General features: G+C 65.5%; 111 protein-coding genes and 1 riboswitch (2 of these 112 only partly in view). Of the genes, 56 read left to right on the top strand and 55 right to left on the bottom strand.

Annotated elements, in window-relative coordinates:
- On the top strand, positions 1-376 hold the 3' portion of the coding sequence (locus tag GOACH_RS05950; protein WP_040517798.1) for a helix-turn-helix domain-containing protein. Its footprint begins 194 nt before the window's first position; 376 of the gene's 570 nt are visible here — the last part of the coding sequence; its start codon lies off the left edge, out of view; the stop codon is at positions 374-376.
- 123 nt (positions 377-499) lie between these two features.
- Here GOACH_RS05950 and GOACH_RS05945 read toward each other — a convergent pair whose 3' ends face one another.
- The 4 genes from GOACH_RS05945 to GOACH_RS05930 all read right to left on the bottom strand — a co-directional run bounded on the left by GOACH_RS05945 (position 500) and on the right by GOACH_RS05930 (position 5156).
- Entirely contained in the window at positions 500-1303 is an 804-nt protein-coding gene (locus tag GOACH_RS05945) for a hypothetical protein (RefSeq protein WP_005172047.1), read from the bottom strand.
- Between the two features lie 201 nt (positions 1304-1504).
- Positions 1505-2401 (bottom strand): 3-hydroxybutyryl-CoA dehydrogenase, encoded by an 897-nt coding sequence (locus GOACH_RS05940; RefSeq protein WP_005172044.1) that lies wholly within the window; start codon positions 2399-2401, stop codon positions 1505-1507.
- A 158-nt stretch (positions 2402-2559) separates the two neighbouring features.
- On the bottom strand, positions 2560-3846 hold the full coding sequence (gene aceA, locus GOACH_RS05935; RefSeq protein WP_005172041.1) for an isocitrate lyase: 1287 nt from the start codon (positions 3844-3846) through the stop codon (positions 2560-2562).
- A gap of 512 nt (positions 3847-4358) precedes the next feature.
- A complete protein-coding gene (locus GOACH_RS05930) occupies positions 4359-5156 on the bottom strand; it encodes a hypothetical protein (RefSeq protein ID WP_005172039.1) in 798 nt (265 codons plus the stop codon).
- 64 nt (positions 5157-5220) lie between these two features.
- Here GOACH_RS05930 and ramB point away from each other — a divergent pair, with 64 nt between their 5' ends.
- Positions 5221-6642: an acetate metabolism transcriptional regulator RamB gene (gene ramB, locus GOACH_RS05925; RefSeq protein ID WP_005172036.1), complete on the top strand. Its 1422-nt coding sequence runs from the start codon at positions 5221-5223 to the stop codon at positions 6640-6642.
- A gap of 241 nt (positions 6643-6883) precedes the next feature.
- Here ramB and GOACH_RS05920 read toward each other — a convergent pair whose 3' ends face one another.
- The gene (locus tag GOACH_RS05920) at positions 6884-7351 is read right to left on the bottom strand and encodes a MaoC family dehydratase (RefSeq protein ID WP_005172033.1); all 468 of its coding nucleotides are present in this window, start codon (positions 7349-7351) and stop codon (positions 6884-6886) included.
- A 26-nt stretch (positions 7352-7377) separates the two neighbouring features.
- Here GOACH_RS05920 and GOACH_RS05915 point away from each other — a divergent pair, with 26 nt between their 5' ends.
- The gene (locus tag GOACH_RS05915) at positions 7378-7938 is read left to right on the top strand and encodes a carboxymuconolactone decarboxylase family protein (RefSeq protein WP_005172031.1); all 561 of its coding nucleotides are present in this window, start codon (positions 7378-7380) and stop codon (positions 7936-7938) included.
- 10 nt (positions 7939-7948) lie between these two features.
- Here the strand turns inward: GOACH_RS05915 and GOACH_RS05910 are convergent, their stop codons facing one another.
- A complete protein-coding gene (locus GOACH_RS05910) occupies positions 7949-8833 on the bottom strand; it encodes a DNA-3-methyladenine glycosylase family protein (protein WP_005172030.1) in 885 nt (294 codons plus the stop codon).
- Between the two features lie 277 nt (positions 8834-9110).
- On the opposite strand from GOACH_RS05910, the gene GOACH_RS05905 reads away from it, so the two are divergent.
- Both GOACH_RS05905 and GOACH_RS05900 read left to right on the top strand, forming a co-directional pair.
- The gene (locus GOACH_RS05905; protein WP_005172027.1) at positions 9111-10145 is read left to right on the top strand and encodes a linear amide C-N hydrolase; all 1035 of its coding nucleotides are present in this window, start codon (positions 9111-9113) and stop codon (positions 10143-10145) included.
- Positions 10146-10244: 99 nt separating this feature from the next.
- Complete coding sequence (locus GOACH_RS05900) at positions 10245-11099, top strand: universal stress protein (protein ID WP_005172024.1); 855 nt, start codon at positions 10245-10247, stop codon at positions 11097-11099.
- Positions 11100-11105: 6 nt separating this feature from the next.
- On the opposite strand, the gene lpdA is transcribed toward GOACH_RS05900, so the two are convergent.
- Positions 11106-12491 carry a dihydrolipoyl dehydrogenase gene (lpdA, locus tag GOACH_RS05895; RefSeq protein WP_040517795.1) on the bottom strand — a complete coding sequence of 462 codons (1386 nt, stop codon included), beginning with the start codon at positions 12489-12491 and terminating at the stop codon, positions 11106-11108.
- 128 nt (positions 12492-12619) lie between these two features.
- On the opposite strand from lpdA, the gene GOACH_RS05890 reads away from it, so the two are divergent.
- The gene (locus GOACH_RS05890) at positions 12620-13822 is read left to right on the top strand and encodes an oxidoreductase (protein WP_005172018.1); all 1203 of its coding nucleotides are present in this window, start codon (positions 12620-12622) and stop codon (positions 13820-13822) included.
- Positions 13823-13828: 6 nt separating this feature from the next.
- Here GOACH_RS05890 and GOACH_RS05885 read toward each other — a convergent pair whose 3' ends face one another.
- Positions 13829-16378, bottom strand: a complete 2550-nt coding sequence (locus tag GOACH_RS05885) for an excinuclease ABC subunit UvrA (RefSeq protein WP_052003920.1) — start codon at positions 16376-16378, stop codon at positions 13829-13831.
- A 123-nt stretch (positions 16379-16501) separates the two neighbouring features.
- Between GOACH_RS05885 and GOACH_RS05880 the strand changes: the two genes are divergently transcribed.
- On the top strand, positions 16502-18562 hold the full coding sequence (locus GOACH_RS05880) for a prolyl oligopeptidase family serine peptidase (protein ID WP_005172014.1): 2061 nt from the start codon (positions 16502-16504) through the stop codon (positions 18560-18562).
- On the opposite strand, the gene GOACH_RS05875 is transcribed toward GOACH_RS05880, so the two are convergent.
- The 8 genes from GOACH_RS05875 to GOACH_RS05840 all read right to left on the bottom strand — a co-directional run bounded on the left by GOACH_RS05875 (position 18504) and on the right by GOACH_RS05840 (position 24731).
- Complete coding sequence (locus GOACH_RS05875; protein WP_245551829.1) at positions 18504-19184, bottom strand: rhomboid-like protein; 681 nt, start codon at positions 19182-19184, stop codon at positions 18504-18506. The genes GOACH_RS05880 and GOACH_RS05875 overlap by 59 nt on opposite strands.
- A gap of 73 nt (positions 19185-19257) precedes the next feature.
- Positions 19258-20151: an alpha/beta fold hydrolase gene (locus tag GOACH_RS05870; RefSeq protein ID WP_005172007.1), complete on the bottom strand. Its 894-nt coding sequence runs from the start codon at positions 20149-20151 to the stop codon at positions 19258-19260.
- Positions 20152-20182: 31 nt separating this feature from the next.
- A complete protein-coding gene (locus GOACH_RS05865; RefSeq protein WP_005171998.1) occupies positions 20183-20995 on the bottom strand; it encodes a hypothetical protein in 813 nt (270 codons plus the stop codon).
- Between the two features lie 51 nt (positions 20996-21046).
- The gene (ppk2, locus tag GOACH_RS05860) at positions 21047-21994 is read right to left on the bottom strand and encodes a polyphosphate kinase 2 (protein ID WP_005171995.1); all 948 of its coding nucleotides are present in this window, start codon (positions 21992-21994) and stop codon (positions 21047-21049) included.
- 157 nt (positions 21995-22151) lie between these two features.
- Complete coding sequence (locus tag GOACH_RS05855; RefSeq protein ID WP_005171993.1) at positions 22152-22670, bottom strand: DUF6764 family protein; 519 nt, start codon at positions 22668-22670, stop codon at positions 22152-22154.
- 185 nt (positions 22671-22855) lie between these two features.
- Complete coding sequence (locus tag GOACH_RS05850; protein ID WP_005171989.1) at positions 22856-23296, bottom strand: SRPBCC family protein; 441 nt, start codon at positions 23294-23296, stop codon at positions 22856-22858.
- 38 nt (positions 23297-23334) lie between these two features.
- Positions 23335-24012 carry a DUF4166 domain-containing protein gene (locus GOACH_RS05845; protein WP_005171987.1) on the bottom strand — a complete coding sequence of 226 codons (678 nt, stop codon included), beginning with the start codon at positions 24010-24012 and terminating at the stop codon, positions 23335-23337.
- A gap of 155 nt (positions 24013-24167) precedes the next feature.
- The gene (locus tag GOACH_RS05840) at positions 24168-24731 is read right to left on the bottom strand and encodes a TetR/AcrR family transcriptional regulator (RefSeq protein ID WP_052003934.1); all 564 of its coding nucleotides are present in this window, start codon (positions 24729-24731) and stop codon (positions 24168-24170) included.
- Positions 24732-24867: 136 nt separating this feature from the next.
- On the opposite strand from GOACH_RS05840, the gene GOACH_RS05835 reads away from it, so the two are divergent.
- On the top strand, positions 24868-25338 hold the full coding sequence (locus GOACH_RS05835; RefSeq protein WP_005171981.1) for a PaaI family thioesterase: 471 nt from the start codon (positions 24868-24870) through the stop codon (positions 25336-25338).
- An 88-nt stretch (positions 25339-25426) separates the two neighbouring features.
- On the opposite strand, the gene GOACH_RS05830 is transcribed toward GOACH_RS05835, so the two are convergent.
- The gene (locus GOACH_RS05830; RefSeq protein ID WP_005171979.1) at positions 25427-26239 is read right to left on the bottom strand and encodes a tyrosine-protein phosphatase; all 813 of its coding nucleotides are present in this window, start codon (positions 26237-26239) and stop codon (positions 25427-25429) included.
- 134 nt (positions 26240-26373) lie between these two features.
- Here GOACH_RS05830 and GOACH_RS05825 point away from each other — a divergent pair, with 134 nt between their 5' ends.
- The gene (locus GOACH_RS05825; RefSeq protein WP_245551828.1) at positions 26374-27123 is read left to right on the top strand and encodes an esterase/lipase family protein; all 750 of its coding nucleotides are present in this window, start codon (positions 26374-26376) and stop codon (positions 27121-27123) included.
- Between the two features lie 94 nt (positions 27124-27217).
- On the opposite strand, the gene GOACH_RS05820 is transcribed toward GOACH_RS05825, so the two are convergent.
- The 7 genes from GOACH_RS05820 to GOACH_RS05790 all read right to left on the bottom strand — a co-directional run bounded on the left by GOACH_RS05820 (position 27218) and on the right by GOACH_RS05790 (position 35025).
- Entirely contained in the window at positions 27218-27874 is a 657-nt protein-coding gene (locus GOACH_RS05820; RefSeq protein WP_040517932.1) for a DsbA family oxidoreductase, read from the bottom strand.
- A gap of 682 nt (positions 27875-28556) precedes the next feature.
- Entirely contained in the window at positions 28557-30182 is a 1626-nt protein-coding gene (gene groL / locus GOACH_RS05815; protein WP_005171976.1) for a chaperonin GroEL, read from the bottom strand.
- Between the two features lie 207 nt (positions 30183-30389).
- Positions 30390-31586 carry an alkaline phosphatase family protein gene (locus GOACH_RS05810; protein WP_005171975.1) on the bottom strand — a complete coding sequence of 399 codons (1197 nt, stop codon included), beginning with the start codon at positions 31584-31586 and terminating at the stop codon, positions 30390-30392.
- On the bottom strand, positions 31583-32239 hold the full coding sequence (locus GOACH_RS05805; protein WP_005171974.1) for a GntR family transcriptional regulator: 657 nt from the start codon (positions 32237-32239) through the stop codon (positions 31583-31585). Before GOACH_RS05805 ends, GOACH_RS05810 begins: the two co-directional genes overlap by 4 nt.
- A gap of 13 nt (positions 32240-32252) precedes the next feature.
- Positions 32253-33296: an isopenicillin N synthase family dioxygenase gene (locus GOACH_RS05800; protein WP_005171971.1), complete on the bottom strand. Its 1044-nt coding sequence runs from the start codon at positions 33294-33296 to the stop codon at positions 32253-32255.
- A 32-nt stretch (positions 33297-33328) separates the two neighbouring features.
- A complete protein-coding gene (locus GOACH_RS05795) occupies positions 33329-34243 on the bottom strand; it encodes an ABC transporter permease (protein WP_373279075.1) in 915 nt (304 codons plus the stop codon).
- A gap of 5 nt (positions 34244-34248) precedes the next feature.
- A complete protein-coding gene (locus GOACH_RS05790) occupies positions 34249-35025 on the bottom strand; it encodes an ABC transporter ATP-binding protein (RefSeq protein WP_005171962.1) in 777 nt (258 codons plus the stop codon).
- A gap of 330 nt (positions 35026-35355) precedes the next feature.
- Between GOACH_RS05790 and GOACH_RS05785 the strand changes: the two genes are divergently transcribed.
- The 6 genes from GOACH_RS05785 (at position 35356) to GOACH_RS05760 (ending at position 40794) form a co-directional block, all read left to right on the top strand.
- Positions 35356-36555 carry a hypothetical protein gene (locus tag GOACH_RS05785; protein ID WP_005171959.1) on the top strand — a complete coding sequence of 400 codons (1200 nt, stop codon included), beginning with the start codon at positions 35356-35358 and terminating at the stop codon, positions 36553-36555.
- 245 nt (positions 36556-36800) lie between these two features.
- Positions 36801-37436, top strand: coding sequence for a DUF4178 domain-containing protein (locus tag GOACH_RS05780; protein WP_005171957.1), 636 nt, complete (start codon positions 36801-36803; stop codon positions 37434-37436).
- On the top strand, positions 37433-37960 hold the full coding sequence (locus tag GOACH_RS05775) for a DUF2617 family protein (protein ID WP_005171955.1): 528 nt from the start codon (positions 37433-37435) through the stop codon (positions 37958-37960). The genes GOACH_RS05780 and GOACH_RS05775 overlap by 4 nt, the downstream gene beginning before the upstream one ends.
- The gene (locus GOACH_RS05770; RefSeq protein WP_306302283.1) at positions 37957-38670 is read left to right on the top strand and encodes a DUF4247 domain-containing protein; all 714 of its coding nucleotides are present in this window, start codon (positions 37957-37959) and stop codon (positions 38668-38670) included. Before GOACH_RS05775 ends, GOACH_RS05770 begins: the two co-directional genes overlap by 4 nt.
- Positions 38671-38761: 91 nt before the next feature.
- Complete coding sequence (locus tag GOACH_RS05765; RefSeq protein ID WP_005171952.1) at positions 38762-39193, top strand: DUF350 domain-containing protein; 432 nt, start codon at positions 38762-38764, stop codon at positions 39191-39193.
- Positions 39190-40794, top strand: coding sequence for a polyamine aminopropyltransferase (locus GOACH_RS05760; protein ID WP_005171951.1), 1605 nt, complete (start codon positions 39190-39192; stop codon positions 40792-40794). The genes GOACH_RS05765 and GOACH_RS05760 overlap by 4 nt, the downstream gene beginning before the upstream one ends.
- Before the next feature lie 63 nt (positions 40795-40857).
- On the opposite strand, the gene GOACH_RS05755 is transcribed toward GOACH_RS05760, so the two are convergent.
- The gene (locus GOACH_RS05755) at positions 40858-41706 is read right to left on the bottom strand and encodes an SDR family oxidoreductase (RefSeq protein ID WP_005171950.1); all 849 of its coding nucleotides are present in this window, start codon (positions 41704-41706) and stop codon (positions 40858-40860) included.
- 226 nt (positions 41707-41932) lie between these two features.
- Positions 41933-43624: a class I adenylate-forming enzyme family protein gene (locus GOACH_RS05750; protein WP_005171947.1), complete on the bottom strand. Its 1692-nt coding sequence runs from the start codon at positions 43622-43624 to the stop codon at positions 41933-41935.
- An 84-nt stretch (positions 43625-43708) separates the two neighbouring features.
- On the opposite strand from GOACH_RS05750, the gene GOACH_RS05745 reads away from it, so the two are divergent.
- The 3 genes from GOACH_RS05745 to GOACH_RS05735 all read left to right on the top strand — a co-directional run bounded on the left by GOACH_RS05745 (position 43709) and on the right by GOACH_RS05735 (position 47346).
- On the top strand, positions 43709-44560 hold the full coding sequence (locus GOACH_RS05745; RefSeq protein ID WP_005171944.1) for a TetR-type transcription factor C-terminal domain-containing protein: 852 nt from the start codon (positions 43709-43711) through the stop codon (positions 44558-44560).
- Between the two features lie 156 nt (positions 44561-44716).
- The gene (locus GOACH_RS05740; RefSeq protein WP_005171943.1) at positions 44717-45682 is read left to right on the top strand and encodes a cyclase family protein; all 966 of its coding nucleotides are present in this window, start codon (positions 44717-44719) and stop codon (positions 45680-45682) included.
- Positions 45679-47346, top strand: coding sequence for a class I adenylate-forming enzyme family protein (locus GOACH_RS05735; protein WP_005171941.1), 1668 nt, complete (start codon positions 45679-45681; stop codon positions 47344-47346). The genes GOACH_RS05740 and GOACH_RS05735 overlap by 4 nt, the downstream gene beginning before the upstream one ends.
- A gap of 95 nt (positions 47347-47441) precedes the next feature.
- Here the strand turns inward: GOACH_RS05735 and GOACH_RS05730 are convergent, their stop codons facing one another.
- The 3 genes from GOACH_RS05730 to GOACH_RS05720 all read right to left on the bottom strand — a co-directional run bounded on the left by GOACH_RS05730 (position 47442) and on the right by GOACH_RS05720 (position 50646).
- Positions 47442-48389 (bottom strand): dipeptidase, encoded by a 948-nt coding sequence (locus GOACH_RS05730; RefSeq protein WP_005171936.1) that lies wholly within the window; start codon positions 48387-48389, stop codon positions 47442-47444.
- Positions 48390-48537: 148 nt separating this feature from the next.
- Positions 48538-49950 carry an amidase gene (locus GOACH_RS05725; protein WP_005171934.1) on the bottom strand — a complete coding sequence of 471 codons (1413 nt, stop codon included), beginning with the start codon at positions 49948-49950 and terminating at the stop codon, positions 48538-48540.
- 66 nt (positions 49951-50016) lie between these two features.
- Entirely contained in the window at positions 50017-50646 is a 630-nt protein-coding gene (locus tag GOACH_RS05720) for a TetR-like C-terminal domain-containing protein (protein ID WP_052003919.1), read from the bottom strand.
- A gap of 90 nt (positions 50647-50736) precedes the next feature.
- Between GOACH_RS05720 and GOACH_RS05715 the strand changes: the two genes are divergently transcribed.
- The 3 genes from GOACH_RS05715 (at position 50737) to GOACH_RS05705 (ending at position 54386) form a co-directional block, all read left to right on the top strand.
- The gene (locus GOACH_RS05715; RefSeq protein ID WP_005171932.1) at positions 50737-51993 is read left to right on the top strand and encodes an MFS transporter; all 1257 of its coding nucleotides are present in this window, start codon (positions 50737-50739) and stop codon (positions 51991-51993) included.
- A gap of 70 nt (positions 51994-52063) precedes the next feature.
- Positions 52064-53233 (top strand): acyl-CoA dehydrogenase family protein, encoded by a 1170-nt coding sequence (locus GOACH_RS05710; protein WP_040517794.1) that lies wholly within the window; start codon positions 52064-52066, stop codon positions 53231-53233.
- 28 nt (positions 53234-53261) lie between these two features.
- A complete protein-coding gene (locus GOACH_RS05705; protein ID WP_005171928.1) occupies positions 53262-54386 on the top strand; it encodes an acyl-CoA dehydrogenase family protein in 1125 nt (374 codons plus the stop codon).
- Between the two features lie 27 nt (positions 54387-54413).
- On the opposite strand, the gene GOACH_RS05700 is transcribed toward GOACH_RS05705, so the two are convergent.
- The gene (locus GOACH_RS05700) at positions 54414-55568 is read right to left on the bottom strand and encodes an LLM class flavin-dependent oxidoreductase (RefSeq protein WP_005171923.1); all 1155 of its coding nucleotides are present in this window, start codon (positions 55566-55568) and stop codon (positions 54414-54416) included.
- On the bottom strand, positions 55565-55750 hold the full coding sequence (locus GOACH_RS05695; protein WP_005171919.1) for a hypothetical protein: 186 nt from the start codon (positions 55748-55750) through the stop codon (positions 55565-55567). Before GOACH_RS05695 ends, GOACH_RS05700 begins: the two co-directional genes overlap by 4 nt.
- 198 nt (positions 55751-55948) lie before the next feature.
- On the opposite strand from GOACH_RS05695, the gene GOACH_RS05690 reads away from it, so the two are divergent.
- The 4 genes from GOACH_RS05690 to GOACH_RS05675 all read left to right on the top strand — a co-directional run bounded on the left by GOACH_RS05690 (position 55949) and on the right by GOACH_RS05675 (position 59641).
- The gene (locus tag GOACH_RS05690; RefSeq protein ID WP_005171916.1) at positions 55949-57157 is read left to right on the top strand and encodes an LLM class flavin-dependent oxidoreductase; all 1209 of its coding nucleotides are present in this window, start codon (positions 55949-55951) and stop codon (positions 57155-57157) included.
- Positions 57154-58551 carry an NtaA/DmoA family FMN-dependent monooxygenase gene (locus tag GOACH_RS05685; protein WP_005171911.1) on the top strand — a complete coding sequence of 466 codons (1398 nt, stop codon included), beginning with the start codon at positions 57154-57156 and terminating at the stop codon, positions 58549-58551. Before GOACH_RS05690 ends, GOACH_RS05685 begins: the two co-directional genes overlap by 4 nt.
- Before the next feature lie 78 nt (positions 58552-58629).
- Positions 58630-59061 (top strand): DUF350 domain-containing protein, encoded by a 432-nt coding sequence (locus tag GOACH_RS05680; protein WP_005171909.1) that lies wholly within the window; start codon positions 58630-58632, stop codon positions 59059-59061.
- A gap of 100 nt (positions 59062-59161) precedes the next feature.
- A complete protein-coding gene (locus tag GOACH_RS05675) occupies positions 59162-59641 on the top strand; it encodes an SRPBCC family protein (protein WP_005171907.1) in 480 nt (159 codons plus the stop codon).
- 18 nt (positions 59642-59659) lie between these two features.
- On the opposite strand, the gene GOACH_RS05670 is transcribed toward GOACH_RS05675, so the two are convergent.
- Positions 59660-60460, bottom strand: a complete 801-nt coding sequence (locus GOACH_RS05670; RefSeq protein ID WP_005171905.1) for an HAD-IIA family hydrolase — start codon at positions 60458-60460, stop codon at positions 59660-59662.
- Between the two features lie 67 nt (positions 60461-60527).
- Here GOACH_RS05670 and moeA point away from each other — a divergent pair, with 67 nt between their 5' ends.
- The 4 genes from moeA (at position 60528) to GOACH_RS05650 (ending at position 66018) form a co-directional block, all read left to right on the top strand.
- Positions 60528-61790: a molybdopterin molybdotransferase MoeA gene (gene moeA, locus GOACH_RS05665; protein WP_005171902.1), complete on the top strand. Its 1263-nt coding sequence runs from the start codon at positions 60528-60530 to the stop codon at positions 61788-61790.
- Between the two features lie 94 nt (positions 61791-61884).
- Positions 61885-62694: a phosphatidylserine decarboxylase gene (locus tag GOACH_RS05660; protein ID WP_083859025.1), complete on the top strand. Its 810-nt coding sequence runs from the start codon at positions 61885-61887 to the stop codon at positions 62692-62694.
- A gap of 1 nt (position 62695) precedes the next feature.
- Positions 62696-63727 carry a CDP-alcohol phosphatidyltransferase family protein gene (locus GOACH_RS05655; protein WP_005171898.1) on the top strand — a complete coding sequence of 344 codons (1032 nt, stop codon included), beginning with the start codon at positions 62696-62698 and terminating at the stop codon, positions 63725-63727.
- Positions 63724-66018, top strand: coding sequence for an AAA family ATPase (locus tag GOACH_RS05650; RefSeq protein ID WP_005171895.1), 2295 nt, complete (start codon positions 63724-63726; stop codon positions 66016-66018). The genes GOACH_RS05655 and GOACH_RS05650 overlap by 4 nt, the downstream gene beginning before the upstream one ends.
- Before the next feature lie 13 nt (positions 66019-66031).
- Here the strand turns inward: GOACH_RS05650 and GOACH_RS05645 are convergent, their stop codons facing one another.
- Together GOACH_RS05645 and GOACH_RS05640 are read right to left on the bottom strand one after the other, a co-directional pair.
- The gene (locus tag GOACH_RS05645) at positions 66032-66550 is read right to left on the bottom strand and encodes a hypothetical protein (RefSeq protein WP_040517911.1); all 519 of its coding nucleotides are present in this window, start codon (positions 66548-66550) and stop codon (positions 66032-66034) included.
- A gap of 141 nt (positions 66551-66691) precedes the next feature.
- The gene (locus GOACH_RS05640; RefSeq protein ID WP_040517793.1) at positions 66692-67108 is read right to left on the bottom strand and encodes a hypothetical protein; all 417 of its coding nucleotides are present in this window, start codon (positions 67106-67108) and stop codon (positions 66692-66694) included.
- A 75-nt stretch (positions 67109-67183) separates the two neighbouring features.
- On the opposite strand from GOACH_RS05640, the gene GOACH_RS05635 reads away from it, so the two are divergent.
- The 7 genes from GOACH_RS05635 (at position 67184) to GOACH_RS05605 (ending at position 76309) form a co-directional block, all read left to right on the top strand.
- A complete protein-coding gene (locus GOACH_RS05635) occupies positions 67184-70093 on the top strand; it encodes a Na+/H+ antiporter subunit A (protein WP_005171887.1) in 2910 nt (969 codons plus the stop codon).
- Positions 70090-70851 (top strand): Na(+)/H(+) antiporter subunit C, encoded by a 762-nt coding sequence (locus tag GOACH_RS05630; protein ID WP_005171886.1) that lies wholly within the window; start codon positions 70090-70092, stop codon positions 70849-70851. Before GOACH_RS05635 ends, GOACH_RS05630 begins: the two co-directional genes overlap by 4 nt.
- The gene (locus GOACH_RS05625; protein WP_005171882.1) at positions 70848-72455 is read left to right on the top strand and encodes a Na+/H+ antiporter subunit D; all 1608 of its coding nucleotides are present in this window, start codon (positions 70848-70850) and stop codon (positions 72453-72455) included. Before GOACH_RS05630 ends, GOACH_RS05625 begins: the two co-directional genes overlap by 4 nt.
- Positions 72452-73246 (top strand): Na+/H+ antiporter subunit E, encoded by a 795-nt coding sequence (locus GOACH_RS05620; protein WP_005171879.1) that lies wholly within the window; start codon positions 72452-72454, stop codon positions 73244-73246. The genes GOACH_RS05625 and GOACH_RS05620 overlap by 4 nt, the downstream gene beginning before the upstream one ends.
- Entirely contained in the window at positions 73243-73506 is a 264-nt protein-coding gene (locus tag GOACH_RS05615; RefSeq protein ID WP_005171877.1) for a monovalent cation/H+ antiporter complex subunit F, read from the top strand. The genes GOACH_RS05620 and GOACH_RS05615 overlap by 4 nt, the downstream gene beginning before the upstream one ends.
- Before the next feature lie 13 nt (positions 73507-73519).
- A complete protein-coding gene (mnhG, locus tag GOACH_RS05610; RefSeq protein ID WP_005171874.1) occupies positions 73520-73852 on the top strand; it encodes a monovalent cation/H(+) antiporter subunit G in 333 nt (110 codons plus the stop codon).
- A 141-nt stretch (positions 73853-73993) separates the two neighbouring features.
- Positions 73994-76309 carry a diguanylate cyclase gene (locus GOACH_RS05605; RefSeq protein WP_005171871.1) on the top strand — a complete coding sequence of 772 codons (2316 nt, stop codon included), beginning with the start codon at positions 73994-73996 and terminating at the stop codon, positions 76307-76309.
- Positions 76310-76321: 12 nt separating this feature from the next.
- On the opposite strand, the gene GOACH_RS05600 is transcribed toward GOACH_RS05605, so the two are convergent.
- From GOACH_RS05600 to napA, 5 genes are all read right to left on the bottom strand, one after another.
- Entirely contained in the window at positions 76322-77059 is a 738-nt protein-coding gene (locus GOACH_RS05600) for a hypothetical protein (protein WP_005171869.1), read from the bottom strand.
- Positions 77060-77255: 196 nt separating this feature from the next.
- Entirely contained in the window at positions 77256-78386 is a 1131-nt protein-coding gene (locus tag GOACH_RS05595) for a glutamate--cysteine ligase (protein ID WP_005171866.1), read from the bottom strand.
- Between the two features lie 88 nt (positions 78387-78474).
- On the bottom strand, positions 78475-79146 hold the full coding sequence (gene sodC, locus GOACH_RS05590; protein WP_005171863.1) for a superoxide dismutase[Cu-Zn]: 672 nt from the start codon (positions 79144-79146) through the stop codon (positions 78475-78477).
- 88 nt (positions 79147-79234) lie between these two features.
- Positions 79235-79720 carry a LytR C-terminal domain-containing protein gene (locus GOACH_RS05585; protein ID WP_040517792.1) on the bottom strand — a complete coding sequence of 162 codons (486 nt, stop codon included), beginning with the start codon at positions 79718-79720 and terminating at the stop codon, positions 79235-79237.
- Between the two features lie 47 nt (positions 79721-79767).
- Positions 79768-80136 (bottom strand): nucleoid-associated protein NapA, encoded by a 369-nt coding sequence (gene napA, locus GOACH_RS05580; RefSeq protein WP_005171859.1) that lies wholly within the window; start codon positions 80134-80136, stop codon positions 79768-79770.
- A 257-nt stretch (positions 80137-80393) separates the two neighbouring features.
- On the opposite strand from napA, the gene GOACH_RS05575 reads away from it, so the two are divergent.
- From GOACH_RS05575 to GOACH_RS05555, 5 genes are all read left to right on the top strand, one after another.
- The gene (locus GOACH_RS05575) at positions 80394-81002 is read left to right on the top strand and encodes a peptide deformylase (protein ID WP_005171854.1); all 609 of its coding nucleotides are present in this window, start codon (positions 80394-80396) and stop codon (positions 81000-81002) included.
- A 19-nt stretch (positions 81003-81021) separates the two neighbouring features.
- Complete coding sequence (locus GOACH_RS05570; RefSeq protein WP_005171852.1) at positions 81022-82062, top strand: N-acetylglutamate synthase, CG3035 family; 1041 nt, start codon at positions 81022-81024, stop codon at positions 82060-82062.
- Entirely contained in the window at positions 82062-82601 is a 540-nt protein-coding gene (locus GOACH_RS05565) for a guanyl-specific ribonuclease (RefSeq protein ID WP_005171849.1), read from the top strand. Before GOACH_RS05570 ends, GOACH_RS05565 begins: the two co-directional genes overlap by 1 nt.
- Positions 82598-83173: a barstar family protein gene (locus tag GOACH_RS05560; RefSeq protein ID WP_005171844.1), complete on the top strand. Its 576-nt coding sequence runs from the start codon at positions 82598-82600 to the stop codon at positions 83171-83173. Before GOACH_RS05565 ends, GOACH_RS05560 begins: the two co-directional genes overlap by 4 nt.
- A 156-nt stretch (positions 83174-83329) precedes the next feature.
- Positions 83330-83632 (top strand): GlsB/YeaQ/YmgE family stress response membrane protein, encoded by a 303-nt coding sequence (locus tag GOACH_RS05555; RefSeq protein WP_005171843.1) that lies wholly within the window; start codon positions 83330-83332, stop codon positions 83630-83632.
- A gap of 63 nt (positions 83633-83695) precedes the next feature.
- Here GOACH_RS05555 and GOACH_RS05550 read toward each other — a convergent pair whose 3' ends face one another.
- The 4 genes from GOACH_RS05550 to GOACH_RS05535 form a co-directional block, all read right to left on the bottom strand.
- The gene (locus GOACH_RS05550) at positions 83696-84043 is read right to left on the bottom strand and encodes a GNAT family N-acetyltransferase (protein WP_005171840.1); all 348 of its coding nucleotides are present in this window, start codon (positions 84041-84043) and stop codon (positions 83696-83698) included.
- A 262-nt stretch (positions 84044-84305) separates the two neighbouring features.
- On the bottom strand, positions 84306-85103 hold the full coding sequence (locus tag GOACH_RS05545; protein ID WP_005171836.1) for an ABC transporter permease: 798 nt from the start codon (positions 85101-85103) through the stop codon (positions 84306-84308).
- The gene (locus GOACH_RS05540; RefSeq protein ID WP_005171834.1) at positions 85100-85909 is read right to left on the bottom strand and encodes an ABC transporter permease; all 810 of its coding nucleotides are present in this window, start codon (positions 85907-85909) and stop codon (positions 85100-85102) included. The genes GOACH_RS05545 and GOACH_RS05540 overlap by 4 nt, the downstream gene beginning before the upstream one ends.
- Positions 85906-86946: an ATP-binding cassette domain-containing protein gene (locus GOACH_RS05535; protein ID WP_245551827.1), complete on the bottom strand. Its 1041-nt coding sequence runs from the start codon at positions 86944-86946 to the stop codon at positions 85906-85908. The genes GOACH_RS05540 and GOACH_RS05535 overlap by 4 nt, the downstream gene beginning before the upstream one ends.
- 102 nt (positions 86947-87048) lie before the next feature.
- Positions 87049-87159, top strand: a riboswitch (TPP riboswitch).
- Between GOACH_RS05535 and thiC the strand changes: the two genes are divergently transcribed.
- The 3 genes from thiC (at position 87154) to GOACH_RS05520 (ending at position 90620) form a co-directional block, all read left to right on the top strand.
- Complete coding sequence (gene thiC / locus GOACH_RS05530; protein ID WP_005171828.1) at positions 87154-88854, top strand: phosphomethylpyrimidine synthase ThiC; 1701 nt, start codon at positions 87154-87156, stop codon at positions 88852-88854. Its footprint overlaps the riboswitch before it by 6 nt.
- A complete protein-coding gene (gene thiD / locus GOACH_RS05525) occupies positions 88851-89759 on the top strand; it encodes a bifunctional hydroxymethylpyrimidine kinase/phosphomethylpyrimidine kinase (protein WP_005171825.1) in 909 nt (302 codons plus the stop codon). The genes thiC and thiD overlap by 4 nt, the downstream gene beginning before the upstream one ends.
- Before the next feature lie 54 nt (positions 89760-89813).
- On the top strand, positions 89814-90620 hold the full coding sequence (locus tag GOACH_RS05520) for an HAD-IIA family hydrolase (protein WP_005171822.1): 807 nt from the start codon (positions 89814-89816) through the stop codon (positions 90618-90620).
- Positions 90621-90736: 116 nt separating this feature from the next.
- Here the strand turns inward: GOACH_RS05520 and GOACH_RS05515 are convergent, their stop codons facing one another.
- A complete protein-coding gene (locus tag GOACH_RS05515) occupies positions 90737-91123 on the bottom strand; it encodes an SHOCT domain-containing protein (protein WP_005171814.1) in 387 nt (128 codons plus the stop codon).
- A 121-nt stretch (positions 91124-91244) separates the two neighbouring features.
- Here GOACH_RS05515 and GOACH_RS05510 point away from each other — a divergent pair, with 121 nt between their 5' ends.
- Positions 91245-92282 (top strand): LLM class flavin-dependent oxidoreductase, encoded by a 1038-nt coding sequence (locus GOACH_RS05510; RefSeq protein ID WP_005171812.1) that lies wholly within the window; start codon positions 91245-91247, stop codon positions 92280-92282.
- On the opposite strand, the gene GOACH_RS05505 is transcribed toward GOACH_RS05510, so the two are convergent.
- The gene (locus GOACH_RS05505) at positions 92265-93221 is read right to left on the bottom strand and encodes a LysR family transcriptional regulator (RefSeq protein WP_005171810.1); all 957 of its coding nucleotides are present in this window, start codon (positions 93219-93221) and stop codon (positions 92265-92267) included. The two genes, GOACH_RS05510 and GOACH_RS05505, sit on opposite strands and share 18 nt — an antisense overlap.
- Positions 93222-93380: 159 nt before the next feature.
- Between GOACH_RS05505 and GOACH_RS05500 the strand changes: the two genes are divergently transcribed.
- Positions 93381-94613 (top strand): MFS transporter, encoded by a 1233-nt coding sequence (locus GOACH_RS05500; protein WP_052003915.1) that lies wholly within the window; start codon positions 93381-93383, stop codon positions 94611-94613.
- Positions 94614-94626: 13 nt separating this feature from the next.
- Here the strand turns inward: GOACH_RS05500 and egtD are convergent, their stop codons facing one another.
- The 3 genes from egtD to GOACH_RS05485 all read right to left on the bottom strand — a co-directional run bounded on the left by egtD (position 94627) and on the right by GOACH_RS05485 (position 97541).
- Positions 94627-95586 (bottom strand): L-histidine N(alpha)-methyltransferase, encoded by a 960-nt coding sequence (egtD, locus tag GOACH_RS05495; protein ID WP_005171805.1) that lies wholly within the window; start codon positions 95584-95586, stop codon positions 94627-94629.
- Positions 95583-96905, bottom strand: coding sequence for an ergothioneine biosynthesis protein EgtB (gene egtB, locus GOACH_RS05490; protein WP_005171801.1), 1323 nt, complete (start codon positions 96903-96905; stop codon positions 95583-95585). Before egtB ends, egtD begins: the two co-directional genes overlap by 4 nt.
- Positions 96906-97010: 105 nt before the next feature.
- On the bottom strand, positions 97011-97541 hold the full coding sequence (locus tag GOACH_RS05485) for a DUF5709 domain-containing protein (RefSeq protein WP_005171798.1): 531 nt from the start codon (positions 97539-97541) through the stop codon (positions 97011-97013).
- A 92-nt stretch (positions 97542-97633) separates the two neighbouring features.
- On the opposite strand from GOACH_RS05485, the gene GOACH_RS05480 reads away from it, so the two are divergent.
- Positions 97634-98191 carry a hypothetical protein gene (locus tag GOACH_RS05480; RefSeq protein ID WP_005171795.1) on the top strand — a complete coding sequence of 186 codons (558 nt, stop codon included), beginning with the start codon at positions 97634-97636 and terminating at the stop codon, positions 98189-98191.
- Between the two features lie 96 nt (positions 98192-98287).
- Here the strand turns inward: GOACH_RS05480 and GOACH_RS05475 are convergent, their stop codons facing one another.
- Complete coding sequence (locus GOACH_RS05475) at positions 98288-98707, bottom strand: DoxX family protein (protein WP_005171792.1); 420 nt, start codon at positions 98705-98707, stop codon at positions 98288-98290.
- Between the two features lie 246 nt (positions 98708-98953).
- On the opposite strand from GOACH_RS05475, the gene GOACH_RS05470 reads away from it, so the two are divergent.
- Together GOACH_RS05470 and GOACH_RS05465 are read left to right on the top strand one after the other, a co-directional pair.
- Positions 98954-100309 carry a M1 family metallopeptidase gene (locus tag GOACH_RS05470; RefSeq protein WP_005171789.1) on the top strand — a complete coding sequence of 452 codons (1356 nt, stop codon included), beginning with the start codon at positions 98954-98956 and terminating at the stop codon, positions 100307-100309.
- 21 nt (positions 100310-100330) lie between these two features.
- Entirely contained in the window at positions 100331-101617 is a 1287-nt protein-coding gene (locus GOACH_RS05465; protein WP_040517895.1) for a lipopolysaccharide biosynthesis protein, read from the top strand.
- Between the two features lie 32 nt (positions 101618-101649).
- Here the strand turns inward: GOACH_RS05465 and GOACH_RS05460 are convergent, their stop codons facing one another.
- On the bottom strand, positions 101650-102486 hold the full coding sequence (locus tag GOACH_RS05460) for a glycosyltransferase family 2 protein (RefSeq protein WP_040517894.1): 837 nt from the start codon (positions 102484-102486) through the stop codon (positions 101650-101652).
- A gap of 145 nt (positions 102487-102631) precedes the next feature.
- On the opposite strand from GOACH_RS05460, the gene ppgS reads away from it, so the two are divergent.
- Both ppgS and GOACH_RS05450 read left to right on the top strand, forming a co-directional pair.
- On the top strand, positions 102632-103366 hold the full coding sequence (gene ppgS / locus GOACH_RS05455) for a polyprenyl-phospho-N-acetylgalactosaminyl synthase PpgS (RefSeq protein WP_005171782.1): 735 nt from the start codon (positions 102632-102634) through the stop codon (positions 103364-103366).
- A 3-nt stretch (positions 103367-103369) separates the two neighbouring features.
- A complete protein-coding gene (locus tag GOACH_RS05450; RefSeq protein WP_005171779.1) occupies positions 103370-103714 on the top strand; it encodes a DUF2304 domain-containing protein in 345 nt (114 codons plus the stop codon).
- Between the two features lie 92 nt (positions 103715-103806).
- Here GOACH_RS05450 and GOACH_RS05445 read toward each other — a convergent pair whose 3' ends face one another.
- Complete coding sequence (locus GOACH_RS05445; protein ID WP_040517892.1) at positions 103807-104433, bottom strand: dTDP-4-dehydrorhamnose 3,5-epimerase family protein; 627 nt, start codon at positions 104431-104433, stop codon at positions 103807-103809.
- A 28-nt stretch (positions 104434-104461) separates the two neighbouring features.
- Positions 104462-105340 (bottom strand): glucose-1-phosphate thymidylyltransferase RfbA, encoded by an 879-nt coding sequence (gene rfbA, locus GOACH_RS05440; protein WP_005171775.1) that lies wholly within the window; start codon positions 105338-105340, stop codon positions 104462-104464.
- Between the two features lie 72 nt (positions 105341-105412).
- Between rfbA and rfbB the strand changes: the two genes are divergently transcribed.
- Complete coding sequence (gene rfbB, locus GOACH_RS05435; RefSeq protein ID WP_005171771.1) at positions 105413-106417, top strand: dTDP-glucose 4,6-dehydratase; 1005 nt, start codon at positions 105413-105415, stop codon at positions 106415-106417.
- Positions 106418-106595: 178 nt separating this feature from the next.
- A complete protein-coding gene (locus GOACH_RS05430) occupies positions 106596-107156 on the top strand; it encodes a hypothetical protein (protein WP_005171769.1) in 561 nt (186 codons plus the stop codon).
- A 51-nt stretch (positions 107157-107207) separates the two neighbouring features.
- Here GOACH_RS05430 and GOACH_RS05425 read toward each other — a convergent pair whose 3' ends face one another.
- Positions 107208-108584, bottom strand: a complete 1377-nt coding sequence (locus tag GOACH_RS05425) for an MFS transporter (protein ID WP_040517791.1) — start codon at positions 108582-108584, stop codon at positions 107208-107210.
- A 56-nt stretch (positions 108585-108640) separates the two neighbouring features.
- On the opposite strand from GOACH_RS05425, the gene GOACH_RS05420 reads away from it, so the two are divergent.
- Positions 108641-109267, top strand: coding sequence for a TetR/AcrR family transcriptional regulator (locus GOACH_RS05420; RefSeq protein WP_005171765.1), 627 nt, complete (start codon positions 108641-108643; stop codon positions 109265-109267).
- Here GOACH_RS05420 and GOACH_RS05415 read toward each other — a convergent pair.
- Positions 109189-110079: an alpha/beta hydrolase gene (locus GOACH_RS05415; RefSeq protein WP_005171762.1), complete on the bottom strand. Its 891-nt coding sequence runs from the start codon at positions 110077-110079 to the stop codon at positions 109189-109191. The genes GOACH_RS05420 and GOACH_RS05415 overlap by 79 nt on opposite strands.
- 137 nt (positions 110080-110216) lie before the next feature.
- Between GOACH_RS05415 and galE the strand changes: the two genes are divergently transcribed.
- On the top strand, positions 110217-111236 hold the full coding sequence (galE, locus tag GOACH_RS05410) for a UDP-glucose 4-epimerase GalE (protein ID WP_040517790.1): 1020 nt from the start codon (positions 110217-110219) through the stop codon (positions 111234-111236).
- Between the two features lie 428 nt (positions 111237-111664).
- Here the strand turns inward: galE and GOACH_RS05405 are convergent, their stop codons facing one another.
- Positions 111665-113734 (bottom strand): DUF6541 family protein, encoded by a 2070-nt coding sequence (locus tag GOACH_RS05405; protein ID WP_005171757.1) that lies wholly within the window; start codon positions 113732-113734, stop codon positions 111665-111667.
- Positions 113735-113949: 215 nt separating this feature from the next.
- Between GOACH_RS05405 and GOACH_RS05400 the strand changes: the two genes are divergently transcribed.
- Positions 113950-115343, top strand: partial view of an MFS transporter gene (locus tag GOACH_RS05400; protein ID WP_005171753.1) — the 5' portion only. It continues 10 nt past the right edge of the window; only the first 1394 of its 1404 coding nucleotides appear in the window; it begins with the start codon at positions 113950-113952; its stop codon lies off the right edge, out of view.

The raw sequence follows: 115343 nt of genomic DNA, 5'->3' as shown, positions 1-115343 counted from the left end.
GCTGGACACCTTGTACGCGGTGGCCGGCCCCCTCGGTGTGCCGCTGACGGCACTGCTCGGCGAGACGTCGGGAACCGAGGGCGACGGCTCGCACCTCACCGCGCGTCTGCTACACGTCGAGCATCACGACGACGGTTCGACGACGGAGGTCTTCTGGCTTCATGTCACGTCGGGTGGGGTGCGGCGGTCCCCTGCGCACGGGCCCGGCGTCGTCGAGCATGTACGGGTGGTTCGCGGTCACCTCGTCGCCGGGCCCGAAGGCGACGAAAAGCCCGCGGGCGCGGGGGAATCCCTGCAGTGGATCAGCGATCGAACACACTCCTACCGCACCGACGACGACGTCCTCGCCGTGCTCACCATCGACTCGCCGGGCTGACCACTGCGCGCTCGGCGACCCGCGCCGTTTCACTCTCGGGGTGGCGACATGCCCCCGGAAAACGCACATTCCCGCGAACCGTGTCCGGGTTCGCGGGAATGTGCGTGGTTCAGCCAGAAACGACTAGCTGGTGCTCTTCTTGGCCGGGGTCGACTTCTTGGCCGTGGTCGACTTCGCCGGAGCGGTGCTGGTGCGCTTGGCGGCGATCTTCTTGGCGGGCGATGCGTTGGCGGTGCGCGCCCTACCCTCGACCTTGCCTGCGGCGCCGTCGATCTTCGACGCTGCGGCAGCACTGCGGGCCTTGGCCGTCTTTCCGGCCTCGGTCACTGCGGCGCTCGCCTCGTCGAGCTTCTCGTTCACCTCGAGGGCAGCCTCGTCGACCTTGTCGCCGAGATCGTCCACGGCGTCGTCGAGCGCATCGCCGGCTTCGCCGACGCGCGTGCTGACCAGCGTCGCGATCTTCGACGCCTGCTCGCCGACAGCGCGGGTCTGGTGCGAGACAACACCGAGGGCATCCTCGGTCAGGTCGACGGCGTCGTTGTAGGTCTTCTCCGCGCGGGTCAGACCCTCCTGCACGATCGGCTGCTGCCACAGACGGCCGACAGCCTCTTCGCCGCGCTCGGCGAGCGACGTGTAGACAGTGGTGGCGAACTCGACGTAGCTGTCGGCGAGCTTGCGCAGCTCCTCCGGCGACAGCTTGGTGCGCAGGTCATCGATGGTCGACTCGATGGTGCCGGGCAGTTCGTCGGGAAGTGCGTTCAGGCGGCCGCGTGTCTCCTCGAAGCGGGTCTGCGCGGTCTCGCCGGCTGCCTCGGTGCGCTCCTTGATCTGCGCGACGGCCTCGCTCACCTGCTTGAGGGCCAGGTCACCCGCGCCAACCACGGCGTAGAACGGGCTGGGCAGAGTGCGCTCGGTGGTGGTGCTCATGGTGATCTCCTTAGTTAATTGGCCACCAGACTGGTTGCGGCACAGGGCATATCGTGGATACAAACCACACTGTCGTACCCGGTTCCGATAGGTGCCGCACCAACGCTTGTAGTGGTTCCGAAAACCAGTATGCCACGTTTGCTAGCTATTGCAAGCAATCTGCAAGCAGTAATCGACCCAACCGTGTGAAACGAGACACACTCACCGCTGCAACGTCGAATCCCCGTCGGCGTATCGATAGAAGCCCTGACCCGACTTCTTGCCGAGGTGACCGGCTGCGACCATGCGCAGCAACAGCGGAGTCGGTGCATACAGCGCCTCTTTCGATTCCGCGTACATGCGATCGGCGATGTCCTTGACGGTGTCGAGTCCGACAAGGTCGGCGAGCCGCAGCGGCCCCATCGGATGAGCACAGCCGAGCACCATGCCTTTGTCGACATCCTCGACTTGGGCGAATCCGTTCTCCACCAAACGAATTGCCGAGAGAAGGTATGGCACGAGCATCGCGTTCACCACGAACCCGGATCGATCGGCAGACCGGATGACCTGCTTGCCGAGCACGAGATCAGCGAAAGCCTCTGCGTACGTGACGATGTCGGTGTCAGTGTGCAGTGTCGAGACCAACTCGACGAGCGGTAGCACCGGAACGGGGTTGAAGAAGTGGAGGCCGATCACCCGTGACGGGTTCCTGGTGGCCATCGCCAGCGTGACGATCGGAATCGACGACGTATTCGACGCAAGGACCGCGGACGGGTCGGACACGATCTTGTCGAGGGCGGCAAAGATCTCCGTCTTCACCGCGTCGTCCTCGACAACGGCCTCACAGACCACGCGGCGATCGGCGAAATCGCCTAGTTCCGAGGTGAATCGCAATCGCGATGCCGCCTGTTCGCGCTCACGTTCGGTGAGCTTGCCGCTCGATACGCCGCGCTCGAGCGAGCGCAGTACCCGCGACCGCCCCTCCACGACGAGGTCACGCGTCGGCTCGTAGATGAGGACGTCCGCACCGGAGCGGGCACACACCTCCGCGATACCGGCCCCCATCTGGCCTGCCCCGACCACGCCCACCCGCCAGGTCTCAGACACCACTGCCTCCATCCAGCCTTGTCGACCACGCAAGAATCGCTACGGGACAACCGATTTCGCGAGCACACGAGTGACTCGTCGGGACGCCCGAATATGCCGACAGGCGGCCCGCAACATACGTCGCGGACCGCCTGTCGATTCGCTCACACCACGGAGCGGCGGACGAGCTCCTAGTGGAACTGACCTTCCTCGGTGGAGCCCTTCAGGGCCGCCGTCGAGGTGTTGGGGTCGACCGTGGTGGCGATGCGGTCGAAGTAGCCCGCACCGACCTCGCGCTGGTGCTTGGTGGCGGTGTAGCCACGAGCCTCAGCAGCGAACTCGCGCTCCTGCAGGTCGACGTATGCGGCCATCTGCTCGCGGGCGTAGCCGTAAGCGAGGTCGAACATCGAGTAGTTGAGGGCGTGGAAGCCGGCGAGGGTGATGAACTGGAACTTGAAGCCCATCGCGCCGAGCTCGTTCTGGAACTTCGCGATGGTCGCGTCGTCCAGGTGCTGCTTCCAGTTGAAGGAAGGCGAGCAGTTGTAAGCCAAGAGCTGGTCGGGGTACTCGCTCTTGACGGCCTCGGCGAACTGGCGAGCCAGCTCCAGGTCGGGCTTGCCGGTCTCCATCCAGATGAGGTCGGCGTAGGGAGCGTATGCCTTCGCACGCGCGATGCAGGGCTCGATGCCCTTCTTCACGTTGTAGAAGCCCTCAGAGGTGCGCTCGCCGGTGATGAACGGCTTGTCACGCTCGTCGACATCCGAGGTGATCAGCGTTGCGGCCTCGGCGTCGGTACGTGCAACGACGACGGTCGGCGTGTTGGCGACATCGGCAGCCAGGCGAGCCGAGGTCAGGGTGCGGATGTGCTGCTGGGTCGGGATCAGCACCTTGCCACCGAGGTGGCCGCACTTCTTCTCCGAAGCGAGCTGGTCCTCCCAGTGGGTGCCTGCGGCACCGGCCTGGATCATGGCCTTCTGCAGCTCGTAGACGTTGAGGGCGCCACCGAAGCCTGCCTCACCGTCGGCGACGATCGGCACGACCCAGTTGTCGACCGAGTCGTCACCCTCGACGCGGGCGATCTCGTCGGCACGCAGCATGGCGTTGTTGATACGACGAACCACGGCGGGAACCGAGTTGGCCGGGTAGAGCGACTGGTCGGGGTAGGTCTGCGCCGCGAGGTTCGCGTCGCCTGCGACCTGCCAGCCCGAGAGGTAGATGGCCTTCAGGCCTGCACGCACCTGCTGGACAGCCTGGTTTCCGGTGAGGGCACCGAGGGCGTTGATGTAGTTGTCGCCGTTCACACCCTCCCAGAGGATCTCGGCGCCACGGCGAGCGAGGGTGTGCTCCTCGACAACGCTGCCCTGGAGCTCGGCAACCTGCTCGGCAGTGTATTCGCGCTTGATGCCCTTCCACCGCGGGTTGGTGTCCCAGTCCTGCTGGATTTCCGCGGCGGTGCGGGGCTTTCCGACGTTGCTCATTAGCCACTTCGCTTTCGTTGTGCTGCTCGTCCCGATCTCCCGGAACGAATGCTTGTCCGGCTCTCGAGACCGGGGCGTTTCTGGGCCCGGCCGAAGCTGCCAGGGAATGCACCCCAGGCCGGGTGATGTCAGGCCTCCGAGCGCGCATCGGGTCGGCAGTTGTGATCCGAACCACAGTAAGGGATCGCTGTTTGCGAACTCTTCGGCACTTCTCGGAAACGCCTGACTCAAGGGTGCCACACCGAAAACACGCAGGTCCAATCCCCTTTGACTGCGAAAAGGCGCCAAACATCTGGCGAAGTTTTGCAAATTTTGCGAATCTGGAGATGTGAAGAGTCGTCAGCGAGGCGTTAAAAAGTACGCGCGTACTGCGTTTTTCCCACGCATCTCATCACCGACCGGTGCGGGTCCGAGCATCACGTCGCCTGCCGGGGACGCGCCCCCAGCCACTACACATGTGTCGTGTTTCACACCCGGTTCGCTATCCGCATCGCTTCCGCCACGGATCGAGTTCACCTTGCCGTCGCCTTCAGCGCAGCACCGAAGAGAGCGACAAAGGCCGACGACGCCATCGGCTCCACGGGATCTGCAGGCGGATTCTGCGCGCGGCTCGCAGGCCCGTTGACCGTGAGGCTGACCGTGAACACCGCGCCCCCGGGACGCTTCACCAGCGCGTATCCGACATACCCGACCTGCTTTCGGACCGTTGAGTCCGACAGCGTCGTCGACACGTCTGATCGGGAGAGAAAGGCACGTTCGACGCTGAGTCCGCGACCCGGCCCGTCACCGACCTCCGGCGGGTCGGGCAGTGCGGTCGACTCCGTGGTGACGCTCGCGCCCGCGAGTCCCCCCTCCGCCACGGTCGTCCGGGTACTGGTGCACCGCCCCGTTCTGGTGCGGATGTCGTCGACGATGTCGCGTCGCACGGTGGACACGAGCTCGACGAGTCCGACGTCCGCGGCGCCTGCCGCCAACACCGCCGAATTCGACGCATCGACCTTGTCGATGAACGCCGCGTCCGCCGACGGACGACACTCCTGCGGCACCACATCGTCAGCACGAGCCGCGGCGAGTTGCGCGCGGTCGGACTTCACCAGATCGGAAACGGTCAGTTGCGTCGTGGCGAAACCATCGGGCAACTGTGCCGGGCGGAGCAGCAGATCGGCGGGCGCCACGGCGGCGGCGGTCGGGACAGAGTCGTCGCCGCCACAGCCTGCGATCACCGCGCCGACGCAGATGAGCGACGTCGTCGCCACCCACCGTCGAACACACCGCCCACGCACCGGGTCACCGTACCCTGAGCACGTCATGCCACACCTCTACCGGCACCAGATGAACTACGACCGATGATCGACAGATGAACAGCGGTGACAGATGAACAGCAAGGCCTATGTCGGATCGCGTCTACGCCAGCTCCGCTCCGAGCGTGGACTGTCACAGGTGTCGCTGGCGCAGACCCTCAACATCTCGGCGTCGTATCTCAACCAGATCGAGCACGACGCCCGACCGCTCACCGCATCCGTGCTGGCTCGGATCACCGAGGCGTTCGGCGTCGACGGAGGGTTCTTCGACTCCCAGGACGACGTCCGACTCGTCGCGGAGCTACGGGAAGCGCTGCTCGACGACGACATCGAGGCGGCTCCGACGACAGCGGACCCGCAGGAGCTCGCGGCAATGGTCTCGGCTCACCCCGACATGGCGCAGGCCATGGTGAATCTTCATCGCCGCTACCGGATCGCGATCGACCAACTCGCCGCGGCGACCGACGAACGAAGCGACCGTGCCATGCGCGGATCGATCACCGCACCCCACGAAGAGGTGCGGGATTACTTCTATCAGCGCCGCAACTACATTCACGCACTCGACGTCGTCGCCGAAGAGCTGAACGCACGCATGCGTATGCACTCGGGCGACGTCAGGCGTGAGATCGCCGACCGGCTCGAGCACGTTCACGGCGTCACGATCGCCCCACGTGTCGACCTCGGCGACTACCTTCTCCACCGGTTCGACCCCGCGACAAGACGCCTGGAGGTCTCGGCCGCACTCTCTGCCGGCCAACGCGCCTTCAAACTCGCCGCTGAACTCGCTCTTCTCGAATTCGACGACCTCCTTACAGAGTTGGTCGGCGAGGCGAATTTCACCAACGACGAGGCGCAGGCACTGGCCAAGACCGGACTGGCCAATTACTTCGCCGCCGCCGTCCTGCTGCCCTACACCCAATTCCACGGAGCGGCAGAGGATTTCCGCTACGATATCGAGCGCCTATCGGCCTTCTACGCGGTCTCCTATGAGACCATCTGCCACCGACTCTCGACCCTGCAGCGCCCCAATCTCCGTGGCGTCCCGTGGTCGTTCGTCCGTGTCGATCGCGCGGGAAACATGTCGAAACGGCAGTCCGCCACGGGCTTCCATTTCTCGTCGAGTGGCGGAACGTGCCCGCTCTGGAACGTCTACGAGACGTTCGCCTACCCGGGAAAGATCATCACGCAGATCGCCGAGATGCCTGACGGGCGTGACTACTTCTGGGTCGCACGTACCGTTGAGAGGCGCGCCGTTCGATACGGCCAGGCGGGCAAGACATTCGCACTCGGACTCGGCTGCGAGCTGCGCCACGCCGCGCGTGTCATCTATTCGGACGGCCTCGAGATCGGACCACAGGCGCGAATCACCCCGATCGGCGCGGGATGCCGCGTCTGCGAGCGACAACACTGTGCACAGCGCGCTTTCCCGCCGCTCGGCGCCAGCCTGCGCATCGACTCCCACCGCAGTAGCGTGTCGCCGTACATGTCGCTCTGAGACCCCGACGTCGACGCCGGCTGCGCTGCAGCACGAGCTGCCCGGTCCGAGAACTCGAGGCGAATCCAGCTTCGCGCATCACAGGAATGTCACAGGTGCCGACTCTCGACCATTTGTGGGTCACATGATCAGGATGCAACCTATGGTGGGCGCGGAGAGGGGAAGCAGCCGTCGGGGGTGCTTCCGCTCTCCCGGTCTGGACCATGTCCGGGTAGCACGACCGGGGTTACCCGGACGCGATTCAGTAGACGAGAACCCGCACGGTTTCCGCCACGCAGGCAGGCTTCTCGACGCCATCGATCTGGACCGTGCTGCGCACCACCATCGTGACGCCTGCGGGGCTGTCGTCGATTGACACGATCTCGGCGTTGGCGCGCACACGCGATCCGACGGTGACAGGACTCGGGAAGCGAACCTTGTTGAGCCCATAGTTGATGACCAACTTGGGACCGTTCACCGTGAAGATGTTGCCCGCCAACAGAGGAAGCAGCGACAGAGTCAGGTAACCGTGGGCGATCGTCTTACCGAACGGCCCGTTCTTCGCGCGCTCGGGGTCGACGTGAATCCACTGATGATCACCGGTCGCGTCGGCGAAGGCGTCGATGCGATCCTGTGTGACCTCCAGCCACTCCCCGTAGCCGAGGTCTTCACCGATCGCTGCGGTGAGCTCGGAGATGCTGTTGAAGGTCCGTGGTGTGATGTCCGTCATGATCTCGGTAGTCTACCGTTGCGTTCATGACGACTAGCGAAGGCGACGCAGCAGCCGGTCCGCGTGTTGCTCCGGGCACACTGAGCGACCTCGGGCTCATCAACTGGGTCTTCGCGAGGGGCGCGGCCCGCGCCATCGGCGTCCGGGACGCGCACATCTTCTCCACGCTGGGACGTACGCGCGGGCTGTTCCGCGCCTGGCTCTACTACTCGAGCAGACTGATGCCGTTCGGCTCGCTGTCGCGCCGCGAGTCGGAGATGATCATCATCCGCGTCGCGCACCTGCGTGGTAGCGAGTACGAACTCGACCATCATCGTCGACTCGGGAAGCGAGCAGGGATCGACGATGACGAGTTCGCGCGGATCCTCGTCGGACCGGAGGCCGGGTGGGGCGACCGGCAGAAGTGGATACTGCACGCCGTCGACGAGCTGATCACCGACGGGGACATCAGCGACACCACCTGGGCCTCGCTGCGCCGACACCTCGACGACCGTCGTGTCATCGCGTTCGTCCTTCTCGCGCAGCAGTACGACTCACTTGCCACCACCATCCACACCCTGCGCATCCAGCGCGACACGCGGGTCTGAACTCCTGGCGCTACAGTCTGCGGTAGTCGCGTACCGACATCTTGTGCCCTCGTCGCGGCGCCCACGTGCCGTGCAGTTCTGCCATACGCACGATTCGATAGCGTTGTCCCGCATAGGGTTCCAACAGCTCCAACATTCCATCGTCGTCGACGGCCTGCCCGATGAATGTATGGCCGATCAGAGCGGGGATGTGATAGTCGCCGACCGGCACGCAGTTGGGATCACCGACCGCTCGGGCACGGGTCTCGGCCATCGTCCACGGCCCGACACCGCGGAGCACGTCCAGCTTGTCCGGGTGGCGTTCGACGTCCATCGCCGTCGCGCCCCGGATGGTGCGCATCCGCACGGGCTCGGCACCGCTACGGTGCCACTCCCACACGGGGATCGTTGCCCACTCCTGTTGTGCTGGTGGTACGCGCATGTCGCGGGGAACCGGACCGGGCGCAGGTTCACCGAAGCGGCGCAGAACGTGACGCCACGCCCTCCACGCCTCGGTCCCCACAACCTTCTGCTCGAGGATCGCAGGGACGAGTGCCTCCCACACGCGGCCCGTGCGACCGATACGCAGACCGGCCGACGCCTCGACCAACCGGGCGACGACGTCATCTCGCGGCACCAGGGCGGCAGGGTCGTCGGCTGCGCCGAGCATGTCGGGCATCTGCTCGAGCAACCATGGTGCGCCCGGCCCCCATGCGCGGCCGCGGATGGCGGAGCCGTCGGCGGCGACCGCCAGTGTTCCCGGGCCGTCCGGAGTGTGGACGACGCGCCAGATCGACCCGTCCGGCGCGTATCGAAACGCCGGGTCGCCGCTGCCCCGTCGGTGCAGGCCCAGGGTGGCACGGATGTCGACGGGCGACGGCGGAGTCCAGGACCGCGTCAGTTCTGTGGTGCCCATCGAGTTCTCCTTGGTCGAGCAGGTCGACTCTAGTCCTCGCCCCTGTCAGTGTCGGCCGCTGTTCTTATCGTGCACTGGTCACCACCGATCGAGCGGCTCCGAGCGCGATCCTGTGCGACCAAAGCCGCGGATCTGAGACATATCAGTCCCCACGGACACCAAAAGCACTCTGACCTGCGCACCCGGGCCTAGTGTCAGAAGTCGGAGGTAAAGCGGGCCGCACGCCGCCGGACCGGTGCCTGAGAACACCCACAATCTGAAAACCGAGGAACCCCCTATGTGCACACGCGTTATCTGGCCGGACGCCAACGGAGCGGTGGTCGTGGGCCGCAACATGGACTTCCACAGGGATCTGAGGACCAACCTGTGGACACAGCCCCGCGGGATCACACGCGACGACGGCGTCAAGGGCCAACTCACCTGGACGTCGAAGTACGGCAGCATCATCGCGACCGCGTTCGACATCATCTCGGTGGACGGCCTCAACGAGGCGGGCCTCGCCGGTCACGTGCTGTGGCTGGCCGAATCCACCTACGGCGAGTACGACGAGTCACGCCCTGCGCTGAGCCAGGCGATCTGGCTGCAGTACTTCCTCGACAACTTCGCCACCGTGGCAGATGCGGTGGGGTGGATCGAGAAGACCGACGTCCAGGTCATCCAGATGCCCGATCCCACGGGAGGCACACCCCCGACCATCCACCTCGCGCTCGACGATGCGTCGGGCGACTCGGCGATCATCGAGTATCTCGATGGGAAGCCGCACGTCTATCACAGCAAGCAGTATCACGTGATGACCAATTCACCCACCTACGACCAGCAGATCGAGTTGCTCAAGCAATGGGAGGGCCTCGGCGGCGACCAAACCCTGCCGGGCGATACCCTGGCCGAACACCGCTTCGCGCGTGCCGCCTACTACTCGTCACGCCTGCCGAAGCCGAGTTCGCAACTCGAGTCGGTGGCAAGCATGTTCAGCGTGATCCGCAACGCCGCCCAGCCGTTCCGCATCCCCGATCCGGGCAAACCCGATGCCTCGCAGACGATCTGGCAGGTCGTTCTCGACCTGACAAACAAGCGCTATGTGTTCGAGTCGACGACGCGGCCGAACATCGTGTGGGCCGATCTCGATCGTCTGAATCTCAGCGAGGGCGCACCTCAACTGAAGCTGGAGTTGACGAGCAAGCTCGCCCTCGAAGGCGGAATCGCAGGCGATGTCGCGGGCGACTTCGAGGACCACGGTCCGATGACGTTCCTCTCGTTCGGACTGCTCAAGCAACTCGACGATGCGGAGAAGTCGCAGGCCACCAAGAAATGACGTGTCGGCCGGGAGAGTGCTCCCGGTGAGGACACAGACCCCGCACGGATAGGCCCTAAGCCCCGTTACCGCAGGCCACGGACGGCGCAGACTCGATCCATGAGGTATTCCGAAGCAATAACCGTAGGCATCGACGGTTCATCGAATGCACTGGGCGCGGTCAGCTGGGCAGCACACGCCGCGACGATTCATCAGACCACTCTCGACATCGTGTTCGCGCTGGAAACCGCGGCGCCCCCACTCATCGACTATGCCGTGCCGGAGGTGTACTTCGACGCCGCACGGATGTACGCGAAAGCAGCGGTGGAGACAGCGGTGCAGACCGCGAAAGTCGAGAGCCCCGACATCGAGCCCCGTACCCATATCGTCGTCGACTCAGCGCGCAGTGCTCTGTTGTCCCGGTCGCGCTCGTCGTCGATGGTCGTGGTCGGGGCGACGGGAACCGGGAGGCTCACCGCCGCGCTCGTGGGTTCTGTCGCGACCGCGCTTGCCTCCCACTCCGTGTGCCCGCTCGCGGTCATCCGGGACGCCGGCGAGCAGGCACGACCAACCGGTCGGGTGACGGTGGGTGTCGACGGTTCGCCCGAGTCGTTGGAGGCCCTCGACTGGGCAGCACACGAAGCAACCGATCGAGCCGCGCAGCTCGTCGTCATCTCCGCGTGGAACTCGTCGGGATTCCAGCAGTCGGACAAGGCTTTCGCCGCTGCCGAGCGTGAGATCGAGAGTGCACTGGCCATACCTGTCAACGCGATCACGCGACGTCTCCCCCGATTGCGGGTCACGACGCAGGTCGTCGACGACGCTCCGGTCGCTGCGTTGGCCAAGGCCTCCGAGGATTCCGATCTGGTGATTGTCGGCAGCCGCGGCCGCGGCGGCTTCACCGGACTACTCCTCGGCTCCACGAGCCAGGGCGCACTGTTCTCCACGCGCTGCCCCCTGATCATCGTGCCCTGACGGGCTCTACAAGTTGATCATGTGCCCGATCGCGCCATGGAACGTTTCTTGCATGGCTTCGCTCATGGTCGGGTGGGTGTGCACGTTGCGGGCGAGCTCCTTGGCGGTGAGGTCCCACTTCTGCGCGAGCGTCAGCTCCGGAAGCATTTCGGAGACGTTGTCGCCCACCAGATGTGCGCCGAGCAACTCGTCGGTGTCGGCGTTGGTGAGGAGCTTGACGAAGCCGGCCGTCTCGCCCATGCCGCGCGCCTTGCCGTTCGCACTGAACGGGAAGGTGGTGGCCTTGACGTTGAACCCTGCGTCCTTGGCCTGCGCTTCGGTGAGTCCGAAGGAGGCGACCTGCGGCTGGCAGAACGTGGCGCGCGGCATGAAGCGGTAGTCGCCGAGCGTCATGGTCTCCGCACCCGCGATGGTTTCTGCCGCAACGACGCCCTGCGCCTCGGCGACATGTGCGAGTTGCAGCTTCGCGGTGACGTCGCCGATCGCGTAGATGCCGTCGACGTTGGTCCGCATGAAGTCGTCGATCGCGATGGCACCGCGATCGGTGAGTTCGACTCCGGTGTTCTCGAGGCCGAAGCCCTCGACACGCGGCGCGAAGCCGACGGACATGAGGACGCGGTCGACGGTGACCTCGCCGTCGTTACCCTTGGCGTCCTTGTAGGTGACGGTGACGTCGTTGCCGTTGTCGGTGACCGTTTGCACGCCGGTGGACGTGAGTACCTTCACGCCGAGCTTCTTGTACTGCTTGGCGATCTCCTTCGACACATCGACGTCCTCGTTGGGCAGTACGCGGTCGAGGAACTCGATGATCGTCACGTCGACGCCGTAGTTGGCGAGGAGGTAGCCGAACTCCATGCCGATCGCGCCCGCACCCACGATGACGATCGAGCCCGGCAGATCGCGGGTGAGGATCTGGGTCTCGTAGGTGACCACGTTGTCGGAGAGTTCGACGCCGGGCAGCAGCTTGACCACCGACCCGGTGTCGATGATGACGTTGTCGAAGGTGATCTCGCGGTCGCCGACCTTGATGGTCTTGGCGTCGACGAAGGTCCCGAAGCCCTCGATCTCGGTGATCTTGTTCTTCTTGTTCAGGTAGTGCACGCCCTTGGCGCTTGCGTCGGCGACGCTGCGACTGCGGTCGAATGCCGACCCGAAGTCGAAGGTCACGTCTCCGGACATCCCGAACGTCTTCGACTCATGGTTGAAGATGTGCGCGAGTTCGGCGTTGCGCAGCAGCGCCTTGGACGGAATACATCCGACATTGAGACACACGCCACCCCAGTACTTCTCTTCGATGATGGCGGTGTTCATGCCCAACTGGGCGGACCGGATCGCGGCCACGTACCCACCTGGACCTGCTCCCAGGACAACTGTTTCAAAGTGATCAGCCACGACTGCCAGCCTACGACGCTGGTGATCGTGCGCGCAGAACGTCCCCCGTACTGGCCGGTAATCGCCCACGTCTGCGCTTCTCCGCGAATCCTGCGCGGAGCCGCCGCACCCGGTGTTTGAATCGCGGTGTGACCCCATCGTCGAGTACAGACCCCTTCGCACCGGCGCGACTGGGACCCCTCACCCTGCGGAACCGACTCATCAAGTGCGCAACGTTCGAGGGAGCTACCCCCGACGCGCTGGTCACCGACGAACTCATCGAGTTCCATCGGGAGGTTGCTGCGGGCGGTGTCGCGATGAGCACCGTCGCGTACTGCGCGGTCAGTCCCGAGGGTCGCACCGATCGGCACCAGATCTGGATGCGTCCCGACGCCGCACCGGGGCTTCGTCGACTCACCGATGCGATCCATTCCGAGGGCGCGCTCGCCGCGGCGCAACTCGGTCATGCGGGCCCGGTGGCGAACTCGGTGTCGAATCGTGCGCAGGCGCTCGGTCCGTCGCGCATTCCGGCGCCCATGGGGATGTCACTCACCCGCAAGGTCTCGGTCGACGAGATAGCCGAGCTCCGGACGACGTTTCGTCTGGCGGCGCGTATCGCTGTCGATTCGGGATTCGATGGCCTCGAAATCCATTGTGGTCACAACTATCTGATCAGTTGTTTCCTCTCACCACTGCTGAACCATCGGCGTGACGGCTACGGCGGTTCGCTGGTCAATCGGGCCCGTCTCGCACGAGAGGTCGTCGAGTCCGTGCGCGAGGAGGTCGGCGACTCAGCGGCGGTCTGGGTCAAGTTGAACATGTACGACGGGGTCGGCGGCATCGGGCGCCTGCGCGGATTCGACGTCGACGAGGCGTGTGAGGTCGCCCGGCTCCTCGACGCCGATGGCCACCTCGACGCGATCGAGCCGACGGCGGGCAGCTCACTGCTGAACCCGATGTACCTCTTCCACGGCGATGCACCGCGCGACGCGTTTGCCGACGCCTTCCATGGCGCGATGCACTGGGGTCTGAAGGCCGCCGGTCCGTTCTTCCTGAAGCACTACGACTACCGGCCGGGCTATCTCATGCCATTGGCCCGCAGGCTGCGTGAGAGCGTCGACCTACCCATCATCCTGCTCGGTGGCATCACCGATCGCCAGACGATGGAGGCGGCACTGGATGAGGGCTTCGACTTCCTCGCGATGGGCCGCGCGCTCCTGCGCGAGCCCGACCTGCCGCTGCGGATCGCCGACGATCCCGCGGTCCGCTCACAGTGCACGCACTGCAACCTGTGCATGCCGACGATCTACTCGCACACGCACTGCCCGCTGCGTGAGCCGGCAGGAGCGTAACCCGGCTCACCCAGCCAGGTGCTCGGCGAGGTAGTGGCCGGTGACCGACTCGTCGTCGTCAGCCACCTCGGCGGGCGTTCCGGTGGCGACGATCCGCCCCCCGGCGACACCGCCGCCCGGCCCCATGTCGATGACGTAGTCGGCGTTGGCGATCACGTCGAGGTCGTGCTCGATGACGATGACCGTCGCACCGCGCTCGGTCAGTCTGGTCAGTACGGCGAGAAGGGTGCGTACGTCGAGTGGATGCAGTCCGACGCTCGGCTCGTCGAGGACGAACACCGTGTCGGACTGGTCGCGGTGCAATTGGTTGACCAGCTTCAGCCGCTGCGCCTCGCCACCCGACAGCGCGGGGGTGGATTCGCCCAGCGTCAGATATCCCAACCCCAGCTCGTCAAGAGCCTTGAGGCGCTTTGTCACCGGCGGCAGAGCCGACACCTTGCCGACGGCATCACGGATCGTGTGGCAGAGCAGTTCGGGCAGCGAGATTCCGTCGCGCGTGAACTCCCGTGCGCGTGGGGCGAACCGGCTTCCCTTGCACTCGGGACAGACGATGTCGATGTCCGGGAGGAACTGCACGTCGAGCGAGACCTCGCCCGTCCCTTCACATCTCGGGCACGACAGCGACCCGGTGTTGTAGGAGAAGTCCGACGCCGTGAGCCCTGCAGCACGAGCACCATCGGTGTCGGCGTACGCGCGACGTAGCTCGTCCATGACGCCCGAATAGGTCGCGACAGTCGATCGCACATTCACCCCGATCGGTGTCGCGTCGACCACCTGGGGATGAAAACGCTTGCCCGCTGGATGGTCGGGGACGTCTAGTTCGACGACGTGCGACGGTAGGCGGCCTTGTGGTGTGGTCGACGTCGCCGTCAGGGCCGGGACGAACGACTCGAGCACCATCGTGGTCTTCCCCGACCCCGATACACCGGTGATGGCAACCAGTCGTCCGCGCGGAATGTCGACGGTGAGTGGTTCAACGGTGTGAATCGCCGACGTCTCGAGATGGAAGGTGCCGAGCGCGAACACCTGGTCGGGCGCACACTGCTCGCGCACCACCACATCGGCTGCGCCGGTGAGGAATCCGGCCAGTCGCGAGTCAGGATCTGACTCCACCTGCCCGACAGGCCCCTGTGCGATGACCCTGCCGCCGTCGCTTCCCGACCCCGGCCCGATCTCGACGAGCCACTGCGCCTCGCGCAGGATCTGCACGTCGTGATCGACGAACACCACAGAGTTGCCATCGGCGAGAAGGTCGTTCATCACCCCGAGGAGGCCCTCGATGTTCGCCGGATGCAAACCGATCGACGGCTCGTCGAGCACGTACAGCACGCCGGTGGTCCGGTTACGCACGGCGCGCGCGAGTTGCACTCGTTGACGCTCCCCGGTCGAGAGTGTGGCCCCCGCGCGGTCGAGCGTGAGATAGCCGAGACCCAACTCGACAAGCCGCCGCGCCATATCGAAGAGCGTGTCGACGAGTCCGGTTGCCATCTCCTGCATCTCCGGCGGGAGCGTCGCCGGAACACCCGGCGCCCAGGCGAGGACGTCGTCGAGCGAGAGCGCGGTGATGTCGGCGAGGTTGCTCTCACCGATTCTCGGTGCGCGGGCCGCCTCACTGAGCCGGGTACCTTCGCAGGTCGGGCAGGTTCCGACGGTCAGAAACCGGCTGACCCGCGCGAGTCGCTTCTCGTTGTCGGCGCGTTTGAGTTCTTCGGTGACGGTGAGTCTCGCATTGCGGAAGGTGAAGTCGAGATCGTGCAGCCCCTTTTTCGACGTGACCGTGATGTGTTTCTTCTCCGCGGGACCGTCGAGCACGATCTGACGCTCGTCGTCGGTGAGGTCGCGCCACGGGACGTCGGTGCGCACGCCGAACTCGCGGGCGATGGCCGGTTGTACGTTGAATCCGAACATGTTCCACGGCACCACTGCGCCGTCGTCGAGCGTCTTGTCGGGATCGGGGACCAGAGCGTCGTCGTCGACGGTCCGCACGACGCCGGTGCCCGCGCACGTGGGGCAAGCGCCCCGCGAGTTGAAGGCGAGGTCCTCGGCGCCAGGTGCCTCGACGGGCGCACCGCACACCGGACACGAGAACGGGCGTTCTGCCGCGACGTCGATCGTCGGGGGAACGTAATGGCCATTCGGGCAGCGGTGCGATGCGAGCCGCGAGAACATCAGCCGCAGCACGTTGAGCAACTCACTCGATGTGCCGAACGTGGAGCGTACGCCCGGTGGTGCCGGTCGCTGACGCAGTGCAAGCGCGGCCGGGACGTGCTCCACGGAGTCGACGTTCGCGCGGGCGGCCTGCGCCATGCGCCTGCGCGTGTAGGTCGACAACGCTTCGATATAGCGACGCGAGCCCTCCGCGTAGAGCACGCCGAGAGCCAGCGACGACTTGCCCGACCCCGACACGCCAGCGATGCCCACGAGCGCACGCAGCGGGATGTCGACGTCGAGGTCGCGCAGGTTGTTGACCCGTGCGCCGCGCACCGAGATCTGATCCGGCTCGGCGTTGCGGGGCACGGTGTCGGCGGGCACGGCACGGTCGGCGATACGGCTCACCTGTTCGAGGGTATCGACGCGACGGCGGTCCGTTGCGTCGGAGACCGGCGGCACTCCGCTAGGTTGGCGAATGGGTCCGTGTGACCAGCTGACCCACTCATCGCCGACGGGAGGTTGCGCACGATGACATCCGATGCCGCCACAGGTACCGACGATCCCTATCTCTGGCTCGAAGAAGTCACCGCCGACCGCTCACTCGATTGGGTTCGCGAGCACAACGCACCCACCGTCGAACGGCTGACGACGTCGAAGCGATTCGCCGAGATCGAGGAGCAAACACTCGAAGCCCTCGATACCGACGACCGCATTCCCTACGTCCGACGCCGCGGCGAGTTCCTGTACAACTTCTGGCGGGACGCCGCCAACCCCCGCGGACTATGGCGGCGTACGACGCTCGAGTCCTATGTCACCGACGCCCCGGAGTGGGACGTGGTGATCGACGTCGACCAGTTGGCGAAGGACGAGGACGAGAACTGGGTCTGGAAGGGCGCTACGGCGTTGCGGCCCGACTACCGCCGCGTACTGATCTCGCTGTCCCGAGGCGGCGCCGATGCCGCTGTGGTCCGCGAATTCGACCTCGACTCACGCAGCTGGGTCACCGACGGATTCACGCTGCCCGAGAACAAGTCGACGGTGAGCTGGATCGACGAGGACAACGTCTACGTCGGCACCGACTTCGGCACAGCCCCCGACGGCCATGGTTCGCTGACCGATTCCGGATACCCGCGGATCGCCAAACTCTGGACCCGTGGCACCCCGCTCGAGGACGCCGTCACCGTCTTCACCGGCGAACCGTCGGACATCTCGATTCGCGCGGTATACGACGACACGCCCGGCTTCGAACGTCATTTCATCTCGCGCGCAACGGATTTCTTCAACTCCCTGCTGTACGAGAACCGTGCGGGTGAACTCATTCTCATCGATGTGCCCACCGACGCTTACGCGGGCGTACGCCGCAACTGGCTCCTCGTCATGACACGCTCGCAGTGGGCTCCCTCCGGCCCCGACGGGCCGACGTACTCTCCGGGCACTCTCCTCGTCTTCGACTATCCGGCCTACCTCGAGGGCAACCGCAGCGCCGTCGTGTTGTTCGATCCGGACGCGCACACGAGCCTCGTCGATTTCACGTTCACCGCGCACTACCTGATCATCACGACGCTGCACGACGTGCACACCTCGATCTCCGTGCTGACCGCTGGCGACTGGACTCCCGTCGATGTGAACGGATTGCCGGATATGGCAACGATTTCCGTCCTCGACACCGATCCGGATCACAGCGACGAGGTGTTCTGGTCGGCCACGTCGTTCACCGAACCGCCGAGCCTGCTCCACGGCACCATAGGTTCCGACGACCCCGTCGTGCTCAAGCGCAGCCCCGAGTTCTTCGACGCGTCGTCGGTGACCACCGAGCAGTACTTCGCAACGTCCGACGACGGAACACTCGTCCCCTACTTCGTCGTTCGGCGTAGAGACGTCACGCACGGACCGACCCTGCTCTATGGATACGGCGGATTCGAGAATGCGCTGACGCCGGGCTATCTCACCGTTGCGGGACGCGCATGGATCGAACGCGGCGGCATCTACGTCATCGCCAACATCCGCGGCGGCGGCGAGTACGGCCCGGCATGGCACACGGTGGCACAGAAGTCGGGACGCCACCTGGTCTATCAGGACTTCTCAAGCGTCGCAAGGGATCTGGTCACCAGACGCTTCACGACGCCAGCGCAGCTGGGTGCACAAGGCGGTTCGAACGGTGGTCTGCTGATGGGTGTCATGCTCACCCGGTATCCGGAGTTGTTCGGCGCGCTGGTCTGCCAGGTGCCGCTGATCGACATGTACCGCTACCACCTGTTGCTCGCGGGAGCGTCGTGGGTCGCCGAGTACGGCAACCCCGAAGATCCGGAGGAGTGGGCGTTCATGAAGCCGTTCTCGCCCTACCAGAACATCAGGCGTGATGTGCAGTACCCGCCGATCCTGGTCACGACGTCGACCCGGGACGATCGTGTGCATCCCGGACATGCGCGCAAACTCGTTGCGCGACTGGAGGAGAACGGCCACACCGTCGACTATTACGAGAACATCGAGGGCGGACACGGGGGCGCGGCCGACAACAAACAGGCAGCGTTCAAGTCGGCGCTTGCCTACGAGTTCCTCTGGGAGACACTGGCTGACGCCGCCGGGTGATCGGGTACCACGCCAATCCGATCACCGCGGCGGTGAGATGCCCGATGTTGGTGAACGTGAGATCGACGAGTACCGGAACCGCATAGTAGGCGACGACGCCTGCGAGGTAGAGCCAACGCCAGGGTCGCACTATCCGGTAGGTGAGCACTCCGACGATACCGGCGAAGAAGTAGCTCACGCCGACGTCCTGCACGTGGATCATGTCGGCGCTGCGCACTCCTTCGTGGATCGCAAGGCCCAGCACGCCCTGACTCACGTAGGTCGCGACCACATGCGCCGATACGCCCACGACCAGCCACCGCAGCGATCCCAGCCACCGCTCGGCCGGAACATGGAAGATGCAGAAGGCGACCGCCCACGGAAGCCAGTAGGCACCGTCGATCCAGAACAGACTGGTCCACAGGACGTGAAACGGATCGTGCATCAGGTGCTCGAGATTGGTGGAGCGCGCACCGAGCACCCGATCGAGATCGCCGGGACTCATGTGCCGCTGGGCGATCGTCGTCCCCAGCAGAACGGTCATCCACGCGAAGGTCAGCGGCGCGCTCCGCAGACAGCCGAGCACACGGGCGACCACCCGTCGGTGCTGTCGGCTTCTCGTGTCATCCACTGCCTGCGTCATCGTGGTCAAGTGTGACGCACTCTCGACGAAGACGCGCATCCGTCACGCGAGCGTGCTGGTCCTCCCAGCAACCTCACAGTTCATGCAGCCACTCGGTCACCAGTTGCGGCACGGCTCGATCACGTGCCCATCGGTTGTGACCGAGCGGTGCGCCGATGTGTCGATGGTCGACGGCGCCGTGACTGAACTTCGCCGTCAGTGCGCCCATCACCGGAGGAGGTGCGTCGGAGTCGGCGGCGATCGTCACCGCGAGCACCGGGATGTCGATCTCGGCGAATGCGGACTCGTAATCGATGTCTGCACCACGAGGGCTGAACCGGCCGTGACGATTCAGGTACGTCCAATCGCGGATGAGCACACGTGACTGTCTGCCGTAGCCTTCGACGACGGTCCCCGGCCAGAATCCGACGGCGCGCGAGATCCGGTGCATCGCGAGCGGCCCCAACGAGGCCCGCAGCCCTGACCCACCGTGATAGAGCTTGTGAAAGGGAACGCCCGACGCGATCAGGATGAGTCCGCGTAAGCGGTGCGCGTCGTCGGCTCCGAGACGGGCCTGACGCGCGGCGTAGAGCGACACGATGTGGCCACCCATCGAATGTCCGGCCAGGAACAGGGCACCCTCGGGGATGTGGCGCCGCGCAACGGTGATCGCCGAGGGCACGTCGTCGACGACCATCTGCTGCTGACCAAACGTGCTTGAGCGCGACGGGCGGGGTCTGCTCGCGCCCTGCCCGCGCAGGTCGGCGCACGCCACCGACACCCCGGCAGCAGCACAGCGGGTGGCGAACAGGTCGAAATAGCTCGCGGGGGTTCCCAGTCCGGGAAACAGGACAACCAGCGGCCCGGCAGCGTCGGTCTCGGCGCGGAAGATCCGCACCGGTGTACGGGTGCCGTCTGCCAACACCATGTCGTCGACGACATCTGGCGCACGCTGCGGAACGGAGAAGTCGACGGCGTTCGCGGTCATCGGGCCATCTCTCGTTGCCGAAGGCGCACAATCATCGCCGTCCGCCGAAAGCGAGCCGGATGACGATTCCGAACACGAGGATGCCCGCCCCCACGAGCATCGAGATCACGCCGGTCCACTGCAGTTCGTGCGAGATGGTGTCGATCGCAACGTCGGCGACGGGCTTCGCGGTGTTCTCGGACGACGAGACGTCGTTCTTCAGATATGCGCCGTAGAGGTTCGCCACAGCCCAGCACACCACGCCGGCAAGGAGCGTCGCGATGCCCAACCACGCGATCACGGTGCCACGGCGCCGGGCCACAAGTAGCGCGATGATCGCGGCGATGATCCCCGCGATGACCGACACCTTGGCGATCGTGGTGATCTGCTCTCCCGCCTGGTGATATGCGCCCGCATGCAGGCCCGTGTCGCCGTTGGAAATGGGGATCGTGATCGGTCCGGAGACGCTGACACCGAGACGCGCGTTCTCGAGCACGCGGTTGACCATCGCCGTGATGTCGAGTTGCATCGGCGCGTTGGGATCCGATGCTTCGTCGAACAACCACTGATGTTGCTGCGTGGCGACGTCGGCGAAGTCGGCGGGGAACTGTGAACTGTTGGTATAGGCGTTCGCGAGTGGCCGCACCACTGCGTCGGCCCCCGAGATCGACGTCCGTGAGGCGATCTGCTCGGTGATCTCGCCCGCCAGATAGTCCTTGACCGCTTGGTCGTGCCCGACCGGCTCGATCAGCGAGGTGAACCCGTCGTCGTCGACGATCCGTTGACTGACCCAGACAGCCGGTACCGCGAGAACGATGGCCACGACGGCGACGATCGTCGCCAGACCGCTGAGGAAGGTTCGCACGGCTACGACGCTACCGGTCGATGCTGACCTCTCGATGAGTGTTCGGTGTCGTCACTCCCCGACCAGGTCGCGAGCGCGCCCGACGATCAGAGGGTCCGGCGTGCCCACGAACTCTTCGTCCTTGCCCTCGTAGTCGAACAGGGAGAGCACGTGCCGCATCGCGTTGATGCGGGCACGCTTCTTGTCGTTGCTCTTCACGACGGTCCACGGCGCGTGGTCGGTGTCGGTGCGTTCGAACATGGTCTCCTTGGCCGCGGTGTAGGCGTCCCATTTGTCCAGGGAGGCGAGGTCCATCGGGGAGAGTTTCCATTGCCGAACGGGGTCGATCTGTCGGATCGCGAACCGCGTGCGCTGTTCGAGCGGGGTGACCGAGAACCAGAACTTCACCAGGCTGATGCCGTCGTCGACGAGCATCTTCTCGAATCCCGGAGCCTGTCGCATGAATTCGTCGTACTGCTCATCGGTGCAGAAACCCATGACCCGCTCGACGCCGGCACGGTTGTACCAGGACCTGTCGAAGAAGATGATCTCACCGCCTGCGGGCAGGTGCTGCACGTATCGCTGGAAGTACCACTGCGTCGACTCGCGTTCGCTCGGCTTCTCCAACGCGACGGTGTGCGCGCCGCGCGGATTGAGGTGCTCGTTGAAACGCTTGATTGTCCCGCCTTTGCCCGCAGCGTCGCGTCCCTCGAAGAGCCACAGGTGACGTTGCCCGGTCTGCTTCGACCACTTCTGCATCTTCAGCAGTTCGATCTGCAGTCGGCGTTTGGTGACCTCGTACTCGCGGCGGCTCATGCGCTCGTCGTACGGGTAGTCCTCGCGCCAGGTGTCGACGACGTTGCGCTCGGGGAGCGTCAGGAGGATCGGGTCGTCGTCGTCATCGTCGTTCACCGTGAACTGCGTGGTGTCCTTGAGATCGACGAGTTGTTGCAGGGCTTCGCGCCCGTTCAACTTGCTGAAGTCGGGGCCGACGGCTTCGAGATCGTGTAACTCGGTCACTACCCAACGATATGCGTATCCGGCAAACGCTGTGTGGCTATGGGGTGAACTCGACCCTGCCCGGCAGTGAGGCCCCCGACAGCCCACTGCCGACGCCCCCGGTCCCGGGGACGTCGGCAGTCGCTCGAGTTCTACCTGTTGACACGAGGAGAAGGGTTCAGTTGCGCAGGCTGATCGATCCCGAACGCAGGCATGCCTTGCCGCTTCCCGAATCAGCTGCCGCCGCGAACCCGCCAGTGCACGAGACACCGTCCTGCGTGGCGACCGCCTGTCCGCCCCATCCGCCGACTGCGACCGAGTTGCTCCCTCGGCGTGCCTGCGCGATCGACATCGCGCCGGGGCCGGTGGTGACCGAGTAGGCGTTGCCGCCCGAATTCGCCCCGGCGAGCGCCGTCGATCCCGGCTGCAGGTTGTGTGCGCGGGCGTGACCGCCACCGTCGGCGACGGCTACCGCTGTGCCGCTCGACGACGCGTCGCTCGCGCTGGCCGTGCTGCCCGCACCGGCTCGTGCACCGCAGCCACTCGTGCCCGAAATGTGCTGTACCGACGAGCCGTTGGCGGCATTGCATTCGGTTCCCGCGTGCGCATCACCGACGCCGAGAGAGAGCCCGGCGAGTAACCCCGCCCCGCCGCAGACGACAGCGAAGACGCGGGCGGCAAAAGTGTTGATACGCAATTTATTTGGCCTCCAGAAGACGATCGGGCGTCGCGCAAACGCGGACAGCCCTGTCAGGGTACCCCGCACTCGTCGTCACGAATACCGCGGAGCGCGCGTTCTCAGGTAACGGATAGGAAACGACGCCGGAGCCCACGGCTTGCAGCTCCGGCGTCGTCGCCGAGTACGACGAAAAGCGGTGCGGTTCAGGTCTTTGCGCGGCGCTCGGCCTCTGCGGTCAGACCCTTGCGTGCGGTGTCGACGGCGACCTTCTGCCCCCGCTTCACGATCAGGCCCGGCAGTTTGATCTTCAGATCGACCTGCAACTCGAATTCGACATGGGTGCTGTCCCCCTTGTCGGTCAGGGTGTACTTGCCCTGCTGTTCGGAGAGCGTCGTCGATGTGATCAGAGTCCACGCGCAGGTGGTGTCGGTCCACGTGTAGTTGACGGACTGGTCGTCGTTGATGCCTGCGGCATTCACGGTCATCGAGACCTCGTCTGGCGTGCCGTCGTCGTGGGTGGACACGATCTGAGCCGCTTTGTGCGGACCGGACCACTCCGGAAGCGACTCGACGTCCATCAGGACATCCATCACCACCGATAACGGTGCGGCGATATCGAATTCGGTCTTTGCTGAGACGGCCATGATGAGCAACCTACCCTGTGCGCGTGATGGGGATGACGTCAATCCTCGCGTTCGATGAGGTGAAGCGGCCACGCCTCGTCGGGGATGTCCCGCAGACCGCACGCGACGTCGACCGCAGTGAACCAACCGCGGAAGTGGATGATCTCGCCGAGTACCGGATTACGCACCGTTGCGTCGCACCGGAAGCGTTCACGCTCGTCGTCCCACCCCTCGATGTACTTCATCTGAGAGGCGAACAAGCCCTTCATACCCACCTTGGGCCCGCGGCCGAGCCAGCGCATCGGTCCGCTCTCGAGCAGGAGTTCGCCTGCACGCGTCACCGACGGCTCGATGGGCCACAGGAGGTCGGGGCCGTCACCGAAGTAGTCGACGAGGCCCGATGTGCCGTCGACGAGCAGAGAGTTGAGGGCCCGGTCGCCATTGGTATACGAGAAGGTACGCAGGACCGCCAGCGACTCGCGGCCGAGTTCGTCGACGTAACAGTACTGGTTCTGGGTGAACGGCACCATCCGACTCGATCTCGCCGGGAATGCGTTGCGCTTGGCGTAGAACCAGACAAGCGGCGGTGGTAGCGCCGAGGACACGTACACCGACTCGTAGATGCCGCTACCGAGTTGGGCAACGCCTGACGTCGAGTCGATCGAGTACCGCCACGCGACGTTGGGGTGCAGGTTGTCGAAGTCGGAACCCAGTGCCTCCCGATACACCGGCGTCACGATTCCACCTCCCCTGGCTGTTGCCGACGGCAACACCTGCCCCGGACCTGTGGGAGAACCTACTATGTGGCGCAGGACACCGTGAAGAGACCTCTGGCCCGAGACGGCGAGCAGGCCGGCCGCGTGGCTGAGGGCGATGCGTGTCGCGCCGAACCTCAGCCCGGGACCACTGCCGACTCGCACAGTCGCGCGAGTTCGGTGATCACCGAATCGAGTGGTTCGACGCTGCGCTGGGTCAACGACACACCGACCGCCCCCTCGATTCCCGAGATGACCAATGTGGCCAGCGAGTCGGCACGAGCATCGTCGACGCCCTCGTAGACCAACCGTGCCGAGATCTGGTGGCGCCAACGCCGGAAGATCGCATCCGCCTCGTCGGCCGTAGCCGGCTCCGAACGGCGCGCGAGCCCGCCGGCGAGGACAGGACATCCTCGCTGAAAATCGGTGTTGACCAGCATCTTCCGCCAGACATCTCCAATCGCGAACACGGCGTCGGCAGCCGAACCGGCGCTGGTGTCGGCGATACGAGAGGAGACGAACTCACCCGCGAATCGCACGGCCTCGGTCATCAACTCCGACTTACCGCCCGGGAAGTGGTGATAGATCGACCCGCGTGGCGCTTTACTGGCCGCGAGCACATCGCCGATCGACGTTCCCGGCACGCCATCGCGACCGATGAGGTCTGCCGCATGCGCGATCATCCGATCTCGCGGGCCCATGTCACGAGCGCGCGAACCGCTGATATCGGTGTCGAGGGCGTCATTCGGGTCGAGTGACACAGGCCACCACCTTTCGCGCTGGAAACATCTATGTAGGTCTTCATACTCGGCCGATACTATGTAAGGATACATAGCCATGGAGCCATCCACCGCACAGACAGATACTTCGACCGATCCGACGGCACTGTCGGGATTGCAACTCCTGCGCGCCTGGGCCGCACACCCCGACGATGAACGTCCGAGCATCGGCCGACTTCTCGGGATGCGCCCGGTCCGCGTCGACGAGGGCGCGGTCAGCTTCGCGGTGACGCCTCAACCCGACTTCGCCAATCCGCTCGGGACGGTCCATGGTGGTATCTGCGCCACCCTGCTCGACTCCGTGATGGGATGCGCCGTCCACACCACCCTCCCCGCCGGCGCGGGCTATACGACGCTGGAGCTCAAGGTCAACTACATCCGGGCCGTCCAGACCGACGACGGCGAACTCACCGGCGTCGGCGAGATCATCCATGTGGGCGGCCGCACCGCCACCGCTGAGGGCAAGGTGTTCTCCGCGGACGGCAAACTCGTCGCACACGGCAGCACCACATGCATCGTCTTCCGCTGAGCGACGAGCACTGTGGCCCGAGGTCGCGTGGGAACGGCACACGGTCGGTCCCACGCGACTTCTACGACGAACCGCCTGAGGCCGACGATCAGTCTGCGACGAGGTAGGTGTCGCGCAGCGTTCTCAGCGCCGCCTCGTCGAATCCGAGGCCGGTGAGGAAGTAGCCCTCGATATCGGAGTGCGTGGCACGCACCTCATCGAACGCGGCGTCGAGGTAGGTGGGGTCGACGCCGAGGATCGGCAGCAAGACGTCCGGATCGCCACCCGCGGCCGCGAACTCGTCGAAGATGGGCTTCAGTGAGGGAACAAGTCGCTCATTGGTCAGCAGGTAGTCGTGGTAGATGTCGTCCTTGTCGACGCCGAGCAGGGCGAGCAACGACGCCGCTGCCCAGCCCGTGCGGTCCTTGCCGGTGGTGCAGTGAAACAGCGACGGCCCGTCGTGTTCGCCGAGCAGGCCCGAGTAGTAGCCGCGATACGAACGGACCGCGCTTGGGAGCGTCACCATGCCGCGGTACGTGGCCGCGATGGCGTCGGCAGCCTTGCCTCCCGAGAGCTCACGCGAGGCCATCTTCACGGTCTCCGGGTCGGAGAAGAACTGCTGGAGGTTCGCTGGCACCGCGTTCTCGGCGTCGGCGAGGACGTCGAGGTGGATGTCGACGACATCGGGAAGTGCGGGGTCGGGCAACGCGATGCGCTCCGCCTCCGACCGCAGGTCGTAGATCGTACGAATACCGAGTTTCTCGAAGGAGTTCAGATCGGCTGTGGCCATCGAGCGGAAGTCGGTCGACCGGAACAGCCGCTCGGAGACCACCGTCCGGCCGTCGTGTCCTCGATAGCCGCCGAGGTCACGCAGGTTCGGCAGGCTGGAGACAGGACTCGGTGCACCGGGCGCGGAGGGCATGACATCAAGTGTTGCAGATGCCGAGCTCGCGCCCGGCGATGTTCCGGCCGACGGCCGAGGCCGCTCCCGAGCATCGTGGGCACAATCAACCCTGCTAGTTAGGTAAGACTAAGTAGGAGGATAGGATGCCGGCCATGCGAATTCTGCGCCTCCTCACCGCGATCGTTGCGTGCACCATCGCTGCCACGATGGTCATGGAACCGCTGACCGCCCATGCCGCTCCCGCCACCCACCGCGGGACACTGCTGATCGTGCCCGGCCAATCCTTCGGCGCCGCGCCGTACGCCCTGATGGCCGACGCATTGCGTCGAGACGGGTATCGGGTCCGGGTGCTCGACCTCCCGGGCATGCAGCTCGTCTCCGACGCCCACGCCATCAAGCGCGCGGTCGACGCAGAGAAGAGGGCCAGACCGTCGACGCCGGTCTCACTCGTCGGGCACAGCGTCGGCGGCGTGACGACGCGCTACTACGTGAAAATACTCGGCGGCACGTCCGCGGTGGCCAACGTGATCGCAATCGGCACACCGGAATACGGCTCGCCGGGCGGATGCGGCCAGCCGGGCACCGACGGCCAACTCTGCCCCGACAGCACATTTCTCCGCCGACTCAACGCCGGAGACGACACCCCCGGGCCGACGAAGTACTACCGCATCCGCAGCGCCTACGAGTGGGTGACCGGCGACCTCGACGGCGGACAGTGCCGGGTCACCCCCCTGCCCGCGTTCGTGGCACCCACGGGGTACACCGAACACACCGCAGAGGCGGTCAATCCGGCTGTGTTCCACGCTGTTTCGCGTGCCGCAGCGGGTCACTGCGATGGCCGGTTCGTCGATCAGCCCGACGGCCAGCTCACCGGGAAGAACTCACTTCGTCCGCAGCGCTGAGTAGGTTCACCGCATCATTGAGGGGACTCGAGCCGACGCCGCCGCCTGCCGCGGGTTCTGCTGTCGTGTAACCCGTCGGATCGTGTCGCGGCGATCAGGTGTCGGCACGCTCGGCGAGTACCTGACCAATAGCCTGTGCGAGCACCTCGGGCGGCTGTGCGCCCGAGACGCCGTACCGACCGTCGATCACGAAGAACGGCACACCGCTGATGCCGTAGGCGTTGGCCTGCGCGAGGTCGGCGTCGACGGCATCAGCATACGTCCCGGCGAGCAGGGCACTCTCGACGGCGTCGCGGTCGAGGCCGATCTCGGCTGCGAGGTCGGCCAGTTCGGTGACACCACCGACGAACTTTCCTTCGGTGAAGTGTGCCGCGAACAATCGCTCGGCCATCTCTGACTGTCGGCCAACACTTTTCGCGTAGTGGAGCAACTCGTGCGCCTTGCGGGTGTTGGCGTGACGGGCGATGTCGAAGTCGTAGTGCAAGCCGGCATCGGCGGCGGCCTGGGTGACGTGAGCGAACATCTGTCGGACCTGCTCGGCGGGCATGCCCTTGCTCCGCACGAGGAAGTCGATCTCGGGTGCGTCGGTGTCGGCTGGTGTGTCCGGCGCGAGGAGATAGCTGTGGAAGTCGACAACGACGTCGCGGGCGGCGTTGTCGAGTAGTGCGAGAGCGGCGTCGAGGTTGCGTGTGCCGATATAGCACCAGGGGCAGGCGATGTCGGACCAGACGTCGATGGATAGCGGACTCATGATCACATCAACGCGTGGGCGCCGGCCCGGCATTCCGCCGCGCGATCCTCATGGGGTGGGAACGACCGCCAGGTGAGCCCCGATGATGACCAGCCCGATCTGGATCAGACCGGCACACAACGGGATCCAGAACATGGGTAACCGACGGACCGCCATCACCACCAGCGCGACGGTCGAGCACAGGAACAACACAACCGCCCCACCGTCGGTGACGAGGTACGCGCGGGTGACACCAGAGGTGTCGCAGGGTGAGCCGGAAGAGCAGACATCGGTGCCATCGCGAAGAAGAGGCTGAACCAAACCGATACGAATGCAACGAACACATAGGCACACCCGAGCACTGAGGTGAGCACGATGTCGACGGTGGACCGTTCACGCCGGCGGACGGGCTGCCAGATGTCAGGATCGGGATAAGGATAGAACGATGGGCTGCCCTGCGGCTGCGGTGGCACGTACATGAACGTGACGATAGCCGTGGCGCAGGACGTCGAGGACCGCGAAAATACTCACTCAGGGTCGTGAAAAACCCGCACGGTCGCCGGCAGGCAACGCACGGTCGACGAGTGGGAACGCACAGTCGACGGCTGAGGGCGCACAGTCGATGGGAAGGCCGAAGGCCGGCCATCCTTGCGGATGACCGGCCTTCGGGTGCTTCGAGAGACTCCTCGACAAGCGGGAGGGATCAGAATCCCATTCCACCCATCTCGTCGGCGCCGGGCATGGCCGGGGCCGGGTTCTTCTCGGGCTTGTCGGCGACGACGGCCTCGGTGGTGAGGAACAGAGCCGCGATCGACGCTGCGTTCTGCAGTGCCGAGCGGGTGACCTTCACCGGGTCGTTGATGCCTGCGGCGAGCAGGTCCTCGTAGTTGCCGGTGGCGGCATTGAGGCCGGTGCCCAGCGGCGAGTTGAGGATCTTGTCGGCGACAACACCGGGCTCGAGGCCCGCGTTGACGGCGATCTGCTTGGCCGGAGCCGACAGCGCGACGCGCACGATGTTGGTACCGGTCGCCTCGTCGCCCTCGAGGGACAGCGAGTCGATCGCAGGCTCGGACTGCAGCAGTGCAACGCCACCACCGGCGACGATGCCCTCTTCGACGGCAGCCTTCGCGTTGCGGACGGCGTCCTCGATGCGGTGCTTGCGCTCCTTGAGCTCGACCTCGGTGGCCGCGCCCGCCTTGATGACTGCAACGCCACCGGCCAGCTTGGCCAGACGCTCCTGCAGCTTCTCACGGTCGTAGTCGGAGTCGCTGTTCTCGATCTCGGTGCGGATCTGCGACACGCGTCCGGCGATGGCGTCTGCGTCGCCCGCGCCGTCGACGATGGTGGTCTCGTCCTTGGTGACGACGACCTTGCGCGCCTGACCGAGCTGCTCGAGTCCGGCGCCCTCCAGCGAGAGGCCGACCTCTTCGCTGATGACCTCGCCACCGGTGAGGATGGCGATGTCGGCGAGCATGGCCTTACGACGGTCACCGAAGCCGGGAGCCTTGACGGCAACCGACTTGAATGTGCCGCGGATCTTGTTGACCACCAGGGTCGAAAGGGCTTCGCCCTCCACGTCCTCGGCGATGATCAGCAACGGCTTGCCCGACTGGATGACCTTCTCCAGCAGCGGCAGCAGGTCCTTGACGGTCGAGACCTTGCCCGAGACGAGCAGGATGTACGGATCGTCGAGGACGGCTTCCTGGCGCTCCGGGTCGGTCACGAAGTAGCCCGAGATGTAGCCCTTGTCGAAGCGCATGCCCTCGGTGAGCTCGAGCTGGAGTCCGAAGGTGTTGGACTCCTCGACGGTGATGACGCCTTCCTTGCCGACCTTGTCCATCGCCTCGGCGATGAGCTCGCCGATCGAGGGGTCGCCTGCCGAGATACCAGCGGTGGCAGCGATCTGCTCCTTGGTCTCGACCTCCTTGGCGCTCTTCAGCAGCGACTCGGTGACTGCGTCGACAGCCTGCTCGATGCCGCGCTTGAGGCCCATCGGGTTGGCACCTGCAGCGACGTTGCGCAGGCCCTCACGCACGAGTGCCTGAGCCAGAACGGTTGCGGTGGTGGTGCCGTCGCCCGCGACGTCGTCGGTCTTCTTGGCGACCTCCTTGACGAGCTCGGCACCGATCTTCTCGTAGGGGTCCTCGAGCTCGATCTCCTTGGCGATGGACACACCATCGTTGGTGATCGTGGGGGCGCCCCACTTCTTTTCCAGAACGACGTTGCGGCCCTTGGGGCCCAACGTCACCTTGACTGCGTCGGCGAGGGTGTTGAGACCCCGCTCGAGACCGCGACGGGCCTCTTCATCGAACGCGATTTGCTTGGCCATGGGTAAGTGATCCTCCGATTGGGGGTGACACTAGGTTTCTATGGCCGGACTCGGTGCCCGCGACGGACGACCGGTGTGTCATTCGGTACCGATCTCACCGTCCCGACCTAGCACTCACGATCCGTGAGTGCCAAGGTCCGTTTTAGCACTCGACCCGGGTGAGTGCAAGGTCGCGAACAGCCTTCGCCGGTCCGCGACGCCGCGAGCTCAGCGCCCGCCGACCAACAGCGGTACCAATAGTTCGTCGTCGGTCCAGCCACCGTGGTGTCCCACCATCCTCGACTCGCCGGGCTCCGCGCCCGGACGTGTCAGCACGGTGCGGTCGCGAGCCACGACGACGAGGTCGCCGATCCGCGGCGCTGTCCGGTCGCCGATCCGTGGCCCGTACCAGTGTTCGGCGAGCACCTGCTCTCGCGGCGCGACCAGCGCGTCGTCGCCGAGAAGCTCGCGCCAGGTGTCCGCAGCCTCGTCGGTGGCGCCGTCGAGCGTGTAGACGTGCCGTACCCGGGCCTCTCCTGCGATGCGTGCGACACCGGATGTGAACGCAGGCTCGGCGTCGAGGTCGATGGACTTTCCCGCGCGCAGCATGCCGTGATCGCCGGTCACGACGAGCGCGACGTCGGAGGGGAGGTCGGTGAGGATGTCGGCCACGAGGGCGTCGACGGTCCGCAGTGCCTCGCACCAGGGGTCCGAGCCCGGTCCGTGGACGTGGCCGGCGGTGTCGAGGTCGGAGAGGTACGCGTAGACGAACCGCGGCCACTGCGAACGGGGAAGCGCGCGCGTCAACGCGGTGGTGATGCCTGTCCGGATCTCGGCGGGCGCCTTCGCCGGAAGATGCTTACCCGCGGTTCCGGACGCGACCGTGGTGAAACCGGTATCCCTGAAGTCGCCCGGCATGACCTGGAACACCCGCACCCCGGATCGTTCGAGCATCGCGAGCGCACCCTCACCACCGGGGCCCACCGCGCTCGGCGGATAGACGTCGTAGGCCGACGGGCCGTCGGCGCTGTCCAAGCTCCAGCGCAGAATGTTGAGCGTGCGTGCGGGACCGTGCCGCCGCGCCGCGGCGTCGGGAACGAAGCTGTACCCGATGATCCCGTGCTCGCCCGCGGGTTCGCCGCGCATCAGACTCGTGATCGACGTCGCTGTCGTCGTCGGGAAGCCCGCGCGCAGTACCGGTCCGCGCAGTGCGGCCAGCGTGGGCGCGAGGTGTGCGTACGCGTCGAGTTGCCGATCGCCGAGCCCGTCGACGAGCAGCAGTACAGCAGAGGCGGCGTCGAGTTCGGGCAGAGTGCCCGATACCCGGCCCGCGTCGACCCCGAGCGCGCGCCCTATCCACGGCAGGAGGTCGGCGAGTGTGTCGGGATACTCACCCCACCGTCCCGGTGGCAGTTCGGTGCTCACGAGCGCAGCAGCCGTACCAGCACACCCGCGGCGTGCGCCTGGGCCGCAGCCTGCGCACCCTCGGCGTCACCCGCCTCGAGGGCCGCGACGAGCCGTCGATGTTCGGTCACCGACAGACGCCTGTTCACATCGTGGCCCCACATGTCGGAGCGGTACAGGTGCGACTGCGTGTCGAGTTTCAGCAATGCGTCGCACAGTGGTTTGTTGCCTGACAGCGATCGCACCGCGGTGTGGAATTCCAGGTCGAGTTGGGCGTCGCGCTTGTGGTCGGCGGGACCCGTGAGCAGATCCTCCTGTGCACGGATGCGCTTCCAGAGATCGTCGATGTCGGCGTAGGTGAGGCGTTCGACGGCCTGGCGGGCAGCCAGGCCGTCGAGCACCTCACGGACCTCGAAGACGTGTCGGAGGCTGTCCTCGTCGAGCACCGCCACCTTCGCGCCGACGCGCGGCGTGTACTCGGCGAGTCCTTCGACGACGAGTTGCTGCACGGCCTCGCGGACCGGGCTCCGCGACACCTCGAGTCGCGCGGCGAGACCCGGCACACTCAATGGGGTACCCGGCGCCATCTGGCCTGCGAAGATCTCGTCGCGCAGCCGGCGCACGACCGACTGTGTCAGCAATGCGCCCTCGCCGCCTGCAACCGTCACGGTCATCGAGCGTAATGCCCTACCGGCCCGAATGCGCCGAGGTCAATCGCTGAGCCTCGCGCTGCGCATCCTTGGGTGCGATGCCCTGCTTCATGCCTGCGAGCTTGGCGTTGATGTTGTCGGCGATGGTGATCGGTGGGTAGCCGGGCTGGTCGGTCCGCGAGCAACCGGGAAGTGTCTCGATGACGGCGTCGTGGTTGCCGTCGAAGAAGAAGGCCGCCGAGCGACGTCGGATGATGCGTCCGTCGACCACCGGCGGGTCGACGCGATGGATGGTCGAGCGCCACCGGTCGTTGGTCCACCGCGCCATCGCGTCGCCGAGATTCACGATCAGCGCGCCGTCTGCGGGTTGCACGTCGTGCCACACACCCTCGTGGTCGAGCACCTGAAGCCCGGGAACCTGGTCGGCCCACAGCACGGTCACGATGCCGAAGTCGGTGTGCGCCCCCATCCCGGTGAGCTCACCGGCGAGTTCGATCTCGCCTTCGGGCAGGGTGTAGTTGTTCATCTTGAGTGCATCGATGGAGTGATCGGTCATCGTGTCGAAGTAGTCGGCAGCGAGGCCGAGCCCTTCTGCGAAGGCGCGCAACAACACTCGCGACACCCCTCGCGCTGCGGCGAACCACTCCTCGACGGCTGGGCGGAAGGTCGCCACCGTATCGTCGGGCCACGTATTGTCGGGATAGCTCGGTTCGGGAAGGCCGTCGGCCGCGTACCACGAGCGCTCGGACCCCACGGTGAACGCCTCGTAGAAGTCGTTCATCTGATTGGCAGCTGCCACACCGAGACTCATACTCAACGATTCGCTCTTGGGCGGGCTGTAGCCTCGGTTCTCGCCGGGACGGGTGTAGTTCTTCTTGACCTCGAGCGGCAACTCGTAGAAGGCGTCGAGTGCTCCGGTGAGCCCGTCGATCACGCGCTGATCGATGCCGTGTCCGATGATCTGCATGAAGCCGACGGTCGTTGCGGCCTCGTCGAGTTGTCGCGCGACCTCGGCACGTTCGTCGGACGTACCCTCCGGATTCACGTACGCGGAAATGTCGATGATGGGAACGCTGAACATGTTTCGACTCTTCTCTGTTGTGGGGCTGCGAGTCAGCGACGACGCGCGACTACCGAATTGAGGACGCTGAACACCGCGAAGACGGCGATGCCGAACAGCGAGGCGAGGACGATCGCGCCGATGAGGTCGTCGGACTGCAGTCGTGCGCGATACACATCGAGCAGGGTTCCGATGCCCGGCTCGCCCTTGGCGAAGAACATGTCGCCGATGATCGCACCGACCACGACGAGCCCCGATGCCGTGCGGAACCCGGTCATCATTGCTGGAAGTGCCGCGGGGAACTCCAGTTTGGTCAGTCGCTGAATGCGGGATGCTTTCGACAGGGTGAACAATTCGTGCATGCCGCGGTCGACGGAGGTGAGTCCGAAGTGCGTGTTGGCGATGATCGGGAAGATCGCGATGATGACGCACACGATGGTCCGCGCGACCATGCCGTAGCCGAACCACAGGCCGATCAGCGGGACGATTGCGAGTACCGGAATGACCTGCAGCACAACGGCCCAGGGATAGATGGCTCGTTCCATCAACGAGCCACGACTCATCAACACGCCGACCGCGACGCCGATCAGCGCGGCGAATACGAATCCGACGAGGCTCACCTTCGCGGTCACCCACAGTGCATCGAGCATCGGGTTGACGTGGGCTTTGTCGAGTAGTGACTTGGTGAGCACCTCATGCGGCGGAGGCAGCAGGAACCTTCGCTGCGGACTCAGGATCACCATGCTGACCAGATACCAGAGGCCGATCGCCACGGCCAGTGACACCGCGGGCGGCACGACCATGCGCAGCACACGCCGCAGTCGGGATCTCGCCGACGACCGATTCGTGCCCGGCGTCGACCCTCCTCCGGTCGACGAGACCGTCGACGAGCGGGCGGCCGACGACTCGGCCGCGGAAGCGCCGACAGCCGGCGATGTCGAATTCTGTGTCGATACAGTCGATGTGATGGTCATCAGACACCTCGGAGGGTTTCGGAGATCGTGGCGACGTACGACGTGAAGGTCGGGTCGAAGCGCACTTCTGGCCGGCGGGGATAGGGCAGGTCGATTCGGATGTCGGCTGCAATACGTCCCGGGCGCGCCGACATCACGATCACACGGTTGGCGAGGAAGACCGCCTCCGACATCGAGTGGGTGATGAACAGTGCGGTGAATCCGCGATCGCCGTAGAGACGCAGCAACTCTGCCTGCATGTCGAGGCGGGTCATCTCGTCGAGAGCACCGAACGGTTCATCGAGGAGCATGACTTCCGGCTCCTTGGTGAGCATGCGCGCCAACGACACTCGCATCTTCATGCCACCCGATAGGGTGCGCGGCAGTTGCTTCTCGAAACCGGTGAGCCCGACCGCATCGATGGCGGTCTGCGCCCGTGTGCGACGAACCGACCGCGAGTCACCGGCGAGTTCTGCGCACAATTCGACGTTGGCCTGCACCGAGCGCCATGGCAAAAGTGTGGGTTCCTGGAAGATCACGCCCACCGAGTCGGTGGCGAGAGCGACGCTTCCTGTCGTCGGCGCCTCGAGTCCCGCGGCCATCCGCAGGAGGGTCGACTTGCCACAGCCGGACGGCCCGACGATCGCGACGAAGTCGCCGCGATCGATGTCGAGGTCGACATCCGCCAGGGCGACGGTGCCGGAGTCGAACTGTTTCGAAACGCCCGACGCCGAGATCATCACACCTTTGGTGAGATGCCTGGCGTCTGCGTCATTGACGGTGTCGATCAGGTTCATGGGTGTATCCATCAGAGCCGGGGCATGTGAGAGTGCCTACATGTAGAGGTGGACGGTATTTCGTAATTTGATTCTTGATTACATGCATTGCGTCGAGGTGTCGTCGCGTAAACAGTGTGTGACATACCTGCAGCGCACCATCGGGTTCTGGCTGATCTGCGCGGTAATAGACGCATGTCAGAAGCTATTTCTGCTGCGTCGGCAGCCGTTTGCGACTTACATGCAGACAACTCGCACTCTTGCGTCGCAGCCCCTACATTTACATGTAATTCAGTCCAACTGGCCGACGTCGTCGGCCTTCGTTCACCGATTCCCAAGCAGGAGATCACCATGTCCCCACGTCCGTCATCACGTGTCTCGTCGACTCGCCGCACGCTGGCCGTGCGCGCCGCCGTCGTCGCGGCGACCGCATCTGCATGTGTTGCAGCGCTCGCGGGCTGTACCGATTCGAGTTCGACCTCGCAGTCGGCGACGTCGCTCCCACCGGCGCCCGCTGAGTTCAACCTGGCGTCGGTGTGCCCGAAAAACGTTGTGGTTCAGCTTCAGTGGCAGCCGCAGTCCGACATGGCAGGCGTGATCGGATTGATGGGTCCCGGTTACAACGTCGACGCCAACCAGAAGTCGGCCACCGGTCCCCTCGTCTACGACGGCAAGGACACCGGCGTCGACATCACCTTGCGTGCAGGCGGTCCCGCCATCGGTTTCCAGTCCGTGCCGTCAGCGATGTACGCCGACGACAGCATCGACCTCGGGCTTGTCCACGGCGACCAACTCGTCTCCGCAGCGGCCAAGCAGCGAGTCGTCGCACTCACACCGCTGCTGCAGTACAACCCGTCGATCCTGATGTGGGATCCCAAGACGCATCCGGAATGGAAGACGATCGCCGACATCGGGAAGTCGAACGCGACCGTTCTCGTGTCCAAGGAGCAGGTGTTCCCGCAGTGGTTGGTCGCCAAGGGGTTGATCAAGCAGAGCCAGCTCGACACCGGATATGACGGCGCACCAGCACGTTTCGTCGGCGACCCTTCCATCGCGCAGCAGGGCTTCGCCAACTCCGAGCCGTACACCTATGAGCACGAGACACCGTCGTGGAACAAGCCCGTCGCCTACGCCATGGTGCGCGACGCAGGCTACGACGTGTATGCGTCGAACGTCAGTGTGCGGCCGGACAAGATGGAAAAGCTCACTCCGTGCCTGCAGAAGCTGGTCCCGATGATCCAGCAGACCGGCAAGAACTACGTGAACTCCCCAGAAGCCATCAACAAGACGATCACCGACTGGGTGTCGCAGGACGTGTCGTTCACTCCGTACAGCGCGGGCGAGGCCGCCTACTCGGCGAAGATCCTCAAGGACAAGGGCGTCATCGGACCCGACACCGCGGGCGTCTGGGGCGGATACGACATGACCAAGGCACAGACGTCCATCGACGAGCTCATCCCTGTGCTGAACAAGTCGGGCTCGGATCTGCCCGCACAGATCCCGGCGACCGAGATCTATTCGACCCAGTTCATCGACACCAAGATCCGCTGAGTCGCGGGAGGATCTGAGCCCGGCAGCGGGAAGTGTTTCGGGAGGCGCGGAGAGACAACTCGATCCGCGCCTCACCGATCCCGATGTCGCGCGCCACGTGGCGGCGATCCACGCGCCGCGGCCGGCACCGGTGATGTGAAACGACCGGATGACCTGGGTTCGCAGTGATCGGTCGCGGGTGGCGTCATTCGGTACGCCGACAGTGCTGACATGTCCGGAATGACCCACCCACTATCCTCTGAGCAATGGAATTCCTGCTGATCATCGTCATCGCGTTGCTGGCGATCATCGTCGTCGTGCTCGTCTTCAACGTCTTGAGTAAACGCAAGCGCGAGCAAGCCGAGCGGGAGGCGCTGTACTCACGGACCTACCAGCCACGCGATCCCTTCTCCTCGGCCGACGATGACGCCGTGCGCGGCGACCCCCGCGGGCTCAAGCCCGGTGACCTCGTCGAGATCCGCGGGGAAACGTACGCGGTCCGGGGGACGCTGAGGCTCTCCCAGGACGGCTTCTCGTGGGCCGAGAACTTCCTCGACACCGGTCTCGGCAACAAGGCGTGGATATCGGTCGAGGACGATCCTGACCTCGAGGTGGTGCTGTGGCGGGAACTGCGCGGCGTGACCGTCACGCCCGGTTCGGCGTATGTCGACCTCGACGGTCGCAGGTACGTCGACGACGAGGCGGGCAATGCCCAGTTCACGTCGTTCGGGACAACCGGGCTGGCCCAGGTCGGTCGAATGCGCTACCACGACTACGAGGCGGGCAACGACCGATTGTCGTTCGAGGACTACGGCAGCGGCTGGGAGTGTGCCCGGGGCGAGGTGCTCTCGCACTCCGAGTATCGCATCTACCCCTCGAACCCCGGTCCGGAGCAGCAGTGAGCCCGTTCACCGATCTCGATGTCGAGTTCTCCGACACGCGGGCCGGACAACTCGGCTTCTCACTGACCGCCGCCCCGCGTGAGCCGCTCGCAACGGCCGACCACACCATCGGGACGCTGACATTCTCGATCCGACTACTCGGCGCCAGCCACCAGATCGTCGTCCACGACGATGCGCACGAGTTGTGCGAGACCGTCGCCTGCCTGCCCGACATCACGACGGCACTGCCGGATAGTTTCCAGACCGACGGCTACGTGTTCTCGTCGCGGGTCATCGAGTGCACACCGAGAGCGATGACCGACATGCTCGGGCAGATCGAGACTGAGATCGAAGGTCACGCGAACGCCGGGCTCCCCGCGCTGCTCGGCCGATTCCCCGGCAGCGCACTCGCGGTGACCGCGGTGACCGGCGATTTCGACGACGACGCGCTCACCTGGCGCACTTGGCACACCTATCCGCAGGCGGGCGAGGTGGTCATCACCTCGAGCCGACTCGACCGCGGCGCATTGGCGGTGCTGTCGTGACCTACCCACCCCAGGGCCCCTACCCCGGTGACGACGGAGCCCAGGATCCGCGCCGGGGCGGCCACGGGTCCGGCCACGGACAGGGCGGCCAAGGACACGGCGGCCAAGGGTTCGGCCAGCAGCCACGCGGCGGATATCCGGGCGGTCAACATCCCGGCGGCGGACATCCGGGAGGTTCGTCTGGTGGGGAACAGCCGACTGGCGCGGGAAAGCCCGACCCGGCGAGGTCGATGCGGCGGGTCCGCAACGTCATCATCGCTGTGATCGTGCTCGCCGCGTTGATCGCACTCGGATCATGCGGGCTGAGCGCACTCCGGGGATCGTCCGGTGGTGACGCGCGCGCATACGTGACATCCCACTACCAGCGCCAGAGTTCGCTGGACGAGTCCGACGTCGACGCATACATCGCCGACGGCGACCCGGCGAGTGTCTCCGCGCAACTCGCCTCCGCGCAGAACCCCACCGATCAGCGAGCAGGCGACTCCGGCGGCGCCGGCAACATCGCGGGCACACAGTTCCTGCAGTACCCCGGCTACCTCATCGGCCTTTTCCCTTATGCCGCAGGCAAAACGAAAGTGATGGTCAGTCGCGACTACCGCTCGGGCTACAACCACTATCACAGCTACGTCGGCGGCTTCTGGGTCCCCACCCCCGACTTCTCGGGATCGGGCAGCTCCAACCGCGGCGGCGGCAGCGGCACCGGAAAGTAGCTTCGTCTCGACAATAGCTTCGTCTCGACAATAGCTTCGTCTCGACAATGGCATTCTCGCCAGAGCAACCAGCAGATACGGGAGTACACATATGACCTCGGCCCACACGATTGCGACCAACGCATATTCCGCCGCCGCATATGCGGGCGTCGGGGTGCTGTTGATGTTGATCTCCTTCGCGGTCATCGACGTCTTGACGCCAGGTGATCTGCGCCGCCAGTTGTGGGTCGACCGCAACCGCAACGCGGGGATCCTGGTCGGCTCCAACCTGATCGCGGTCGCGATCATCGTTGCCGCCGCGATCGCGGCAAGCGAAGGACGACTCGGCACCGGCCTCTTGTACACGATCATCTACACGCTGATCGGCCTTGCAGTGATGTGCGTGGCATTCTTCATCATCGATTTGTTCACTCCCGGCAAGCTCGGAGAGATCGTGATCGGCGCCGAGAGCCATCCGGCGGTCTGGGTTCAGGCAGTGTTCCACGTCGGCATCGCTGTGATCGTGGCCGCCGCGATACTGTGACCTCCATCGACGCGGGGAACGCTCCGGCTGACGACGACGCCACGGTCCGCTCGCGGCTCGCCCGTGTCGGCCTGCTCGCCGTCGTGTTCGTCTGTGCGGCTTGTGGTCTGGTGTACGAGCTGGCGCTGGTGTCGCTCGGTTCGTACCTGATCGGCAACACGGCCACCCAGGCGTCGATCGTGCTGGCGGTCATGGTCTTCGCGATGGGCATCGGCTCACTGGCCGCCAAACCTCTGCAGAGGTACGCCGTCACTGCGTTCGCGGCGATCGAACTCGCGCTCGCACTGCTGGGCGGGTTGTCGGTGCTCGCACTGTACGCGGCATTCGCCTACCTCTCGCTGTACACCCAGGCACTGGTCGTCGTCGCCTTCATCCTGGGATTGCTCATCGGTGCCGAGATACCACTCCTGATGGTGTTGCTGCAGCGTATTCGCAAGCAGGAGGCCGGTTCTGCGGTCGCCGACCTGTTCGCTGCCGACTACATCGGTGCGCTCATCGGCGGCCTCTGCTTCCCCTTCGTATTGCTCCCGATCTTCGGGCAGCTGCGCGGAGCCATCGTGGTCGGCCTCGTCAACGCCGTAGCCGGCTGCTTCCTGGTCTTCGTCATGTTCCGGAAGTCGCTGAGCCGCATGGGGTTCGCAGCACTCGGTGCGGCGGCCGTTGCGGTGATCGCCGTGTTGATCGCGACTCTCGTCTACGCCGACCGCTTCGAGGTGACCGCACGCCAGGCGATGTACCGCGACCCGATCGTCGCCGCCGAGCGTACGCAGTATCAGGACATCGTGATCACCGAGCGACGGATCGGCTCCGGGCGCGACACCAGGCTGTACCTCAACGGAGACCTGCAGTTCGCGTCGAGTGACGAGTACCGCTATCACGAGGCGCTGGTCCATCCCGCCATGGCTGACGCGGTGACGCGGAGCACTGACGGAAGCGCAGCACCGCCGTCGGTACTCGTTCTCGGCGGCGGTGACGGTCTCGCGCTGCGGGAAGTGTTGCGATATCGCGATGTTCGGCCCACGCTCGTCGAACTCGATCCGGCGATGATCAATCTTGCGCGCACCGATTCCAGGCTGCGCGAGTTGAATCGCGACTCGATGAACGACCCGCGCGCGACCATCGTCACCGCCGATGCCTTCACCTGGCTGAGGCAGCAACACCAGCGCTACGACGTCATCGTCGTCGACATGCCCGACGCGGACGAATCGGCAACGGCCAAGCTCTATTCGACCGAGTTCTACTCACTCGTGAAAGCCCATTCCGCTCCCGGCGGGCGCATCGTCGTGCAATCCGGTTCGCCGTACTTCGCCCCGAAGTCCTACTGGTGCATCGGGTCGACGCTACGCTCGGCGGGACTCGCGGTGACGCCGTATCACGTCGACGTACCGTCATTCGGCGACTGGGGATTCTTCCTTGCCGGTGACGGGGCACCACCTCGGCTGCACCTGAGCGCACCGGGGCCGATGCGATTCCTCAGTGAGTCGGAGCTGTCGGCCGCTGCGGTGTTCCCGCTGGACCGACCCCCGCTCGACATGCCGCCGTCGACGCTGATGGATCCACGGATTCTCCGGTACGCCCAGGGCGAATGGGCCACGTACTGAGTCTGGGCCACATACTGAGACCGGGCCAAGTGCTGAGACCGGTCCAAGTACTGAGTCGAGGGGCTACCGCGGGTCGACGAAGATGTCGTATTCGATGGGGTCCTGTCCGCCGTACACCGAGAAGTCGGTGACGCCCGCCTCCGACAACACCTCGACGTCGAGGTAGCAGCGGCCCGTCGTCGTGGAGTCCTGTGCGAGCACGGCGACGGCGGCGTCAGCCATGATCTGCGGTGATCGCGAGTGCGCGACCGCTTCGTCGCCACCGAGCAGGTTACGAACCGCTGCCGTGGCGATGGTCGATTCCGGCCACAAGCAGTTGCTCGCGACGGCGGCGTCGGCGTATTCGGCTGCGACACCGAGGGCCGCGAGCGTCATCCCGTACTTGGCCAGCATGTACCCCGGGTGCTTGCCGAGCCACTCGGTGCTCATGTTCAGTGGCGGTGACAAGGTGAGTACGTGCGCGTTCGGTGACTTCCGTAGGTACGGAAGGCACTTCTGGGTGAGCAGAAAGGTCCCACGCACGTTGACCTGCTGCATCAGATCGAACCGCGACATCGGCAGTTCTTCGGTGGCCGTCAGGTTCAGCACGCTCGCGTTGTTGATGCAGATGTCGACGCCGCCGTAGGTGTCGACCGCAGTCTGCACGGCGCGTGCGACGTCGTCCTCGTTGCGGACATCGCCCACCACACCCGTCGCCGTTCCGCCTGCAGCCTCGATCTCGTCGACGGCCGTGTGGATCGTGCCGGGAAGTTTGGGATGTGGGGAGTCGGTCTTGGCCAGCAAGACGACGTTGGCGCCGCGTGCACCGAGCGCGGTGGCGATCGCGAGACCGATCCCGCGGCTACCGCCCGAGATGACCGCGGTGCGCCCGGCGAATGTCTGCTCGGTCCCTGTAGACGTTTCTGTGGCCACCGTGGCCCCTCTCCTGTGTATCGATTCCGCGGGTCGACGCTTGCATGTCGCAAGTGCACTGCGCGCGTGAAAGATGTTGTGCGCCCTGCACAATCACACCCGAGGCCAGCTCGAGCATGGCATGCTTCGCCCGAGAGCAGGTTCGCACATCCTTCGGCGAAGGTCAAGACCGAGCGCTCGGTCGGGTCGCACTCACCGGAGCGCTCAACCCAGGTACGTCAGACGATCAACGAAGCTCCCGACGCATCAGCTTTCCTGTCGCCGTGCGCGGCAGTTCGCCGACGAGGTCGATCTCGCGCGGATACTTGAACGCAGCAAGACGCTCCCGCGCGTAGTCGATGAGAGCACTCTCGGTCACCGCGTCCGGCGCGGTGAGCACCACGAACGCCTTCACCGATTCGCCACGATAGTCGTCCGGGATACCAACGACCGCTGCGTCGATGACCGCGGGGTGACCGCACAGTACGCGCTCGACCTCGGTGGGCCAGACCTTGTAACCGGATGCGTTGATGATTTCACTCTGCCGGTCGATCACGTAGAACCATCCGTCGCAGTCCATGAAGCCCACGTCGCCGGTACGTAATTCGGCACCGACGAATACCTCCGCCGTCGCCTCAGGGTTGCGCCAATAGCCATCGCAGACTTGGGGGCCGGTGACGACGAACTGGCCGATCTCACCTACGGGGACATCTCGGCCGGCGTCGTCGACCACGCGTACCACGGTGTCGAACACGGGCAGCCCGACCGACATCACCCCCGTTTCTTCGTCGACTGGTGCGACGAGGTTCGGCGGAATCATGTGGGTCGGCGACGTCGATTCGGTCAGTCCGTACACGTTCTGAATCCGACCTCCGAGCCGCTCGCTGAGCCGCTCAGCGACATCGGGGTCGATAGGGGCGCCCCCCGACAGGCAATAGCGCAGGCATCTCATTTCCTCGGGTGTAATCGACGACTCGTCCGCCAACGCGATGAACGCAGTGATCACCGCGACGGTGAACCCCGGCTTCCAGTAACGGATCGCATCGGCGATCACTTCCGGGTGGAACCGATGCGTGAGCACCAAAGGCGCCCCCGACAAGATCGAGAGCATCGCCCCACCGATGAGGCCGGTCACATGAAAGAGCGGAGAGGCCGCCAGAATCGGTGACGCGCCGCTCATGGCCGTCCACTCGTAATAGGTCTGTGCGCTGAACGTGAGATTCGCGTGAGTGAGCCGAGCGCCCTTGGGAGGTCCCGTCGTTCCCGAAGTCGCCAACAGCACCGCAGTGTCGCGCGGACCGTTCGGCCTGCGAGCAAGCGTCGAACAGTCCACCTGCTCGACGATCGCGCGCACCGAGATCGTGTCTGCTACGGCACACCTACGAACCCCGGCGAACAAGCGAGGGTCCGGTTTGTCTACACCGTCGAGTGCCGAGGCGGTGAGGACCACGCGCACGCCAAGGTCCTCACGCAGCAACGGACCTCGCAACTTGTCGACGTATACGTCATCGAGCGCTATCAGCGCAGTCGGCACATAATCGCGAAGTCGTGCCACGAGTTCATCGCTTGTGGAGACAGGACTGATCACCGCGGCTATTCCGCCTGCCTTCCACGCCGCGATCAGCGCGATCACGAACGCCGGGTTGTTCTGGAGGATGATCGCCATCCGGTCGCCGGGCCGGAAGTCTCGCGAGATGAGGAGCGCCGCAACGGTGTCCGTCGCACGGTCTAGCTCCAACCACGTCATCGTGGAGCCGAAGTACGCGAGGGCGATGTCGTCGGGGCGCGCGCTGACGGTCGCAGCCAGCATGCTCAACGGCGTGCCGTGATCGATGTGTACGTGCGCCGTCCGACCGGGCGGGTAGTGGGCCAGCCATGGGCGTGCGTCGTATGGGCCGATCCCGTGGTCGGCCGAGTCTTCCGAGCAGTGCAATGTCATCGCGTCATGAGTGTACGAACTCGCAGGTGGACAGGGAGACGAAATGACCGCGGGACTAGTGGTTTCTCGGCTAGCGTGTTCAGGGTGACTGAACACGGCGATGTGGGCGCTGCCATCCGGCGTACCCGTGCGCACGCCGGCATGACGTTGCGGCAACTGGCCACAGCACTCGGTGTGAGTGTGGGGACCATGAGTGCCATCGAGAATGGAAAGGTCTCGGTCACCGTCGAGCGTCTGAACGCGATTGCGCGATCACTCGACATACCGGCGGGCACGCTACTCGAGTGCGACACACCTGCCCGAGCGTCAGCACGAACACCGTCGACCGACTCGTCGGCCCAGTGGCGACACTTCGACCGCCTCGATCTCGACCCCGTGCTGGGCGCTGCCGTCGAGGTGTTCATGGAAACGGGCTATCACGGTGCAACCATGCGCTCGGTTGCAACCGCTGCGGGTATCAGCGTGGCGGGCATCTATCACCATCACCGCAGTAAGCAGCGGCTCCTTGTCGCCCTGTTCGACGCGACGATGGCGGAAATCAGCTGGAGGATGGCTGCAGCAGCAGCCGAAGGACGTTCTCCCGCTGAGAATTTCGCCTTGATGGTCGAGGCTCTTGCGCTGTGCCACACCGAACGTCGAGACCTCACCTTCATCGCCGCGACGGAGATGCGCAGTCTCGAAGAACCCGACCGCTCGCGGATCGCCAACATGCGCAGGCAGATACAACAAGACCTCGACCACGTGGCGGCCCGCGCGGTCGCCGAGGGCAGCTTCCTCACCGCAACACCACACAACACCGGTCGCGCGATCGCAACCATGTGCATGGCGCTGCCGTATTGGTACTCGCCGAACGGGCCACAGTCCCCGGCTCAGGTGGCAGCGGAGTACGCAGATCTGGCGCTCGTGATGATGGGACACAGAGTTCAGTCCAGCTGAACACGTGACTGACCGCCCGTCACGGCCCCGGCTTCGCGGGAAAACAGGGGTTGACGAGCTGGGTCGGGATCTGTGATCCTCATCTCACTGAACTGATACCGAACGATCGCTCGGACAGTTCAGCGACGTGACATCAACTCTGGAGGTAGCTGACTCATGACCACCGTTCCGCAGGTTCCCGAACTCACCGAACTCCTCGACGGCGCCCCATCCAACTGGGGCAAGTGGGGGCCCGAGGACGAAGTGGGCAGCCTGAACTATCTGACGACCGATCAGGTACTCGCGGGCGCGGCTCTCATCAGAAGGGGCGCGCTGTTCACGCTGCAGCGACTGATCGGCGATCCCGCAGGCGACCCGGTATGGCCTGGCCGCGCGCCGGCCACCACGGAGATGATCCTCGACGAATCCCATTGGGACGAGGGTGGCGACGGTCCGGCCTTCCCCGGCGGCCTGCACTACGCCGACGACAAGATCAATGCCTTCCTCCAGGGCTCCACGCAGTATGACGCCCTCGGCCACGTCTGGTACGGCGGCCAGATCTGGAACGGCTACGACGCCCGAACGACCGTCGGCGGACTCGACAAGGCAAGCGTCGAACCCATCGCCGAACGCGGCGTCGCCGGACGTGCGGTACTACTCGATATGGCACGGTACCGCGGAGTCGACTACCTCGGTGCACGCGAGACCTTCGACCACACAGATCTCGAGAAGTGCGCACAAGCCCAAGGGATCGAGATCACTCCACGCGACATTCTGATCATTCGCACCAACCACCTAGCACTGTTCTTCGAGGAGGGCGACAAGTTCTACGACGACTTCTGCGAGCCGGGTCTGGTTTACTCTCGCGAGTTGGTGGAATGGTTCCAGGAGAAGGAGATCCCGAACCTGGTGACTGACACGATCGCCAACGAGATCACCACCGACCCCCACAACGGCGCAGCCCTTGTCCTCCACAACGCACTCATGCGCAATCTGGGAATCGCGTTCACCGAGATCTGCGACCTCGAGAAGCTTGCCGACGACTGCGCGCAGGACGGCGTCTACGAGTTCTTTTACGTCGCAGCACCTTTGAAGATCCACAACGCATCGGGCGCACCGGTCAACCCCGTGGTGATCAAGTGACGACACAGACGTATACGGACAAGCCCTGGCAATCGCTGTATCCCGATGGCACGCCGACGACAATCGATCAGGAATACCCCACCGGACTCGACGTGTTCGATGCCGCCGTTCGATCCGCCCCGGATGATCCGTTCCTGTACTACTTTGACGGGACGTTGACCTTCGGCGACGTCGACAGAGCATCTCGCGCACTCGCAGTCACACTGCGGGAGCGAGGTTTTCGCGACGGTAGCCGTCTCGCTCTCTACGTACAGAACAACCCGGCATTCGTGATCGGACTCATCGCATCGTGGCGTGCGGGTGGAGCTGCGGTCGCAATCAATCCGATGAACAAGGCTCGCGAGCTCACCTACTTGCTCGCAGATTCGGGCGCCGTCGCCCTGCTGACTCTCGGCGACCTGTACGACGAGGTGGCACGAGACGTGATCGACAGCGGTGCCACGGAGGTGACCACGGTGATCACGTGCTCCGAACTGGATTTTCAAACCCGCGACGATCAGCGGCTGTTCGCCGGACTCACGCGCCGCACGTTCGAGACCACGATCGATCTCGTCGAGATCATCGACACGAGCATCGACGCCGATCTCCCACCGGCGCACCCCGACCCCGACGATGTCGCGGTCCTGGCGTACACGTCTGGCACCACGGGGGAGCCCAAGGGCGCGATGAACACACACCGAAATCTTGCGTTCAACGCACAGACCTATCGCGACTGGACGGGGTTGAAACCCGGAGAAGCAATCCTCGGGGTGGCCCCGCTGTTCCACATCACCGGACTCATCGGTCATGTCATGTTCGCGATGATCTCGCGGTCTGGGCTCGTACTCGCGCATCGCTTCGAACCTGCGGTGATGCTCGATGCCATCCGTGAACGCAGGCCGGTGTTCACGGTTGCAGCGATCACCGCGTTCAATGCGCTCGCGTCGGCGCAAGGAGCGACGCCCGAGGACTTCGCGAGTCTACGAGTTCTCTATTCGGGTGGTGCGCCCATCGCCCCGGCCGTCGCCGACCGTCTCGAGGGCATCTTCGGCGCCTACATTCACAATATCTACGGCCTGACAGAGACCAACTCCCCCTCGCACGGTGTGCCTTTCGGAGTACGAGCACCCGTCGACCCCGAATCGGGCGCATTGTCGGTGGGTGTGCCGGTCTTCAACACGGTTGTACGCGTCGTCGACGACAACGGCGACGACGTACCCGTCGGTGAGGTCGGCGAGTTCGTCACGACAGGACCGCAGGTGGTTCGTGGGTACTGGAACAAGCCCGAGGCGACAGCCAAGTCGATTCCCGAGGGGTCGCTGTACACCGGCGACGTCGGCTTCATGGATTCCGACGGCTGGTTCTACCTCGTCGACCGCAAGAAGGACATGATCAACGCCGCCGGATACAAGGTGTGGCCACGCGAGGTCGAAGACGTGCTCTACACCCATCCTGCTGTCCGCGAGGTCGCGGTCGTCGGCGTGCCCGACGAGTATCGCGGCGAGACGGTCAAGGCCTACGTCTCTGTTCGAGAGGGTCACTCAGTGACGCCGCAGGACCTGATCGCCTATGCCAAGGAGCAGATGGCGGCGTACAAGTACCCACGGATGATCGAGATCGTCGAGGACCTCCCGAAGACAGTCACCGGGAAGATTCTGCGTCGAGAGTTGCGCGCTCAGAACTGAGTCTCGCGTAGACATTTCACGCACCGTGAAGTTCTCACGAGGGCGGGTCCGGCACCACGGCCCCGCCCTCGTGGATTCTGCGCCCCTTGCACACGTCACCAGCTCACCGCAGCGACCCGCCGGAAGTTTCCGCCGAGCACTGCTGCGACGTCGGTGTCGGCCCACCCCCGCCCCGACAGGTGGGCTCCAAGAGTGACGAACACTTCCGGTGCCATCCATTCGATCGGACCCCAGCGGGTGTACGAATCGTCGAACGAGTCCGGGTGGTCACGAATCTCGGCGAGAAAGTCGTCGGCGTCGAAGGAGTGATCGGTACTGACGCCGACGTGGTCGATCCCGACCAGTTCGACGGCGTATTCGAGGTGCCGTGTCATGGCGTCGAGTGTCGGAGTGTTGGGGCCGAGGAAGATCCCGACACCGGTGATACCGACGACACCTCCAGTGCGTGCGCATTCGCGCGCCTGCTCGTCGGTGATGTTGCGCGGGTGCTCCCACACCGACCGCATGCACGAGTGGCTGTAGATGACGGGTTTGGCCGACACCTCACAGAGTTCGAGACCGGTGCGCGCACTGCAATGCGATCCATCGGGAACCATTCCTGCGGAGTTCATTTCACGCACCAGCAGGCGACCCCACGATGTCAGTCCGGTATCGGTGACGTCCAGGCAGCCGCAACCGGCGGCATTCGCGTGGTTGTAGGTGGGCAACATGGTGCGTACACCGAGTTCGACGAAGCGGTGCACGTTGTCGAGGTCTCCGTCGAGGGGATTCGAGTCCTCGAGGTCGAAGCCGATCGCGATCTGCCCGCGCTCACCCGCCGCGTCGATGTCATGGAGAGTCGTGGCGACCGCCAGTCCGGGGTGAGCCGAGATATGAGACGTGAAGTGCGCCAACAGGTTCGTCGAGTCAACAAAGGTCTGCGGTGCATATCCGACGTTGACCGAGACGTACGTCGGCCCCGAACGGGCGAATCTCGTCAGGTACCCGACATCGGCGTCGGGCTGCAACGGCAGGCACGCGTGCTGGTCCCAGAGCAAGGCCATCCGAATCCTTTCTGATCACATACCGATCTCCCGCACACCGAGCGCGGCATCGACGAGAATGGTCGCATGTACACGTTTTGGAACGGCGCGGTGTGACTCGTCAGTCATCGCCCGTCAGTGCGTGCTGTTGCGCAATGGGTGAATTCGCTCAGGAGTCCTGGATTCGGGCGAACGGGCGGGCCGCCTCGAGTTGGTACGCCAACTCGAGCAGGGTGCGCTCGTCGCCGAGGTCCGCGCAGAAGTGCACACCGATGGGCATACCTGAGGATGACTGCGCCAGCGGCAGACTGACGGCGGGCGTGCCGGAGGTGTTGTTGATGGGGGTGAACGAGACGTAGCGTATGAGCCGATCGAAGATGACGTCGAATTCGCCTGCGGGATCGAGGTATCCGATCTCGGGGGTGGTGTGCGCCAGTGTCGGGGTCAGCACGACGTCGAAGCGGGTGAACATGTCACGGAACACTGCGGTCGATCGTTTCAAAGCGCGGATCATCGACGGGGTGTGCCACATCCGACGCAGGTACTTCCGGGAGAGTCCGAGCGTGAACGCGTCGAGCTTCCTACGGTCGAACTCCTTGCCGTAGGAACGTTTTCCGAAGTGGTCGATGAAGAACGCCAGCAGCGCCCAGTACTCGGTGAAGTCGTCGACGTAGCGTCTGTCGACCGGCACCGGCACATGCTCGACACCGTGACCGAGTGACTCCAGCAGTTCGGCGACGCCCGCAACGGCGGTCTCCGTGTCGCGGTCGAGGAGTTGGCCGGTGATCGGCTCGGTCATCATCGCGATGCGCAGGCGACGACGGATGGGGGTGTCGGCCAGTCCGATCGCCGGAAGATTCTGTGCAGGATGGAACTTCTCGGCATCGGCGAGGAAGTGCGCGGTATCCCGAACCGACCGGCTCACGATTCCGTTGGCGATGAGATCGATGGGCATCTGCTCGGATTCCGCCGTCAACAACAGACGACCACGGCTCGGCTTGAACCCCACCAGGCCGCATGCCGCCGCGGGTATACGGATCGAACCGCCGCCGTCGTTCGCGTGCGCGATCGGCAACGCCCCCGCGGCGACGAGCGCTGCCGATCCTCCCGACGACGCACCGCAGGAGAAGTCGGTGTCCCACGGGTTGCGCGTCGGCTCCCTGTCGACGAATTCGGTTGTCGCGGTGAGTCCGAACGCGGGAAGCGTGGAGGCTCCGACGATGTTGACGCCGGTCGAACAGAACTGTTCGAGGAGCGGCTCGGTCTCGGTTTCCGGCCGGTTGGGGGTCGCGGCTGAACCGTTGCGCGTCGGTATCCCTGCAAATCCGGTGTTGTTCTTCACGATCGAGGGAACACCGGCGAAGGAGCACATTCCGAAGTCGACATCGACGGCGCGCTTGCGGGCGCGCTCACGGTCGTCGAAGGCGACCGCATTGAGCACCGGGTTCACCGAGTCGATGCGATCGAGCGCGGCGTCGACCGCTTCGAGCGCCGAGATCTCACCTGCGGCGATGGCCGCACCGATCCCTACTCCATCGAGGTCGCCCAGTGCGTCGTCGCGAAAGGCATGTACGTGCTGCATGGCCGAAGCCTAGCCATTGCGAACCGGACAAGGGCAGAACCGGTCGAACCGGTCAGATAGATGTACTCACCGCACCATCGCCATGACGTCTCCGGCGAGATCGGTGGCGTAATCATCGTCGATCGGAAGCGCGAAGACCGCATGGTGATAGAGCGGGGCGATGATGTGGTCGAGCACCTGCCGCACACTGGGCACCCGCTCGCCGCGCGCAGCGGCGCGCTCGATCATCTGTGTCGCCTGCTCCCGCCTGATCTCCCAGCACGGGCACGCCTCGACGATGCCATCGCGCGCCGAGGCCATCGCGCGCAGATAGGCACGGCGCTTCGGTCGAGCGATGTCGAAGGCGATGATCCGTGACCAGTCGCCGAGATCGTCGGCGAGCACACCATGATCAGGCAGGTCCTCCCCCTGCGTCAGCGCAGCCACCGCGACCTCCCCGAGCAGATCACCGATCGTCCCCCACCTCCGGTAGATGCTGGTGGGATTGACTCCCGCGAGCTCTGCGACCTGCGGGATGGTCATCGTCTCGCGCTCACCGGCACCGACGAGCTGGCCGACCGCCGTGAACACTGCACTCTGCACACGAGCACTTCGTCCGCCCGGTCGCTTGGCGTGCGACCGGGAGACCGCCGGGGCGGCCGCCGACGGCCCGTTGTCCGCTGCGGAGGGTTCGGTTGCCTGCGACGTTCCAGCCATGCCACCATTATTGCAAATCACGTTGCTTTTATGACAGGTCGCGCATACATTAACCTTAATGCAATCGAATTTGCTTTAGGAGGCAACGTCGTGACAGCAACGCTGGAGACCCCCTCACGTCGGCGTCGCGGCACCAGGCCTCTGCACCCGCATCGCGCGTTCTGGATCGTGACCGCCACGATGATCACGGTGCTGTTCGCCTCAGCGGCCCCCTCGCCGTTGTATCCCGTGTACCAGCAGTTGTGGGGATTCTCGCCGTTCACTCTGACCGTGGTGTTCGCGGTCTACGTCGCGACCATGCTCGTCAGCCTGCTCACCGTGGGGTCGTTGTCCGACCACATCGGTCGACGGCCCGTGCTTGCGGCAGCGCTCGTCCTGCTGATCGCCAGCATGGTGCTCTTCGTCGTGGCCGACAGCGTCGGCCTCCTGATCGCCGCACGTGCTCTGCAGGGCCTGGCCACGGGTGCAGCGATCGGCACGCTCACCGCGACCGTCGTCGACATGCAGCCATCGCAACGTCTCGGCTCTGCGATCACCGGCGCCGGACCGACCGTCGGACTCGCGGGCGGTGTCGTCATCGCCGGCGTGCTGGTCCAGTACGCACCCGCGCCACGATTCCTCGTCTACGAGGTCACGCTGGCCGTGTTCGCGATCCTGCTGGTCGCGCTGCTGATCGTGCCGGAGACATCCGAGCGCGTCGGCTTCGACTCCCGCCGCCACGTCTGGCGGACGCTCGCGCCGCAGGCATCGGTGCCGTCGGCTCTGCAGAGATTGTTCGTCACTGCAATTCCGGCATTCGTGGCGACCTGGTCGATGGGTGGTCTCTACCTCTCGCTGGGCTCGTCGGTGGTGGCCCGCGTATTCGGTATCGAGAACCACGGCGCGGCGGGCGCGGTCTTGTTCGTCTTCTTCGCCTCTGGAGCACTCACCTCGATGGCGATCACGGGCTGGAACGCCGGCACCAAGCTGACGTACGGGTATCCGGCGCTCGCGTGCGGGGCGGTCATCTCGCTCGCAGGCGTCCTCACCTCGATGCTTCCCCTCTACATCGTCGGATCCATCCTTGCCGGCTCGGGTTTCGCGGGTACGTTCCTCGGTGCACTCGACAACGTCAGCAACCGGACTCCCTCGCATCAGCGGGGGCAGGTCTTCTCCGCTGTCTTCATCACCAGCTACATCGCCTTCAGCGTGCCGGCGGTGATCGCAGGACTCGTGGTGTCGCACATCGGGTTACAGGAAACCGTTGTCTGTTACGTCGCATACGTCCTGGTCGTCACCGTGCTGGGCGCTGCGGTCACCGCGTGGACCCGGCGCAGGGAGGCGCGCGCCGAACCCACTATCGGATAGGGCACGATCCGGCGCCAACTCGCCCGCCCGCACTTTTGCAGGACAGGTGCCACAGGGTAAGACTGGTTACATGCACTTGAAGTTCGATTCAGATGAACAGAAGTTCCGCGAAGAACTCCAGAGCTTCTTCACGACGAAGATCCCCGAGGAGATCCGTCAGCGTGCAGCCGCAGGCGCGCTGAACCTGCCAGACGACATCGTCACCACCCAACGCATCCTCAACGCAGAAGGCCTTGCGACACCGGGCTGGCCGAAGGAGTGGGGTGGTCGCGACTGGACGCCGGTCCAGCGCAACATCTACCACGATCAGCTCAGCCTGAACTTCGTCCCCGATCCCCTGACGTTCAACGTCAACATGGTGGGCCCGGTCATCGCGACCTTCGGATCGCAGGAGATCAAGGAGCGGTTCCTCCCGAAGACCGCCAACCTCGACATCTGGTGGTGCCAGGGATTCTCCGAGCCCGAGGCCGGTTCGGATCTCGCCTCGCTCAAGACCCGGGCGGTCCGCGACGGCGACCACTACATCGTCAACGGCCAGAAGACCTGGACGACCCTCGGCCAGTACGCCGACTGGATCTTCTGCCTCGTGCGCACCGACCCCGACGTCAAGAAGCAGGCGGGCATCAGCTTCCTGCTCATCGATCTGGACACCCCGGGAATCGAGATGCGTCCGATCAAGCTGATCGACGGCAGCGTCGAGGTCAACGAGGTGTTCTTCAACGACGTCAAGGTGCCCGTCGAGAACCTCGTCGGCGAGGAGAACGCAGGGTGGACCTACGCCAAGTTCCTGCTCGGGAACGAGCGCACCGGCATCGCACGCGTCGGCTGGACCAAAACCAAGCTCGCCGAGGCCAAGAAACTCGCCGCCGCGACCACGACCGCACGCGGCACGCTGCTCGACGACCCGCTGTTCGCGGCGCGTCTGGCAGAACTCGAGACCGAACTGCTCGCACTCGAGGTGACGCAACTGCGCGTCGTCGCAGGTTCGGCAGACGGCAAGCCCAACCCCGTTTCGTCGCTGGTCAAGCTGCGCGGCAGCGAACTGCAGCAGTCGGCGACGGAGCTGCTCGCCGATGTCGCCGGTGCGCGTGGACTGGCCGTCGATGCACCCGGCGTCGGAACCCCGGAATGGGCTCAGCTCGCCGTGCCCGAGTACCTCAACTACCGCAAGGTCACCATCTACGGCGGCTCGTCGGAGGTCCAGCGCAGCATCATCTCGTCGTCGATCCTCGGCCTGTAGTCGGCCCGGCAGAACCTGGAGTAACACAATGGATTTCGAGCTCACCGAAGAGCAAGCACTGCTGCGCGACACTGTCCGCAGCGTGTTCAAGAGTTATGACATAGAGAAGATCCGCGCGGTGTCGGAGACCGAGAGCGGATGGTCGCCGTCGATCTGGGCATCGCTTGCCGAGATCGGCATCCTGGGGCTGCCGTTCAGTGAGGACGCCGGCGGAACAGGCGCAGGCCCGGTGGAGGTCAGCGCACTGATGGGCGAGGTGGGCCGCAGCCTGGCGCCGGAGCCGCTCCTGTACGGCGCGCTACTCCCGGGCATCGTCATCGATCGGGTCGCCTCGGGTGATCGCCGGACCAGCCTGCTGACCGAGGTGTCCGAGGGGCGTCTACTGCTCGGCTATGCGCACGCAGAGCCCGAAGATCGTTGGCCCGCAGCCGGAGTCACCACCACCGCCACCGGCTCGAGCGACGGAGTCACCCTCGAGGGAGTCAAGTATCCGGTCCTCGCAGGCGATGTGGCGCAGAAGTTCGTGGTCAGCGCCCGACGTCAGGATGGGACGATCGGTCTCTTCCTCGCCGACTCCGATGCGTCGGGTGTGACCGTTGACGGTTTCCGCACCTACGACGACCGTCGTGGCGCGCGGGTCACGTTCGCAGGGACCCCGGCCATCGAACTCGCCGAAGGCGACCAGTCCGACGCACTCGCCTACGCCGACATTTTCGCTCAAACCGCTCAGTGCGCAGAAGCCGTGGGTGCCATGGAACGTGCGATGGAGTTGACGACCGACTACCTCAAGTCGCGCAAGCAGTTCGGAGTCCCGCTCAAGACGTTCCAGACGCTCACGCAGCGCGCGTCGGACGTGTATGTGGCACTCGAGTTGGCGCGCAGCATGAGCCTGTACGCGACGGCATCTCTCAACGACGGAGTCGACGATCCGTCGGTCTATAGCCGCGCGAAGCTGCAGATCTGCCGCTCCGCGCGCAAGGTCGGCCAGGAGTCCATCCAGATGCACGGCGGCATCGGCATGACCGCGGAATACCCTGTGGGACATTACGTCGCGCGCCTGACGGCCATCTCGCGCACGCTCGGCGACGCCGACGAGCACGTCAGCGCTCTGGCAGACAAGATCGGCGAGTACGAAATGGTGACCGTCAACTGATCTGACGGACACCTGCGGCGTGGGGGTTCACCGATGCGAGTCGGTGAGCCCCCATTCTGCTGCGAGTAGCTGGTGGGAACGCAGCCTGTCGTCGAAATCATGTGTGACACTGGTGATCACGAGCTCATCGGCACCGGTCACCCGCGCCAGCGTGTGGAGTTGTTCGGCAACGGTCGACGGTGCACCGACGAACTGGGTGCGGAGCCGATCGTCGACAGCTGCGCGTTGGTCGACCGTCAGCGGCGGCGCAGTCCCCGGATCCAGATAGGGCTGTGCTCCCCTACCGGTACGGATGTCGTACACCCAATGACCGTAGGTGGACGCGAGCTGCGTGGCGAGCGAGTCATCGTCGGCGACCACCACGTCGGCGGAGACCACCACGTAGGGTTCCGCCAGCCGTGCCGACGGACGGAAGTTGGCGCGATAAGCGTCGACGGCCTCGAGAACCGTTGCGGGACTGACGTGATAGTTCGCGACGAAGGGCAGACCCTCTGCACCGGCGACCTGTGCGCTCTGCCCCTTGCTGCTTCCGAAGACCCAGACCTCGACGTCGGCGTGTTCGCCCGGAACAGCGTGCAGTTCAACCTCGCCGACGCGCAGTCCGCCGTCGAGCAGCGCCAGGATGTCGGAGACCGCGTCTGCGAAGTCGGGCTGTGTGGCGCCCTCGAACTCCAGCGCCTGCGCTGTGGCGGCGATCAACGGAGAGGACAGCATCGCTGCACTCGCAAACGGTTCGGGCAGGAGGAGACCGTCGACCACGCGTTCGGGTTCGCGCGGTAGCGGCGGCCTCGTCGGAGCCGATGTCGCCGCCGCCAGCGCCTCGTGCCGTCGCTGCCCCGACCTCCCGAGACCGAGGTCGAGGCGACCGGGGAACACAGCGTCGATGGTGCCGAACGCCTCGACCACCGACGCGGGGGTGTGGTGGCCGAGCTGGACCGCCGCGCTACCCACGCGGATCGACTCGGTTGCCGCAGCGATCAGCGCGATCAGGGTGGCGGTCGACGACGAGCCGACCGAGACGAAGTGATGCTCGGCGAGCCAGAAGCGTCGATATCCCCATTGCTGCGCGGCCCGCGCGAGCGCGATGCTGCGTCGGACCGCCTCTGCGGGCGTCGACCCCTCGCTCACCGGCGCAAGGTCGAGGACCGAAAGCGGTATCGGTGCAACGCGTTCTGCCGTCATCGGCGGAGTCCCGGTGCCGGCGCGTCGGTTCGGGTGCGCGCCGTGCTCGTACCGCGCCCAGCCGGTTCCAGGTAGATGGCCGCCGACGATTCCGGCGTGAGACCCGCGGCCCCGCGCAACAGCATCTGATGATGCGTGTCGATCATCTGTGACAGCGCGCTCATCTGTGACAACGGGCTCATCTTGGACAACCACCTCATCGGAACTCCCACGCCTCGATTACCGACAGATCGTCTTCCCGTCGGGAGCGGCCCGCCCTCGGCTGGCCGCAGTCTCCCAGTAAGCACCTGTTCGGCGATCGGGAGAACGGTTGCGATCACGCTGATCTTTTGACCTCCGGACGGGAAGAGAGCCGAGCGGGTCGCCCGTTGTGTCGTGGCGTGACCACCTCAACGTCGCTGTCATTGGCCATCGGGCTACAGGGTGCCGGTCGACACCCGGCCGCATGGCGAGACCCCGCGGCGAGACCCGACGCACTGTTCACCGCGGGCTACTGGCGTGATGCCATCCTCACCGCCGAACGCGCGGGTGCCAACCTCGTGACGCTCGACGACGGTTTCGGAATCCGGCCGCCCCTGCCCGACGAGTCGTCGACGGATATCCCGGTACGAACCGACCTCGTCAACGGCAGACTCGACACCGTGCTGGTCGCGGCTCGAATCGCGCCGCTGACCACGCGGATCGGCCTGCTGCCCACCGTGACGGTCACACACACCGAGCCGTTCCACACGTCGAAGGCCATCGCCACGCTCGACTACGTCAGCGGTGGGCGCGCGGGCGTGCTCCTCGCCGTCGACGACCGTCCCGAGAACATCCGACTGTTCGGGCGGCGCGACGTCGCGACGGCGTCGAATCGACCTGCACTACACCGTGAAGCAGCCGAATACGCCGACGTGATCGGTCGTCTGTGGGATTCCTGGGAGGACGACGCCGAGATCCGCGACGTCGAAACCGGCCGCTTCATCGACCGTGATCGGTTGCACTACATCGACTTCGACGGCGAGTTCTTCTCCGTCCGCGGACCGTCGATCACGCCACGGCCACCGCAGGGACAACCGCCGATCGCGGTGACCGTGTCACCGGAGGATGCGACGTCCCTCGAATTGCTGCGCAGCAGCGCCGATATCGGATTCTTCACGAGTCCGGCAGACCGCGCTGCCCTCGACGCCACGTCGGTGGCCACAGATGGCACACACCGGGACCAACCGCGACTCTACGACGACCTCGTCGTTTATCTCGACGACACGCACGCTGCGGCGGCGGACCGGCGGGCACGGTACGACGACTGGCTCGGTACCGACTTCGACGACGGTACACAGACATTCGTCGGCACCGCCGCGGCGCTGGCCGACCTGATCGAGGAGCGCGCTGGGCTGCGCGGCCGGCCGTCGGGAATCCGGTTGCATCCGGGCGCGATCGGACACGACCTCGCGCGGATCGCCGACGACCTCGCACCCGAGCTCGCCCGACGCGGAATCGTCGATGCGGGTGCGAATGGTGTTGACACACCCTCTCTTCGAGAAGCGCTCGGACTCCGCCGTCCGGTCAACCGATATACGCGCACAGCCGTCGGAGGCGGCACCCGATGACCAAGCAGATACATCTCGCAGCACACTTCCCCGGCGTCAACAACACGACTGTCTGGAGTGATCCGGGCGCCGGCAGTCACATCGAGTTCTCGTCGTTCACCCACTTCGCGCAGACCGCCGAGCGCGGACTGTTCGACTTCCTCTTCCTCGCCGAGGGACTACGGCTGCGCGAGCAGAATGGCGAGATCTACGACCTCGACGTCGTCGGCAGGCCCGACACCTTCACCGTCCTCGCCGCGCTCGCGGCCGTCACCGATCACCTGGGACTCGCGGGCACGATCAACTCGACGTTCAACGAACCCGTCGAGGTGGCACGGCAATTCGCCTCGCTCGACCATCTCTCCGACGGCCGCGCGGCCTGGAACGTGGTGACCTCATGGGATGCATTCACCGGCGAGAACTTCCGCCGGGGCGGGTACCTCCCGGCCGATCAACGCTATGTGCGGGCGCGCGAGTTCCTCGACACCGCCGTCGAACTATGGGATTCGTGGGAGCACGACGACGTCGTCGCCGATCGCTCGACGGGCGAGTTCCTGCACCGGCCTCAGGCCGGGCAGTTCGCACATCGCGACTCGCAGTTCGACATCAGCGGAACCTTCGCGGTGCCGCGTAGTCCGCAGGGGCGGCCGGTCATCTTCCAGGCGGGCGACTCGGACGAGGGCAGGGAGTTCGCCGCAGCCCGTGCGGACGCGATCTTCTCGCGGCATTCGACACTCGACGACGGCCGAGCCTTCTATGCCGACGTCAAGGGACGCCTCGCGGCCCACGGGCGCACATCGGAGGACCTGTTGATCCTGCCCGCGGCGACGTTCGTCGTCGGGGATACCGACGAGCACGCCGCGCATCTGGCGCACGAGATCCGCCTCGCCCAGGTCAGCGGGCAGACGGCCATCAAGTTCCTCGAACAACTGTGGAATCGCGACCTCAGCGACCACGACCCCGACGGCCCACTGCCCGCCATCGATCCGTTGCCCGGAGAGAACACCGTGGCCAAGGGGCGGGCGAGTGTGCGCATCCACGAGGATCCGCGCGACGTCGCGGCCCGCTGGCGCGCGCTGGCGGAGTCGAAGAACCTGACGACGCGGGAGCTCATCATCGAGGTCACCGGTCGCCAGGCGTTCGTCGGATCGGCGCGCACGGTCGCGACCGAGATCAATCGCTATGTGCAGGCCGACGCGAGCGACGGGTTCATCCTCGTCCCGCACCTCACGCCGGGTGGTCTCGACCGCTTCGTCGACGAGGTGGTTCCCGAACTGCAGGAACTCGGGGTGTACCGAACCGAGTATCCGGGACGCACACTGCGGGAGAACCTCGGACTGGGCGGAACGCGGGGAGAGGACGACACCCGTGGACAGGGCGAGAATCTCGGGCTCTCCGCGGCCACCACGGGTTAGGGTTCTGGTGGGCGTCGCGCCCGCGGGCGCCCGGCGACGAGCTCACCGACCCGTGTCGGCGACGAGGGGAGATCACAGGTGGACGCAGTGTTCGGCGACAATCTGGCCTGGGGCGCGTCGTTCAGCATCATGGGAGTGGCTCTGCTCGCCGTCGGCTTCGTTGCCCTCGATCTCGTGACGCCCGGTCGGCTCCGGAAGCTCGTCTGGGTCGACAACAACCGCAACGCGATGATCCTCACGACGTCGATGGTCGTCGGTATTTCGTTCGTACTCGTCGCCTCCGTCGTGGACACAGCGGGCATGGTGCTCTGGAAAGCCCTGCTCTACACGCTCGCCTACGTGGTGTTGACCATCGCGGTGATGATGTGGTCGTTCGTCCTCATCGACTGGCTCACGCCGGGCAAGCTCGGGACCATACTGCTCGAGAACGACGCGCACCCCGCCGGCTGGATCTCGGCGGCGGTCTTCGTCGGGGTGGCGGCGATGATCGGTACCGTGCTGATCGTCTGACCTTATTGACTGTCCGACAATAGGCGTTCTAGGGTGTGCAGAGCTGTGACCGGCGACACCGTCGGCCACCAACCGTCCACGCTGCACAACCGGGGGAACCATGACCGCTGCATTGATCGAAGAGTCCATCGACATCGACGCCACGCCGACGCAGGTGTGGGCCGTGATCTCCGACCTCGCCCGCATGGGTGAGTGGAGTCCGCAGTGCGCGAAGATGTTCGTTCTCGGCGGGACCGTGAAACTGGGCACACGCACCGTCAACATCAATCGGCGTGGCCCCCTGATCTGGCCGACCACGGCGAAGGTCGTGCGGTTCGCACCCAACCAGGAGATCGGCTTCCGCGTCTCCGAGAACCACACGGTGTGGAGTTACACCATTGAGCCGAACCAGTCGGGCGGCGTCACGGTCACCGAACGCCGGGAAGCCGCCGGCGGTAAGACGACCAAGGTGTCATCGACTCTTGTCGACGCCGTGTTCGGCGGCGCCGACTCGTTCGAGGAAGAGCTCAAGGTCGGGATGGCCGAGACCCTCGGCAAGATCAAGCGTGCCGCCGAGTCGAGCGCGGCGCAGGCTGCCTGACCTGCTTCCGTCACCGGCTCACTCGCCGTCGAGTTTCTCCATCAGAGCCGGGAGGTCGGCAAGCGAGCCGATGATGTGATCGGGCACGGGGCCGAACTCGTCGCGCTGAAGCGCGCGTAGGGCCTCCTCACGGAACTTGCCGGTGCGCACCAGCACTCCCATCAGTGCCGCGGCCTGGGCGCCGAGGACGTCGTTGTGCATGTCGTCGCCGACCATCACCACCTGCGTGGGTTCGAGGTTCATCAGTTCGACCGCGGCGCGAAACCCCAACGGGGACGGCTTGCCGATCGCGCGGATCTTTCGCCCGGACGCCTTTTCGAGTCCCTCGAGATAGACGCCGGTGTCGATCGACAGTCCGCGTTCGGTCGACCAGATCATCGAACGGTGCATCGCAACGACAGGCGTACCCGCGAGCATCTTCTCCAGCACCGTCGAGAGCGCGGTGTGCGTGAACACCGGTCCGGCGCCGCCGAGAACGACAACCTGCGCTTCGGCGGGATCGTCGGTGAGCGGCACACCGGTCATGTCCTCGGCGATCGGGCCCTCGTTGAGCACCCATGCGAGCTTGCCCGAGTAGTTGCGCGACAGGAACTCCGCGGTGAGTTTGGCAGCGGTGAGGATCTCGCCGGGCTCGACGTCGAATCCGCAGTTGCCGAGCGCCTCGGCGATCTGCGATCGCGACCGTGACGTGGTGTTGGTCAAGAACATTCGTGGATAGCCACGCTCGGAAAGCTCTTCGATCGCCTCGACGGCCCCCGGCAGCGCATGCCACGAGGTGACCATCACCCCGTCGATGTCGAGCAGCAGCCCCAGCGTCATGCATCGAATCTAGTGCGCAGCGGGCGCGAGCGCAGGGCGGGCCGGAATCGCATGGCATGCTGGGCCAATGCGTTCCGTCGCCGAACATCAGAAGACCGTCAGCGAATTGTTCGGACCCCCTGAGACCGTCCGCATCGCGGTTGCCGACGCGCTGGGAATGGCCACCGCCGACGACGCGGTGTCCGCCTTCCCGATGCCCGCCTTCGACAACTCTGCCATGGACGGCTACGCGGTTCGGGCCGCCGACATCGCCGGTGCGAGCGCCGCCGAACCGATCCGGTTACGCGTCGTCGACGATATCCCCGCAGGTCGAACCGGGCAGGTGACCCTCGAGCCCCAGACGGCCGCACGCATCATGACCGGCGCCCCGCTCCCCGATGGCGCAGACGCCGTGGTTCAGGTCGAACTCACCGACGGCGACTTCTCGGTCGATCACCGCTCCGGTGCGACCGTCGGGTTCACCACGAGCGTCGAGCCGGGAAAGCACATCCGCCGTGCAGGTTCCGACATCGCGCGCGACGAGGTCGCGTTACCCGCGGGCACGGTACTCGGAGCCGCACAGATCGGTCTGCTCTCGGCGCTCGGCCTCCCCGACGTCGAGGTGGCCAGGCGATTGCGCGTGGTGGTGCTCTCGACCGGCTCGGAACTCGTCGAACCGGGAAAACCGTTGCAGCACGGGCAGATCTACGAGTCCAATGGCGCCATGCTGACGGCTGCGGTCACCGAGGCGGGCGCGCTGGCACGTCACATCCATTTCGTTCCCGACGACGTCGCCGACTTCCTCGAGCGGCTCGACGACGCATCGGCAGACGCGGATCTGATCATCACGTCCGGCGGCGTCAGTGCGGGCGCCTACGAGGTGGTCAAGGACGCCCTGGGCGGACGGACCGCGGAGAGTCGGGGGCGCGTCGAATTCGTCAAGGTGGCGATGCAGCCGGGCATGCCGCAGGGGTGCGGCCATCACCGGGACGCGACCGGGCGTCAGGTACCGATCATCACGCTCCCCGGCAATCCGGTCAGTTCACTCGTCTCGTTCGAGGTCTTCATCCGCCCTCCGCTGCGCGCGGCGATGGCTCTGCCACCCGACCGAAGGCACCTGTCCGCGCGTCTCGGCAGCGACATCCGATCGCCGGAGGGCAAGAGACAGTTCCTGCGCGGCGTCGTCGACGATCCGCTCACCCCGTCCGACACGTCGCCGGTGGTCGAACCGATCGGTCCACCCGGCTCGCATCACCTCCGGTACCTCGCAGGCGCGAACGCGTTGATCGACATCCCGGCGGAGGTCACGTCGCTGACCGCTGGGACCGTCGTCGACGTCGTCGTTCTCTGAGACCGGCTGCTGTCGAGTCGACGTCGGCAGCCGTCGCTAAGCTGTATGGACGCAACGGACAATCCACGCGCGACCGACTCGGGAGGGTGATCAGGTGGCCAGGCGCCCGCGACCGGACGCATCAGCACAACATCCGGCAACCGCATCCGACGGTCCCATCCGTTCCGGGCTGACGCCCGCGCATCTCGTGGCACTCGCGCGTGAGACGCTTCCCCCGATCCACCCTGCCGGACTGCCATTCGTGGCCGCAGCGTCTGCGGTAGCTCTCGCCGGTCGACGTCATCGATGGGTCGCTGTACCGGCCACCGCCGCGGCAGGCGCCTGCGCGGCGTTCTTCCGGCACCCCTCGCGGGTGCCGCCCACCGAGGAGGGCGTCGTGGTGGCCCCGGCCGACGGCATCGTCAGCCTCGTCGACGACGCCGTTCCCCCAGCGGAATCAGGCCTCGGCGAGAGGCCACGCCCCCGCGTCTCGACCTTCCTGTCGATCTTCGACGTGCACGTCCAGCGCGTCCCGATCAGCGGTCGGGTCGTGTCGGTGACGCACACACCGGGACGGTTCGTGTCCGCCGATCTCCCTGAGGCGAGCTCGGCCAACGAGCGCACCACGATGGTCGTACGTCCCGAGGGCGACGACGACCCCGACCCGACGCCTCGCGAGTCCGACATCGCGGTGGTGCAGATCGCGGGTCTGTTGGCACGTCGCATCGTCTGCACGGCGAAGGTCGGCGACCACCTCACCATCGGCGACACCTACGGGCTCATCCGGTTCGGTTCACGCGTCGACGTCTATCTCCCACCGGGAACTCCGCAGCGGGTGTCGGTCGGGCAGCGCACCGTCGGCGCCGAGACCCCGCTGGCGACGCTGCGCGTCCGGAATCCGACCCGCACCGGCGACGGCGGGTGACATGCCCAGCACCAATCGTGCGGGCGTAGACCGCACGCCACTGCACTACCGCAATCCGTCGATGCGGTCGACGCGGCGTCGTGTCCCTCGCCGGACGGCGTCGACCGACGAGCAGGGAACGCTGCGCCGCCAGGCGGCCGCAGGTCGGATGTTCGTCCCGTCGGCGTTGACGATTCTCGCGATCTGCGCGGGGCTGACCGCGGTCCGCGCGGTGATCGACGACAACGTCAACCTCGCGATGGCGCTCGTCGTCGCAGCAGCACTTCTCGATGGACTCGATGGACGTGTGGCCCGACTGATGGGCGCGACCAGCAAGATCGGTGCCGAGATCGACTCGCTTGCCGACGCCATCAACTTCGGCGTCGTGCCTGCGTTGATCGTTTACCTATCTCTTCTCCGCGGCCACGACCTCGGCTGGGGCTTCGCATTGATCTACTGCTGTGCGATCGTGCTGCGACTCGCCCGATTCAACACCCTGCTCGACGACACCGACGCCCCTGGCTACACCCGTGACTTCTTCGTCGGTGTCCCCGCACCGGCTGCGGCCCTGGTCGCTTTGTTGCCGATCGGGCTGGTGCAGCAGTTCGGCGAGGGCTGGTGGACCTCACCGTTGGTGGTCGGATGCTGGCTGGTCATCGTGGCGCTGCTGGCGGTCAGTCGGGTTCCGACGGCGTCGCTCAAGACATCGTCGGTGCATCCGCGCAAACTTGCAGGTCTGCTGATTCTGGTCGCGATCGGTGCCGCACTGCTGCTCACCTACCCGTACGTACTGATGATCATCCTGGTGGTCGCCTACGCCGTGCACATACCTTTCGCGTGGCGCAGTCGACGCTGGGTGCAGGCGAGACCCGAGCACTGGGAGGCACCGCCTGCCCAGCGCCGTGCCGAGCGTCGTGCGATCGCCCGCAGCCAGCCCCGTCGCGTTCTTCCGCCCCGCAAGTCGACAGCGCGGCTCGGTCTGCACAAACCCGGCGCTGACCCGACGAGCGAGCCGACGACCTCCGACACCGCCGAAAGCGGTGAGTCCCGATGAACGCACAGCTCACGCTCACTGCGCGACTGAACACCTCTGCCGCCGATTCGCGGCGCGGGATCGTACGCGCGCATCCCGAAGCACTGGCCGCGCTCGGATTACGCGAATGGGACGCTGTGTCGATCACGGGGGCACGCGTGACCGCTGCCGTCGTCGCTGCCGCACCATCGGGGACACCCACCGGAACGCTGCTGCTCGACGACATCACCTTCTCCAACGCGGGCATCAAAGAAAACGCATCCGTCGTGCTCTCCGGGGTTGCCGTGTCCGGAGCGGCGCGCGTCGTCGTGACCGGTTCCGCGGTCACGTCGCGCGGCGTCGACGAGGCGACACTACGACGCGCACTACTCGGCAAGGTGCTCTCGGTCGGGGATGCGGTGTCGCTGCTGCCGCGCGACCTCGGTCCCGAACTGACCGCGAGCTCGGCGACCCGCGCACTGGCGCTGTCGGTCGGGATCACGTGGACCAACGAGTTGCTCACCGTCGCCGCTACTGACCCGGGTTCACCCGTCAGTGTCCAGCCGTCGACGGCGGTCCTCTGGGCTGAGGGCGCAGCCGACGCCGACGGCATGAAGGCCAACGACGCGAAAGCCGGTGCCGACGGCATGAACGCCGGCGCCGGCGGCGCGCATCCCGGTGCCGACGGCCGGACGGGGCGGGGCTGGGTCACCACTTCGCCGGGTGCCCAATCGCCAGGACATCGGGTGCGCCCGTCGTCGGAGCTGGTCGGGGTCGACGCCCAGGTCGCGAAGCTCACGGAATGGCTGGACATCACACTCGACGAGCCTGCGGTGTTGCGGGCGCTCGGCGCCACTCCGCGACTCGGCGTGCTGATCTCCGGTCCCGCGGGTTCCGGCAAGGCAACACTGGCCCGATCGGTCTGCGCTGCACGAACTCTGACCACCATCGACGGCCCGACTGTCGGATCGCTCGAGGCGTCGTCGCGGCTACGAGCGGTCAGTGATGCGGTCGCCGATCTCCGGCGGTCCGGCTCAGGGGTGCTGCTCATCACCGACGTCGACGCCCTGCTGCCCGCCGAGACCGAACCGGTGTCGACGCTGATCCTCGATGAACTGCGTGCGGCGATCAACCCCGCCGACGCGGCGTCGCCATCGTCCGACCACATCGCTCTGATCGTCACCAGCGCCGAACCCGCAGGAGTCGACGAACGCCTACGCGCTCCCGATCTGTGCGACCGAGAACTCGTCATCGGACTACCCGATGCGGCACGGCGTGCCCGCATACTCGGCGTGATCCTCACCGGGGTGCCCACCGACGGCGTCTTGAACCTTGACCAGATCGCCTCACGCACACCAGGTTTCGTGGCTGGTGATCTTGCGGCACTCGCCCGTGAGGGTGCCTTGCGCGCGGCAGCGCGGGCAAGCGCAACCGCTGCGCCGCCGACGCTCACCGACGATGATCTCGTCGGCGCACTCGACGTCATCCGGCCGGTCTCGCGCCTGCGCACCCCGGAGGTGGCGGTCGGGTCCATCACGCTCGACGACGTCGGCGACATGACCGACACGAAACAGGCGCTCACCGAGACGGTGCTCTGGCCGCTGCAGCATCCCGACACGTTCACCAGACTCGGCGTGGAGCCGCCGCGTGGGGTGCTCCTCTACGGACCGCCCGGATGCGGCAAGACCTTCGTCGTGCGCGCGCTCGCAGCGTCGGGCATGCTCTCGGTGCACATGGTCAAGGGCGCCGAACTGATGGACAAGTGGGTCGGGTCGTCGGAGAAGGCCGTCCGCGATCTGTTCGCCGCGGCACGCGAATCGGCGCCGTCACTGATCTTCCTCGACGAAGTCGACGCCCTCGCACCGCGTCGAGGACAGTCGACCGACGCGGGTGTCGGTGATCGGGTGGTTGCCGCGTTGTTGACCGAACTCGACGGCGTCGAACCGCTACAGGACGTCGTGGTGCTCGGCGCCACCAACCGCCCCGACCTCATCGATCCGGCGCTGCTGCGTCCGGGGAGGTTGGAGCGCCTGGTGTTCGTGCCACCACCGGACGCCGATGCCCGCGCCGACATCCTGCGTACCGCCGGGCGCAAGGTCCCCCTCGCCGAAGGCATCGACCTCAAGCGACTGGCAGCCGATCTCGACGGCTACTCGGCCGCCGATTGCGCCGCGCTGCTGCGCGAAGCGGCGCTCTCGGCAATGCGCCGAGACATCGACGCAGCACAGGTCACCGCGGACGACGTCGCCGATGCGCGTACCCGCGTGCGCCCGTCACTCGACGCCGCGCAGGTCGAGGATCTCCGCGCTTACGCGGACCGACGCAACGACTGACCGCTGCGGGGCCTCAACTTGTCTGGGTGGCGCCCTGACCGGCCTGACCATTCGGCACCTGGCCATCGGGCGCCTGACCGTTCGGCACCTGACCATTGGGCGCCTGACCGTCGGACTGTTGCCCCGGCCCGCCGAAGGGTGACTGCCCATTCTGGCCTGCTCCGCCGTTCATGCCGGGCATCTGGCCACCGTTCATACCGGGCATTCCCCCGCCGTTCATACCGGGACCGCGCATCTGGTTCTGACCCGACGAGTTGTCGTGACCGACGACGTACCCGGCGCCGAAACCGAGCAGCCCGAAACCGACCGCCAGACCGACTCCGCCTGCGATGATCGCGTTCTTGACCTTCGGCGGCACCTGTTCGGCTCGCGGATGCCCCTGCTGCGCGGCCTGCCCAGCAAGCGTCGGCCTCGGCTCGACCGTCGGATCGTTCGAGGTCGCGGTCGTTTCCGGACTCGCGGGCCGCTCGGGGCTCACGCCGGGGTGCTCGGGGCTCACGCCGGGGTGCTCGGGGGTGGTTGGTGCGGACATCTGTGGGGTGCTCCTCATCTCGGGCGCGTCGAGGCCCACGCCGATCAACGGCGCGAGCACGACGCATCAACAGGTGTCGTCCACGGTGGCGACGGTCCCTGACACCGGACTACCCGCTCCCTGCACGTCTGCTGTGAGGCCTCAGCTCGTCGTGATCGTGTAGAAAACCGACGAGCCACCCGACGCAGCCGCAGGCGTGACGCCTGCGCTCACCCAGTACGTCGTACCGCTCTTGTCCGCCGTCAGTACCACGACGGATTGTCCGTTCTGCGATGTGCGCTGCGACTCGGTGTACCCGGCGTCGGTCAGCTTCTTGACGGCGGTGTCGAGGACGTTCGAGTCGCTTGCCGGCGCCTGAACCGTCACCGACCACCCCTTGCCCGCGGCGCCCGATGCGCTCAGCACGGTGCCGTCGATCAGCGGCACCTGCTCGGTCGGAAAGTCAGACGGCAGTGCCACTCCCCGTCGACCGTCGTTGTCGTCGGACGAGCAGGCACCAACGACCAGGGCGAGCATGCATGTCAGCAGGACGACTATGAACCTGGCTAAGCGCGACATGACTGCAACGGTAAGATAGTCGAGCGGGCAGTTGCTCCGTGACACCCCGCCAAGCGACGAAAGACGGAGTGCCCTTTGATCTCAGTGTTGGCCGTGTTGGCCGTGTGTGCGCTCATCGCACCCGCCATCATCCATGCGCTCGGCACCAAGGGTTTCTACGTACTCGCACTGGCCCCGCTCGGCGGTCTCATCTGGGTACTCCTCAACTGGCCACACGCGCACGAGCCTCCCCGTGTGGAGACCGTCACGTGGGCCCCCACGTTGAGCATGGACTTCGTGATGCGGTTCGACACGCTGACCGCGATCATGTCCGTGCTGATCCTCGGTGTCGGCGCGCTCGTGCTCTGCTACTGCGCGAATTACTTCGACGACGCCCGACCCCGGGTCGCCATCTTCGGTGGCGAGATGATCGCCTTCGCCGCGGCAATGTTCGGCCTCGTCGCCAGCGACAACATGCTGATGCTCTACATCTTCTGGGAGCTCACCACCGTGTTGTCGTTCATGCTGGTCGGCTTCTATCACGTTCGCGCCACGTCCCGCCGATCGGCGACGCAGGCACTGCTCGTGACCACTCTCGGCGGCCTCGCGATGCTGGTCGGGATCATCATGCTCGGCGAACGCACCGGGTCGTATCTGCTCTCCGACCTCGTCGCGCACCCGCCGTCGAGTGGGGTGTTCGTCGACGTCGCCATCGTGCTCGTGCTGATCGGTGCCATCAGCAAATCCGCTATCGTCCCGTTCCACTTCTGGCTTCCCGGAGCGATGGCCGCGCCAACGCCGGTCAGCGCATATCTGCACGCCGCAGCGATGGTGAAGGCAGGCATCTACCTGATCGCACGCCTCGCGCCCGGGTTCTCCGACCTCACCAGCTGGCAGGTCATGACGATAGGCCTCGGCTGTTTCACGATGCTGCTCGGCGGCTGGCGCTCGTTGCGCGAACTCGACCTCAAGCTCATCCTGGCCTTCGGCACGGTGTCGCAACTCGGCTTTCTCGCCGTGCTGTTCGGGATGGGTGACGCCAACGTCGCGATGGCCGCGCTGGCGATGCTCGTTGCTCACGCGATGTTCAAGGCAGCCCTGTTCATGGTGGTCGGCATCATCGACCACTCGACGGGTACCCGCGACATCCGCAAGCTGGCCCGCCTCGGACACCGGCTCCCCTGGCTCGCGGCCATCGCGGCCGTCGCGAGCGCGAGCATGGCGGGGTTGCCGTTCACGATGGGATTCATCGGCAAGGAGACCGCGTTCGCCTCGATCTGGGACACCGGGTCGCTGCAGCACTGGCAGGCCGAGACCGTCGATTACGTCCTGCTCGCAGGATCGATCATCACGATGGCGTACACAACGCGTTTTCTGTGGGGCGCCTTCGGGCGCAAGGTGCGCCGACTCCCGAGCCGCGTCGTCGCGCAGATGCATCCGCCGTCCATCGCGTTCCAGATGCCACCCGCGATTCTCGCGGTACTCGGCGTGGCCACCGCTTTCCTGAGTCCGTTCATCGGCGACGCCTTCGAACCGTACGCGGAGAGCCTGCCGTCCTACGGCCATGAGATCGAGCACCTCGCGATGTGGCACGGGTTCGGTCTGCCCGTGGTCTTCTCGATCATCGTCATCGTCGGTGGCGCAGCACTGTTCCTACTGATCAGACGGCTGCGCGACCTGCTCTTCCGCTATCGCCCGCTGCTCAACGCCGACCGCATCTACGACGCGACGCTGCGCGCGGCCGACACGCTGTCGTTGATGCTGACTCGCAACACCCAGCGCGGTTCGCTACCCATCACGCAGGGCGTGATCATGTGCACCGCGATCGTCCTGCCGATCACGGTGCTGTTCCTCGGTTCCCGCGATCGGCTCTCGCTGCGCGGTTTCGATTCGACGATCGAGGTGGTCATCGGCGGAATCATGATCGCCGCAGCAATCGCAGCGGTCGTGCTGCGCAACCGACTCGCCGCGACGCTGATCGTCGGTGTGACGGGCTACGGGTGCGGCGTGCTGTTCGCGCTCTACGGAGCCCCCGACCTCGCGCTCACGCAGTTCCTCGTGGAGACGCTCACCCTGGTGATCTTCGTCCTCGTCCTCCGCAAGCTGCCCGCCGAACCCGAGCCCCGGCACGCGACGGGATTCAAGGCCGTGCGCGCACTCATCGGTGCCGCTGTCGGCGTCGGACTCGTGGTGATCGGACTGTTCGCCGCAGCCGCGCGCAACTCCCAGCCCGTCTCGATCGACATCCCCGAGGCCGCATACAAGTGGGGACACGGGGCCAACGCGGTCAACGTACTGCTCGTCGACATCCGTGCGTGGGACACGATGGGCGAGGTCAGCGTGCTCATCGTGGCAGCGACCGGCGTCGCGTCGATGGTGTTCCGCAACCGCAGGTTCGGGGCCGCTCCCCGTGTGTCCGACGCCGCGCGACTGCTCGCCAACGGCAATCAGAACGGCGACGAGGACGACGATCCGATCCCGCCGGACCGCACCACCTGGCTGCGGGGCAGCGAGTTCCGCGACCCGCGCAACCGCTCGATGGTCCTGGAGGCGACCACGCGTCTGATCTTCCCGACCATGGTCGTGCTCTCGATCTACTTCTTCTTCGCCGGCCACAACGCACCGGGCGGCGGGTTCGCAGGCGGCCTGACGATGGGCCTCGCGTTGGTGCTGCGGTACCTGGCGGGCGGCCGATACGAACTCGGCGAGGCACTGCCCGTCGAACCCGGGAAATTCCTCGGCGCCGGGCTGCTGATCTCCGCAGGCACCGCGGCGACGTCGCTGCTGCTCGGCGCGCCGGCGCTGTCGTCCGCGGTCCTCAAGGTCACGCTGCCCCTGCTCGGCGACGTCAAGATCGTCACGGCACTGTTCTTCGATCTCGGCATCTACCTGATCGTGGTCGGCCTGGTACTCGACATCCTGCGCAGCCTCGGCGCGCGTCTGGACGTCGAGACCACGATTCCGGCGGGCACCACCCTCCCCGTCGTCGAGGAGGCGAGGCGATGAGCGTCAACCTCGGCCTGCTGGTCGTCGTCGCAATTCTCGCCGCATGCGGCTCATACCTGCTGATGGAACGCAGCCTGATCCGGATGTTGCTCGGTCTGCTCCTGGTGGGCAACGCGATCAACCTGCTCATCATCACGCTCGCCGGTCCACCCGGAAATCCGCCGATCCTGGGCCGGACGTCGGATCACCGCACACACGATGCCGATCCGCTCGCCCAGGCAATGGTGCTGACAGCGATCGTCATCACGATGGGAGTCGGCGCGTTCATCCTCGCGATGGTCTACCGGCTCTTCGTGCTCAACCGCGACGACGACGACGTCGAAGACGATGTCGAGGACCGCAAGGTGCTGCACACCAGCCTCAAGAACGCGCCCGACCGCGACCGTAGCGACAACCCCGAGACCGGCGCGGACACGCCGCTCGGCGATCTCTTCGACGACGAGGGCAACCCACTGACACCGGAGGAGTACGCCGCACTGCACCGGACCAAGATCGAAACCGACCTGATGCCCGAGGACGACGATGTCGTCGACGAGGTCTCGCGCGAGGAGGACGAGCTCGCCACCGAGGTCGCTCGCGAGGTGGACGAACTCGCTGACGCAGGCGTCGAGGTCGTCGACATGACCTGGCCGCTGGGCAACGACCTGCAGGATCCGGACAAGCCCTACCCGGGGACCGCGGACCCGCGGAAACCATCACCGGGCCCCGGTCGTGACGACGACGCAGGCCCGCCCACGGAGCAGGGGGACGATCGATGACACCCCAGCCCTCGTGGATTCCGGTCCTCATCACATTGCCGACACTGGTACCGCTACTCGGCGCCGCGATCACGCTCCTCGCCGGTCGCAGCCCGATCCTCCAGCGTGCGATCGCCCTCCTCGCGATCGGTACCGCCCTCGTCGCGTCGGGGATGATGCTCTATCTCACCGACAAGCACGGCACGTTCTCGGTCCACATCGGCGGCTGGGGGTCGAAGGGATACCCGAACGGTCCGCTCGGGATCACACTGGTCGTCGATCCGCTCGCCGCGCTGATGCTCGTGGTGTCGACGGTCGTCCTGCTGTGCGTGGTGAGCTACGCGATCGGGCAGGGTATCCGCGACGGAACGTCGCAGCAGCCGGTGTCGATCTTCCTGCCGACCTATCTGATCCTGTGTGCGGGCGTCTGCAACTCGTTCCTGGCAGGCGATCTGTTCAATCTGTTCGTCTCGTTCGAGATCCTGCTGTCTGCGAGCTTCGTGCTGCTGACACTCGGCGCGAGCGGCGAACGAGTGCGCGCCGGTGCGTCGTACGTCATGGTGTCGATGCTGTCGTCGCTGATCTTCCTGGCAGGCATCGCATTCGCCTACGCCACGACCGGCACGCTGAACCTCGCCGAGATGGCGCTGCGACTCGACACAGTGGCCGATGGCACCCGCAATGCCCTCTATGCGGTACTGCTGGTCGCTTTCGGGATCAAGGCCGCGGTCTTCCCGCTGTCGTCCTGGCTGCCCGACTCGTACCCGACGGCGCCTGCACCGGTCACTGCGGTGTTCGCAGGCTTGCTGACAAAGGTGGGTGTGTACGCGATCATGCGTATCCACACGCTGCTCTTCCCCGGGGGATCGATGGATTCGGTCCTCATGATCGCGGGCCTGCTGACGATGCTCATCGGCATCTTCGGCGCGATCGCCCAGTCGGACATCAAGCGCCTGCTGTCGTTCACGCTCGTCTCGCACATCGGCTACATGATCTTCGGGATCGCGCTGTCGTCGCGGCTGGGTCTGTCTGCTGCGATCTACTACGTTGCCCACCACATCCTCGTGCAGACCACCCTGTTCCTCGTGGTCGGCCTGATCGAACGCCAGGCGGGTTCGGCGTCGCTACGCAGGCTCGGCGGTCTGATCGCCAGCCCGCTGCTCGCCGGGCTGTTCCTGATCCCCGCCCTCAATCTCGGTGGGATACCCCCGTTCTCGGGGTTCATCGGCAAGGTCGGACTCCTCGAGGCCGGTACCCGCGACGGATCTGTGCTGGCGTGGCTGCTGGTTGCGGGTTCGGTGATCACGAGCCTGCTCACGCTCTATGTGATGGCCCGCGTGTGGACCAAGGCCTTCTGGCGCCCACGCGCCGATGCACCCGAAGGTGAACTCGCCGACAGTGCGCCCTCGGCGCTCATCGACGAGCGCAACGACATCTCCTTCGACGACCGCGAGGATGTCGGACGGATGCCGGTCTCGATGGTGATCCCGACGGCACTGATGGTCGCGGCCGGTCTGGTACTCACGTTCTGGGCAGGCCCCATCCTGCGCTTCACCGACAGCGCTGCCGACAACATCGGCGACCGCACCAACTACATCGTCAGTGTGCTGGGAGGTGACACATGACGAACGGTGACCATCACCCCGGACGCAACACGCGACGTCGCACTTCCGGTGCCGTTCGTGCGCCCGGCAAGGGTCCGGTCCGATCCTTCCTCGTCAACGCATGGCGCGTGTCGCTGCTGTTCATCTTCTGGAACACCGTCCGCGTGTTCGTGTGGGTGCGTGAACACGTCCATATCCCCGGCCGCATCGCGAGCGACGGTCGAGAACTCGCGGTTCGCCTGTGGGTCCTGGCCTGGCTCACCTTCGTCTGGGTCCTGTTGTGGGGCACCGTCTCGTGGGCCAACATCATCGGCGGTGTCGTTCTCGCGCTCGTCATCTCCATCCTGCTGCCGCTACCGCGGGTTCCCGTCGAGGGCCGCATACACCCGCTATCGATCCTGTGGCTGATCGTGCGACTGGTCGTCGACTTCTTCGTGTCGAGCGCGCAGGTGGCGTGGGCGGCGATCCGGCCCGGTTATCGCCCGCTCGGCGCGGTCATCCGCGTACGTGTCGCGATCAAATCCGACATGGTGCTCACGCTCGCCGTCGACTACCTCAATCTCGTTCCCGGCACGATGGTGCTGGAGATCGACCACCGTCGTCGACTGATCTACGTGCACGTCTTCGACGTCCGCTCCGACAAGAAGGTGCGTGCTTTCCATCGACAGATCGCCTTTGTCGAGCGGATGTTCATCAAGGCCTTTGAGCGAGACAGCGAATGGCATCCGAGTCCCTACCACGGCATCGATGACGATTACCACCACGTGCGTGCGGCCGAGCGCGCGTCGATCAAAGCGGAGCAGAACCTATGACCGTCGTCTGGGTGGTCGTTGCCGCACTGCTGCTCATCGCAGCCGTGCTCACTGCAGCCCGTGCACTGATGGGCCCGACAACCCTCGACCGTCTCGTCGCCCTCGACACGCTCATCGCGCTCGCGATGTGTGGTCTCGCCGTGTGGGCGGCCTACAGCGGCGACACCACCGTGGTGCCAGGTGTCGTCGCACTCTCGCTGCTCAGTTTCGTCGGATCGATCGCCATCGCCCGCTTCCGCGTCCGGGACGATCAGACATGAGGGGGGCGCGATCATGATCGTCGACATCGTCAGCTCGGTCTTCCTCATCACCGGTGCGTTGATGGCGTTCACCGCGGCACTCGGCGTTTTCCGCTTCCCGGACACCCTGAGCCGTATGCACGCGGCGACCAAACCGCAGACATTCGGACTGCTGCAGATCCTCATCGGCGCAATCATCCAGCTCGGCAACAATGTCGACGTCGGAATGCTGATTCTCGCGGGTCTGTTCGCCATCATCACGGCACCTGTCATCGCGCACCGAATCGGGCGTTTGGTCTATCAGGAGCAACGCGCCCAGGACGGATTGATCGCCAAGGAGAGGATGGACCGGGGCGATATCGACTGACTGGTCACAATCCGCTGTGAAGCGCCGCGTCCTACACAGTGTTCGGTCACAATCATCAAGGGAATCGTCCTCGACTCTGGGGGCGATGCGCCGGGGGCCGACAATGATGCGGGGGAACTGTACGCGGATTGGGAGTGCGGTGTGACACCGGTGCTTGAGCGGTTTGATCAACGCTCCCTCGCGATGCTGTGCAGCCAGGTGGGGGCCGTTCCGCTCATTGCTTTCGGGCTTGCATCGGACTCGTTTGTCTTTCCCGGGAAGCACTGGGTGTTGTCGCTCGTCGGCATCTTCACCCTCTTGTCGATCGTGCTCACCGTTCGTGCGGGCAAGCTCAACGACCAGCTCTTCGCCATCGATGGTTTCGGCGGAATGCTGGGGATCGCGGCATCGGCCGCGGTGGTCGCAGACGACGGTTCGGCTTTTGCGGTACTCGTTCTCATCGCCGCGGTTCCCGCGCTCGCCGCAATGGCCTCGCCGCAACGTATCGTCGTCGGTTTCGTCATCGCAGCCATGGGTCTCGCATGTGCGGTCGTCGCCGCACGAGCCACGTCGACGACCGCCCTCGCTGTCGGTGGCGGCGCTGTTCTGATGGCGATCGCCGTGCCGACGATCATGGTCACGATGCTGCGTCGGACGTTGTCCTCGTTACTCGACGAGCAGGCACGACTGAGTATCACCGATCCCCTGACCGGCGCACTCAACAGACGCGGACTCTTCGACGGCGCGGCCGCGATGTTCCGCACCGCCGAGCGCACGGGTGCTCGCGTCGCCATGCTCGTCGTCGACATCGACCACTTCAAGCGCATCAACGACACCCACGGGCACACCGCGGGCGACGCCGTCCTGATCCTGGTGACGGATGTGCTCCGAGACGGCGTCGGCGGCGACTCACTTGTCGCCAGAACCGGCGGTGAGGAGTTCACCGTGCTGATGCTCGTCGATGACGAAGCACAGCTCCGCGACATCGCGTCACGGTTGTGCGTCACCGTTCACGCGAGTGCGGGGGTCACGATCAGCGTCGGCGGGGTGAGCGCTCTGCCACACGAACTCGACGGCGGCGAGGACTCAGCGCAGGCAGCTCGGACCCTTGACCAGCTCGTCGCGCCCGCTGATCACCTTCTGTACTCGGCCAAACATCTCGGCAGGAACCGATCGGTCGTGGCGTCGATCGCCGAGGTCGCCACCGGAGTCGGCGACTCATACGGCAGCGTCGTGCCCGCGACGTTCGTCGACGACGAACCCGACAACGCCACCGCACGCGTCGCGCGCACCGAGGGCTACGAACATGACGGGAGACAGCGCATGGTCGAGATACTCCACCCGTACTACGACGCCGCGCGGATAGCGCAGGTCACCGAGTCGGCACGGCGAGAAGTGGTCGACATGTGGCCGTCGGCCATCGAGGAGTTCCGCACGCTCGACGCGCTCGAACACATCGAACCCGGGTCGCCACCGCATCACCTCATCGACTTCGACGACCCCGCAGCCATCGACGCCAGGACGCGATATGTCGTCATCGAATGGCGCAACACTGTCGTCCGGATGCCCGACTCCGATCTGTTCTACCGACTCAAGACGGCACGCAACCGCTTTCTGCTGACAAGCTCCGAGCAGGCGGCGTGGCGTGACGCAACGGTCGCCGTCGCGGGACTTTCCGTCGGATCGTCGGCACTGGCGTCGTGCGCGCTGACCGGCGCCCGTCGTTTTCACATCGCCGACTCCGATCGCCTCTCCGCCACCAACCTCAACCGTATGTCGGGATCGATCTGCGACGTCGGACTCCCGAAGATCGACATCGCGCAACGCCGCATTCTCGAAGGGGATCCGTACTCGTCGGTGACACGATTCGCGCACGGGTACTCGTCCGACACCGCAGACGACTTCCTCGGAATCTCCACCGGCAGACCAGTATCGGTGGTGATCGAGGAGATCGACGACATCGGGCTGAAGATCGATATGCGCCGTCGAGCACGCGCGGCGCGCATTCCGGTGGTCAGCGTCACCGATATCGGCGAGAACGTGATGCTTGATATCGAGCGCTACGATCTCGAGCCCGACTACCCGATCTTCCACGGGCGCGGGGAGAACGTCAGCGAAGCCGACGCGGCCGACCCCATGCAACGCCTCGACATGGCGATGGCGATCGTCGGCGACAACCTCACCTCGCGAATGGCGTTCTCCGCCAGCCAGGTCGGCCGTGGGCTCGCGTCCTGGCCGCAGCTGGGCTCCACTGCTGCGATGTCGGGCGGACTCGCGGCAGCTGCTGCTCGCAACATCGTCTGCGGGCGGTCGGTGGCATCAGGACGCTACGTCCTCGACATCGAGCGCATGATCATGACCCAGCGCGAATACCACGAACTCCAGTGGAATGAACTCACCCCCGACGTGTTCGCCGAGGTATTCAGACAGGGCAGCGATAAACGACCCGCGGCGCCCAAACCGTTGGCGTCCGAATAGTGCAACAAATACTCACGCCACCTCGACGGATTCTCTGGTGACAGTGCCGGAGATCTGCTCGAATTCGGCGCACATCGCTGCCCACACCGCCGGTTTCGCGCACTGAGACAACGCATCTCGATCCCAGAACATCGCCTGTGTGCGATACCGCTCGTTTGGATACGGCGTGGACGGTATGTCGGAGTCGACCCGCCCACCGCCCGACTCCCACCTGGCGAGCACGTAATCGGCCGCCGTGGCGAGCATGTACCTCGTTCCCGTCGCAGCCGTCAGTAGCAGCGGTGTACGAGCCAGGAATCCGGCGGTCGCCGCCGCATCGGACGACGCCGGGTCGACGAATGCCGATTTCACCTCGATCAGTCCACTGGCGATGCGTGACCCGATGGCCGCGATCAATGCGGCCTGCCCGGACTGCCCAGCCCATTCGTCGACCGCATGCGATTGATGCGGGTGCGTGTAGGGCCCCTGGACCCTCAGGCCACCGACGACTCTGTCGGTGGTGTCGACCACCGCGCAGAACAGCGTCGTGGTGGAGCCGTCGCAGATGGTGTCGTAGTCGAGGGCATCAGCGACCCCGCGGGCCGAGTAGGCCGCGTGGGCGCCGTCGAGGTATTCGATCCACAGATCGGGGACGACCTCCGGGGCGGCGACGACCATCGTCACCTCCCTCGTGACATCGGCGACGACAATCGGGGCCACAGGACCGAGGATGTTCGGCGCAGGACTCGACAACGGCACAACAGCATGCATGGCTGGTTTCCTTCATGAGGGGAGAGACGACCCTCTGATTGTGCCGGGTTCTCCCCACAAAGCGTGGTCTCGAAGATGGCAGCACGAATGTACTGAAGGGGGATGGGCTGAAGGAATCATCTACAAAGACGACATTCGCGACGCGAATTCGCGAGAATCACTTAATGCCCTATCGCGAAACCGTCGCCCGCGGATTTCAGTCCAATTCGGCGACGACGGACGCGACGACCGCGCGCATGTCGCCGGTCTGGTCGTGAACTGTTCGCTGGCGCTGGTAGCTGGCGCCGTGATCGACGATGTCGGCGACGCGCACGAGTTCATCCATGCATCCGAGTTCATCAGCGATGGGCTCGAGCCTCTTGAGCAGCACGGTGAGATCGTCGGTGACCAGCCGTTCATCACATTCGGAATCGAGGATGACGATGGCCTCGAGTCCGTAACGCGCGGCGCGCCATTTGTTCTCCTGTACCAGCCACGGCGCCATGTGCGGCAGTTCTTCGCCCGCCGATAGCCGTCGGTCGAGGTCGACGACGAGACAGTGGATGAGTGCGACGACGCCAGAGAGTTCGACGAGATTCGTCATCCCGTCGCACACCCGCACCTCGATGGTGCCCAGGTGCGGTGACGGACGGATGTCCCAGCGGATCTCATTGAGGTGGTCGATGATCCCGGTGGTCTTCTGGTCGGCGACGAACGCCTCGAACTCCTGCCAGGTCTGGAACTGGAAGGGCAGCCCAGCGGTGGGCAACTGCTGGAACATCATCGCCCGGTTGCTCGCGTAACCGGTGTCCTGACCCGACCACATCGGCGACGATGAGGAGAGCGCCAGCAGGTGCGGGTAGTAGTTGAGCAACGACGTGAGGATCGGTAGCACTTTGTCGCGTCGGTCGATGCCCACGTGCACATGCACGCCCCAGATCAACATCTGCCTGCCCCACCACTGGGTGCGGTTGATCAACTCCGCGTAGCGGTGCCCCTCGGTGAGCAACTGCGTCGACCACTCGGCAAATGGATGGGTTCCCGCGCCGTACAGGTCGACGCCGAGTCCGTCGGTGACCGATCGCACGACGTCGAGGGTCGCCGACAAATCGTCGATCGCCTCACGGGTCGTCGTACTCACACCGGTCACCAATTCGACGGTGTTGCGCAGCAACTCCTTGTGCACCTTGCCCGCGCGGTCGGGGGCACGACGTCCGACCTCGGCGAACAACTCCGCCGCAGAATTCGAGAGATCGCCGGACACCTTGTCGGTGAGTGCGAACTCCCACTCGACTCCCAGCGTCGGCGTCGGTGACCCGGAGAACTCGATCGGGGTGATCCGCGGCATCGATCAGACCTTCCGCTCGCCACACCGCATCGACGGCAGGCGCATCATCGGCGGTCGCATGATCAGCAGCCCGGATCCGCGTGTCGCGTCAGCCCGTCACACTGATGACGCCGCACGCGAGGCGCGCGCCCGCATCGCCGGTCTTCATCGTGTCGGCGTCGGGTGTCGGTGCGTAACGGGTCGGGATGTTGGCGAAGTTGTCGGCCTTCTCGTGGATGATGATCGACTTGCCCGACACCTGATTGAGGTTCACCGTGTCGGTCGTGGTCACGGTTTCGCCGGTGCCGTCTGCGAGCACGTTGATCGACACGAGGTCGCCGCTCGACGGGTGACCGGTGTGGCCGTCGACCTGCAGGTGACCGCCCGCGGAGGAGAACGGCGTCGAGCCGCTCGCCTCGCACACGCCGTTCTCGTGGATGTGCATGCCGTGGAATCCCGCAGGAATCCCCTTGGACACCTTGACGTCGACGCGCAGCGACGACCCGCTCGGCGTGAAGGTCGCGGTGCCGACCGTCTGCCCCTTGGTGTCCTTGAGTTCGGCGGTCGCCGACTCCTTGGCGGACTGGCCGATCCCGTCGGCGTCGTCGACCTCACCGGGAGGTGCCTGGTTCCCGGTTACCACCGACGGGGTGGTGCCGGGGGTGTCCGACCGGGGTTCGTCGGGAGTACAGCCGGCGAGTGCCGCGGCGATGGCGCCCGCAGCACCGAGCGCGAGCACGCTGCGCAGGGTCTTCGAGCCGAGTGTCGAACTGCCGGTCATGAAAGCTCCTAGAGATCCGTTGGGCCGTCGGGTGAACTATGCGAGACGAAGGAACGAGGTCACGTGAACGATCGTGCATTGTCAGAACTCATCGGGTGACCACCACCACCGCGATACCGTCGCGGCACATGGTGAACGACGAGGGGCGCTGCTCGACGCTGGCGTCGGAACCCAGCGCGGTCGCCACCTTCTGCGCATCCGCCTTCTGCGACGAATCACGATAGAGGATGGTGTTCTCGGTGAAGCTGCCGCCGTTGTAGTTCTGCGGATCAGCTGTGGTGTATCCCTTGGCCTTCAGATCGTCGGTGACCTCCGACGCCAGCCCCGAGATGGAACCCGCATTGATCACGCAGAGTCGCTCGTTCGTCGAGGTGGTCGTGGCCGACGACGAGGCCGCAGGTGTCGAGGTAGTGGTGGCGATGCTCGCCTGGGCGTCACGCAGGCCTTCCTCCGGACTCTGTCCGGACGTCGCCGCAGAGTGCCAGCCGAGTCCGACGAACACGACGGCCACCGCGAGGAGCAGCATTGCCCCCGCCCGCAATGGAAGGCGATTGGGCTCGCGATCAGCATTCATCACCGATGACCTTAACGCACGCGCGGCGGGCGACCGCGCTCAGCGCGCTAGGTGATGTCGAAGCCGAGCCGCCGCGCAGCACGGGCCTTTTGACGCGACGCACGCAGCCTCCGCAGGCGCTTGACGAGCATCGGGTCGGCAGCAAGTGCCTCCGGTCGATCGACGAGCGCATTCAGCACCTGGTAGTACCGCGTTGCCGACAGACCGAACAGCTCTTTGATCGCCTCTTCTTTGGCCCCTGCGTACTTCCACCACTGCCGTTCGAACGCCAGGATGTCGTGCTCACGTCGCGACAAGCCGTCCGGACCCACCTCGTGGGGATCGACGGACTGACCGGCCGCGCTCGACGTTGTCGGTTCGGGTGCGTTCTCGGGTTGTTCCTCGTCCTTGCGACTACGCGCTGCTGCGCCGTCCATCCTGCTCCCTCACGCTCGCCTCCGGCCCTACCCACGTCGGCTCCTCGACGGGGTCAATCGGCGTACCACCTCGGTGAGACGATCGCCGCGACACCAGCGCGCCTCCTGTCGAATGACACCGATGTGGTTCGTGACCATCTAACCACGCCCACCACCTGACGACCGTGTGTGACTCGCCCGGTTGAGCCGGTCCCGCCCGACGATCGGACGCGGGCCAGGGCACTCGAACTCATCAGCGCGCAGTAGGCTTTTCTCTCATGTCTGTGCTTCCGATCTGCATTGTGGGCGAGCCGGTCCTGCACCGGCCGACCGAGTTGGTCGAACTCGACGATGCGGGACGCCCGTCCGAGGCGATCGTCACCCTCCTCGACGACATGTACGAGACCATGGATGCAGCGCACGGCGTCGGCCTCGCCGCAAACCAGGTCGGCATCGGCAAGCGACTCTTCGTCTACGACTGCCCCGACGGCGAGGCCGGACGGGCGTCCGCGCGTCGTCGCGGTGAGGTGATCAACCCGGTCCTCGAGACGTCGGAGATTCCCGAGACCATGCCCGACCCCGACGACGACGAGGAAGGCTGTCTGTCGGTGCCGGGTGAGCAGTTCCCCACCGGTCGCGCCGAGTGGGCACGCGTGACCGGCGTCGATCGCAACGGCGACGAGGTGGTGATCGAGGGCAACGGTTTCTTCGCGCGCATGCTGCAGCACGAGACCGGCCACCTCGACGGTTTCCTGTACGTCGACGTCCTGATCGGACGCAACGCGCGTGCTGCGAAGAAGGCGATCAAGAGACACAAGTGGGGCGTCCCCGGTCTGACCTGGATTCCCGGCGAGCAGGCCGACCCGTTCGGCCACGACGACGACTGACTTTGTCGACGTCGACACGATGACCGAGCCGCAGTCGGGCCCAGGACTACCTGCCGACGCCTACCCGGGCGACCGCGTCGTCGTGCGGTATCTACTCGGCGGCGCCGCACCCGCCGACTGGCGCCGGTCCCCGAATCCGGCACCCGCCTCGGCCGGTGGGCCCACGATGTCCGACATCACCGGCTTCCTCGTCGACGGTGACGGCCGGGACCCGGCGGCGCTGCTCATCGAGCGCGACGGACACGTCGAATCCGTACCCCGGGAAGCGATCATCTCGATCCGTCTACTGTCGGCGAGACCCGTCCGCAACAGCGAGATACGGGATCTCGAACACGCGGCGGCGCTCGCGTGGCCCGGCGTCGAATCGGCGTGGCTCGACGGCTGGCTGGTACGCGCAGGAGCAGGATTCACTCGACGAGCGAATTCCGCTGTGCCGCTGGATCGTTCGGCGCGTGCCGACAGGACGACGCTACGCGCTGTCGCCGACTGGTACGCCGAACGACGCCTTCCGACCCTGCTCGCGCTGCCGGAACGCCTGATCTCACCGCGGACGCTTGCCGGCGAGACCGCCAGTCCGACGATCCACATCCTGACCCGCCCCCTCGACGATCACCCCGATCCCGACGACTTCCCCGCCGCCGTCAAGGACGTCGACGTCGCGCTCTCCCCGTCGCCGAGCGCCGCATGGTCGCGGTCGTACGGCCGGCCGGGGGCCGACGCCGATCTCGTCGCCGCGGTCGTCGGTGCTGCGCAGGGCCCGGTCACTTTCGCGACCGTCGTCGACGGCGACGGATCACTCATCGCGACCGGACGTGCGGCCGTCACCAGCGGCCCGTCCGACGTCGCATGGCTGGGCATCACGGCGCTGTGGACGGACGCAGCCCACCGACGACGCCACATCGCCGACGCCGTGCTCGCACAGTTGGTGTCGTGGGGTGCGTCGCGCGGCGCGCAATCGGCGTACGTCCAGGTGGAAGCACCGAATGTCATTGCCGGACACTGGTATCGCAGAAGGGGTTTCACCTTGCACCACACGTCGCACTACGAGTCGGTGCCCTGATGTCGGCACGCAAGCCCACGGTCGCGCAGCGGCGTCGGCAAGCAGTGCTGTCGGCTCTCGGCCTGGTGGTCATCGGCCTCGTCGTGCTCGCGACGTGGCTGATCAATGACTCGTCGGACGACTCGAACGCGGCGTCCGGGGCCGCGGCATCGTCGGTGTCGACATCCTCGTCGAAGTCTGCATCGGCAGCGAAGAAGCACGCGAGCGCGACCCGCTCGGGCGCGACAACCAAGACCGGTGAATCGACATCGGTTCCGCCACGGGTGACGAGGACCCTGTCGCTGATCGACGCGGGATCCTGGCCGCCGGCCGACTCGCCCGGGACGAAGGGCGGGACCAACTTCGGCAACTTCGAGGGACGGCTCCCGAAGTCCACTGCGTCGGGCAAGCGGATCACCTACACCGAGTGGGACGTCAACCGTCGCGAACCGGGTCGGGGCCGAGATGCGGAACGTATCGTGACCGGTAGCGACGGTTCCGCGTGGTACACCGCCGATCACTACAACACCTTCGTCGAGATCCGAGGACCCGACCGATGACCACCGACCCGGAAGGCAACCGCATCTCTGAGAACGACATCACTGACACCGGCATCTCCGATACCGGGATACCGCTGGCGCGCTTTCTCCACGGCGCGGGACGCCATGAGCCCGCCGTCGGACTATGGGTTGGCACCCGCCCTCCGACACCCCCGTCGACATACGAGTTCCGTGAGGTGACCGGCCGAACGATGACGACCCGTGCCGGGCTCTATGACACCTATGCGCGCGCATGGGATTTCCCAAACTACTTCGGCCGCAACGCCGACGCCTTCGACGAATGCATGCGTGAACTCGACGACCCGGCCGTCGACGAGGATTCCCCGACCCCGGCGGGTTATCTGACCGACATCGTCGACGCCGACCGTCTACTCATCGCCGACACCGACCTCTTCGAGTGGTTCGCGAGGTCGCAGATCCGCTACCGGGACCACTATCGCGACGTCGCCGAACCGCACGGCACGTTCGCCACGCTGCTCGAGACATCCCATGGCCGACGACGCCAACTACTGACCCGGTGGCGTCGCGCGGGCGTGGCCGTCGTCGCCGTGGGCGACGACCATCGGCGCTGAGCCACACCGCCCTGCCGGACGTCGTCGGCATACGTCGGGTCCGATCCGAACACGCCGATCACAGGTGTGCGAATTTTCTTACTCCGCCACGGCGCAACGGGTTACGTTGGCAATGAGTCCCGCAACCGGGCGGGGCCGCGCACAAGGAGTCGATCAATGACCATTCTCGCCGCAACCGAGGTACTCGCCCGATCGACGACGACAACAAGCGTCGGCTGGATCGGCTACATCATCATCGGAGCCATTGCCGGATGGATCGCCGGAAAGATCGTCAAGGGCGGTGGCGCCGGCCTACTGATGAACATCGTGATCGGCATTGTCGGCGCGCTCATCGGAGGATTCCTGCTCAGCTTCTTCGTCGACACCGCTTCCGGCGGTTGGTGGTTCACGCTGTTCACCGCAGTGCTCGGTGCGGTGATCCTGCTGTGGATTGTGGGACTGGTCCAGAGCAGGCGCTGACATCGACGACGCCGGGCCTCTGGGCCCGGCGTCGCACCAGCCCTGCCGCTCGAGCCGAGGGCCTCAGGCGGGCGCGAGCGGGACGACTCCGGGATGGCCGTCGAGGTAGTGCTTGGTGAACGTACACACTGGGCGCAGCCTGGCATTCTGACTACGGGCATAGCTGATCACGCCGCGCGTCAGGCCGGTACCGAGCCCGTGGCCGGTGTACTCGTCATAGAGGACCGTATGGAGAACGGTCAGCGTCTTCTCGCCGTCGACAGTCTCGGTCGAGTAACCGAGCACACCCACGAGGTCTCCCGCGACCCACAACTCGAATCGGTCTCGCGTCGGATTGTGCACGACCTGCGCTATCTGCTGCAGGATCGAGCGGGCCGACTGGGTCGGCCGCTGATGGTTCTTTCTGTGCATACCTCGTCCATCCCCTCCTCGGGGTTTATCCCCTGTTCAGGCTCGTTCGCAACGTCTGCGGAACCCGCGACGATGCGTCCGGTTCCCCTCCGGACACGATGGTGTGATCGCAGTCACATCGTAACCTGCGGAAGCGTAACCTCGTAGCGTTTGAGGCGAGTTCCGGCGGTATCGAGACGGATTCGCGCAGACGTTCATCCGCGGTTCACGCACCCGTGACGCTGCATCGACGCTCGACCGAGACGGCTGGGAACCGAGACTGCTAGGACCCGCTCCGCTCAACGGCACGCCGGTAACCACGCATGGAGAGCACACCGAACACCAACGCACATCCGAGCGCCCACCCGAGGGTCAGGCAGAACGGGCCGAGAATGGGTCCACCCTCGGTCAGCCCGGTCATCGTGTCGATCGCCGTGCTCATGGGTTGATACCGCACAATCGGCGCAAGCCAGGTCGGATACTCGGTGATCGGCGCGAAACCTGTGTTGAAGAAGAGCATCAACAAGAAGAGAACTCCGAGATGATCCACGACCGATTTCTCCGCGACGGTCGCGATCGCAATGACCACGAAGACACAGCCGACGCCGAACACCACGGGGACCACCAACGCACCGATACCGGCGAGCAATCCCTGCGTGAACCGAAATCCCATGAGCGCAGCGATCGTGAACAGTGCGACGGTGCCCACCGACGTCCGGACGATCTCCGCGAGTACTCGGCCGCCGAGAAAGCTCGATCGCGGCAACGGCAACGTCCACAGCCTTCCGAGCAGACCGGATTCTCGTTCGGAGACAAGGTTGATCCCCGTCATCAGCGTGCCGAACATCGCGCCGACGAGCGCTACGAGTCCGGTGTACCCGTAGATACTCTGACCGGCTCCGATCGCGGTCGTGATCCGCCCGAACACCAGCTGGAACATCGCGAGGAGAAACGCCGGGAAGACAACCGCCTGGATGAGGACGCCCGGGTCTCGTGACCACGTCCGCAGCAGTGTCGAGGCGAGCACACGTGCACCGACGCGGCTCGTCACTGCGCGGCGCTGTGAGAGGTCGACACTCATCGTCGGGCTCCCTTCCGCGCAGCGACCACCAGGCACGCCACCCCGACCACCACCACTCCGATGCACCACCCGACGACCGGCACCGTCTGCACATCACCACCGGTCGAGAGCGCCCGCATCGCCTCGGCGAACACCGACACCGGCTGGTTGCGGACGACAGGTTCGATCCACCCGGGAAATGCCTCGGCAGGCACCAGGCCGGTCGAGCACATCACGAGCAGCAGCTGCGGGATCATCAACAGCTGGCCCACGCTCTGCGCATGTGTGGCAACGCTTCCGAGAGCGTCTGCCATCATGCTCAATGCGAGTGCGAAGGCAATGGCGAGCACAAAGAACGCGAGTGATTCGACGACGCTGCCCCGAAGCCGGAATCCGAAGATGCTCGCATACAGTGACACCGCTATCGCCGATACACCCATCCGCACTACGGCATTGGCCATTCGCGCAGCTCCGGGGGCCAACCGGGTGATGGGCAGCGAACTCAACCGATCGCGCATACCGCCCGCCGCCTCCTCGCCCGCGAGCTCGCACGAGATGATGGCGACGAACATCGCAGCCTGCAGCATCACCAGCGGTAGTAGGTACTGCGCATAGTCGACGCCCGACCGCTCGAAACGCCTGTGTAGTGGGACGTAGAAGCAGGTGAAGAACACGATCGGTGAACCGATGGCAAAGAACAGCAGCCCGGTGCGCACCGTCGCATCGACACTTCTCCTGGTGAGCACAGCGAATGCCGTTGGCCCGCTGACCGATACGCGCACCGGTCGCGCACCACGCGCCGGAACCTGCTCGGCAGCGGCGGTCACCGACTCACTTCCTCACCCGCGGAAAGACGCTCACCCACAGCACGACTCTCGTCCGCACAGTGACTCTCGCCCGTCAAGGAGAGAAAGACCTCGTCGAGCGATGGCCGACGCAACGCGATGTCGAAGACTCCGACCCCCTCGTCGCGCAGCGCCGATGCCACGGCAACGACGGTGTCGAGTTCACCGGGGGCCTCGACGGCGAGAACCGGACGCGATTGTGCCGATAACGCGGTGTCGTGGAACTCGTGATCTGCCAACGCGGCCTCGACGCGCGGAACATCCTCGACGTCGAGCAGGGTGATCTCGCAGATCGCCGATCCTGCTTGATGTTTGAGCTGTTCAGGGGTGCCTCGTGCAACCACACGGCCGTGGTCGAGCATGACGATGGTGTCGGCGAGACGATCGGCCTCCTCGAGATACTGAGTCGTCAGCAGCACCGTGATGCCCTCGGTGCGTAACGCGGCGATAGTCTCCCAGACAGCGGCGCGGCTACGCGGATCGAGCCCCGTCGTCGGTTCGTCGAGGAACAGCACCCTCGGGCGCGTGACGAGCGCACAGGCGATGTCGACCCGGCGTCGTTGCCCACCCGACAACGCCGACACACGACGGTCGATGAACTCGGTCAACTCGAACACCTCGGCCACGTGCGCCACGCGTTCCCTGACCTGCGCCGACGACAAGCCGGTGAGCCTGCCGAACATCGCCAGATTCTCGCGTGCCGACAGCGAGTTGTCCAGCGAGGCGTATTGACCTGTCAGAGAGATCAATTCACGAACTTCTGCGGCGTCCTCGACGACGTCGCGGCCCGCGACGAGCGCTCGGCCGGCGGTGGGACGTTGCAGGGTCGCGAGGATCGACACGGTCGTCGTCTTCCCGCTGCCATTGGGTCCGAGGAGGCCGAGGACCTCACCCTCGGCGATCTCGATGTCGATTCCACGCAGTGCACGCACCTTGCCGTAGTCCTTCTGCAGACCTGCGATCTCCACCAGCGCCATCGCTGTTGCACCCTCCGTATCGTCTTCACGCTCACCGATCATAGTGATTTGGTTAGGCAATCCTAAGTTACGCTGAGCCACACGGCTAGCCTCGGTTTCGTGACCCGCGGGCGACAAGCCCGTAGAGTGGGCTGCGGACCACAACCGAATCAACGCGGGTGCTCTCACGTGACCGAGGGCTGAGATGGTGGCAGGCGGCCGCCGACCGCTCGAACCTGTCCGGGTAATGCCGGCGTAGGGAGAATCTCCATGGGCACACGTGTATCCAACAGCAGCCATTCCGCGTACCGCGTCGACTCCGACATCCTGACCACGGGACCGATCGAGGGAAGCGCCAAACACTACGTCGACGTCGGCGACCTGCGCGTTCCACATCGGCGCATCAATCTGACCAACGGCGAGCACCTCGACGTCTACGACACCTCGGGGCCCTACACCGACGCCACCGCGGTGATCGACGTCGAGGCCGGCCTACCCCGCGCCCGCGACAGCTGGCACCGTCCCGAACCGATCGACGGGGCGTCGACCCAACTCGCCTGGGCGCGAGCCGGAATCGTCACCGACGAGATGCGATTCATCGCGGCCCGCGAGAACGTCGACGTCGAGCTGGTGCGTACCGAGGTCGCGGCCGGGCGCGCGGTGATACCCGCCAACCATCGCCACCCCGAATCGGAGCCGATGATCATCGGCAAGGCCTTCGCAGTGAAAGTCAATGCGAACATCGGTAATTCGGCGGTCACGAGCTCCATCGCCGAAGAGGTCGAGAAGATGGTGTGGGCAACCCGGTGGGGCGCCGACACCATCATGGACTTGTCCACCGGCGACGACATCCACCTCACCCGCGAGTGGATCATGCGCAACTCCCCTGTCCCGGTCGGCACCGTCCCCATCTATCAGGCGCTGGAAAAAGTCAAGGGTGATCCGACCAAGCTGACGTGGGAGATATACCGTGACACGGTGATCGAGCAGGCCGAGCAGGGCGTCGACTACATGACGGTGCATGCGGGTGTGTTACTCCGCTACGTTCCACTGACCGCGCGTCGGGTCACCGGGATCGTCTCGCGGGGCGGCTCGATCATGGCCGCATGGTGCCTGGCCCACCACGAGGAGTCGTTCCTGTACACGCATTTCGACGAACTGTGCGAGATCTTCCGCCGCTATGACATCACTTTCTCACTCGGCGACGGACTCCGGCCGGGGTCGATCGCAGACGCCAACGACGAGGCACAGTTTGCCGAGCTTCGCACCCTTGGAGAGCTGACAGGGATCGCGAAATCCCATGGCGTGCAGGTGATGATCGAGGGACCCGGTCACATTCCGATGCACAAGATCGTCGAGAACGTTCGCCTCGAAGAAGAACTGTGCGAGGAGGCTCCCTTCTACACACTGGGCCCACTGGCCACCGACATCGCGCCTGCCTACGACCACATCACGTCGGCGATCGGGGCTGCGATGATCGCGCAGGCGGGAACGGCGATGCTCTGTTACGTCACGCCGAAGGAGCACCTCGGACTACCCGATCGCGACGATGTGAAGGTCGGGGTGATCACCTACAAGATCGCAGCGCACTCGGCCGATCTCGCCAAGGGGCATCCGCGTGCGCAGGAGCGGGACGACGCATTGAGCAAGGCGCGCTTCGAGTTCCGCTGGACCGATCAGTTCAACCTCGCACTCGATCCCGACACCGCGCGGGAGTATCACGACGAGACCCTGCCTGCCGAACCCGCGAAGACAGCACACTTCTGCTCGATGTGCGGGCCGAAGTTCTGTTCGATGCGTATCTCCGCCGACGTGCGGGCGTATGCCGAAGAGCACGATCTGGTGACCGCAGAAGACATCGACCGACGGATCGCGCAGGAGATGGCGGCCAAATCCGCGGAGTTCGCCGAGGCGGGCAACCGGGTCTACCTCCCGATCGACGCGACGTCGGGGGCGACAAGCACCTCATGACGACGCCGCTGCTGCCCACCACGACGCCGGGCGCCACGCCCGTGCGGGTGATGACCATCGCAGGCTCGGATTCCGGCGGCGGCGCCGGAATCCAGGCCGACATGCGGACCTTCGCATTGCTCGGGCTCCACGGCCTTGTCGCGGTCACCGCGGTGACGGTGCAGAACTCGACCGGGGTCAGTGGCTTCCAGGAGATCGACCCCGACATCGTCGCGGCGCAGATCCGCAGCGTCGTCACCGACATCGGGACAGGAGCGGCGAAGACCGGGATGCTGGCGTCGGGACGCATCATCGATGCCGTCGTCGACACCTGCACCGAACTGGGGATCGGCAGGGACGGCACGAGCCCACTCGTCGTCGACCCCGTGTGCGCATCGATGCACGGTGATCAACTACTCGCAGACGACGCGCTGGATGTGCTGCGACGCAGACTCTTTCCGCTCGCCACTGTTGTCACACCCAACCTCGACGAGGTGCGGTTGCTCACCGGCGTCGACGTCGTCGACGCGGAGTCGCAACGCAAGGCAGCCGTCGAACTGCACGGCCTGGGACCGCAGTGGGTCCTCGTCAAGGGAGGCCACCTGCGGTCGAGTGCGTCGAGTCCCGATCTGCTCTACGACGGTACGGATTTCGTCGAGTTCGCGTCCGCCCGCGTCGACACCCCGCACGACCACGGCGCGGGCGACACCCTGGCCGCAGGGATCGCGTGTGCACTCGCACACGGGTTCACCGTGCCTGCAGCCATCGACTTCGCCAAGCAGTGGGTCACCCGCGGCCTGCGATCGGCCTACCCTCTCGGGTCCGGGCACGGCCCGGTCAACCCACTCTGGCGTGTCGGACCCGACGAGCAGGATGCGCGTGCCGCGTCGACCAGCACGGTGACAGGCGATGTCGCGGAGCAGTAACAGTCCACGTCATGTCGCGGTGCCCACCCCTGTACTCGCCGTAGGGTGAGGATCATGGGCTGGACGTATCTCATGGACATGGACGGCGTGCTGACGAACGAAGAACACCTCGTACCCGGTGCAGACGAGTTCATCGCGGAACTGCGCAACAACGATATCCCGTTCTCCGTGCTCACCAACAACTCAATCCGGACCGCACGCGACCAACACGCCAGGTTGCTCCAGATCGGCCTCGACATCCCCGAGGAATCGATCTGGACGTCGGGGATGGCGACCGCCGACTTCCTCGCCTCACAGGGCCAGGGCGACACCGCCTTCGTCATCGGCGAATCGGGTCTGACCACTCCCCTGTACGAAAAGGGGTTCGTGACCACCGAAACCAACCCCGACTACGTCGTACTCGGCGAAACGCGCATGTACTCGTTCGAGGCGATCACCACTGCCATCCGGATGATCGAACGCGGAGCGAAGTTCATCGCCACCAACCCGGACGTGACGGGCCCGTCCCACGACGGCTCGATCCCCGCGACCGGCGCGGTGGCCGCGTTGATCGCCAAGGCAACCGGCCGTGAGCCGTACTACGTGGGCAAGCCCAACCCCATCATGATGCGGTCGGCGGTTCGACGGCTCGGTGCGCACTCGGAGAACACCCTGATGATCGGCGACAGGATGGACACCGACGTCATCGCGGGCCTCGAATCGGGAATGCGGACCATCCTCGTGCTCACCGGGATCTCCAGTCGTGGATCTGTCGAGAAGTACCCCTACCGCCCGACGGTCATCATGGACTCGGTCAAAGATCTCGTCGGCCACACCGGCGACCCCTTCGGCGACACGGACACGCAGGACTCGGCCGGCTAGTCGGCTCGGGCTACCGATGGCCGCGCACGCGAACTGCCCGCCCCTGGAGGGGACGGGCAGTTCGCCGTGACGGGCAGCTCGCCGGATTTGCCTGTGCTGCCGAGAATTCAGTGCACTCAGTTCGAGGCGAGAGCCTTCGACTTGAGCTGTTCGAATTCGTCGGGCGTGATCGCGCCCGTGTCGAGAAGCGCCTTTGCATCCGCGATCTGCTGGGCCGGAGAAGTACCCGCGACGTCGCGGATGTAACTGTCGGATTCCTTTTTGTATTCAGCGGCGGCGGCCTGCGCGCGCTCCTGCATTCCCTTGCCCTTCACGAGCAGATACACGATCGCCGTGATGTAGGGAAAGACGATCAAGAAGATGACCCAGGCAGCCTTGGCCCACCCCGAGGACTTATGGTCGCGGAAGAGGTCGGCGATGATGTACCACAACACGATCAGGTAGGCGACGAACGCGAAGATCACGACCATCGTCCACAAGAAGTTCCAGAAGCCTTCCCACATTTGGTTTCTCCTAGCTTGGCGGGAACCGACTATTTCGGCCGTGCCTAAAGCTACAGGCAATCGTGGATGGCCGAGGGCCGGCGCAGTGGATCCGTTCGCGTAGTCGGGCAGGATGGGACTTATGACCCTCCAACTCGGACTCGACACCTTCGGCGACGTGACCGTCGACGACTCCGGCGACACCGTCTCCTACGCGCAGACGATCCGCAACGTACTCGAGCAAGCCGTCCTCGCCGATTCCGTCGGCGTCGACTTCTTGGGACTCGGTGAGCATCACCGCGACGATTATGCGGTGTCGGCACCGGATGTGGTGCTCGGCGCCATTGCCGCGCAGACCGAGCGCATACGACTCGGATCGGCCGTCACCGTCCTCAGCTCAGACGACCCGATCCGCGTGTTCGAACGCTTCTCGACGGTCGACGCGATCTCGTCCGGGCGAGCGGAGGTGATTCTCGGCCGCGGTTCGTTCACCGAGTCGTTTCCGCTGTTCGGGTTCGAGCTCGACCAGTACGAGGAATTGTTCACCGAGAAACTCTCACTGTTCGCCGAACTACGCACGGGCGACCCCGTGACGTGGGAGGGTGCACTGAGGCCGCCGCTGCGCGATCAGTCGGTGTATCCGCGTCTGGAGAACCCGCCACTGCCCACGTGGATCGCCGTCGGTGGCAGTCCCGAGTCCGTGGTCCGTGCGGCGAGTTACGGTCTACCGCTGATGTTGGCGATCATCGGCGGCGATCCGCTGCGCTTCGCGCCGTACGTCGACCTCTACCGCCGTGCCCTCGAACAACTCGACAAACCGGCCGACCTTCCGGTCGGCGTCCACTCCCCCGGGCACATCGCCGAGACCGACGAGCAGGCACGCGACGAACTCTGGCCGCACTACCGGATCAGTGTCGGGCGAATCGGCGCCGAACGAGGATGGCCGCCGCCGACACGGATCGAGTTCGACCAGTCGACGGGACCGTCGGGGTCGCTCTACGTCGGATCACCGGAAACAGTGGCGCGCAAGATCGCGCGCACCGCACAGGCATTGGGGCTGAGCCGCTTCGATCTCAAGTACTCACACGGCACGCTGCCGCATTCGGCACTCATGCGCAGCGTCGAACTCTATGGGACACAGGTGATCCCGCGAGTGCATGAACTACTCGCCGAGTCCTGACCGTCTCCCGGGAACAACATGCGTGCGTAGCGTCGGTGCGGCCGTCGGTATGCGCTCGATCGATGCCGTGACGGTGTCGAGGAACCAGCGCTGGACGGGGCTGGCCGCCGGGACTCGCCGCGTGTACGCCGCAACTTCGACCCGGCCGAGCGGCCAGGGCAGCTCGAACGTTGACACCGGCGTGCTCTGCGCCATCAGCACGGCGACGAGATCGGGAACGATCGCGACGAGATCACTGGACTGCACGACGTAGGGCAGTGTGGCGAATCGGGTGACCCGCAACGCGATTCGCTGTTCGAGTTCCAGTTCCGCGATCGCTCGACGCGGTTCCTCATGCCCGGTGGACCCGTCGACAACCACCAGCCGCTCTCCGACGAGGTCGTCGTGCGTCGGCGCGCGGCCCGCGATTCTCGGATGGTCGGCGGCGACCATTCCGACGTAGCCTTCCGAGAACAGCACCGTGCGATCGAGGCGCGGAGAGTTCAGTAGCGGACTTGCGATGACCACGTCGGTGACGCCCCTGATCAACTCGTCGGCAGCCGCCTCGAGCTCGAACGCCGTCACACGGAGGTCGAAACGGGTTGTCCGTTCCGACAACTCCGCAACGATCAGCGGCAAGACCGTCACCTCACCGAGGTCGGAGAGCGAGAGCGTGAGCGCGGGCGCCGACTCGGGATCGAACGGCATACGCGGGACGAACGCCGCGTCGAGTGAGTTCACGGCGTAGGCCACCGATCGGTAGAGCCGTTCGGCTTCCGCCGTCGGCACGAGACCGCCGGGCGCTCGGACGAACAACGGATCACCCAGGAGTCGCCGCAGCTTGGCCAGGCTGTAGCTCACCGTCGGCTGCGTGACACCGAGAACGTCAGCGGCCACGGTGACGCTGCGCGTCTCATGCACCGTCACAAACGTACGCGCCAGATTCAGATCCATCGGCATAGATGAAGTCTATGTTGCTCCGTAAAAATATAGATTGGACTGAATCACAAAGCTCCACTTATCGTGACCTGCAGCACACCGTGTCGGGACGCACTCGGCTCAGAGAAGACATCGACCCGGTGCCGTCCATCCCGGTAGCGCAGTAAGTGAGTAATCGACATGTCAGCATTCCGCTCATGGCCAGCAGTCCTCTGTTGGCTCGTGGTTCTCCTCGACGGCTTCGATCTCGTGGTCCTCGGCGTGGTGATCCCCACCCTGATCGACCAACACCACCTCGGTTTCACCGCATCGTCGACGACCGTCGCGGCGACGCTCTCGCTGGTCGGCGTCGCTATAGGAGCCGCGCTCTCGGGGCCGGTTGCCGACCGCGTCGGACGCAGGCGCGCATTGTTGGCCGCGGTGGCGCTGTTCTCGGTGGCCACCATCGCCCTTCCACTGTCCCCATCGATCGAGGTGTTCGACGCCTGGCGACTCATCGGCGGCATCGGTCTCGGAGCCTGTATGCCGGTTGCACTCACGCTCATGTCCGAATACTCCGACACCACGCGTAAGGCCACCGCCAGCACACTCACCATGACCGGTTATCACACCGGCGCGGTGATCGCCGCCCTCGTCGGCCTGGCATTCCTGCCGTCATGGACCGCGGTGTTCTACGTCGGCGGCGTGGCCGGACTCCTCCTGCTGCCGATGCTGTGGTTCAAGCTCCCCGAATCCGAGGCCTTCCTTGCCGCCAGGGCCGACGCCACGCGGCCATCGATCCGCACACTGTTCGCCGGACACCTCGCCAGGACGACTATCGGGATTTGGATCGGATCGTTCATGGGCCTGCTACTCGTGTACGGCCTGAACACCTGGCTGCCGAAGTTGATGCACGACGCCGGCTACAGCCTTGCGACGTCGCTGAGTCTGCTGCTGATGCTCAACATCGGCGCCATCGCGGGCCTCGTCCTCGCTGGTGCGGTGGCGGATCGACGCGGCACCAAGTCGACGATCCTGCTCTGGTTCGGCGCATCCGCTGTGCTGCTGGCACTGCTGAGCGTGCGCATCGACAGTTCCGTCCTGCTCAACGGCCTGGTCTTCGTCACCGGAATGTTCGTGTTCTCGGCCCAGGTACTCGTGTACGCCTACGTGACACAGGCGTATCCGGCTCCTGTCCGGGGCACGGCACTCGGACTCGCCGCAAGTGTCGGCCGCCTCGGCGCGATCTTCGGCCCGACGTTGACCGGCGCGCTGATCGCCTCCGGCCAGGGGCACCCGTGGGGCTTCTACCTGTTCGCCTTGGTCGCAGCCCTCGCCGTCATCGCGTTGGCGGTGATCCCACGCGCAGGGACCGCTGCTCCGTCAGCACGCGAAGACGGAGCTGTGCAACTCGCCGCAGGCAACGGCGCGTGATCGTCGCTCGAATTCACCTGCGACTCAAGGTCACCTGGAAGTCGTGGGCGTCATCGGTCCAGGTCTCCACAACCGGCAGTTCGGCCTGCGACAATTCGCCGGCGAGCTGATCGGGCGCGAATTTCGTGCTGATCTCGGTGAGGATCTCAGCCCCCGCGGGCAACGTCCAGTCACTGTCGAGCGCGCCGAAGTGTGCGTGGACATCACGTCGCGCGTGTAACCACATCTCGATCCGATGCCGCTTGGGATTCCACCGAGCGATGTGGTCGAAGTCGTCGACGTAGAGACCCGACGCGTCGAGGCCCCGGCGCAACACCTCGATCATGTTCTTGTTGAAATCCGCTGTGACACCAGCCTTGTCGTTGTAGGCAGCCACGAGCCGACCGGTGTCCTTGATACGGTCGGCGCCGAGGAGGAAGTAGTCTCCGGGACTCAGCGCCTCGGACAGCCGGGTGAAGAACACGCGGCGCGCAGAATCGTCGAAGTTCCCGATGGTTCCGCCGAGGAACGCCGCGAGTCGCGGCCCGTCGGTCTCGGGCAGCCGTAGGCCGGGCTCGGTGAAGTCGGCGAGAACCGGCTCAATGGTCAGCGTCGGGTAGTCGGCTTCGAGTACGTCGGCTGTGCCACTGAGCATTTCCTCGCTGACATCGACGGGCACGTAGGTGAAGGCGCGCCCCAGTTCCGTCGCACGAGCGGCGAAAGCATCGAGCAGAAGTCGGGTTTTGGTCGAGGTTCCCGACCCCAGCTCGACCATCATCGTCGCGTCGGTCGTTGCGGCGATGTCAGCGGCGTGTGCCGCGAGGATCGCCGTCTCCCTGCGTGTCGGGTAGTACTCGGGGAGAAAGGTGATTTCGTCGAAGAGTTTGCTGCCGCGCTCGTCGTAGAGCCATTTGGTCGGCAGCACGGGTGGGTCCTGCCAGAGTCCTGCTGCCGCGTCTGCTGCGAGCGCCGAGTCGGCGGTGGTCGCGGTCATCGGGCCAGCCGCAGTCCGGAGAAGACCCAGCGCGAATCGGCCGGGAAGAAGTTGCGGTAGCTGACCCGTTCGTGGCCTGCGGGCGTGATCGCGCTGGCACCACGCAGGACATGCTGATCGCACATGAACTTGCCGTTGTACTCACCGACCGCGCCGTTCGCCGGTGCGAAGCCCGGATAGGGCAGGTACGCACTCGATGTCCATTCCCACACGTCACCGATCATCGCCGATCCGGCACGCCCCGGATGACAACGGGCCGGATCGAGCAACTGCCCACGCGCACCGCCGACCCCGGTGGGGTTCGGCCCGCCGGGTTCGCTCGGCGCGCCGGTCGCCGCGTACTCCCACTCGAACTCGGTCGGCAGTCGCGCGCCCGACCATCGAGCAAACGCGTCCGCCTCGTAGAACGACACATGCGTCACGGGCTCGTCCCACACGACCGGTCGACGCCCCGACAATGTGAACGTCGTCCACTCGCCGTCGTCGAATGACCAGTAACCCGGTGCACGCCAGCCTGTTTCGTTGATGTGTGCCCATCCGTTGGACAACCAGAGCTCGTGTCGCCGGTAACCGTCGTCGGCGATGAAGTCGAGCCAGTCGGCGTTGGTGACGGCACGTTCGGCGATCTGGAAATCCTCGAGAAAGACCCGGTGCCGCGGCCCCTCGTTGTCGTAGGCGAAGGTCTGGGGCGTGGTTCCCGAGCCCGCGAACGGGGTACCGACCTCGACGACGCCGCCAGCAACCTCGCGCCAGGTCAACGCGCCGGGCTCGCCCTGCTGGTCTGCGGGGCGATCGACATACACCGGGTCGAAGTGATGCGTCGAGAACAGATGCTTGAGGTCCATCAGGATCAGCTCCTGATGCTGCTGCTCGTGATTGCAGCCCAGTTCGAGCAGAGCAAGGGTCGACTCGTCGTGATCGCCGCGCTCGAGGAGGTCGCACATCGCGGCGTCGACGTACTCCCGATAGCGCGTGACGTCGGTGATCCCCGGCCGGGTGACCAGTCCGCGGTCGGGCCGCGGGTGCCGCTCGCCCACCGTCTCGTAGTAGCTGTTGAACAGGTACCGGAAGGTCTCGTCATACACCACATACGACGGGTCGTTGCGGAGTATGAACTCCTCGAAGAACCAGGTCACGTGCGCCCGGTGCCACTTCGTGGGGCTGGCGGAGGTCATCGATTGCGGCGTCTGGTCCTCGGCCGACAACGTCGACGTCAGCTGGTCGGTCAGTGCACGGATATCGAGGAATCGCCGCTTTCTCGACGCTTCTTCCGCGGGCACCGAAACCTGCTCGGCGGAACTGCGATTGGTGATGCTCACTGGAATACCTCCGGTGGCTGATCGTCGGGGGCGGGCGACCGAATGGCCGCGCGCCGACAACACCATCGTTGTCAGGGTCACGGATCCTGTCAACGCAGCCCGCGCTCAGCGGCCCTCTTCTTCGGCCTCCCACTCGGCGTCCGCGGCGTCCTCACCCTCATCGACAACGTGCACGGCGGCCTCCTCGGCGCTCGCACCCGCCCCGTCGATGCCGCAATCGCTGGCAACCGCCTCGGCCTCGTTGTCGACGACGCCGCCCTGATCGGGGGCGAGAAGTCGGCCGGCACGACGGTCGCCCACCTGATCGTCCTCGACGAACTCCGGGCTCGAATCACTCTCGTGCGCTTGCCAGTCCGCGCTCGTGTCGCGCTCGATCTCGTCGATCGGATCGTCCTTCTGCCACGAGTCCGGTTCTTCTTCGGCGAGCTTTTCGTCGAGCGACTCGCCCTCGCGCATCTCTTCAGCGGTGAGTCCGCGCATCGCACCCTTGGGCTCGTAGTCGGGCGGCGAGTAGCCCTCGTCGAGGACATCGTCGACCCCGCGGTCGTCGAGCGTGTCCTGCGGTTGCAACTGATCGTCGGGGTCGAGTGCGTACTCGCTGTCACCTTCGATGATGGATTCGTTTTCGTCGCTCACACCTCCACGATAGGCGCAGCGTCGGACGTCGAAACGGCAAAGACGGCCCGCGGCGACCTTCGATCGGGGAAACTGTGGAGATGTTGGCAGAAATGCAACAGGATGCCGAAGCGCTGTACGCCGCGGGCGAGTACGACCACGCCCTTGCCGAGTTCTCTGTCTTGCGCGAGATGCGCTCACGCCGTGAGGGCCCCTACTCGGTGTCCTACCTCGCCAATGTCCACGCCTGCGTGCGCTGCATGTCTGCGCTCGAACTGTGGGCCGACTCCAACCCGCTCTGCCGTGAGCTCTACGGCAAGTACGTGCACACCCATGGGCGCGGCGAGGCCGACACCGTCGACGTCGCCAAGCACTGGGCGTGGGCGCTGGTCCACCTCGCCGATTACGCCCACGCCACGCGTCTGTACTTGCTCACCGCGGACGCCCTGTGGGAGTCCGACCCGTCACAGGCCCGCAGACTGCTCGGTGCCGCAGCGGCACATCGCCACGACACAGATCCGACGACACTGCTGGCCGACGAACGACTCGACGGGGTGCGTTTCCGCAACGCCGCAGCACTCAAACCGGCACTCACCGAACTACTCTCGACGCTGCCGCCCGGCGCCTCACCCTCATCGCCCCGAGTCACCTTCGACGGCCTGATCGGGTGAATCAACGAGTCTGCGGGCGTCGAGGTCACGAGCCTCGCAGAGCGCCGTGCGTCGCCCGATCAGACCAACTGCCGTAGCCAGATCGGGCGAGTCGCGTCAGTCCGCCACGCGGTTGCGACGTCGGAACACATGGGTGTCGAAGGCCAGGCCACCCGCGGACGCGAAACCGACCGCGAGGAGACCCGCGATGAGCGCGAGCGGGAACTCATACCCGCCGTCAGATGCCCAGAAGCCCTGATCGATGTGTGCCACGAAGATCGCGCCGATCATGTCGATGATCAGCAGCACCGACACCAGCGGGAGCAACACTCCGACGATGAGCAGAATGCCGCCGATCAACTCCACCCAGGTCGCGTAATAGGCGGAGAACTCGGGAAAAGGAGCGCCCATCTTGTCGAAGCTGGCCTTCGTTCCGTCGAGACCCCAGGTGTGCAGCTTCTGCCAACCGTGGGCGATGAAGATGATGCCGAGGATCACTCGCGCGGCAAAGAGTCCGAGACTACGGATCGGATACATGCTGCAACCTTTCTCGGGACGGTCACGCGCCCCTGATGTGTATGTGTCGAGACAAATTTAACCGGACCATGGTCCGGTTACAACATGGCGCACCTCACGGATCCAACGCTACGGGTAGGGTGAGTTCTCGCGTCCAGATCGAGAAAACGACGTCGACAAAGCCCGTCCGGACGATGCAGAGACCAGCCAAGACCCTCACGAGTCAAGACCCTCACGAGTGCAGAACCCACAGACAGGAGTCGTTGAGTGCCGGGAAAGTCGGGGAAGAGTTCACGACAACCAGTTCTCGGGACGCCGTCCGACAGCGTCGACCCGTATCTGCCCGACAACGGAAACCTCGGCTTCCGCATCTCTCGTTACGACCTCGATCTCGAATACAAGGTCGCCAGCAATCGACTCGAGGGCACGGCAACACTGACGGCGACGTCCTACGTCGAACTCGCTCGCTTGAGTCTCGACATGGCGTCGACGCTCAAGGTGGGCAAGGTGACCGTCAACGACGCACGCGCCCGGTACAGCCATCGAGGGCGCAAACTGTTCATCACCCCGGCCTCGCCGGTTCCGCCCGGCGGAGCGATGACGATCGTGATCCGGTACAGCGGAACCCCACGCCCGATTCGCGGCCCATGGGGCACCGTCGGCTGGGAGGAACTCACCGACGGGGCACTGTGCGCCAATCAGCCCAACGGCGCGGCGTCGTGGTTTCCCTGCGACGACCACCCCAGCGCCAAGGCGCCGTACCGTATCTCGATCACCACCGACAGCCCCTACTACGCCCTCGCGAACGGCGTGCTCGAATCCAAACGTGTGCGCGCGGCGCAGACGACATGGGTGTACGAACAGCTCGAACCGATGTCGACGTACCTCGCCTCCATCCAGATCGGCCCCTACGAGAATCTGCGCTTGGCGTCGAAACCCGTTCCGGTGGAAGCGATCCTGCCGTCACGCCTCAAGGAGAACTTCCGCATCGACTTCGGCCGTCAGGTGGAGATGGTCGAGGCATTCACCGAGATGTTCGGGCCCTACCCGTTCGCGAAGTACACCGTGGTGGTGACCGACGACCCGCTCGAGATCCCCATCGAGGCACAGAGTTTCTCCACCTTCGGCGCCAATCACTGCGACGGCAGCCGCGACGCGGAGAGACTCATCGCCCATGAGCTCGCCCACCAGTGGTTCGGCAACTCGGTGACGCTGCAGCAGTGGCATGACATCTGGCTGCACGAGGGCTTCGCCTGCTACGCCGAATGGCTGTGGAGCCAACGGTCGGGGGGACGCAGCGCCGACGAATGGGCACGACACTACTACGCGAAACTCGCCGACAACCCCGTGCGGGTCCCGCTCGTCGATCCGGGACCGCGCAAGATGTTCGACGACTGGGTCTACAAGCGCGGTGCGATCACACTGCACACCCTGCGCCTCCGGATCGGCGACGGCAACTTCTTCGCCCTGCTGCACCGGTGGACGGACAAGTATCGCTACGGCACCGTCACCACCGAGGATTTCATCGCGCTCGCCGCGAACTACTCCGACACCCCGCTGCACGATCTGTGGCAGAGCTGGCTGTTCTCGCCGGAACTACCGGCGTTCGGGGAACCGTCCTGATCGGCGGCGAGCGATGTGTCGATGACGGCGGAGTCCGAGCTCGAGCCCATGATCGGCGGCCGCGGTGCCGTCGGCCGCGTCACCATCGCGACGGTGATCGCGGCGGCCTCGGGGTACCTCGTCCTGCTCCTCGCCGCGCGTCAGCTCGGCGCGACCGGATACTCGGTGTTCGCCGTCTTCTGGGCGGCGTACGGACTGGTGACCGGCGCGCAGAACGGACAGCTCCAGGAGACGACCCGCACGATCCGCGCCGCATCGGAGATGCCCACAAAGGCACAGTCGGAGATGCCCACAAAGGCGCGGTCGGAGATCCCCGAGGGTGCGAGGGGCAGGCCGCTGCTGGTCAACATGGGCATCGGGACGGGTCTGGCGGCTGTCGTCGCGGCGTCGTCGCCGCTGTGGGCGGGGCATGTCTTCGACGAGTACCGCACGCTCTCGGTGGTGTTGCTGGCCGTCGGCGTCGCGAGTTTCGCGGTGTACGCGCACCTCTGCGGCGCGCTGTCGGGGTCGCTGTCGTGGTCGCCGTTCGCACGCCTGCTGAGTATCGATGCGCTGATCCGCTTGGCCGGTGCAGGTGTCGCGGTCGCGTTCGGCTGGGGGGTGCCGGCGTTCCTGGTGATCACGGTGATCGGCTCGGTGTCGTGGATGCTGGTTCTCTCGACGTCGGCGACTGCTCGACGTGTCATCGGTCTGCCCGGCGACGTCGACGACCGTCGACTGACCGCCAACACCCTCACCGCCATGGCGGCAGCCTTGGCATCCGCTGTCGTGGTGATGGGTTTCCCGGTCCTCATCAACATCACTGCCCGGGGAGACGACGACGCGCGCGTCGTGGGAGCGGTCATTCTCGCGGTCACTCTGACCCGTGCCCCACTCCTGGTTCCGCTCAACAGCTTTCAGGGCGTGCTGATCGCCAGGTTCGTCGCCGCGCGCCACGCGCTGGTGCGCTCGCTGGCACTCCCGCTGGCCGCGGTGACAGTGGTCGGGGGCATCGGGGCCGTCGCGGCATGGGCGCTCGGGTCGTGGTTGCTCACACACATCTTCGGAGCAGATTTCGAGCTCGGTGGCGCAACGATCGCGCTGTTCATGCTGGGGGCCACCGCGCTGGGACTGCTCACCGTGACCGGTGCGGCCACGCTGGCGGTGGGTGCGCACCGCTGGTACGCGGCGGGGTGGTGGATCGCGGCGGCCGCGTGCGCCGCACTGCTCACCGTTCCGCTCGAGGTGACCGACCGGGTCGCGCTGTCGCTCGTCGTCGGACCTCTCGTGGGTGTCGTGGTGCAGCTCGGCAGACTCGTCAGGGCGTGAGCTGGACCAGCGCACCTGTCGACGACCACCGATCAGCGGTGCGGAAGGGCTCCCACAACGCGTGCCATCGTGTGATGCAGCCGGGACGTGACATGCATGCGTGCTGCTCGCGCGGCACGTGACCAGCCGCGAGCCGCACATCGGCGTGCCTCCGCGGCGAAGAAGTCGTTCTCCTCGGCAAAACGCCGACCGTCGACAGCCTGCACCGAACTGACCGACGCGTCGTGGCGGCGGTAGCGGAACAGCACACTCGGCTCGAATGCGAGCGACTCTCCCGCGAACGCGAGGTCGATGAGGAGCGCAAGGTCGAGGACGACGTCGAGTCCCTCCCGGAATCCGACCTTCCGCACCGCCTCGGTAGTCCACAGCAGCGACGGGAAGTACGTCCAGTTTCCGCGATACAGACTTGTGGCCAACGCCTCACCGTGCAGCACCGTCGCCGACGACGGCGCGAGCACCGACTTGATCCGGTCACCCAGCGGCCGCACCACGTGATCGTCGGCATCGATCACCTCGACACCGGGCGCGATCACCGCCGCATCCGGGTGCGCGTCTGCCAGCGCGCGCACACCGGCGAGGTACCCCGGCAGCATCACGTCGTCGCATCCCATGACCACGAACCGATCGGCGGTCACGAGCTCGACGCAGCGTCGAAAATTGCCGTTCACGCCGAGGTTCTGCGGGTTGCGTTCGTAGCGCACACGCTCGTCGGCGAGGTCGGCCAACCACTCGCGCGGCTCGTCGCTCGGATAGCCGTCGTCGACGACGACCAGCCGGAAGTCGCGGTCGGTCTGGGCCAGCACGCTGGTGACCGCCTTCTTGAACTGCGCGACGTCGCCGTAGAAGGGCATCATGACGTCGATCGGCACCCGATCAGGGTAGACGTCGACGATCCGGATGGGTTCGGCGACCTGACATGCGAGCGGCCCCTCAGCGTCGGACGACCCGCATTTTCCGCGGCCCGGCCGTGTGCAGTCGCGGGTGGTCCCCGCCTGCTCCGATAGGGTTACCGTCATGACGGAGCGGCCCACCAACGACGATGTGTGGTTGGTAATCCCCGTCTACAACGAGGGCACGGTGATCCGCGACGTCCTCATCGAGGCCGCCAGCACCTTCCCCAACATCGTCTGCGTCGACGACGGTAGCTCCGATGACTCCGTGGCCCAGATCCTGTCGGCTGCCGCCGAGGCCGGTCGCGTGACTGCTCACGGCGGCATCCACCTCGTGCGCCACCCGGTCAATCTGGGCCAGGGCGCGGCGATCCAGACCGGCGTCGAGTACGCGCGTGCGCGCCGAGGGGCCGAGTACTTCGTGACCTTCGACGCCGACGGTCAGCACCGCGTCGACGATGTGGTGACCATGGTGAACCGCCTGCGTTCCGAGCCCGTCGACATCGTCGTCGGGACCCGATTCGCCGACGGCCGAGACGAATCGGTGCCGGCCCTGCGAAAGATGGTGCTGCGCACCGTTGTTTTCCTCAGTCCACGCACCCGGCGACTCGGGCTGAGCGACGCCCACAACGGTCTGCGGGCGTTCAACAAAACCGTCGCCGATAAATTGGACCTGCTGATGGCGGGGATGAGTCACGCGTCGGAGTTCGTGGCCCTCATCGACCATCACCACTGGCGGGTCGCCGAACAACCGGTGACCATCCTCTACACCGACTACTCGCGCGCCAAGGGGCAGTCGCTGATCAACGGCGTCAACATCGTCGCCGACGGTCTGCTGCACGGGCGCATGAGGAGATAGCCCATGATCGTGATCCAGATACTTCTCCTGCTCGCAGCGCTCGGCCTCGTGTGGTTCTTCGTCACCAATCGCGGCAACGCGAGATCATCTGCGGGCGTGAAACTTCTGTTCGTCGCGTTCGTGGTGTTCGGCGTCTATGCGATGTTCCGGCCCAACGATCTGACCACCGTCGCGGGCTGGGTCGGCGTCGGTCGCGGCACCGACCTCGTGCTCTACTGTCTGGTGATCGCCTTCGCTTTCACCACCGTCGCAACGTATCTGAGGTTCCGCGAGCTCGAGATCCGCTACGCCCGCCTCGCCCGCGCGGTCGCGCTACAGAACGCCGAGATCGAGAACCGTCGCGACTGACCCCGCACAGACGCGGCCCGAATCGCACAGACGCGGCCCGAACCGGCAGACGCCGCTGGTGTACCGCCTGCGTTCACCAATTCGCGCCGCGTTTACGACGCCCCTTCGGCCAGTGAACGCAGATACGCTGTGACGTCGGCGTGCTCGGGCAGCAGTCCTGATTCGCGTGCAGCGGTCAATCCCGGTGCTGCGGTGTCCTTCTCCGACAGTTCGTAGGTCAGCGGCGAGCCGTCACGTGCGAGCGTCGGCCACTCGATACCGAGCTCGGGATCGAGTGGGTTGATCCCGTGCTCACCCGAGGGGTTGTAGCCGGTCGAACACAGATACGTGACCGTCGACCCGTCTTCAAGGGCACAGAATCCGTGCCCGAGCCCTTCGGAGAGGTAGACGGCACGACGGTCGGCGTCGTCGAGGAGCACGGTGTCGTAGGTACCGAACGTCGGTGACCCAACGCGGATGTCGACGATCACGTCGAGGATCGCCCCCTTGGGGCAGGTCACGTACTTGGCCTGCCCGGGCGGAACGTCGGCGAAGTGCACTCCGCGCAACACTCCCGCAGCCGACACCGAGAGGTTGACCTGAGCGAGGTCGAGGCGGTGGCCGATCACGTCGTCGAGGAGATCACCCTTGAACACCTCGGCGAACAGCCCGCGCGCATCGCCGTGCTGAACGGGCGTGAACTCCCACGCCCCGTCGATCGACAACGGGCGGATCTTCACGGGCACTCCCTCACATCGTGGTTCGTGTTCACTCGAAACCCTTACCGCGGGCCAGGACGTCGAGCAGATAATCGCCGTACCCCGACTTGCGCAGCTTCTCGGCGCAGGCGGCGAGTTCGTCGTCGGACAAGTATCCCTGCCGCCAGGCGATCTCTTCGGGCACAGCGATTTTCAGTCCCTGTCTCTGCTCGACGGTGCGCACGAAGTTGCCCGCGTCGAGCAGCGAATCGAAGGTCCCGGTGTCGAGCCAGGCCGTCCCGCGCGGCAAGACGGTCACCGACAGCTTGCCGCGATCGAGATAGTGCGCATTGATGTCGGTGATCTCGTACTCGCCGCGCGCACTCGGCTGCAGGCCACGCGCGATCTCGATGACGTCGTTGTCGTAGAAGTACAGGCCAGGAACCGCATAGTTCGACTTCGGGGTGGTCGGCTTCTCCTCGAGCGACACCGCCTTGCCGTGCGCGTCGAAGTCGACGACGCCGTACGCCGAGGGGTTGGCCACCCAGTACGCGAAGATCGCGCCGCCGTCGATCGAATCGAATCCCTGCAGCTGTGAGCCAAGACCGGGGCCGTAGAAGATGTTGTCGCCGAGCACCAGTGCCACGGACTCGTCGCCGATGTGGTCGGCACCCAACACGAACGCCTGTGCCAGTCCGTCGGGCGACGACTGGGTGATGTAGGAGAGGTTGATTCCGAACTGGCTGCCGTCGCCCAACAGCCCGGAGAATGCCGCGGAGTCCTTCGGCGTCGTGATCACCAGGATGTCGCGGATGCCCGCCAGCATCAGGGTCGACAGCGGGTAATAGATCATCGGTTTGTCGTAGACAGGGACCATCTGCTTACTCACGCCCTGCGTGATCGGGTGCAGCCTCGACCCCGTACCACCGGCAAGAATGATTCCGCGCATGTCGAATAGGGTAGACGCCGACGACGGAGCGGCAATTCGGACCGTACTCCACAGACGAGAGGTCAGGAACACATGCGGGTTCTGGTCACCGGCGGCGCCGGCTTCATCGGCGCAAACTTCGTCCTCCGGACACTCGAGCAGCGCCCCGACGTGCAGATCCGAGTACTCGACAAGCTCACCTACGCAGCGAGTCCGCAGACCCTCGCACCGGTCACCGACAGCATCGACCTCGTCGAGGGCGACATCGCCGACGCAGCGCTCACCGATCGCCTCGTCGCCGACGCGGATCTGGTCGTCCACTTCGCGGCGGAGTCGCACAACGACAACTCGCTCGCCGACCCGTCGGCCTTCGTGCAGACCAACCTGGTGGGTACCTACACCCTGCTGGAGGCGGTCCGCCGTCACGGCGTCCGGTATCACCACATCAGCACCGACGAGGTCTACGGCGACCTCGACCTCGACGACCCGGTGCGCTTCACCGAATCCACCCCATACAACCCGTCGAGCCCGTACAGCTCCACCAAAGCGGGCAGTGACCTGCTGGTTCGCGCGTGGGTGCGGTCGTTCGGCGTGCCCGCGACCATCTCCAACTGCTCCAACAACTACGGCCCGTATCAGCACGTCGAGAAGTTCATCCCGCGTCAGATCACCAATGTGCTCTCGGGTGTACGCCCCAGGCTCTACGGCGACGGCCGCAACGTGCGCGACTGGATCCACGTCGACGACCACAATGACGCCGTGTGGACGATCATCGAGAAGGGGCAGATCGGCGAGACGTATCTGATCGGCGCCGATGGCGAGGTCGACAACCGAACCGTCGTCGAAACCATCCTCGAACTGCTCGGGCAACCGCGCGACGCCTTCGACTTCGTCACCGACCGCCCCGGCCACGACCGCCGATACGCCATCGATTCGACGCGCCTGCGTACCGAACTCGGCTGGTCACCGCGCTATACCGACTTCCGTTCCGGCCTGTCGGCGACGATCGACTGGTACCGCGACAATGCCGGGTGGTGGCAACCCGCCAAAGACGACGTCGAGGCGAAGTATGCGGGGACCGAGAAGGTCATCGGCTGACATCTCGCCGCCGCCCGGACCGACGCGTGTTGCTGCGCGGTCACGAACGCCCAACAGGCGTCGCACGCCGATTGCAGGTTCATTTCATTGAGCGTGCGGAGATGACAGCTCCGTGTGCCCGCGACACTCTGGACAGTGAGGGAGGACCACCGGGGGCCACCGACCAACGGAGGTCTGCATGGGTTCGGTTCGCGCCCCGCGCTCCCGTCGACGCATGTGCCGCGGCGTTCGCGCTCGTGTCGCGGCAGCACTGATCAGCGTCACCGTCATGTTCGGTGCGGTGTCGGCCACCGTAGCCGCTCGGGCTGACGCGGCACCACCGAGACCGAATGCGGCGTCCATCGTCGATGACCTCGCCAACCTCCCCTACCAGGCGCTTTTCGCCGCGAACGTGCAGGTGTTCGAGTTCGCAGGCATCTACCGCCAGGACAGCCCGTTCAGCGCCCCGTACTTCTTCGCCGTCCTGCGCAAGCTCCACAACGCCAACCAGGGCACACCTGGGAACAGGCGATATGCATTCGTGGGAAAGGGCGCCGGGTCCACGCTGCCCGAGGCATTCGGCATGTATCCCGGTCGTCGCCCGTCCTCCGATCTCCACCTGCGTTGGACGTTCCAGTTCGACCCGCGCACGCTCACGCCCACGCTCGGCGGTGTGATGCAGTGTCTCTCGCCTCCGACAGTCGGGTCGGTGGGCACTCTGGTCGGCGGCGCCGTGGCGACCCGAACGTGTCCGAAGTGACCGGACCGTCGTGATGGGCACGAAGCCGCGGCGCACAACCGCCGCCGTCTGTCAGGCGCGGCTCGCGTGCAGTTCCCGCCCCGCGTCGAGTGGCAGCAGCGCCACTCCGAGCCCCGAGAGCAGTGTCACCGCAGCAACGACTCCGAACGCCCACGCGTATGCCGCGTGCGACTGAGGATCACCACTGAGCACAGCACCGAGCCGTACCCCGACCGCTGCGATCGCGACGCCTAGTCCCGTAGCGAGTTGTTGGTTGACGGCGTTCAGCGTGTTCGCAGCTCGGCGCTGAGATACCTCGATGGTCGCGAATCCGATGGTCGAGTAGGCGGTCAGCGCCGTCGAACGGAAGACACCACTCAGGAGCGCAATCGCGGCAATAGCTACCGGACTGGTTGCGGCAGTGCACAGTCCGAGGGCCACCGCAGTGACTGCCAGGCCTGCCGTTGACGCGCCGAGAACCCTCCGGAATCCGAACCGTTCAATGAGCGGCTTGGCGAACGGCTTGATCCCGATGTTTCCGACGAAGACGAACATCACGAGCACACCCGCCCGCACCGGCGACCAGCCGAAGGCGGCCTGCATCATCAGGGGCATGAGGAACGGCACAGCAGAGACCACCATGAAGAAGACACCCATGCCGAACTGGGACGCCCCGAAAACCCTGTCGCGCAATACATGCAGTTCGACGATCGGCTCCTTCGCGAGCAGCAGGTGAACCAGCGCAGCAGCGAGTAGGACAACACTGGCGACCAACCACGAGACCAACACTGGCGCAGCGGAATCGGTGTCAGCGATCAGATGTGCGGCCCATACCACCGCACCGAGTGACACCCCGACGAGCACCACACCGAGGATGTCCAGTCGGCGGGGCGGACCGTCGACCGTCGTCGGTGTGACCCGAACAGCGACGAGGGTCGCCAGGACGCCGAGCGGCACGTTGATCCAGAAGATCCACTGCCAACCCAGATGCCCTGCGAGGAGCGCACCGACGAGCGGCGCGATCACCGGCGCCAGCAGTCCCGGCCAGATGATGTACGACATGAGCCGCATGACATCGGTCTTCGCGGCGTCACGCAGGACCACCTGCCTGCCGACCGGGACCATCATTGCGCCGCCGACACCCTGTAGGACGCGCGCGACGACCAGCCACTCGAGTGACTGGGCCAACCCGCAGAGCAGGGACGCAATGGTGAACGTAGCGATTGCACCGACCAACACGGTGCGGGCGGGTAGGCGCGTGATGAGCCAGCCACCGACCGGGATGAATGCCGCCAGCGCCAGCATGTAGCTGGTGATCACGATCGCGACCGACGTCGCCGGCGCGTGCAGCGCAACGCCGATCGCGGGCGCCGCGGTCGTGACGATGGTGGCGTCGAGCATCTCCATGAAGAAGCACCCCGCCACGAGGAAAGCCGTCGAATATTTCATGAACGCTAGGCTAGACGCACCGTTGCGTCTTGTCTAGACCGGTTACTCTTCTGCCCATGAGCGAGCATCACGGCAATCGGTACGGACGCAGCGAGGACGCGCATCACAAAATCCTCAACGCCGCAGACGATCTCCTCGCTGAGGTCGGCTTCGCCGCGGTGACCATGGAGGGACTGGCCAAGCGCGCGGGCGTCGCCAAGCAGACGATCTATCGCTGGTGGCCCACCAAGGGCGACGTCCTGCTGTCGGCACTTGATCGCGACGCCGCCGACCGGCTCACACCACCCGACACGGGATCGCTGTCTGGCGACGTGCGCGCCGCCGCACGACTTCTCGCCGAGTTCCTACTGATCAACGACGAGGGAAAGATGCTGCGCGCCTTGCGCGCACACGCGCAACTCGACACCGCCTTCGCCGAGAAGTTCGACGAGCAGTTCGTCGTCGGGCAACGTGCACGTGAGATCGCGCCGTTTCATCGCGCACTCGAACGCGGTGAACTACCAGACGATTTCGACGTCGAACTCGGTCGCACCACCCTCTATGGGCCGATCTACGAGGTCGAGGTCGACCGCCTGTCACTTCAATTTGCCGACGCCGTCGCCGATCAGTGGCTCACCGGTACGACGTCGCGCAGAAATGCGATCTCGTCGGCGACCACGTCGTCGAAGGCATCTCCGACGTAGATGTCGAAGTGGCCGTAGGGGTAGACCTTCGCCGTGATGTGCGGGTTGCCCTGTGCGGCCCGGATCGTCGGGCCGGGCGGCGCGACGCTGTCGGTCTCACAGATCGCCACGAAGGTCGGAATGCCGATGCGGCGCATGTGCCGTGCGGGTGAGTAGAACGGGATGGCCAGGCCGGCGCGCGCCGTCACACTGTTGGTGAACGACGCACCGTCGGGCACCAGTGAGAGATACCCGGGTTCGGCGTCCGGGGCGGTCATCAGTGCAGCGTCATGTCCGTGCCCGGTCAGCGCCACCAGCACCGGATCTCGGTGTAGTGCACTCGACGCGATGTCGGCAACAGCGCGCCCGGTGACCTTCACCGACGAGATCGGGTCCAGAGCCAGCAACGATGCGGGGCCACTGGTGAACGGGCACTGCGACACCGCCGCCGCGAGACCCGGCTGCCGCGCGGCAAGCGTCAGCGCGTGACCCCCGGAGAATGATGACCCCCATACGACTATGCGTGCGGCGTCGACGTCGTCCAACGACTTCGCGTACTCGATCGCGGCGTCGTAGTCGGCGAGCTGTCGGCGTACCGACAGCAGCTGTCTCGGTTCTCCGTCACTGTCGCCGAAGTGGCGGTAATCGAACACAAGACACGCAAACCCCGCTTCGACGAAGCGCTCGGCGAAGGCGTCGAGCCGCATCGTCCGCACACCGCCAAGTCCGTGCGCCATCACGATGACCGGCGCGCCCGGCGCATCAGGCCGGTAGAGCCATGCCCGGCAGGTCACGCCCTGCGAGGTGAATTCGACGTCTGATCTGCTGGTCATCGGCCCCCGAATCGTCGTCGGCAGGCACCTCGACGTACCTGCCGATGTGTCATGCACGATAGCGGCACATCCGCTTCGGGTACACCACACAGGTCCCCGCTGGTGAACTGGCAGGGGAGCGCCTTACCGTGGTCGTCATGCGCGTACTCGTCAGCGGAGGTGCCGGCTACATCGGTTCACACACTGTGATCCGACTCGTCGAAGCGGGACACGACGTCGTCGTCGTCGATGATTTCAGCAATGCCAAACCGACGGTGGTCGGCAGGCTCGAGGGATTGACCGGCGTCCACATCCCGGTCCACTCGTTCGACCTCACCGACGTCGACAAGACCGAGAAGTTCTTCGACGACGAGACCGTCGACGCCGTGATCCACTTCGCAGGGTTCAAGGCTGTCGGCGAGTCGGTGGCCAAGCCGCTCGAGTACTACGAGAACAATCTCGGCAGCACGTTCTCGCTGCTGCGTGCCATGCGTCGTCGTAACGTCCGACGGTTGGTGTTCTCGTCATCGGCCACTGTCTACGGCGCAGAACCTGTGCTGCCCATGACCGAGGACTCTCCCACGTCGGCGACCAACCCGTACGGCTGGACCAAGGTGATGATCGAGCAGGTGCTGCGCGACGTCGCCGCGAGCGACCCCGCCTGGCGTATTGCCGCATTGCGCTACTTCAATCCGGTCGGCGCGCACCCGAGCGGACAGATCGGCGAGGATCCCAGTGGCATCCCCAACAACCTGATGCCGTTCGTCGCGCAGGTCGCCGTCGGCCGTCGCGAGAAGCTCTCGATCTTCGGCGATGACTACGACACCCCCGACGGCACCGGCGTCCGCGACTACATCCACGTCGACGACCTCGCGGCGGGCCACGTCGCAGCACTCGAGCGCATCAGCGCAGGCACAGATTCCATGTCGACGTGGAATCTCGGTACCGGACAAGGGGTTTCGGTGCTGCAGGTGGTCAAGGCCTTCGAGCGTGCGAGTGGCCGCCCGATCCCGTACGAGATCGCGCCGCGTCGGGCAGGCGACATCGCAGCGTCGTACGCCGATCCGACGAAGGCCAACAAGGAACTGAACTGGTTCGCGAGCAAGACGATCGACGACATGTGCGTCGACACCTGGCGCTGGCAGTCGAACAACCCGGAGGGCTACCCCGACGCCTGAGCCGGCCGCCGGACGCGGGGCCGACCGGGTCTGGTTTCGACGTTTCGGCGGGTTTCCGGGTTCTTCCCCTGGTTTCTGCAGCGGTCGCGGACTCTTCCCCGGGTTTCTGCGGGGATCGCGGGCCCTTCCCCCGGTTTCTGTAGCGGTCGCGGGCCCTTCCCCTGGTTCTGCAGCGGTCGCGGGCCCTTCCCCCGGTTTCTGCAGCGGTCGCGGGCCCTTCCCCTGATTTCTGCAGCGGTCGCGGACTCTTCCCCGGGTTCCCTCCCCTTCCCCTAGAAGCAACTCGCCGAAAGGACCAAAACCCGCGGAAAGATTCCTTCCCCTAGTTTCTGCACCGCCCGGCCAGCCCAGCGGCCCCCAACCCGGCCAGCCCAGCGGCCCGCACCCGGCCACCCCCGGGAACCGAGCGCCGGAAACGCGCCCCGAGCTCACCCGCCGGGCCGCAGCACGTTCTCGTTGACCCGATATACCGTGGCAGTCCCCTGCCGGAACACCTCGGTCAGCCCCGGCGCGCCGTGTTCACGCAACGCGAGGAACGGATCGCCCTGCACGCCGTGCTCTGGATCGGGGACCCCGTTCTGGAACGGCCAGTAACTCGGCGGACTGTCGATCACATAGTGCACGTTCATGTCCCGCACGATCTGATCGACGTGCGGATCGCTGCCGATCTGCGCGGTGCCCCAGTACAGATCGCGCTGACGGTCGGAGAACTCGTTGGCCCGATAGAACGAGAACAGCGGCGTGAGTCCGGTGACCGGATACAGCCAACCGGTGCCCTGGTCGAGGTTGTTCAGAATCAGCGCATCGTGCGCGTCCGGTTGACGCTCGAGCCAGTGGTACGCGGCCAGATCGTCTGTGCCGACCAGCTTCTCGCCGCGCTCCTTCGACGCGATCTGTGCATTCGGCGGGTAGCGCCAGACACCGGCCCCCGCGATCAGCACCAGCAGTACCGCGAAGACCACTGGCAGTGCCCAACGACGTTGCGTCGCAACAGCATCACCGGAGCCGGAGTTCGCGAGCCAGCGTGCCACCGCCATCGCGGCCATACCCAGCGCGACGCCGACGGCAGCGGCGGAGAACAGCGAGACGACGAAGGTCAGGCGATGCGGCGAGTTGTAGAAGTAACCGCCGATCACGCCGAGCGGCGCCGACAACGGGCCAAGCGAGACAACCGAATTGGCGGTGACAAGCACGAACACGGCCCACGTCACCAGGCCTGCCCAGCACCGCAGCCACAGCAGCGCGAGCGCGCCGAGCACGGTGAGGATCACCAGACCCCACACCGGATAGTCTTGCGTCCCCAACGGCACTGTGCCGTTGAACAGCGCCTGCGAAAGCCCTTCCAGCACACCGACGGTGTCGACGCGGAAGTCGAAGAAGGGAAGCTCGTTGGTGTCGGCGACACGAATGGTGCCCAACACCACCGGGAAGACCAGCACCACCGTCACCAGGCCCGCCACGACCAGCGTGACAAAGTCCCCGATGCGACTGTGCACAGGTCGGCGCAGGGCCTCGAAAAGCCACCACACGCCGACGATCACACCGACCAGAATCAAGCCGGACGGGTGCGTCGCCGTCACCCCTGACACCGCGACGGCGGCGGGCAACACCCGCCGCCGGTCCCGCACCACACTGATCGTCAGCACCGCAGCGATCGGCGCCATCGATACTCCGACGGCGTTCGGCACCGAGGTCAGCTGCACTTCCACATAGGGCAGCGACGGGAAGAGTGCAGCGACCGCACCCGCGACCCCTGCCACCAACGCCGACGTCGAGGTGTCGAACCGATGGCGCGCGAACCAGTAGGCCAGCGACGCCACGCCGAGCGTCACTGTCACCGCCAGTGTCGCCGGGGAGTAGGTGTTGTAGAGCTGCACCGGATTCGCCCCGGTCAGCGGCATCTCCAGCGCCCCAAGCGCGTGCCAGGTGTTGGGGTAGTAATTGAAACCGTGCGTGTCGTAGTTCATGAGCTCACCCATGCGCAACGACGATCCGACGCCGGTGTCGTGAATCCACCGCAACGAGCTCGCATGCCAGAGCGAATCCCAGACCTGCGGGATGTTGTCGAGCCCGGCGAACGCCGTTTTCGCGACGGGCCTGATGCACGTGATGGCGATGATGACTGCCCCGAGGGCGATGCCGACGCCTCCTCGCAATGCCGCCGCGCGGCCCAACGGGCCGTCGAGCCTCCCGTTGTCCGACGGAGTCGTCGCGGCTGGTGCAGGCGCGATTCGACGACCCGCCCGTGTGCCGAGCAACGCAGAGTAGATCCAGGCGAGCGCGAATGCGATGAGCACGGCAACCAGAGCTGTGATCAGGTTCCACTCGAATCCGATGGCGCCATAGAGCACCGTGGACACGCTGACGATCGCAAAGGTGATGGGTGCACCGGCGGCGATCGCCACGGGCCAGCTCAGTGTCATCCGACGGCCGACGCACGCACCGGGAACAACGAGTAGAACGACGGTCACCACACTCACCCATGCCCCGAGCAGCACTGACACCGTCCTCTCACTCATTGGTTTCCGGCGTCGTCGTGCGTGTCGGGAACACCCCGGTCCACGTGCCGGTCGACCTCGTGCAGGTTACCGCGCCCGCGCGAGGCGACCGTTCTCCCCTACTCGCCCGATACACCCTGCATTCCAAGTGCTTGTAGTTCTACAATCTTTGTATGTCCACAACCACTTCCGTCGAGCTGACGCCGCGCAGGAAGATGGCCATCCTCGCCACCTGCTGCATGAGCCTGCTGATCGTGTCCATGGACTCGACCATCGTCAACGTCGCCCTCCCCGCGATTCGGACCGATCTGAACGCGAGCGTGTCGTCGCTGCAGTGGGTCATCGACATCTACACGCTGGTGCTCGCGAGCCTGTTGATGGTGTCGGGCGCAACCGCTGACCGCTATGGTCGACGCCGCGTGTTCCAGATCGGACTGTTCACCTTCGCCCTCGGGTCGCTGGCGTGCAGCCTGGCGCCGAGTGTCGGCGTCCTGATCGCCGCTCGTGCCCTGCAGGCCATCGGCGGGTCAATGCTGAACCCGGTGGCGATGTCGATCATCACGCAGATCTTCGTCGATCCTCGGGAGCGCGCTCGCGCGATCGGTGTGTGGGGATCGGTTGTCGGCATCTCGATGGCTGCCGGGCCGATCGTCGGCGGAGTGCTCATCGACTCCATCGGGTGGCGTGCGGTGTTCTGGATCAACCTCCCGATCTGCCTTCTGGCGTTCGTGCTGACCGCTGTCCTGGTGCCCGAATCGCGCTCGCCGATCATGCGCACCCTCGACCCCGTCGGCCAGGCCCTGGCGATGATCGCGCTCGGCGGCACCGTCTACGGGCTCATCGAAGGCCCCGGCCACGGTTGGGATTCCCCGCGCACCGTGACCGTATTCGTCGTCGCGGCAGCCGCTTTGCTGGGCTTCCTCCTGTGGGAACGACGTCACGACGATCCCTTCATCGACCTCCGCTTCTTCGGCAGTGTGCCGTTCGCATCGGCGACCGTCATCGCCATCTGTGCATTCGCCAACTGGGGCGGATTCCTGTTCCTCATCTCGCTGTATCTGCAGGAGGACCGCGGGTTCAGTGCTGTCGGCACCGGCGCCATGCTCGTACCGCCAGCGATCGCCGTGCTGATCTGCTCGCCGCTGTCCGGACGCGCCGTCGGTCGTTGGGGTACCCGACCGTCGCTGGTGATCGCCGGAATCGCGCTGCTGATCAGTTCGTCGATGATGCTGTTCATCGACGACCACACCCCGATCCCGCTGCTCGCCGTGATGTTCCTCATCTACGGACTCGGCTTCGGGATGATCAACGCGCCCATCACCAATTCCGCGGTCGCGGGCATGCCCCGACATCGCGCCGGTGCCGCGAGTGCCGTGGCGTCGACGAGTCGCCAGATCGGCGTCAGTCTCGGTGTGGCACTGGCGGGTAGCGTCACCGGCCTGGCCGCTGCGCGTACAACCGTCGACTTCTCCACCGCCATGACGGCCATGTGGTGGATCGTGATTGCCTTCAGCGCAGCGATTCTGGTGCTCGGCGTCGTGTCCACGACGCCCTGGGCACTGCGAACCGCGAGCACGGTGTCACGTCGGCTGATCGAACCGGAGATGGC

Source organism: Gordonia aichiensis NBRC 108223 (genome assembly GCF_000332975.1).
Lineage (GTDB): Bacteria > Actinomycetota > Actinomycetes > Mycobacteriales > Mycobacteriaceae > Gordonia > Gordonia aichiensis.
This window is presented reverse-complemented; position numbering and strand designations above follow the sequence as displayed.

Excerpts from the sequence above, each read along its gene's own strand:
- GOACH_RS05900 (WP_005172024.1), top strand. The coding sequence starts at position 10,245 with ATGAGGTATTCCGAAGCAATAACCGTAGGCATCGACGGTTCATCGAAT.
- GOACH_RS05545 (WP_005171836.1), bottom strand. The coding sequence starts at position 85,103 with ATGAGTGTCGACCTCTCACAGCGCCGCGCAGTGACGAGCCGCGTCGGT.
- GOACH_RS05505 (WP_005171810.1), bottom strand. The coding sequence starts at position 93,221 with ATGCCGATGGATCTGAATCTGGCGCGTACGTTTGTGACGGTGCATGAG.
- GOACH_RS05480 (WP_005171795.1), top strand. The coding sequence starts at position 97,634 with ATGCAACAGGATGCCGAAGCGCTGTACGCCGCGGGCGAGTACGACCAC.
- GOACH_RS05750 (WP_005171947.1), bottom strand. The coding sequence starts at position 43,624 with ATGACATTGCACTGCTCGGAAGACTCGGCCGACCACGGGATCGGCCCA.
- ramB (WP_005172036.1), top strand. The coding sequence starts at position 5,221 with ATGAACAGCAAGGCCTATGTCGGATCGCGTCTACGCCAGCTCCGCTCC.
- GOACH_RS05575 (WP_005171854.1), top strand. The coding sequence starts at position 80,394 with ATGTCTGTGCTTCCGATCTGCATTGTGGGCGAGCCGGTCCTGCACCGG.
- GOACH_RS05850 (WP_005171989.1), bottom strand. The coding sequence starts at position 23,296 with ATGGCCGTCTCAGCAAAGACCGAATTCGATATCGCCGCACCGTTATCG.
- GOACH_RS05785 (WP_005171959.1), top strand. The coding sequence starts at position 35,356 with ATGTCCCCACGTCCGTCATCACGTGTCTCGTCGACTCGCCGCACGCTG.
- GOACH_RS05600 (WP_005171869.1), bottom strand. The coding sequence starts at position 77,059 with ATGCATGCTGTTGTGCCGTTGTCGAGTCCTGCGCCGAACATCCTCGGT.
- GOACH_RS05870 (WP_005172007.1), bottom strand. The coding sequence starts at position 20,151 with ATGACCGCGAACGCCGTCGACTTCTCCGTTCCGCAGCGTGCGCCAGAT.
- GOACH_RS05420 (WP_005171765.1), top strand. The coding sequence starts at position 108,641 with ATGAGCGAGCATCACGGCAATCGGTACGGACGCAGCGAGGACGCGCAT.
- GOACH_RS05630 (WP_005171886.1), top strand. The coding sequence starts at position 70,090 with ATGAGCGTCAACCTCGGCCTGCTGGTCGTCGTCGCAATTCTCGCCGCA.
- GOACH_RS05840 (WP_052003934.1), bottom strand. The coding sequence starts at position 24,731 with ATGGGCCCGCGAGATCGGATGATCGCGCATGCGGCAGACCTCATCGGT.
- GOACH_RS05800 (WP_005171971.1), bottom strand. The coding sequence starts at position 33,296 with ATGTTCAGCGTTCCCATCATCGACATTTCCGCGTACGTGAATCCGGAG.
- GOACH_RS05640 (WP_040517793.1), bottom strand. The coding sequence starts at position 67,108 with ATGTCGCGCTTAGCCAGGTTCATAGTCGTCCTGCTGACATGCATGCTC.
- GOACH_RS05555 (WP_005171843.1), top strand. The coding sequence starts at position 83,330 with ATGACCATTCTCGCCGCAACCGAGGTACTCGCCCGATCGACGACGACA.
- GOACH_RS05520 (WP_005171822.1), top strand. The coding sequence starts at position 89,814 with ATGGGCTGGACGTATCTCATGGACATGGACGGCGTGCTGACGAACGAA.
- GOACH_RS05780 (WP_005171957.1), top strand. The coding sequence starts at position 36,801 with ATGGAATTCCTGCTGATCATCGTCATCGCGTTGCTGGCGATCATCGTC.
- GOACH_RS05820 (WP_040517932.1), bottom strand. The coding sequence starts at position 27,874 with ATGAGTCCGCTATCCATCGACGTCTGGTCCGACATCGCCTGCCCCTGG.
- GOACH_RS05710 (WP_040517794.1), top strand. The coding sequence starts at position 52,064 with ATGCACTTGAAGTTCGATTCAGATGAACAGAAGTTCCGCGAAGAACTC.
- aceA (WP_005172041.1), bottom strand. The coding sequence starts at position 3,846 with ATGAGCAACGTCGGAAAGCCCCGCACCGCCGCGGAAATCCAGCAGGAC.
- GOACH_RS05510 (WP_005171812.1), top strand. The coding sequence starts at position 91,245 with ATGACCCTCCAACTCGGACTCGACACCTTCGGCGACGTGACCGTCGAC.
- GOACH_RS05550 (WP_005171840.1), bottom strand. The coding sequence starts at position 84,043 with ATGCACAGAAAGAACCATCAGCGGCCGACCCAGTCGGCCCGCTCGATC.
- GOACH_RS05920 (WP_005172033.1), bottom strand. The coding sequence starts at position 7,351 with ATGACGGACATCACACCACGGACCTTCAACAGCATCTCCGAGCTCACC.
- GOACH_RS05570 (WP_005171852.1), top strand. The coding sequence starts at position 81,022 with ATGACCGAGCCGCAGTCGGGCCCAGGACTACCTGCCGACGCCTACCCG.
- GOACH_RS05565 (WP_005171849.1), top strand. The coding sequence starts at position 82,062 with ATGTCGGCACGCAAGCCCACGGTCGCGCAGCGGCGTCGGCAAGCAGTG.
- napA (WP_005171859.1), bottom strand. The coding sequence starts at position 80,136 with ATGGACGGCGCAGCAGCGCGTAGTCGCAAGGACGAGGAACAACCCGAG.
- GOACH_RS05620 (WP_005171879.1), top strand. The coding sequence starts at position 72,452 with ATGACGAACGGTGACCATCACCCCGGACGCAACACGCGACGTCGCACT.
- mnhG (WP_005171874.1), top strand. The coding sequence starts at position 73,520 with ATGATCGTCGACATCGTCAGCTCGGTCTTCCTCATCACCGGTGCGTTG.
- GOACH_RS05645 (WP_040517911.1), bottom strand. The coding sequence starts at position 66,550 with ATGTCCGCACCAACCACCCCCGAGCACCCCGGCGTGAGCCCCGAGCAC.
- GOACH_RS05430 (WP_005171769.1), top strand. The coding sequence starts at position 106,596 with ATGGGTTCGGTTCGCGCCCCGCGCTCCCGTCGACGCATGTGCCGCGGC.
- groL (WP_005171976.1), bottom strand. The coding sequence starts at position 30,182 with ATGGCCAAGCAAATCGCGTTCGATGAAGAGGCCCGTCGCGGTCTCGAG.
- GOACH_RS05475 (WP_005171792.1), bottom strand. The coding sequence starts at position 98,707 with ATGTATCCGATCCGTAGTCTCGGACTCTTTGCCGCGCGAGTGATCCTC.
- GOACH_RS05725 (WP_005171934.1), bottom strand. The coding sequence starts at position 49,950 with ATGCAGCACGTACATGCCTTTCGCGACGACGCACTGGGCGACCTCGAT.
- GOACH_RS05915 (WP_005172031.1), top strand. The coding sequence starts at position 7,378 with ATGACGACTAGCGAAGGCGACGCAGCAGCCGGTCCGCGTGTTGCTCCG.
- GOACH_RS05465 (WP_040517895.1), top strand. The coding sequence starts at position 100,331 with ATGACGGCGGAGTCCGAGCTCGAGCCCATGATCGGCGGCCGCGGTGCC.
- GOACH_RS05830 (WP_005171979.1), bottom strand. The coding sequence starts at position 26,239 with ATGCCCTCCGCGCCCGGTGCACCGAGTCCTGTCTCCAGCCTGCCGAAC.
- GOACH_RS05740 (WP_005171943.1), top strand. The coding sequence starts at position 44,717 with ATGACCACCGTTCCGCAGGTTCCCGAACTCACCGAACTCCTCGACGGC.
- GOACH_RS05650 (WP_005171895.1), top strand. The coding sequence starts at position 63,724 with ATGAACGCACAGCTCACGCTCACTGCGCGACTGAACACCTCTGCCGCC.
- rfbB (WP_005171771.1), top strand. The coding sequence starts at position 105,413 with ATGCGGGTTCTGGTCACCGGCGGCGCCGGCTTCATCGGCGCAAACTTC.
- GOACH_RS05720 (WP_052003919.1), bottom strand. The coding sequence starts at position 50,646 with ATGGCTGGAACGTCGCAGGCAACCGAACCCTCCGCAGCGGACAACGGG.
- GOACH_RS05415 (WP_005171762.1), bottom strand. The coding sequence starts at position 110,079 with ATGACCAGCAGATCAGACGTCGAATTCACCTCGCAGGGCGTGACCTGC.
- thiD (WP_005171825.1), top strand. The coding sequence starts at position 88,851 with ATGACGACGCCGCTGCTGCCCACCACGACGCCGGGCGCCACGCCCGTG.
- GOACH_RS05685 (WP_005171911.1), top strand. The coding sequence starts at position 57,154 with ATGACCAAGCAGATACATCTCGCAGCACACTTCCCCGGCGTCAACAAC.
- GOACH_RS05700 (WP_005171923.1), bottom strand. The coding sequence starts at position 55,568 with ATGACGGCAGAACGCGTTGCACCGATACCGCTTTCGGTCCTCGACCTT.
- GOACH_RS05675 (WP_005171907.1), top strand. The coding sequence starts at position 59,162 with ATGACCGCTGCATTGATCGAAGAGTCCATCGACATCGACGCCACGCCG.
- GOACH_RS05535 (WP_245551827.1), bottom strand. The coding sequence starts at position 86,946 with ATGATCGGTGAGCGTGAAGACGATACGGAGGGTGCAACAGCGATGGCG.
- GOACH_RS05875 (WP_245551829.1), bottom strand. The coding sequence starts at position 19,184 with ATGACGCAGGCAGTGGATGACACGAGAAGCCGACAGCACCGACGGGTG.
- GOACH_RS05880 (WP_005172014.1), top strand. The coding sequence starts at position 16,502 with ATGACATCCGATGCCGCCACAGGTACCGACGATCCCTATCTCTGGCTC.
- GOACH_RS05905 (WP_005172027.1), top strand. The coding sequence starts at position 9,111 with ATGTGCACACGCGTTATCTGGCCGGACGCCAACGGAGCGGTGGTCGTG.
- GOACH_RS05805 (WP_005171974.1), bottom strand. The coding sequence starts at position 32,239 with ATGACCGTGACGGTTGCAGGCGGCGAGGGCGCATTGCTGACACAGTCG.
- sodC (WP_005171863.1), bottom strand. The coding sequence starts at position 79,146 with ATGACCGGCAGTTCGACACTCGGCTCGAAGACCCTGCGCAGCGTGCTC.
- GOACH_RS05705 (WP_005171928.1), top strand. The coding sequence starts at position 53,262 with ATGGATTTCGAGCTCACCGAAGAGCAAGCACTGCTGCGCGACACTGTC.
- moeA (WP_005171902.1), top strand. The coding sequence starts at position 60,528 with ATGCGTTCCGTCGCCGAACATCAGAAGACCGTCAGCGAATTGTTCGGA.
- ppgS (WP_005171782.1), top strand. The coding sequence starts at position 102,632 with ATGACGGAGCGGCCCACCAACGACGATGTGTGGTTGGTAATCCCCGTC.
- GOACH_RS05515 (WP_005171814.1), bottom strand. The coding sequence starts at position 91,123 with ATGTGGGAAGGCTTCTGGAACTTCTTGTGGACGATGGTCGTGATCTTC.
- GOACH_RS05585 (WP_040517792.1), bottom strand. The coding sequence starts at position 79,720 with ATGAATGCTGATCGCGAGCCCAATCGCCTTCCATTGCGGGCGGGGGCA.
- egtD (WP_005171805.1), bottom strand. The coding sequence starts at position 95,586 with ATGACCGCGACCACCGCCGACTCGGCGCTCGCAGCAGACGCGGCAGCA.
- GOACH_RS05615 (WP_005171877.1), top strand. The coding sequence starts at position 73,243 with ATGACCGTCGTCTGGGTGGTCGTTGCCGCACTGCTGCTCATCGCAGCC.
- GOACH_RS05835 (WP_005171981.1), top strand. The coding sequence starts at position 24,868 with ATGGAGCCATCCACCGCACAGACAGATACTTCGACCGATCCGACGGCA.
- GOACH_RS05930 (WP_005172039.1), bottom strand. The coding sequence starts at position 5,156 with ATGACGTGCTCAGGGTACGGTGACCCGGTGCGTGGGCGGTGTGTTCGA.
- GOACH_RS05560 (WP_005171844.1), top strand. The coding sequence starts at position 82,598 with ATGACCACCGACCCGGAAGGCAACCGCATCTCTGAGAACGACATCACT.
- rfbA (WP_005171775.1), bottom strand. The coding sequence starts at position 105,340 with ATGCGCGGAATCATTCTTGCCGGTGGTACGGGGTCGAGGCTGCACCCG.
- GOACH_RS05910 (WP_005172030.1), bottom strand. The coding sequence starts at position 8,833 with ATGGGCACCACAGAACTGACGCGGTCCTGGACTCCGCCGTCGCCCGTC.
- galE (WP_040517790.1), top strand. The coding sequence starts at position 110,217 with ATGCGCGTACTCGTCAGCGGAGGTGCCGGCTACATCGGTTCACACACT.
- GOACH_RS05940 (WP_005172044.1), bottom strand. The coding sequence starts at position 2,401 with ATGGAGGCAGTGGTGTCTGAGACCTGGCGGGTGGGCGTGGTCGGGGCA.
- thiC (WP_005171828.1), top strand. The coding sequence starts at position 87,154 with ATGGGCACACGTGTATCCAACAGCAGCCATTCCGCGTACCGCGTCGAC.
- GOACH_RS05625 (WP_005171882.1), top strand. The coding sequence starts at position 70,848 with ATGACACCCCAGCCCTCGTGGATTCCGGTCCTCATCACATTGCCGACA.
- GOACH_RS05765 (WP_005171952.1), top strand. The coding sequence starts at position 38,762 with ATGACCTCGGCCCACACGATTGCGACCAACGCATATTCCGCCGCCGCA.
- GOACH_RS05450 (WP_005171779.1), top strand. The coding sequence starts at position 103,370 with ATGATCGTGATCCAGATACTTCTCCTGCTCGCAGCGCTCGGCCTCGTG.
- GOACH_RS05670 (WP_005171905.1), bottom strand. The coding sequence starts at position 60,460 with ATGACGCTGGGGCTGCTGCTCGACATCGACGGGGTGATGGTCACCTCG.
- GOACH_RS05790 (WP_005171962.1), bottom strand. The coding sequence starts at position 35,025 with ATGAACCTGATCGACACCGTCAATGACGCAGACGCCAGGCATCTCACC.
- GOACH_RS05730 (WP_005171936.1), bottom strand. The coding sequence starts at position 48,389 with ATGGCCTTGCTCTGGGACCAGCACGCGTGCCTGCCGTTGCAGCCCGAC.
- GOACH_RS05500 (WP_052003915.1), top strand. The coding sequence starts at position 93,381 with ATGTCAGCATTCCGCTCATGGCCAGCAGTCCTCTGTTGGCTCGTGGTT.
- GOACH_RS05595 (WP_005171866.1), bottom strand. The coding sequence starts at position 78,386 with ATGCCGCGGATCACCCCGATCGAGTTCTCCGGGTCACCGACGCCGACG.
- GOACH_RS05655 (WP_005171898.1), top strand. The coding sequence starts at position 62,696 with ATGCCCAGCACCAATCGTGCGGGCGTAGACCGCACGCCACTGCACTAC.
- GOACH_RS05945 (WP_005172047.1), bottom strand. The coding sequence starts at position 1,303 with ATGAGCACCACCACCGAGCGCACTCTGCCCAGCCCGTTCTACGCCGTG.
- GOACH_RS05425 (WP_040517791.1), bottom strand. The coding sequence starts at position 108,584 with ATGAAATATTCGACGGCTTTCCTCGTGGCGGGGTGCTTCTTCATGGAG.
- GOACH_RS05825 (WP_245551828.1), top strand. The coding sequence starts at position 26,374 with ATGCGAATTCTGCGCCTCCTCACCGCGATCGTTGCGTGCACCATCGCT.
- GOACH_RS05695 (WP_005171919.1), bottom strand. The coding sequence starts at position 55,750 with ATGAGCCCGTTGTCACAGATGAGCGCGCTGTCACAGATGATCGACACG.